This window comes from Neorhizobium huautlense, from assembly GCF_002968575.1.
Classification (GTDB): domain Bacteria; phylum Pseudomonadota; class Alphaproteobacteria; order Rhizobiales; family Rhizobiaceae; genus Neorhizobium; species Neorhizobium huautlense.
In genome coordinates, this window is sequence record NZ_PVBM01000021.1 from 1 (window position 1) to 107,642 (window position 107,642).

A 107,642-nucleotide genomic window follows, 5' to 3' on the forward strand; every position below is an offset into this window, starting at 1 on the left:
GAAGGCATGTCGTCGACGATATCCCGGTTGTCCTGATGGGAAGCTAGCGAGCCCGGCAGGCCTGGGTTGCGCTCTTAAAGGAGAATGGGAAGCCGGGAGCCGAACGCCACTCTGTGACCGAAGCCGGAAACAGACCGGCGTTAGGGTCACGAATTGGAGAATGGTTCAGAACCGCAGGCGGGCAAAAACCCGTTCTGCGAACCGAGAAGCTTTAACTGATCGGCTCAAACGCCGGTCAAAACATAACCGAACCCAAGGAAAAGCCGCGAAAATAAGCGTTCTTGCCCTTGAGTTCTTTCATTGGAGAATCCCCCATGAAAACGAGGAAACTCGGAAAAGAACTCGACGTCTCCGCAATCGGCCTTGGCTGCATGGGCATGAGCCATGCCTATGGAGGTCAGGACGAACAGGAGTCCATCCGAACACTGCATCGGGCGGTGGAAATGGGCGTGACGTTCTTCGACACCGCGGAAGTCTATGGACCTTTCGTCAACGAGGAACTCGTCGGCCGCGCCCTCAAACCCTTCCGCAGCAAGGTCGTGATCGCAACCAAGTTCGGCTTCAGGATCGATCCTGAGAAGAAGGATTCCAGCGCCATGTCCGGTCTCGACAGCAGGCCGGAGCATGTGCGCGAAGTCGCGGAAGCATCGCTGAAACGGCTCGACGTCGACGTTATAGACCTCTTTTACCAGCACCGCGTCGATCCCAATGTGCCGATCGAAGATACCGTCGGCGCCATGGCGGAACTCGTGAAAGAGGGCAAGGTAAGGGCGCTTGGCCTTTCCGAAGCGGGGGCCGACATCATCCGTCGCGCCCATGCGGTGCATCCCATCTCGGCGCTCCAGAGCGAATATTCGCTCTGGACGCGCGATCCGGAAGGGGAGATCCTCGATACCTGCCGCGAACTCGGCATCGGCTTCGTTCCCTTCAGCCCGCTCGGCCGGGGCTTCCTGACCGGCAAGATCCAGAGTCCCGACCAGTTCGGCGCGAATGATTTCCGCAGCTCGCTGCCACGCTTCAGCGCGGAGAACATGGCGGCCAACGCTTCCGTGGTGAAATTGCTGGAGGAAATGGCCGCGGACAAGGGCGTGACTGCGGCGCAGCTTGCGCTTGCCTGGGTGCTGCATCAGGGCGATTTCATCGTGCCTATTCCGGGAGCCCGAAAAATTCCGCATCTCGAACAGAACGTCGCCGCGACCGAGATCGCGCTGTCGTCGGAAGAAGTGAGGACACTGGGAGACATGCTTGCGCCCGAGAAATTTTCCGGCGCTCGCTATGGGCAGCAGGCGGCTGCCTGGACCCCGAAGCAGCAATAACATCTGTCTGGACTGGCCTTGACTCCGCGCTATACTTCTTCCGGGAGGTACGGAGATGTCGGAAGAACAGGCAGTCCAGGCTGTCGTCCACCTCTACGTGGACGGAATGACGTTTGCGCATGAAGGAGCGCTTCGCAAGGCTTTCCACCCGAGGGCCTGTATCATCGGCAACTACCAAGGCACCGTCGAATGGTTGTCGCTTGACGAGTTTATCGCCGCGATCGCCTCGGAAGGCGCCGCACCCGCCGACACCCAGCCGCTCATCCAGATCGAGACCCTCGATGTTACCGGCGACACAGCAACCGTGAAAGTGGTGGATGAGTTCGCCGGCATGCGCTTTTCCGATCATCTCTCGCTCCTGAAGATCGATGGGCGCTGGACGATCGTCAACAAGCTTTACTACCTGCATTCCTGAGAAGCGCCGGCTACCGTTTAAGCTCGGGAAAGCCCGCGTAAAAGGCGGAATGGTCGCCCTCGTTGTTGGGCATGCCGATCTTCGTCAGCACGCCGCGCGGTTCGGCGAAGCTGCGGATCCGCCGCGCCGGCTTTTCGTGCCACTGGATGTTCATAGCCCAGAGTTTCGGGAAGACCATGATCGAGGCGTAAGGCAGATGATCATGGATCCACCAGGCCATTTTTTGCCAGTCGCCCTCCTGATCGTAATTGTCGACGAACCAGGGGAAAACCACGCAGGCGGTGGCGCCGATGAAACCCTTGGCATCGCGCCTGTCCCAGATATGATCAGCGGCGGTGTTGGCATTGGACGAGCAGTTGAGATTGTTCCGGTTGCCGAACTCGTTGACCTTGGGCGAACGATAACCGGAGCGCAGGTGCAGCCTGCCGAAGGTCGCCTGGAGCGGCTCCAGAAGCTCCTCGCAAAGATGGCGCCCCGCTTCGATCGCGAGATCCGGGTCTTCGGGAATGTTCGGAATGCCGTAGAAATTGGCAATTTCGGAAAACAGGAAATCGCGGAAAAAGAAGTTCTTCGACAAACGGACCCGGCCGAGTTCTTCAAGTCCCTTCATCGATCCCGGTACGCGCATGATCGCCCTCTTCTCGTTGCCATATCGAACGGATTTTCCCCGGATGGTAGGGTAGCCATCGGAAAATCACGATGCCACCCGTTTTCGCAATTTCGAGTCATATTTTAGTTGCATATGCAATTATATCTGCTATCCTTCCCCCATGTTTGATCATTGCCTGTATTTCAACACAACAGCACTGGCCCGTCAGTTGGAGCGTGTCTGGTCCGAGGCCTTCAAGCCTTTCGACCTCACTCCGCCGCAAGCCTTCACCTTGCGCGCAGTCCTTGCCAAACCGGGAATGCTGCATAGCGAGCTGGCGGATACGCTGAGGATCGCGCGGGCAACGGCCACGCGAGCGGTGGACGGGCTTGTGACGCGCGGGTTGCTGGAAAGGCGGCCGGCAGAACGGGACGGTCGGGAATGGGAAATCCATCCCACGCCGGACGCTTTGATACTGAAGGACTCGCTGAACGCGGCCAGCGGCGCAGTAACCGAAAGGCTGAAGGCCGAACTCGGGGACGAGGTATTCGCCGGGTTCGTCCGACAGGCCAGATCGATCGGCAGCAATCTGCCGTGAAGACGCCTAATTAGTTGCATAGCTAACCAAAGGAGAAAATCCATGCCCATATTGAATGTGAAAGTCAGTGGAGAACGGTCCGACGCCATGACCAGGGCGATAGCCGATATGCTGACAGAACTGACGCAGCGCATCCTCGGCAAGGATCCTGCAGTGACTGCCATCGCCATCGATTATGTCGATCCGCGCGATTGGCTGGCCGGTGGCCGCACGCTTGCCGAACAGGGCAAGTCGAGCGTCTACTTCGACATCAAGATCACCGACGAGACAAATACGAAGAGCGAGAAGGCCGCCTATATCAGGGAGGCATTCGAAGGGTTTGCGGCCCTCCTCGGCAATCTGCATGAGGAGAGCTACATCTATGTCCAGGATGTGCGGGCAGCCGCCTATGGCTATGGCGGCAGAACCCAGGAATGGCGGTATCAGCGGGCGAATTAAGCCCGCAGTACCCCACCGGTCGTCTTTTCGACATTGGCGACGATCTTGGCCGTCAGCGCCTCGAAATCCTCGTCCGTCAGCGTCCGCTCGAACGGCTGGATCAGCACCTCAATCGCCACCGATTTCCTGCCTTCGCCGAGGGAAGCGCCTTCGAACACGTCGAAGACGTTGACGCCGGTGATCAGCTTGCGATCGGCGGTGACCGCGGCCTTGACGAGCGATCCGGCTTCCACTTCGCTTCCCACCACGAAAGCGAAATCGCGCTTCACGACCTGGAAGGGCGAAAGCTCCAGCGGTGGCTTGGTGCGGGTCGCCTTCTTCTTAGGATCGGGCATGGCATCGAGGAAGACCTCGAAACCGCAGAGCGCGCCGGAGACATCGAGGGCGCCGAGCATCTTCGGGTGGAATTCGCCGAAGTAGCCGAGCACGACCTTCGGGCCCATCTTGATCGTGCCCGAGCGGCCGGGATGATACCATTCCGGCGCGCCCTTCTCGATCTGGACATTGCCCATCGGCAGGCCGCAGGCTTCGACAACGGCCAACGCATCAGCCTTGGCGTCGAAGACATCGACCGGCTTGCCGCCGCCCTTGGCACTGTTGGACCACAGACGGCCGGAACCGTTGAGCGAGGCCGTGCCGCGGCGCACGCCGCCGGCCACGCGCCGCTGGCCTTCCGGCTTGTCGTTCTCATAGGTGCCGGAGACCTCGAAGATCGCCACGTCGCCAAAGCCCTTGTCGGCATTGCGCTGCGCCGCCGTCAGCAGGCCCGGCAGCAGCGAGGGCCGCATGTCCGACATGTCGGCCGCGATCGGGTTCGCAAGCTTCAACTCGCGCTGCCCGCCACCGAACAACCTTGCCTGATCCTCGGGGATGAACGACCAGGTGACCGCCTCCAGCATGCCGCGAGAGGCGAGCGCCCGTTTGGCCGTGCGGGTGCGCACCTGCAGGGTGGTCAGAATCCTGGCGTTGACGCTCGAAAGCTTGTCGATCGGCTCGGGCCTGATCTGATCGACTCCGTGAATGCGCATGACCTCTTCCACGAGGTCCGCCTTGCCGTCGACGTCCGGCCGCCAGGAGGGGACGGTCACCGAGACGCGCTCGCCGTCGCCCTGCACCGTGAAGCCGAGGCGCGTCAGGATCTGCCGGCTTTCCTCCGTCGAGACTTCCAGCCCCGTCAGCCGCTTCACCTCGGAGAAGGGGAAATCGATCACTTTCGGCTGATGACCTTTGTAACCGACTACCTTTGCTTCCGCTGCCGTACCGCCGCAGAGCTGCAGGACCAGTTCCGTCGTGCGCTCAAGGCCCGGCACCATATATTCCGGATCGACGCCGCGCTCGAAACGATACCGCGCATCGGTGATGATGCCGAGCGAACGGCCCGTCTTGGCGATGTTAATCGGATCCCAGAGCGCACTCTCGATCAGCACGTCGGTCGTGTTCTCGTCGCAGCCGGAATGCTCGCCGCCCATGATGCCGCCGATCGACTCGATGCCCTTCTCGTCGGAAATGACGACGTTGTTGGGCCCGAGCTTGTATTCCCGCGTATCGAGCGCGAGGACCGTTTCGCCTTCCAATGCACGCCGCACCGTCAGGCCGCCCTTGACCTTTGCGGCGTCGAAGACGTGCATCGGCCGACCCTGGTCGAAGGTCATGTAGTTGGTGATGTCGACCAGGGCGTTGATCGGGCGAAGGCCGATCGCCTTCAGCCGCTGCTGCATCCAGACGGGGCTCGGACCGTTCCTGACGCCGCGCACGAGGCGAAGGCCGAAGCCGGGGCAGAGCCGCTCGTCGTCAAGCAATATCCTGAGGCCAACGGAGGTCTCGCCTTCCGTCTTGAAGGAAGGCTTCGCTCGCGGCTTCAGCGTGCCGAGACCTGCGGCGGCGAGATCGCGGGCGATACCGTGGATCGAGGTGCAGTCCGGACGGTTCGGCGTCAGGTTGATCTCGATGACCGGATCGTCGAGGCCGGCATAGGAGGCGAAGGGTGTGCCGACCGGCGCATCTTCCGGAAGATCGATGATACCCTCGTGATTGTCGGACATGTCGAGCTCCTTTTCGGAGCACATCATGCCGTGGCTTTCGACGCCGCGGATATTTCCGACGGCGAGCGTCACGTCGATACCGGGAACATAGGTGCCCGGACGAGCCAGGGCTCCCACGAGGCCGGCGCGGGCGTTCGGCGCACCGCAGACCACCTGCACCGGCTTGCCGTCGCCAGCATCCACCATCAGCACCTTAAGGCGATCGGCGGACGGATGCTTTTCGGCGGAAACCACCTTGGCGATGACGAACGGCCTATAGGCCGCCTTGTCGTCGACATCCTCGACTTCGAGGCCGATCGCAGTCAGGCGCTCGCAGATCTGGTCCAGCGTGGCATCGGTCTCAAGATGTTCCTTGAGCCAGGAAAGCGTGAATTTCATTGTGTCAGTCCTCCCTTAAGCGCTCAAGCCGCCGAACAGCGTCGGCATGTCGAGCGGGCGGAAGCCGTAGTGGTTCATCCAGCGGACATCGGCGTTGAAGAAGTCGCGCAGGTCCGGCATGCCGTATTTCAGCATGGCGATGCGGTCGAGACCCATGCCCCAGGCAAAACCCTGGAATTCATCGGGGTCCAGCCCACCGGCCTTGAGCACGTTCGGATGCACCATGCCGCAGCCCAGGATCTCCATCCAGTCGCTGCCCTCGCCGAACTTGACGATCGGACCGGAGCGGTCACACTGGATGTCCACTTCGAAGCTCGGCTCGGTGAACGGGAAGAAGGACGGGCGGAAGCGCATCGTCACCGACGGCACTTCGAAGAACGCCTTGCAGAATTCTTCCAGGATCCAGCGCATGTGGCCGACATGCGACTTCTTGTCGACGACGAGCCCCTCGACCTGATGGAACATCGGCGAATGCGTGGCGTCGCTGTCCTGACGATAGGTCTTGCCGGGAATGATGATGCGGATCGGTGGCTTCTCGGCTTCCATGGTGCGGATCTGCACCGGCGAGGTGTGGGTGCGCAGCACCTTTCGCTCGCCATGCTCGTCCGCCTGGAAGAAGAAGGTGTCGTGCATCTCGCGGGCCGGATGGCCTTCGGGGAAGTTCAGGGCCGTGAAGTTGTAATAGTCCGTTTCGACGTCAGGACCCTCGGCGATCGAAAAGCCCATGTCGCCAAAGATCGCCGTGATCTCGTCGACGATCTGGCTGATCGGATGAATGCGGCCGCGCTCGGCGGGCGAAGACCGCACCGGCAGCGATATGTCGACCGTTTCGGCCCGCAGCCGGGCGTCGATCGCGGCATCCTTCAGCACCGTCTTGCGGGTGGTGATCGCGTCGGTGATCTCATTCTTCAGTGCATTGATCGCCGCTCCGCGCGTCTGGCGTTCTTCCGGCGACATCGAACCCAATGTCTTCAGAAGTTCGGAGACGGAGCCTTTCTTGCCGAGGGCACCGACGCGTACGGCCTCGATCGCCGCCTCGTCGCCGGCACCGGCGATTTCCGCCAGAAGCGAGGTTTTCAGGTTTTCCAGATCGGACATTGTTTCTTCCGTTTGATACTCGGCGAGGTGGAGGGCGAGGTCGTGACGGGCAAAAGAAAAACCCGCGCCAGCCGTAACCAGCGCGGGTTTCCCAAAATCAGTAGAGCTAATTAAGCTTGGGAAGCGCTGGTTAACGAACCGCGCTTTCAAACTCGTTGGTGGTGCCGGCGTCCTTGAGGTATTCCAGCGCCTTCTTGGAAGCGGCAACCAGTGCGCCGAATGCTTCCGGCTCATGGATTGCCATGTCGGACAGAACCTTGCGGTCGACTTCGATGCCGGCCTTGTTGAGGCCGTCGATGAAGCGGCCGTAGGTGAGGCCGGATTCGCGGACGGCAGCGTTGATACGCTGGATCCACAGGGCGCGGAAATTACGCTTCTTGACGCGACGGTCGCGCGTTGCGAACTGACGCGAACGATCGACAGCAGCCTTGGCGGCGCGGATCGTGTTCTTGCGGCGGCCGTAGAAACCCTTGGCTGCCTTCAAAGTCTTGGTGTGCTTGGCGCGGGAAGTAACGCCCCGTTTTACGCGTGCCATGTCATGATCTCCTTATCTGATCCAAAAGTGGCGAGGGTCTCAGAGACCGTTCGGCAGGTAGTTCTTGATGACCTTCTTGCCGTCTGCTTCGGCAAGAATCATCGTTCCGCGTGCATCGCGGATGAACTTGTTGGACCGCTTGATCATGCCGTGGCGCTTGCCGGCGGCGGCTGCAACGACTTTGCCGGTTGCAGTAACCTTGAACCGCTTCTTGGCAGCGGACTTCGTCTTCATCTTGGGCATTTTGCTACTCCGTTTTTGTATCGAAGCCGGCAGACGAGGCTGGCTTCAAGCATTTAGAACGGCCACGGCATGCCCTGCCGGACCGTTCGGACGCGCGCTTATAACCGCAGTCGGTCAAAAGCGCAATGGGGAAAGAAAGCGCGGCAAAAACCCCGGCCGAATTGCCGGCAATCCGCAGGCAGGCAGGTGACCGGCGCTTATTTCGGCGCCAGCACCATCATCATCTGGCGGCCTTCGAGCTTCGGTTCGGCTTCCACCTTGGCAATTTCCGTGGTGTCGTCCTTGACCTGAAGCAGAAGCTTCATGCCGAGTTCCTGGTGGGCCATTTCACGGCCGCGGAACTTCAGCGTCACCTTGACCTTGTCGCCGTCTTCGAAGAAACGGTTCATCGCCTTCATCTTCACCTCATAATCATGGGTGTCGATGTTGGGGCGCATCTTGATTTCTTTGATTTCGACGATCTTCTGCTTCTTGCGGGCTTCAGCCGCTTTCTTCTGGTTCGCATATTTCAGCTTGCCGAGGTCGAGGATCTTGCATACCGGCGGTTCGGTGTTCGGCGAGATCTCGACGAGATCAAGGCCGGCCTCTTCTGCCATACGAAGAGCCTGGTCGGTCGGAACCACACCGAGGTTCTGTCCTTCGGCATCGATAAGCTGGACCTTGGGAATGCGAATTTCCCTGTTGGAGCGCGGCCCCTCTTTGACGGGAGCATCGGCTTTGAATGGTCTGCGAATGGTCGTATTCTCCATGTTGTTTCGGAACGCAAGCGACGACTTTGCTCGCCCGGCATGCGACCGAGGGCAATGTCGTGATCACTCGCGCGAAGTCAATAGCATATCGTCACAGAAAAATCACCTGCTGTCGGCAGGCGGCGAATCTGTTTTATAAGCCGCGCCAGGACCGAGGAACCCATCATGACAGAGGCTACAGCCGACACCACCGAAAAGAGGATCACCGTGGGCACGGGCGCGTCCGCCCGCGAGATTGCCGTTCTTCATCGTCCGGCGAAAAAGAAAGCCGCGGGTCCGGCTCTCGTCTGGCTTGGAGGTTACCGGTCGGACATGTCCGGCACCAAGGCCATGGAGATCGAGGCGCTGGCGGGAGAGATGGGGCTTTCGGCAATCCGCTTCGATTATTCCGGGCACGGCGCCTCCGGCGGCGCCTTCCGGGACGGAACGATCTCGCGCTGGCTGGAGGAGGCAATCGCCGTTCTCGACACCATCAAGCCGAAACGCGTGGTCCTGATCGGCTCTTCCATGGGCGGCTGGATCGCGCTACGCCTCGTTCAGGAGCTGAAGAGGCGCAAAAAGGCGCCGAAGGTCGACGGAATCGTGCTGGTCGCGCCAGCGCCGGATTTCACCGCCGAACTCATCGAACCCCATCTCACCGAGGCGCAACGGCATTCCCTTTCCGAACGCGGCTATTTCGAGGAAGCATCGGAATACAGTCCTGAGCCAAACATCTATACCCGCGACCTTATCGAGGATGGCCGACGGAACCTGGTGATGACGGGCATTATCGAAACCGGTTGCCCCGTCCATATCCTGCAGGGCATGAGGGATCCGGACGTTCCCTACCAGCACGCCTTGAAGCTCCTGGAATTCCTGCCCGCCGACGATGTCGTGGTAACCCTGATCCGCGACGGCGATCACCGGCTTTCCCGCCCCCAGGATATCGAGAAATTAAAGGCCGCAGCGCGCAACTTAATAATGAATGATCAAATTTTGGGCTGAGACAAAAATGTTGCAGCCTTAACCATAAGAAGAGACCCGTGAAGATTAACAAAGGCTGAATGATTGACTCAGCCACCGTTCAGACCTTAACTTTTCGTTAGGATTTGAAGGGACGGGTCCATGATGAAAGCCTTGCAGGCGCGGCGACTTGCCGTGATCCTAGTTAGCGTACTTGTACCAGTAAGTGCAGCAGTGCCGGCTCCGCGACCAATAGCTTCCATGGTGACCGGAGCGATTACCTCCCAACCGATCGGGCATTTTGAGTTCTGCCAGAAGTATCAGGCGGAATGTTCGGTCAAGAGCCGCTCCGCTCCGGCTCCCAAAGTCAGCGCCAAGGGCTGGGCGCTCGTCCGACAGATCAACCAGGCAGTGAATGGCCGCTACATCGCAAAGACCGACAAGCAGGCCTATGGCCGCGAGGAAGTCTGGAGCTATCCGACCAACTTCGCCGATTGCGAGGACTTCGCTCTCGAAAAGCGTCGGGAACTGGCGGCTCGCGGATTTGCGCTTTCGGATCTGCTGATGACGGTGGTCCGCAAGCCCGACGGCGAAGGCCATGCGGTGCTGACCCTTCGTACCTCCGACGGCGACTTTGTCCTCGACAACCTCGATGATCAGGTCAAGCCGTGGTACCAGACACCGTACACATTCCTGAAGCGCCAGGCGTCTTTCAACACCGGCCGCTGGGTCAGCATAGAAAACGGCAAGGATCTGCTTGTCGGCGCATTGCGCTGATCTGATCAAAGAGTCATCACGGGGGACTCGGGACCGCCTGCTATCGTCCGATAGCAGGCGGTGTTGTTTTGTGGATCGAAGTGTTTGACGTCCCGGCCCTTCACTTTGGGCTCAGAGCCTTCGCTGCTCAAAGCGCTTCGATGGGCATTTTGCCGCCCGCGCCGTAGCAGTTTTACCCATTCCCGATCAGGATGCCGGCAGCGAGCACCAGCGAGCCGCCGAACACGACTTGGAAAACGGCCCGCATGAAGGGCGTCTCCATGTAGCGGTTCTGGATGAAGGCGATCGCCCACAATTCCACGAACACTACCAGTGCAGCGATCGCCGTTGCGGTCCAGAAATGCGGAATAAGGTATGGCAGGGCGTGGCCAAGCCCGCCGACCGCCGTCATGATCCCGGACGCCAGTCCTCGCTTGATAGGCGAACCTCGTCCGGAAATCTTGCCGTCGTCGTGAGCGGCCTCGGTGAACCCCATGGAAATACCGGCGCCGACCGAAGCCGAAAGCCCGATCAGGAAGGTCGACCAGGTGTCGCCGGTCGCAAAAGCGGCGGCGAAGATCGGCGCCAGGGTGGATACGGAACCGTCCATCAGGCCCGCCAGCCCCGGCTGCACGTAAGTGAGAATGAACTGCCGGTGAGCGGTCGCATCCTCCTCCGACTTCACGTCGCCGGGTGTGTGCTTCTCGTCGAGCATCCGGGCAATATCCTCGTGCCCCTGCTCCGCGAGCGCCAGATCACCGAGAAGTTTTCGCGTCGACGCGTCGGAAACCCGCTTGGCTGCTTCCGTATAAAACCGCGCTGCCTGGCTCTCCATAGCTTCAGACTGCATCCTGACCGTGTCGAGCGGCAGGTTCTTGCGCAGCCAATCCGGCTTACGATCATAGAAGCCGCGCACGTGCTCCCGTCGGATCTGCGGAATCCTTTCGCCGAAACGGGAGCGGAATATCTCGATCAGGGAATTTTTGTGGGTTTGTTCGACCTCCGCCATATCTTCGAAAATCTTGGCCGAGGCGGGATACTGCTCTCTGAGGCTGTCCGCATAGGATAGATAGATACGGGCATCCTCCTCCTCCGAGGCGATTGCAAGGGCGAGAATTTCCTCCTCGCTCAGCGAATCAAATGAACGCTTGGAGGCAGGCAGCAGGCGGCCGAACATGTGAATCCTTTACTTAGAATAATTCTAAGTTATGTCGTGGATAAAAAAGTTCAAGCGGTTTCTACGGGCAGCGAGCGGCAGGAGCCCAGCGAAAACCACGCAATATCTGGAAAGGAAGGCGGCGTCCTGTCGCAATTTTCCGGATTTTCCGCTTGCTGTTCCCGAAATGAAAGGATTAAGAGCGGCCCGCGCGGGCAAGAACCCACGTACCTCCCAAAATGTTAGAAGGCATTATTCCGATGAATCGCAGACATTTCTTCCGGCAGGCCGCGACCGCCGGCGTGGGCGCGGCTGCCGCGACAGCGCTTGCAGCACCTGCTATTGCCCAGGAAAATCCGAAGATCAGCTGGAGGATGACGTCCTCGTTCACCAAGAACACCGACATCCTGTGGTCCGCCGGTACGGACATCGTGGAAAGCGTGAAGGAGGCCTCGGACGGCAATTTCACGATCAGCCCCTTCGCAGCAGCTGAGATCGTGCCGGGACTTCAGGCCGCGGATGCCGTTTCGAACGGCACCGTCGAGATGGCGCATACATGCTGCTACTATTATATCGGCAAGGATCCGGCCTTCGCGCTCGGTACGGCCGTGCCTTTCGGTCTGAATGCCCGCCAGACCAATTCCTGGTTCTCGGTCGGCGGCGGCAACGAGCTGATCAACGAGTTCCTCGCCGGCTACAATCTTTATGCGCTGCCGGCCGGCAATACGGGTGTCCAGATGGGCGGCTGGTATCGCAAGGAAATCAATACCGTAAGCGATCTCAACGGCCTGAAGATGCGCATTGCGGGGCTTGCCGGCCAGGTTATGCAGAAGCTCGGCGTGACGCCGCAGCAGATTGCCGGCGGCGACGTGTATGCGGCGCTCGAAAAGGGCACAATCGACGCAACCGAATTTGTCGGCCCCTATGACGACCAGAAGCTCGGCTTCGTCAAGGTTGCGAAATACTACTACTATCCGGCCTGGTGGGAAGGCGGCCCTGCGGTCCATGCCTTCTTCAATCGCGAGAAGTTCAACGCCTTGCCGAAAAGCTATCAGCGAATGCTGAAGGACGCCTGCGCCAATGCCAACCAGAACATGCTTGCCCGCTACGACGCGCATAACGCCAAGGCGCTGAAGCAACTGGTCGCGGAAGGCGCCGTCCTGAAGCCCTTCAGCCAGGAAATCCTCGACGCCAGCTACAAGGCTGCCCAGGAAGTCTATGCGGAACTGAACGCCAAGAACCCGGCATTCAAGAAGATCTACGACAGCCAGCAGGCCTTCAAGAAGGACGGCTATCTCTGGAACCAGATCGCCGAATACACCTACGACACCTATATGATGGTGCAGCAGCGCAAGGGCACGCTGTAGCCGTCAGGCTCGCGCCGAATTGCAGTAAGCCCGGAGCAGCCCTCCGGGCTTATTACATTTCGCTTGCCGTCTACAGAACGACGGGACTAAGAGCGGTAGGACACACGGGCTTCAGCTTCAATCTCCAAGGCCAAGCAGGAGGAATTCCATGAATCGCAGACATTTCTTACGGCAGGCCGCAACGGCGGGAACGGGTGCGGCAGCGGCGGCAGCGCTTGCAGCGCCGGCGATCGCCCAGGAAAATCCGGCTATTACCTGGCGCCTCACCTCCTCTTTCCCGAAAAGCCTCGACATCATCTTCGGCGCCGCCAACGAAATCGCCGCGAGCGTCAAGAACGCCACCGACGGCAAGTTCAACATCCAGATCTTCGCCGCCGGCGAGATCGTGCCCGGCCTGCAGGCAGCCGACGCGGTCGCAAACGGCACGGTCGAGATGGCCCACACCTGTTCCTATTACTATATCGGACAGGATCCGGCCTTCGCGATCGGTACCGCCATTCCCTTCGGGCTCAACGCCCGCATGACCAACGCCTGGTTCACGGCGGGCGGCGGCAACGATCTGATCAACGAGTTCCTGGCGCCCCGCAATCTTTATGCACTGCCGGCCGGCAACAGCGGCACACAGATGGGCGGCTGGTTCCGCAAGGAGATCAATACCATCGACGATCTCAAGGGACTGAAGATGCGGATCGCCGGCCTTGCGGGCCAGGTCATGCAGAAGGTCGGCGTGACGCCCCAACAGATCGCCGGCGGCGACGTCTATCCGGCGCTCGAAAAAGGAGCGATCGACGCCACCGAATTCGTTGGCCCCTACGACGACCAGAAGCTCGGTTTCGTGAAGGTGGCCAAGTACTATTATTATCCGGCCTGGTGGGAGGGCGGCCCGGCCATGCACGCCTTCTTCAATCTGGAGAAGTTCAAGAGCCTGCCGAAGAGTTATCAGCAGATCCTGACGAATGCCTGCGCTTCGGCCAACAACAACATGCTGGCCAATTACGATGCCCGCAACGCAACGGCATTGAAGCAGCTCGTGGCGGAAGGCGCCATCCTCAAGCCGTTCAGCCGAGAAATCATGGATGTCTGCTTCAAGGCCGCGATGGAACTCTACGCGGATCTTTCCGCCAAGAGTCCGGCCTTCAAGAAGCTCTATGACAGCCAGCAGGCCTTCAAGAAGGATGCCTATCTCTGGGCTCAGGTCGCCGAATACAGCTACGACACCTATATGATGACGCAGCAGCGCAACGGGGCGCTCTGACCCATCACAGGTAATGGAGCCTGGTGTCCTGTCCGGGCTCCGTTGGCAGCCGCCGATCGGCAATCCTGCTTGCGAGAATTTCGCTTGCCAATAATACGTTTTCAAATCAGGCAGTTGCCGTAGAAAATCTCCTCTCCTGACAGGGCTGCGAAAAATTAAATTGGGCGCCGAGCATTGATTATCCGAGGATAAGGCATATATTGCTGTCATCGAAAATTGCTTGCGACCTTTGTCAAAGAGCCTCGCGCTCCGTCAGATTTCCTCTCAAATATCGATCAAAGCGGACGAAATACTGTCCGACAACACTAGCGATTGAAAGGAAATCGTTATGAATACTGGTACCGTAAAGTGGTTCAATAGCACCAAGGGTTTTGGCTTCATTCAGCCCGATGATGGCGCAACTGACGTTTTCGTTCATGTTTCCGCTGTCGAACGTGCCGGCATGTCCTCCCTGACGGAAGGTCAGAAGATCTCTTACGAGATCGTTCGCGACCGCAAGTCCGGTAAGAGCTCGGCCGACAATCTGCGGGCCGCATAAGGATGTCATTCGCCTCGGCTGACCACGGATGTACTGGCAGCGAGCGCTTGAATGACGGGAAGAGGTCGGGGTAACGCCCGGCCTTTTTGTTTTTGCCCGGCTTCGGCCGAGCCTGAAGGAGAAGATGATGAGCCCGAACGTCTATGCCGTCGACGATATCATCGTCCTCAAAGCCGGCCTGACCCGCACGGCCACCGGCGACCGGACATGCCGCGTCGTCGGACTGCTGCCGGCGGCGGATCGGGGCGAGCATCAGTATCGGGTTCGCTTCGATAACGAAAACTTCGAACGTCGTATCGTCGCAAGCGATATCGACGCGTCTGCGACCGCAACCTCCGCCGTCAAAAGCGAGGCTTCCCGGGAAACTCCCGGCGGATCGTGGCTCAAGCCGTCGCGCATGCGCATCGGCAAGTAATTTCAACCCATTGATAGAAGGCGGGGTTTTTCCCGCGATGGAAAGGAAATAGTTTGCAGGTTCTTGTCAGAGACAACAACGTTGACCAGGCACTCCGGGTGCTGAAGAAGAAGATGCAGCGCGAAGGCGTCTTCCGCGAAATGAAGGCTCGGAGCGCTTACGAAAAGCCTTCCGAAAAGCGCGTTCGCGAGAAGGCGGAGGCCGTGCGGCGTTACCGCAAGCTCGCCCGCAAGAAGATGCAGCGCGAAGGCCTGCTGCCGGCGCCGAAAAAAGTCGCCCGCCCGGCCCGCTGATATCTGTCACCGCCCGGACATCCCATCAGGAAGGAGGAGATCCCCATGACTGCAACCAAGGACGAATTCTTCAATCCCACCAAGCTTTCCGCGCGTGACAAGGCCGCCGCTACCGACCAGACAGCCCGCGCCATCATTGCCGCGGAAGCCAATCAGCGGGAAAAGAAAACCGAGAAACTGAGGCTGCTTCGCCTCGAAAAGGAAGCCGCCGAACCTTCGCCGGCGCCAGCTCGATCGAAGAGCCGCAAGAGTTTGACAGACCACTGATGTTCAAAAAGCCCGGGATTCCCGGGCTTTTTCTTTAGCGGAAGCAGTTGAGCCGACTACGCCGTCTGAAGCTTCAGCCGGCGCGGCAGCGGCGGGAACGCGAGGGCGATGAGAACAGCTCCAAGGCCCACCAGCGCAGATCCGATGAACAGCCAGTTGTAGTTGTTGAACTGATCGAAGGCCCAGCCGCCGGCGAGCGGCCCAAAGGCCATGCCGATTGCGGACAGCATGGTCGCGGCGCCGAGAACCGTACCCAGTATCTTGGCTGCAAAATATTCTCCCGCCAGGACGGCATAGAGCGGCATTACTCCGCCATAGGTGCCGCCGAAGATCACCGCCAGCGCGTAGAACTGGGTGAGATCGCTTGCCATCGTGTAGGCGGCGATCACTGCCGCCTGGATCAATAGCCCGCCGATCAATACCCGCTTGACGCCCAGCCTGTCGGCCAGGACGCCGAAAAGGATCCGGCCTCCGAGACCCGCGGCACCTTCGACGCTATAGATGCTGACAGCCGCCATTGGTCCGATGCCGCAGAACATGGCATAGCTCACCATGTGGAAGATCGGCCCGGAATGGGCTGCGCAGCAGGCGAAGAAGGTGAAGGCAAGCACCAGGAACTGCGGCGAGCGGAACACGTGCGAGAGCGGAGTGTCCGCACGTTCCCCACCCGGCGCGGGGGCTGCGCCGGAAGCCGCCGCAGCCGGCGGATTGCGGACCAGAAACACCGTCGGCAGCAGCAGGATCCACGCGCCGACGCCGATCAGGAACATGGCCATGCGCCAGTCGTCATAGGCCGAGATCAGCCATCGCGCCAAGGGCGAGATCGTCATCGGCGCCATGCCCATCCCGGCCGACACCAGCGAGACCGCGAGACTGCGGTGTTTGTCGAACCAGGCCATGGTCACCGCGATCATCGGTGCGAAAAAGGCGCTTGCCGACAAGCCCACCAGGCAGCCGTAGACGAGCTGGAACGCCAGCAGGCTCTCCACCTGACTTGCGAGCACCAGCGCCAATCCCAGCAACAGGGCGCCGATCAGTACGACCACGCGTGCGCCGTAACGGTCGCTGGCCGCGCCCCACATGAAGCCGCCAAGCCCCATGACGATAAAGTTCAACGTCATGGCGCTCGATATGCCGGCGCGCGACCACCCGGTCGTCGTGGCGATCGGCTCGATAAAGATTGCGAGCGAAAACATCGTGCCGACGGCGACGCAGCCCATCAGCGCCCCCGCAAAGACGATTGCCCATCGATAATTATTGCTCATGCCACTCCCCTTTCCACAGGTTCGAAACATCACCCGTTGGGCCTCACCGCAACGGGTCCTCGAATCTATGACGTCCGAGCCCGGCCTCTCCCGACAGACCTCACCTCTTTTTTTAGCGCCAGCTCAATCCCAACGCAAAAGCCCCGCACGCGGCGGGGCTTCCAGAACTCATATCGTCGTGACGTCGGTTGCGTCGGTATCAGTCGCCACCGGTATTCGGGCGGGCCTTGCCGACATTGCTGTTGGTCGATGCGGTCTTGCCGTCCGGCTCCTGGCCGTAATAGGTGCCGCCGAGGTGGCCGCCGCCGCTGGTATTCTCGACCTGCCGTTCGGCGCGCTTCACCGCTTCTTTCACGTCACTTTTACTCATGTCTGTCCTCCAGCTTGGGGTTGGTGACAGTGAGCTAACCGCCTCGATGGCGAGGTGTTCCCTGGCATCTCGATCAGTAAGGCCGGCCGCGACAGCGGAAATCCCGGAACCTCTTGACGAATGATAACTTTGGTCTTATTTGGAAACGATCGTTCTCCAACTGTATCCTTCCATGATGAACGCAGACGCTGCCACACGCCCACCGGGCCGCCCCAGAGAATTCGCGATAGAGGATGCCCTCGACAAGGCGATCGTCGTTTTTTCCGAGCGTGGTTATCATGCCGCCTCCATCTCGGAACTCAAGGAGGCAATGGGGCTGACGGCCGGTAGCCTCTACAAGGCGTTCAAGGACAAGAAGGCCATCTTTCTGGCCGCTTTCGACCGCTACAAGCAGGTTCGCAACGCCCTTCTCGACCAGGAAATCGGCGCCGGCACCAATGGCCGCGACAGGGTTTTCCGCATGCTGCGCTTCTATGCGGAGGCGTCGCATGGCGAAAGCGGGCGGCAGGGCTGCCTGGTGGTTGGAACGGCGATAGAGCTTGCGGTCTACGATGCGGAGGCGGCCGAGCGCGTCGGCCGTTCGATGGCACGGAGCGAAGCTCTGTTTAACCGCCTCATTCACGAAGGGCAGGCCGACGGCTCGATCTCGAAGAGGATCGACCGGAATGCCACCGCCCGTCTCCTGCTGTCCGTCACCCAGGGCCTCAGGGTCCTCGGCAAGACCGGCCCCGACCGCGACCAGGCCTTTTCCGTGATCGACGCGGCGATGAAGCTGCTCGACTGATTTTATTCGATCCTTCCTCCCAAGGAGTTTTTGATGACCAGCAATAGTGCAACACTTTCGGCGCCGGCCGCTCACTCCGCCATGTCGGCCGGCATGACCTTCATCATGGCCGCGGCTTGCGGCCTGATCGCCGCCAATCTCTATTACTCCCAGCCGCTTGCCGGGCCGATCGCCGCATCCATCGGCCTGCCGGCCCATGCGACGGGCCTCATCGTGACGCTGACACAGATCGGTTATGGCCTTGGCCTGCTGCTCATCGTGCCGCTCGGCGACCTTCTCGAAAACCGCCGGCTGATCGTGACGATGATTGGCGCTGCCGCGATCGCGCTCGTCGCCGCCGGTCTTTCGACTGCCGTCCTTCCCTTCCTCGCCGCTTCGCTGGCGATCGGCCTTGCCTCCACTGCCGTGCAGATGATCGTGCCCTTCGCGGCCAATCTAGCCCCCGACGCCCATCGGGGCCGGGTGGTCGGCAATGTCATGAGCGGACTGATGGTCGGCATCATGATGGCCCGGCCAGTCTCCAGCTTCATTGCCCGCTTCTCCTCCTGGCACCTCGTCTTTTTTGTCTCCGCTGCGGTCATGGTCCTGCTCGGCTTCGCGCTCGCCACCCGCCTTCCGAAACGGGTGCCGCAGACAAAGCTCTCCTATTTCGCGCTGATCGCATCGATGGGGCGCCTCTATGCCACACAGCCGGTGCTGCGACGCCGCGCCTTCTACCAGGCCTGCCAGTTCGCCGCCTTCAGCCTGTTCTGGACCGTCACCCCGCTTGTTCTGGCCGGTCCCGCTTTCCAGCTGAGCCAGGCAGGCATCGCGCTCTTCGCCCTTGCCGGCGTCTCGGGCGCCATCGCCTCGCCGATCGCAGGACGCCTCGCGGACCGCGATCTCGGCCGCCCAGCGACGATCTTCGGCATCCTCTCCGTGGCGATCGCCTTCCTGATCACCCACCTTGCGCCGGAGGGTTCCGCCATTGCGCTTGCACTCCTGACATTTGCCGCGATCCTTCTCGACTTCGGCGTGACGATGACGCTCGTTATCGGCCAGCGGGCGATCTACGGGCTTGGCGCCGATCTGCGCAGCCGTTTGAACGGCCTCTTCATGGCGACCTTCTTCATGGGCGGCGCGGTTGGCTCGGCCGTCGGCGCCTGGGCGTTTGCGGAAGGCGGCTGGCTGCTTGCCTCGATGCTGGGCCTTACGCTTCCGGTCCTTACGCTTGCCTATTCGCTCACCGAAAAGCGGGACTGACAGGCAAGCCGAGTCCGCCTAAGGGCCATTCTGAAGGCCCTGATCATGTTCGAGCACGTTCTCGAACATGATCGAGGTCGATGAATCCGCTCCCGTTGCCGAAGGTCAGCCATCGCGTTCAAACCCGGAGGCTGCCATGCGACTGACCAGACGTCTTCTTCTCGCCCTTTCCCTTTGCACCACCGCCACGCCGCTTCTTGCCGCCGATCCTGTCGGCGTCCGCAAGATGAGCGTCGTCTCGCAGGACTATACCCGCCCGCTCGCCGTAACGGTCTGGTATCCGGCAGCGGTGGCAGGAGCGCCAAGCGCGACCGCTCAGGATCGCATTTTCGAAATTCCCTCCGCCTCGCAGGATGCGGAAATACGGAGAGGCCGCTTCCCGCTCATCCTCCTTTCGCACGGCTCCGGCTCACGGGCCGAGGGTATGGGCTGGATCGCGGCCGAGCTCGCCGAGGCTGGCTTTGTCGTCGCCGGCCCCAATCATCCTGGCACCACGAGCGGCGATTCCACCCCGGCCGCGACACCCAAGATCTGGGAGCGCACAGGGGATATTTCCGTTGTCATCACCGCGCTCTCTGCCGATCCCCAATGGAAAGCCTCGATCGATCCGACCCGTATCGGCGCACTCGGCTTCTCGCTTGGCGGCACGACGGTGCTGGAGCTCGCCGGCGCCCGTGCCGATCTTTCCGGCTATATCCGCTACTGCAAGGAACATCCGGACATGATGGACTGCCGATGGTTTGCAGGCGGCCGCGGCTATGCCGGCGGGGAGCAGGTCGCCGTGCAGCCTTTCGACCTCGCCAGCGTCGACAAGGCGCGGTTCGAACAGTCCAACCGTGATCGCCGCATCACCGCCGTGGTCGCCGTCGATCCGGGCCTTGCCACGGTGATGAAGCCGGAAAGCCTCAAGTCAATCGCCGCGCCAGTGACGCTCATAAATCTTGGAAGCCCGGGACAAATCCCGTTTGCCGTGCTGTCGGATCGACTGGCGACGCAAATAGCCGGCGCCGGCTACCGGCAGGTCGACAATGCCGACCATTTCAGCTTCCTGCCGGTCTGCAAGCCGGGTGCGACGGATTTCCTTCGATCGGTCGGAGAGATCGACCCGATCTGCGAAGAACTTGCCGAAAGATCGCGGGCGGATATTCACGTGGAACTTGCCGGCCTCATCAGACAGGCCTTCGAGCGCACGCTCAAATCCGGCCACTGACCCGCTGGACGCGCAAGGATGCGAAGCCGGCGTTTTCGCCGGCTGGGGATGTTCATGGTTTTTTAGGAACCCGCAACGCAACCTGAAGGCAATTCCTCGTCATCTTTAGGTGCGCCATGATTGTCTGGCATGTGGTTGTGGCGATCCTGACACTCACGTTGCTTGGCGCCGCGGTCCACATATTTCGATCGTCTTTCAACTTCATGCCCGACATATTCGTTTCCGGCAGTGGCCGGTTTTTTCGCGAGCACATGATCAATGATGCGTTGAGTACCAACTACAGCTTCTGGGACATGGTCGCCGGCACGGAATATGACGAAGACGGATTTTACGAGTTCTTCAGCCTGAAGAACCTACGCATATGCTGCACACAGACGATAGCGGTCGGGCTGGCTGTGCTTTTCTCGTTCGACCCGCTCTGGGAAGGCTTCACTGGCGCCGTCGACCAGGCACCGGGATGGCTCTGGTCTCTTTTCGTTTACCGGATCCAAAACCTGGAACTCATCTGAACCTCCGAGCCAGCTTGATCACGTTCCCGGAAGCCGTGGCGATCAGGCTACCCGCTTGTAGAACAGCGTCGTGCCGCAGAAGCCGCCTTGCGGCCACATGGCATAATCGGGAATGACCCCGACGCGTTCCCATCCGAAGCGCGGGTAAATGCTTTCCGCCTCGCTGCCGGTTGCCGTGTCCAGCACCAGAAGCGTGCGGCCGCGCCGGGCGGCCTCGGCCTCCACGACCTCCATCAGCTTGCGCGACAGGCCGAGCCCGCGCGCAGAGCGGTGCACGAGAAGCTTCATCAGGTCGCCGCGATGCGGCTGGTTCGGTTTCGACGCCAGCCCAACCTGCACCGTGCCGACCACCCTGCCCTCCACCTCCGCTACCGCAAGAATGATGCTGCCTTTTTCCACCGCATCGGCGATCTCCTGCCAGTAGCCGGTTGCGTCGCTTGGCTCGAAGGGCAGCATGAAGCCCACCGAGGCGCCGCCATTGATGCAGTCGGAGAGGATTTCGGAAAGATCGGGAAGGACGGCGCGGGCTTCTTCGGCATCGACGATTCGGATGGTGGTCATGTCTTGTTCTTTCGGGTCAGGAATTTACCGGCCACGGTCGAGAATGACCGCGTAGCGGGCCGGCTTGTCGGATGGATTGTGGAAGTCGAAGGCGTCGCCGATATCCATAAAGAGGCAGTCGCCGGGATGCAGCGTGTGGACAGTCTCGCCGATGACCATTTCCAGCACCCCCTGGAACAGCCAGACGTGCTGGGTCATTATCCGGCTCTCCTCGCGCGGCGGAAAGCTGACGCGGGCATGCGGCGGAAAATCCACCTCAACGATATCGACCCGGCTCGGCATGCCGGGCGGAGATACCGAGCGCCTCACATATCCCGTATGCGGATCGCGCCAGAGCTTCTGATCGGCGTGGCGGCTGACCGGCGAGGTTGCGGGTCCGTCATCCGCGAAGAAGGCCGAAAGCGACAGGCCGAGCGCCTCCGAAAGCCTCGCCAGCAGCGCTGCCGTCGGACTCGCCTCCGCCCGTTCGATGCGCGAAATCATCGCCCGGCTGACGCCGGAGCGGTTCGCCAGCTCGTCCAGTGTCAGCCCGGCGCGGGCGCGCAAGCCCTTCAGCCGCTCGCTGATAGCGTTCTCTATGTGTGAATCCGGTCCGTCCATAATCTGAGAATTACATTCTCTTATGATGGAATCAAGCGTCTTGTGCCAGGCGCATGAAATTTGCGGGGCGATGCCGTTTCCGCGATAGCTTCGGCCGCCGCCGATCGGCTATGGGAGCAGGATTGGGATTTGCACCGGCCCGGCCGGCAGCAATCCGCTGCCATTGCCGGAGAGACGAGATGAACGGCCAGACATTGGAAGCGGCCTCGCCCTTTTCGATCGCCAGCATCGTCGTCTCCATGACGATCGCGGCGATCGGCAGCGGCGTGATGTTCGCCTATGTGCCCTTCATGCTCACCCATTCCGCCGCGCCTTGGGCAGCGGGTGCGGCGGTCACCGCCGTCGCCTTCGGCGGGCTTGTCGGCTGCGTGATCGGCGGGCCGCTGATCAAGCGCGTCGGACATGCGCGGCTTTTTGCCTGCTCCATGGCGATGGTGATCATTGCCGCCGTGCTGATCGCCGCCGATCTGCCGCCTCTCTACTGGATCCTTGCCCGCGGCCTTTATGGCGCGGCCGCCAACGTCAATTTCATCATCGCCCAGAGCTGGTTGAACCATGCGGCATCGAACGAGTGGCGCGGCAAGGCCATGTCCTTCTTCTACATGGCCTATGTGCTCGGCCTCGGCTGCGGCGCCTGGATCTTTGGGCAGATCCCGACCGATGGCAATCTCGCGCCGCTCGCGGTCGTCTTCTTCACCGCGCTTGCCATCCTGCCGATCGGCCTTACCCGCCTGCCGAACCCGCCGCCGCCGGCAAGCGTCAGCGTCAACGTCAAGATGGCCTGGCGCATCTCGCCGGTCGGGCTTGTCGGCGTGCTGGCGTCCGGGGGGCTTTCCATGGTCGTGCAGGGTTTCACCCCGATCTATGCCGCCACCAACCAGGTCTCGCAAAAAGACGTGGCGCTCCTGATGTTCGTCATGCAGACCGGCCTCCTCTTCATCCAATATCCGCTCGGCGTGCTATCCGACCGCATTGACCGGCGCGCCGTGCTCGTCATCACCTGCGGCCTCATCGTCGCGGCGGGCATCGCAGCACTCTTCGTCTCCTTCGCAACAATCCTCCTCCTGATGATCGTTTTCCTGGTCTTCGGCGGGGCGATCGAGACCGTCTATTCGGTCGCCAATGCGCATGCCAACGACCGCGCCGATCCCGGCGACTTCGTGCCGCTCTCCTCGACGCTGCTCGTCGCCTGGTCGACGGCCGCCACCATCGTGCCGCTCGGCGTCACGCTTCTGACGCCCGTCTTCGGCCAGCACACCTTCATCTACGCGATCATCCTGGTGGCGATCGCATATGGGACTTACGTGATCTGGCGCCTCAAGGAGCGCAAGGCGGTGCCGGCCGACGAGCGCGAAAACATAGGCATCCGCAGCGCCCAGGTTCCGAACGCTTCGGTCCTTACCGATCCGGAGACCGGCAAACCCGCGCAATAGGCCGCAGAACCGGGTTCTATCCTCACCGAATGGTTATCTTTCCGCTTTGCGGCAGGAACCTGCGCTGCTATATGCGCGGGCCATGAGCACCAATTCCGCCCGCACGCCCCTCGACCATATCCGCAACTTCTCGATCGTGGCCCATATCGACCACGGAAAGTCGACGCTCGCCGACCGGCTGATCCAGACGACCGGCGGCCTGGCCGAGCGCGAGATGTCGGAACAGGTGCTGGACTCGATGGATATCGAGCGCGAGCGCGGCATCACCATCAAGGCCCAGACGGTGCGCCTGCACTACAAGGCGAACAACGGCGAGACCTATATCCTGAACCTGATCGACACGCCCGGCCACGTCGACTTCGCCTATGAAGTGTCGCGCTCGCTGTCTGCCTGCGAAGGTTCGCTGCTGGTCGTCGACGCCAGCCAGGGCGTCGAGGCCCAGACGCTCGCCAATGTCTATCAGGCGATCGACAACAACCACGAGCTCGTCACCGTCCTCAACAAGATCGACCTGCCGGCCGCCGAGCCTGATCGGATCAAGGAACAGATCGAGGAAGTGATCGGCATCGACGCCTCCGACGCCGTTCTCATCTCCGCGAAGACCGGACTCGGCATTCCGGACGTGCTGGAAGCGATCGTCCACAAGCTGCCGCCACCGAAGAGCGAGCTTGGCGACAAGGGACCGCTGAAGGCGCTCTTGGTCGACAGCTGGTACGACACCTATCTCGGCGTCATGGTTCTGGTGCGCATCATCGACGGCGTGCTCACTAAGGGCCAGACCATCCGCATGATGGGCACGGACGCCAAATACACGGTCGAGCGCGTCGGCGTGCTGACCCCGAAAATGGTCAATGTCGACAGCCTCGGCCCCGGCGAGATCGGCTTCATCACCGCCTCGATCAAGGAAGTGGCCGATACCCGCGTCGGCGATACGATCACCGAGGACAAGCGGCCGACAGCGCAGGCGCTTCCGGGCTTCAAGCCGGCCCAGCCGGTGGTGTTCTGCGGCCTCTTCCCGGTCGATGCAGCCGATTTCGAGGATCTGCGCGCCGCGATGGGCAAGCTGCGCCTCAACGACGCCTCCTTCTCCTTTGAAATGGAAAGTTCGGCCGCACTCGGCTTCGGCTTCCGCTGCGGTTTCCTCGGCCTCCTGCATCTCGAAATCATCCAGGAGCGCCTAGAGCGCGAGTTCGACCTCGATCTCATCGCCACCGCTCCCTCGGTCGTCTATCACCTGGCCATGACCGACGGTTCGACCCGCGAGTTGCACAACCCGGCCGACATGCCTGACGTCGTCAAGATCGCCTCCATCGAAGAGCCGTGGATCAAGGCGACGATCCTGACCCCGGACGATTATCTCGGCGGCATCCTGAAACTCTGCCAGGACCGGCGCGGTATCCAGACCGAACTCACCTATGTCGGCAAGCGCGCCATGCTCTCCTACGAACTGCCGCTCAACGAAGTGGTGTTCGATTTCTACGACCGCCTGAAGTCGATCTCCAAGGGTTATGCCTCGTTCGACTACCATCTGCACGGCTATCGCGAGGGCAATCTCGTGAAGATGTCGATCATGGTCAACGGCGAGCCGGTCGACGCACTTTCCATGCTCGTCCACCGTTCGGCGGCCGAAAAGCGCGGCCGCGACATGTGCGAAAAGCTGAAGGACCTGATACCCAGGCACATGTTCAAAATCCCGATCCAGGCCGCCATCGGCGGCAACGTGATCGCCCGCGAAACGATCTCGGCGATGCGCAAGGACGTAACCGCGAAATGCTACGGCGGCGACGCCACCCGCAAGCGCAAACTTCTGGAAAAACAGAAGGAAGGCAAAAAGCGCATGCGCCAATTCGGCAAGGTCGACATCCCCCAGGAAGCGTTCATCGCCGCGCTGAAGATGAAGGACGATTGAGGCCGCAGGTCGCCGTCAGCTCTGATCTTCATGCCGTGCCTTGTGCGGGCGGAACCTTGCCGTCGGGCGTCAGACCGTCCACGGCATCAGGAAGCTCCCTGGATAATCTCCTCAGCACTTCCTCTTCGGAAAGACCGGTCTTGGCTGCTACATCACGCACGACGTCCGGCCCAAGGGCCTCTTGAAGCTCCGTGTCGTTGATCGGCTCGTTGGCGCCGGTCCTTACCCAGCTCTCGGCTTTATTTCCCTGTCCGGCCTGACGGAATTGATCGAGCAGGTCGTTCAGCCCCCCGTTGAGGAGCGAACCGACCCCGCCACCTGCGAGAATGCTGCCGAGGCCCCCGCTGCTGAGCCTGCCGAGAACATCGTTCAGTCCTCCCGAGGGCTGCGAGGCGGTCGTTCCTTCAGTTCCACTCGGGGGCGTCCCCTGCCGCCCTTCGGTAATGTTTTTCAAAATTTCGGCAATTTTATCCCTGTTCTGGTAGCCGGCAACGGCCAGCACCGCGAGAAGGGCCTTCAATGGGCCGCGTTGCATGATTTGCCTCCCTTGCTGCCTTGTTTGGCTTCGACACAGCAGTTTTCAATCACTTAGGATTCGTGGGGCAAACGGCAATACAGGAAGCCGGTACGGTCGTTCGCGGAAGCGGCAGTCCTCAAGAGGCCACGCTTGCTTATCTTGCGAGAACAGACAGGGATAATACTCCCCTTCCCGTCATTCTGTCCCCGGACTTGATCCGGGGATCCGTCACAGGAATCCAGCAGCGCCGCGTCGGCGGCGCAAAAGACTCCTTTCGAATCCGCAATGCACAAAGATCCTCTCGCCGCGCAACGCGCGGCGGCTGGATCCCGGCTCGAGGCCGGGATGACGGAGGAGGAACCGCCTCTCGTCAGCGGATATCAAGCCACGCGCAATAACCGCGACTGCGGCAAGCATCACTTCGACAAGGCCTGTGCCCTCGACCTCTCCCGCAAGACACTGTAACCATCCTCATTCGAGAAAAGGAATCAGAATGGACGCGACCTCGACACCATCCGACCCGGCGGAAATGGACCGCATACGCGCAGTGGAGCATAGGCGGCTGCGGGCGCTGGTCGAGGGCGACATGGAGACCGCCATGTCTCTGCATGCCCCTGATTTTCAATTGATAACGCCGATCGGCATGCCGCTGTCGCGGGAGCAGTATCTCGGTGCGATTTCGCAGGGCGCGATCAAATATCTGGCATGGCAGCCTCAGGAGATCGTGGTTCGGATGCATGAGGACGTGGCGCTTATCCGCTATCGTGCCGCGCTCGAAGTCATCTTCAACGGCCACCGGGTGCCGCTGAGCGATTACTGGCATACGGATACCTACGAGCATCGGGACGGACGCTGGCTGGTCGTCTGGTCGCAGGCAACTGCGATCCAGTAGGCCACCCTTTTTGCCGCGAGGCCGAAGGGGAGATCGGGCGGCCGCGGCGAACCCGTCCCCTTCGTCCTGACCGTTCGATTTGCGCCTTATGCTGCCGGCGGCCGATATCGAACCGATTTCGCCTTCCCCATGGCCTGCATCGCCTCGTCGACGCTAAGAAGGACGGTGGTCTCCAGAGAGCGCACCGCGCCACCGGCGCCGATGGCCAGCGAGACGGCAGCCATCGAGACATTGTCGGGAGCCTCCCACAGATTCCAGCCGTCATGCTCGCCGAAGGCGTACCAGAATCCATGGAGCTTTCCGCCCACGGATTCGATGTAGCTACGAGCCGCCTCCCGCCGATCCTCGGGGTTTTCGATCATCCGCGCCCAGGTCTCGGGCGTGTAGCTAAAACGCGTGAGATACATGGCCATGGCTTGCCTCCTCCATCAGGCCAGTTCAGTTAACGCCCAAGTTTGCAGGAACGCGAGTCAATCCAACGGAGGATTGCCTGCGAGAATAGCTAGGGGGAGGATTGCCGGGACTAGACCGCTGTATTGAGGACGGATGAATTGCTTCTCGGGATCATGAGCGTATCCTCGGCCGGCGTCGGGACAGTGCTCTACTGTTGGGAACCCGAACCATTTGCACCTATAGCGATCCGTCAGCGGCCAGAGAGAAGAAGGCGGCCGCGGGAATCGATGATTGGTCGTCGGCAACGGCGGCGATCTCGGACGCAACCGCACAGCCCAAGTTGACTGAGTCAAGACACGGGCGTCGGCTAGTCCATAACAGGTGACGTCGGTGTCCAGATAGGAGATACCGAGATGAATAAGTTGTGCCTACCAATCCTGACGCTTTTGATCGGGTTCCCCTTACTGATCTGCGGCGTAGCAACTGCGGAAGAGGGAGATTATTACGATGGCATTCCCCAGCGGGGCTATTCTGCTCTTGCCCCGGACTCTATGACGACATCCAGCCTCAGGAATTCCGCCGAGGTGCGCGATCCACTCTATCGGCTCCGGACCAGAAGTGGCCGCGACAACACTTGGCCGGCCTTCAATGATGGCATGCCGCTTTCCGATTAATATCTATCGGCGAAAAACATTGGCCGTCGAGACTTGCAACTTGGCGGCCAACGCGGGGAATGACAGTTGATAGCAGTTATGGCAGCTTTCGAAAGCTCCGTCTGGTGCTCAGATCACGGCAAGCCCGACGCTTACCTGCTTTACCCATTCCTGGAACCCTCCGTCGAAATTTCCCGCAGCGGCGCGCGGCTCAATTCGTTGCCGGCGGCGATCGCCTTGCGCAGGAGCCGCATCAGTTCCCGCTGCTCATCGCCCGTCAGGCCACGAACCAGCAGTTCCTGCGCCGTTTCCACCGCCGGGCTGACGGCTTCAAGCGTCTTTTGCCCTTCCTCGGTGATCTGCAACTCGCGGGCGCGTCGATCCCGGCTGCTGGCGCGGCGCTCCAGCAAGCCCTTCTGCGCCAGGCGGTCCACGACCCCCGTGATGGTCGTCCGATCATAGGCGATCAGCCCGGCCAGCGTGATCTGGTCAATCCCCGGATTGGTGCTGACCGCAGCAAGCGCTGCATATTGCACCGGCGTCAGATCGAAACCCGCCCCCTCCACCTCCGCGTGAAAGACCGCCACCGCGATCTGCTGAAACCGGCGGGCGAGATGCCCCGGCATATCATTGTTGTCCTTCACCGACGTCTCCGCTGCCATCATATTCTTGACAGTATACTGATGATCAGTATACTGATTAATTATCGACTTGCCGCATTTGGTTGCGGCAGGCCGGCACAGACTAAATCACGGGACGATCCGGCAGTCGACATCACGACCGAACCGGCCGACCGTTCCCCGGCGAAAGCCTCAAAGACCGAAGCGGAGGAGAAGCGCTGATGCAATTTCATTTGAACGGCTACCATCCCGGCGATCCGGAGATTTCCGATCCTGCCGAACGTGTCGCGGCGTCCGGCGCCTCCGGGCCGCTGCCGGAGGAGGTCGACGTGCTGATCGTCGGCTGCGGCCCGGCCGGTCTCACCCTTGCCGCCCAGCTTTCCGCTTTCCCGGATATCAGGACCTGCATCGTCGACCAAAAGACCGGCCCGCTGCTTCGCGGCCAGGCGGATGGCATCGCCTGCCGGACCATGGAGATGTTCGAAGCCTTCGGCTTTGCCGAACGGGTCCTGAAGGAGGCCTACTGGGTCAACGAGACGAGTTTCTGGAAGGCTGCGGAGGGTGGCGACGGCCGGATTGTCCGAAGCGGCCGGATACAGGACACCGAAGACGGGCTTTCGGAATTCCCGCATGTCATCCTCAACCAGGCGCGGGTGCACGACTTCTTCCTCGGCGTGATGCGCAAATCGCCTGCCAGGCTCGAGCCGCATTACGGCCGGCGCCTGATCGATCTTTCGGTGGACGAGGCGCCATCCTTCCATCCCGTCACCGCGAGGTTCGAGCGGCTCGATCCGGAGCATGAGGGGCAGGTCGAAACAATCAAGACCCGCTACGCGGTCGGTTGCGACGGCGCGCGCAGCACGGTGCGAAAGTCCATCGGCCGCGTCCTCACCGGCGATTCCGCCAACCATGCCTGGGGTGTCATGGACGTGCTCGCCGTTACCGATTTTCCCGACATCCGGCTGAAGGCGCTGATCCAGTCCCCGGGCGAAGGAAGCATCGTGCTCATTCCCCGCGAAGGGGGCTACCTCGTCCGCATCTATGTCGAACTGGACAAGCTCGATGCCGGCGAGCGGGTATCGAACCGCAGTATCACCTCCGATTATCTCATTGCCGCAGCACAGCGGATACTGAAGCCCTATACGCTGGAGGTAAAAGAGATCGCCTGGTGGTCGGTCTACGAGATCGGCCAGCGGCTTTGCGACAGGTTCGACGACGTGCCGGAGGAAGCGGGCGCCGGCCACCTGCCCCGCGTCTTCATTGCCGGCGATGCCTGCCATACCCACAGCCCGAAGGCCGGACAGGGCATGAACGTTTCGATGCAGGACGCCTTCAATCTGGGCTGGAAGCTCGCTGCGGTCCTGCGCGGTCAAAGCCTTCCGCATCTGCTGCACAGCTATTCCGCCGAACGCCAGGCGATCGCGAGCGAGCTGATCGATTTCGACCGCGAATGGGCGAAAATGCTCAGCGCGTCCTCGGTGGAAGGCGGGCAGGTCGATCCCGCCGAGACCCAGAACTACTTCGTCCGCCACGGGCGCTATACCGCCGGCACGGCGGTCCGCTACCAGCCTTCGATCCTTACGGGGGATGCGACCCACCAACATCTTGCGGAGGGATTTCCGATCGGCATGCGGTTCCATTCCGCGCCGGTCATCCGCCTGGCGGACGCCAGGCCTGTTCATCTGGGGCACATGCTCAAGGCGGACGGCCGCTGGCGCATCTTTGCCTTTGCCGATGCCGAAGATCGGGCCGACTCCGCCTCCGGCATTCAGGCCCTATGCGCTTTTCTGACCGATTCCTCGGTGTCGCCCATCCGGAAACACACCCCGGCGGGTCAGGATATCGACTCGGTGATCGATGTTCGCGCGATCTTTCAGCAGGGACATCGCGACCTTGCGGTGGAGAGGATGCCGGCCTTCCTGCTTCCCCGGAAAGGCCGCTACGGGCTTTGCGACTACGAAAAGATGTTCTGCCCCGATCTCAAGCACGGTCAGGACATCTTCGACTTGCGCGGCATCGATCGGCAACGGGGCTGCCTGGTGGTCGTCCGGCCCGACCAGTATGTGGCGCATGTTCTTCCGCTCGACGGTCATGCCGATCTGGCGGCCTTCTTCGACGGTTTTATGGCCTCGGAAGGATAATCGTCTGAGTGCACGTTGACATCCGATTCAATTTGTACAACTGTACAAATTATAAGGTCAATCGACAAAGAGCCGATGCGTCAAAGCTTGAAAGAAACGCTTCTTCGACACGCCGTGACGCTGTTTTCGAAGAGCGGCTACAATGCGGTTTCGCTGCGCGACATCGCCAAGGCGGCCGGCGCCAATGTCGGCAGCCTGACCTATCACTTCGGCTCGAAGGCCAATCTGCTTCGGGATATCTACGAACTTCACACGAGGCCGATGAATGCCCGCCGCCTTGAGCTGCTCGGCGAGGCGCGGCGGATCAGCAATCCCGACGAACGGCTGATGGCCGTTCTCAGGGCCTATGTCGTTCCAGCCTTTATCTCTTCGACAGAAAGCGACGGCGGCGGTGCGGAATTTACGCGGATGCGGGCAGTTCTTTCCGCTGAAGGCAATCCCGATGCCCGCAAAATCATCGCCGACGCTTTCGACGAGACGAGCCGGGTTTTCATCGACGCACTTGCCGAATGCGTGCCCGGCGCATCGCCGGAAGGGCTCATCTGGCGCAGCCAGTTCCTGCTCGGCGCCCTTTATTACACCCTCGTCAACCCGGAGCGCGTAACGCGCCTTTCCGGAGGAACCGTGGATGGGGAAGACCGAGAAGCCGCCGTCAACCAGATCGTCGAGGCGAGCTATGCGAGCTTCCGCAGCCTCTCCACGGAACTCGCCGCGCCTGCGCCACGGATCATGAAAGGTAGAAATTGATGCCCACTGCCTCCCATGCGAGCGAGACACGGCGCAAGCCGGATTTCACTCTCCCAGCCGGCAGTTGCGATGCCCATTGCCATGTCTTCGGTCCTGGAGATGTTTTTCCCTACGCGCCCGATCGCAGCTATACACCCGCCGATGCACCGAAAGAGGCGCTTGCAGCGCTTCACGAAACGCTCGGCATCGACCGCGCCGTGATCGTGCAGGCCAGCTGCCACGGCACCGACAACCGCGCCATGCTCGATGCGATCGCCTGGCGCCCTGATCGCTATCGCGGCGTGGCCATCGTCGACGGCAGCTTCGACGACAAGGCGTATCAGCTGCTGGACGAAGGCGGCGTGCGCGGAGTCCGCTTCAATTTCGTCCGCCATCTCGGCGGCGCGCCCGACATGGATGTGTTCAACGGGGCGATCGACCGGATCAAGGGCCGGGGCTGGCACGTCGTCCTGCATCTGGATGCGACCGACATTCTGCCGCTTTCCGACATGATCCGCAGCCTGCCGGTGCCCTTCGTGATCGACCACATGGGCCGCGTCGACACGACGCTCGGCATTGATCAGCCGGCATTCCGGGCGCTGCTGGAACTTGCCCGGCGGGAGAACTGCTGGATCAAGGTCAGCGGCTCCGAGCGGATTTCGCGTTTCCCGTTCGATGCGGCGGTGCCGTTCGCTCGGGCGCTCGTGGAAACGAGCCCCGAGCGGACGCTTTGGGGCACGGATTTTCCGCATCCCAATCTCAAGGAACCCGTCGACGAGGTCGACCTCGTCGACCTCGTTCCACGGTTCGCGACCACCGCGGAGGAACAGCAGCGGCTGCTCGTCGACAATCCTGCGCGGCTTTACGGTTTTGCCGCCTGAGCGGACTTTCAAAAGAGGAGGAGGAGAAGATGCATTTTGATATGGTGCGGAAACCGGAGGGGATGCTCCGGCGGACCCCTCGGGTGATGACATGGCTGCTACCCGCGATGGCACTGGCCATCGCGGCTCCCACCGGCGTTCAGGCGCAGGCAGACTATCCCTCGCGTGACATTACGCTCGTTCTGCCCTTCGGTCCGGGCGGAATCGCCGACATCACTTCTAGGGTCGTGGCGGATGCGCTCGGCAAGAAGCTCGGCCGGCAGATCGTCATCCTCAATCAACCGGGTGCAGGCGGCGCCACCGCCGCGCGGGCGGCCCTCAATGCCGAGGCCGATGGCTACACGCTCGCCCTGCTTTCGAACGGGACCGCAATCAGCGTGCCGCTCTTCAAGAACCTGCAATTCGATCCGGTCAAGGATTTCACCCCCGTATCGAGCCTTGCCTATTTCGACTTCGTCTTCGTGACCAAGGCAGGCGGCAAGTTCAAGACGCTCAAGGATGTTCTGGAGGCGGCAAAGGCCGATCCGGGAGGTCTCAACGTCGGAACCATCAATGTCGGCAGCAGCCAGAACCTTGCCGCCGAGCTTTTCAAATCGACCTCCGGCATCGACTTTACCATCGTGCCCTACAAGGCGACGCCGGACCTGCTGGTCGCGCTGCTCGGCGGCGAGCTGGACGTGATCGTCGACAGCCAGACCGCGTTGAAGGCCGCCCTGACACAGGGGCAGGCCACTGCAGTCGCCTCCTCCGGGCCGACACGCTCCAAACTGCTGCCGGACGTGCCGACCGCTCAGGAACAGGGTGTTGCCGGCTTCGACGTGACGTCCTGGAACGGCGTTTTTGCGCCAGCTGGTACGCCGGAAGAGGTGGTGAAGAAGCTCAACGCCGCGCTTGTCGACGTTCTGGCCGATCCTGCCATTCAGAAACGGTTTGCTGATCTGGGAGTCGAAGCCCGCTCCAGCACGCCTCAGGAGATCGGCGATCGCCTCAAGTCCGATATCGCCAAATGGGGCGAGGTCATCAAGAAAGCCGGCATCCCGCAACAGTAGCGCGGGTGCGGGCACGTCTCTCCACCGGGCCGTCAGGAACGGCCCGGTTTGCTCAAGGCTCTTCCTTCTTCGAAATCCAGGGCATGGGCTGCCGCTGGAGAAAGGCATCGATCCCGGCGCGTCCTTCATCGCTTTCCCACCGGTCGGCAAGCCGATCGATGCTGTAGGCAATCGGATCATCAGTCGCTTCACGGGCGAGGTTCTGAACAAGGCTCTTGGCGCTGGCCACCGCTCCCGGGGCACAATCAAGGAAAGCCGTGACCTCTGCCGCGACCGCACCGTCGAGCTCGTCCTGTGAGCAAACAGCCGACACAAGCCCGATTTCTCGCGCCGTCTCGGCATCAAAACGGCGGGCATTCAAAAACAGGCGGCGGGCATGGCCCTCACCGATGCGTCGGACGACATAAGGACCGATGGTCGCCGGGATCAGGCCAAGTCGGGTTTCGGTGAGCGCGAACTCTGCCTTCTTCGCGGCGACCACGATATCGCAGACGGACATCAGGCCGATGCCGCCGCCAAAGGCATTGCCCTGTACTTTGCCGACCAGCGGCTTCGGCAGGTCGTCCAGCGCCTTCAGCATCATCGCAAGTTCGGTCGCGCCTTCGATTTTGCCGTTGCGGTCCTTGCCCGCCTGATCCCGCATCCACTGAAGATCGCCGCCGGCGCAGAAGGTCGGACCCGAAGCGGCCAGAACCACGACCCGAACCGTGTCATCGGATGCAAGCCTCGCCGCCGCATCGGCCAATTCGGCAATCATCATGGCGTTCATGGCGTTGTGTTTTTCCGGCCGGTTCAGCGTCAGTTCGGCGATCCCCCGGACATCCTGCCCGATGGTCAGCGTCTGGTAGCCGCTCATCAGCGTGCACCTCTCAAACTACGAGCGAAGGCCTCCGCCTCCGCCAACAGGCTGCGGTCGATGCGGCTTTCGAAACCGAGTGCATGGAGATGGTCGACAGTTCTGCCGGTTGCGACATTGCCTTCCGCGCCTGGCGCGTAGGGGCAGCCGCCCAGTCCGCCTGCCGCCGCGTCGAAGACACGCAGCCCCTTTTCCAGCGATACGGTGACGTTGTCGACGGCGCGACCGTTGGTGTCGTGGAAATGGCCCGCGAGGGACGCAACCGGCACACGCTCCAGAACCGCATCCAGCATGGCCTTGATCCGCTCCGGCGTGCCGGTACCGATCGTATCTCCGAGCGAGATCTCGTAACAGCCGAGGTTCAGGAGTTTCTCCGCCACGTCCGCCACCCCGGCGGGAGATGTCGGTCCGTCATAAGGGCAATCGACGACACAGGAAATGTAGCCGCGCACCGGCACACCATCCCGCCGGGCCTGTTCAACCAGCGGGACGAACCGCTCCAGACTTTCGGCGATGCTGCAATTGATATTGTGCCGGCTGAAGCCTTCGGAAGCGGAAGCGAAGACAGCGACCTCGTCCGCCCTTGCCGCGCATGCAGCCTGGTAACCGCGCAGGTTCGGCGTCAGCACGGTGTAGAGAGTGCCGGGCTTACGGGTGATGCCGGCCATGACCTCCGCCCCGTCGGCCATCTGGGGCACCCAATCGGCGCGGACAAAGCTCGTCACCTCGATCTTCTCAAAACCGCAGGCGGAGAGCATGTCGACCAGTTTGATCTTGTCGATGGCCGGAATGATGCGCTTCTCGTTCTGCAGGCCATCGCGGGGACCGACTTCATGGATGCGCACGAACTCAGCCATGTTCAGCCTCATCGAGCGGCTCCAGCGTCAGAAGCACGGCCCCTTCCAGAACCTGCTCGCCTTCCGACACCATTACATCGGCTATGGTGCCGTCGCGGGAGGCCGGCAGCGTCAGTTCCATCTTCATCGCTTCCATCACCGCCAGCGTCTCACCTTTGACGACAGTGGCGCCGGGTCTCGCCCGCATCAGCTTCACCTGACCCGGCATGGGCGCGACAATGCGGTCACCGCCGGCGACCGCTTCATCTTCGCCCGCCAGGACGTCCATCAGGACGAAATGCCAGTTTTCGCCATCCCGGAAGATCGTCACGTCCCTGAGGCCGCGAATTGCATGGAGCGTGTGGCTTCGGCCGGCGCCCTCGACAATATAGGCGTCGCCGGCGTATGAAACGCGAAGGTCGAAGGCCTTGCCCTCGGCCGTCATCTCGTATCCGCCCTCCGGCCTTGCGGCAAAGGAAACCGGCAGGCGATGGCCCCGATGCTCGAGCGACACGAAATCCTCGGCTTTCGACCACAGCCGAAACCCTGAAAGAGCATCCCAGGGGTCATTCGATTTTTTCTGATCAAGCGCACCGGCTAGGATGAGGGCCGCCAGCGCGACAACATCGTGCGGCGCCGGATGCATCATCGTCAACTCGGCAAGATGACGATCGATCAAGCCCGTATCCGGACGACCCTCGGTGAAATCAGGCTGCGCCGTTAGCCGGCGAAGGAAGGTGGCATTGGTCGTGATGCCTGTAGCACGGACTTGCGCGAGAGCCGTCGAGAGCGCCGACAGCGCTGCAGCCCTGTCAGCCCCATGGGTAACGATCTTGGCAATCATCGGATCGTAATAGGGGGAGATACGGTCGCCGGCGCGCACGCCGCTGTCGACGCGGGCGAGATGCTCGGGCAGATCGAGATGGGTTAGCTTGCCCGTTGCAGGCAGGAAACCCCGCTCGGCATCCTCGGCATAAAGCCGGGCCTCAAAGGCCCAGCCATGGATGGAAAGCTCTTCCTGCCGGCGCGGCAGAGGCTCTCCAGACGCAATGCGGAGCTGCCATTCGACGAGATCGACACCGGTGATCGCTTCCGTCACAGGATGCTCCACCTGCAACCGGGTATTCATCTCCATGAACCAGAACCGATCGGCCCGAAGCCCTTCGGAACCGTCGGCGATAAATTCGATCGTACCGGCCCCGGAATAACTGATCGCCTGCGCGGCTTTTACGGCTGCCTCACCCATAGCGCGGCGCATCTCGTCCGGCATGCCGGGTGCGGGCGCTTCCTCGATGACCTTCTGGTGGCGGCGCTGAAGCGAGCAGTCGCGCTCGAACAGATGCACGACATTGCCGTGGTCGTCGCCAAAAACCTGGATCTCGATGTGCCGCGGGTGGGTAATGTATTTTTCGATGAGGCAGGAGGCGTCGCCGAAAGCAGCCAGCCCCTCACGCTGGGCCGATGCAAGCGCTTCTTTGAAGGAGGCGGCGTTTTCGACACGGCGCATGCCCTTGCCGCCTCCGCCGGCGCGGGCCTTGATGAGAACCGGGAAGCCGATGCGCTCCGCTTCCCGCAAGAGGAAATCAGGTTCCTGTTCGGCTCCATGATAACCCGGCACGACCGGCACACCGGCTCTTTCCATCAGCCCCTTGGCGGCGTCCTTCAGGCCCATGGCACGGATGGCATCCGGCGACGGCCCGATAAAACGAATGCCGGCCGATGTCACCGCATCGGCGAAATCAGGGTTCTCCGACAGGAACCCATAACCCGGATGGATGCCATCGGAGCCGGTGCGGAGGGCTGCTGCGATGATCAGGTCGCCGCGCAGATAGCTCTCTGACGCCGGAGACGGACCGAGGTGCACTGCCTCCCCGGCAAGCGAGACATGCAAGGCATCGCGATCCGCATCGGAATAGACGGCAACAGTTGCGATGCCCAGCCTGTGACAGGAGCGGATGATGCGGCAGGCAATCTCGCCGCGATTGGCTATGAGGACTTTCCTGATCATGACGCCCTCACATGCGGAACACGCCGAAGCGCGTTTCCTCGATCGGCGCGTTGAGCGCGGCGGAGAGACTGAGCGCCAAAACCTGGCGGGTTTTGGGGGGATGGATGATGCCGTCGTCCCAAAGCCGCGCAGAGGCATAAAGCGGATGGCTCTGTTCCTCGAACTGATCGAGGATCGGTCGCCGGAAAGCCTTTTCCTCTTCGGCTTCCCATACCTTACCGCTGCGATGGATTGCCTCGCGCCGTACGGACGCCAGAACACCGGCCGCCTGAAGACCGCCCATGACGGAAATGCGGCTGTTCGGCCAGGTCCAGAGGAAACGGGGAGAATAGGCGCGGCCGGCCATGCCGTAATTGCCGGCGCCGAAGGACCCGCCGACGAGGATCGTCACCTTGGGCACCGATGTCGTGGCGACCGCTGTGACCAGTTTGGCGCCGTGCTTGGCGATGCCTTCCGCCTCATAGCGCTTTCCGACCATGAAGCCGGTGATGTTCTGCAGGAAGACGAGCGGGATTTTCCGCTGCGAGCAGAGCTCGATGAAATGCGTGCCCTTCTGGGCGCTTTCGGAAAACAGCACCCCATTGTTTGCGATGATGCCGACCGGGATGCCGAAGACATGGGCAAAACCGCAGACCAGCGTCGTGCCGAACCGCGCCTTGAACTCGTCGAAGCGCGAACCGTCGACCAGGCGGGCAATCACCTCGCGGATGTCATACGGCGTGGCGAGCGACGCCGGCACGATCGCGGCGATTTCTTCCGGATCGTAGAGCGGGTCTTCCGGTTTTTCGAGCACAACTGTGTCGGGCTTGCAGGTGTTGAGGCCGGCGACGGCGCGGCGCACCAGCGCCAATGCGTGGGTATCGTCGCGAGCGAGATGGTCAGCCACACCGGACAACCTTGTGTGGACGTCGCCGCCTCCCAAATCCTCGGCACTCACCTCCTCGCCCGTGGCGGCCCTTACGAGGGGCGGACCTGCGAGGAAGATGGTTCCCTGATCCCTGACGATGATCGCCTCGTCGGACATCGCCGGCACATAGGCGCCACCCGCGGTACAGGAACCCATGACGGCTGCGATCTGGGCAATGCCCTTCGCAGACATGCGGGCCTGATTGTAGAAGATGCGGCCGAAATGATCCCGATCAGGGAATACCTCGTCCTGGTTCGGCAGGTTGGCGCCGCCAGAGTCGACGAGATAGATGCAAGGCAGACGATTTTCCTCGGCGATCTCCTGGGCGCGGAGATGCTTCTTCACCGTCATTGGGTAATAGGTGCCGCCCTTTACGGTGGCATCGTTGGCGACCACCATGACCTCCCGGCCTTCCACACGGCCGATGCCGGTGACGATGCCGGCAGACGGACTGGCGCCACCATAAAGCCCGTGCGCGGCCGTCGCTCCAATTTCCAGAAAGGGTGAGCCGTGATCCAGCAATCGGGCGATGCGATCGCGCGGCAGCAGCTTGCCGCGCTTCACATGCCGCGCCCGCGCCTCCTCACCGCCGCCGGCTTCCGCATGAGCCGCTGCGGCCTGGACCTCAGCAAGCTTTGCCTGCATGGCCGCGCGGTTAGCCTCGGCCGTCTCGCTCCTCAAATTGACCTGCGACCGGATGACAGCCATCAGGCGGTTTCCTTGAAGAGTTCGCGGCCGATCAGCATGCGGCGGATTTCGGAGGTTCCGGCGCCGATCTCCATCAGCTTGGCGTCGCGCAGCAACCGGCCAGTCGGGTTGTCGTTGATATAGCCGTTGCCGCCGAGCACCTGGATCGCCTGCAGCGCCTGCTGGGTCGCCTGTTCGGATGCGTAAAGGCAGCAGGCGGCGGCATCCTGCCGCGTCACCGCGCCGCGATCGCAGGCGGTTGCGACCGCGTAGACATAGGCCCGGGCGGAATTCATGGCGGTGTACATGTCGGCCACCTTGGCCTGGATCAGCTGGAATTCGCCGATCGGCTGACCGAACTGCTTGCGCTCATGAATATAGGGCATCACAACGTCGAGGCAGGCATGCATGATGCCGATGCCGATGCCGGCGAGAACGACACGCTCGTAATCGAGCCCGGACATCAGCACGCGCACGCCGCCGCCCTCGATGCCCATGACGTTTTCAGCCGGCACTTCGCAATCCTCAAACACCAGTTCGCAGGTGTTGGAGCCGCGCATGCCGAGCTTGTCGAGCTTTTGAGCGGTGGAAAAGCCTGCGAAGCCTTTCTCGATCAGGAAGGCGGTAATGCCTTTCGGGCCGGCGGCCGGATCGGTCTTCGCATAGACCACCAGCACATCCGCATCCGGACCGTTGGTGATCCACATCTTGCTGCCGTTCAGAACATAGACGTCGCCCCGCTTTTCAGCCCGAAGTTTCATCGAGACCACGTCGGAGCCAGCCCCGGGTTCCGACATCGCAAGCGCCCCGACATGCTCCCCCGAGCAGAGTTTGGGCAGGTACCGCGCCTTCTGCTCGGCATTGCCGTTGCGGTTGATCTGGTTGACGCAGAGATTGGAATGGGCCCCATAGCTGAGCGACGTCGAGGCGGAGGCCCGCGCCAGTTCCTCGACGGCGACGACATGGGCGAGGTAGCCAAGTCCTGAACCGCCAAAATCTGGATCGGCGGTGATGCCGAGCAGACCGAGCGCCCCCAATTCAGGCCACAGATCGCGGGCAAATTCGTTGCTTCGATCGATTTCATCGGCGCGGGGCGCAAGCTTTTCCTGCGCGAAACGATGAACGGTTTCGCGAACCGCCTCGACATCCTCGCCGAGAGCGAAATCCATACTTGAGTGGAACACCTTGTCTCCTCCCGGTGTGCCAAGATTTTATCAGAAGGTTGTGGGGCAGCCGCGAACGATCGTCAATGACCCAGACGGAGATCGCAATATCCGGTCGTTTCAGGAAAGGGCTTTGAAAAAAGATTGCCTTTATTTCGGCAGATGATGCGGGTTCAATCCCGGTACCCATTGGGTATTCGGCATTCGAGTGCCGGTATAGGTGATGCCGCTTTCGGTTTCACAGCGATAGACGCGGGTCGGCATGCGGTCGCCATAGAGAATGTCGAAACGGCCGCGCGGCCGGTAGACCTCTTCGATATCCGTGGTGCAGGTATAGGCCTGCTTCTGCACACGCTCTTCTTCCGGCACCACACCGGGCAGATCCCGAAAATAGGTGCCGGACGAGAAATCCAAGCCCTTGCGCTCGGCCGCGAACACGTCAACGGGCGCAAACGCGGCGATGATGAGCGCCACAAGCATTACGACGGGCAAGATCCATGCACCCTTGAACATCATTCCACTCCTCACCCGCAAATCCTGCGGGTGCTTCCAAGATATGGATGACAGAGCGCCTGTTCCATGGACCGAGGTCCACATTTGCGTGATCATCAACCGATTTCCAACCGGCGATAGTCCGTAGGCTGCTGATAGAGCCAGCCAATGCGCTTGACTGCCGCTTCGAAGTTTTCACGCGCGACGCTCATCGTGTGGCCATTGGCATGGAGAAGCGTTTCCTCGTTTTCCATGATGCCGACATGGCCTTTCCAGAAAACGAGATCACCGCGACAAAGTTCCTCACGCGAGATGGAGACGCCGATCGCGGCCTGCATGTCGGAATCGCGAGGTGCGGCCTTGCCGACCATCATCAGTGCGAGCTGAACCAATGCGGAGCAATCCAGCCCGAAGCCGGAACGGCCGCCCCAGAGATAGGGCGTCTCGATAAACTTCTCCGCGACCGCGACGTAGTCGTCACCCATGGTCTCGGCAATGGGAAGGCAATGGCTGGCGATCACCGCACCGCCGCCGGACAAGAGACAATAACGCGTGCCGCGGGTTTCCGCTTCGCCGACCACCACGATGCGGCTGCCCAGGGAGAGAGCCGTCGTCGGAGGCTTGCGAAGCTCAGGCTCCGGGTAAACGAAGGTGCGTTGAACCGCGATACGATGTGTCGGTTCTTCCGGTTCGCCCAACATCGTCTCCGGCAGATAACCGACATAGCCGTCCTGATCGGCCTGGACCCAGGCGAAGCCACCGGCGCGATCGAAGACCCGGACGGTCTCCCCAAAAAGAAGTTCCGTATCGATGCCGAGAGCAAGGTCGGGTGACGGCCGCACCTGGGCTATCGGCACGACGACCCGAGCTGGTTCGCCACGCACGAAATTTTCCGCGTCGACGCTGCCCTTCAGCAATTCGTCGGCGAGGTCGGGCCGGAAGGCATGCAGGCGTCTGTCGAGCAGCTTCGTCATTTCATATTCCCGGCCGGCGGGCTTCCTGGATGATCAGGTCGCCCATTTTTTCAAGAAACAAGGCGCCCGCGACCGTGCGCTTGATGATCACGTTGCGGCGGTCGCGTTCGTCCCGTTCGCGATCCACCAGGCCCATGCCGCCCATCGAATCCAATGCGCGGGTAATCACCGGCTTGGATACGCCGAGCGTTGCCGCCAAGCCCCTTACCGTGTGGGGCGGCGGCACCAGATAAATATGCAGCAGGATCGATATCTGGCGCAATGTCAGATCCCGCCCGTCATGCCGCACCTGCTCCAGCGAGACCCGGTGCCACAAACCTAATGCCTGTGTGGCCGTCAGTTCCAGCGTCATGATGACCCTCGGCTCAAAATCCTGCAGATTTTAGGCCGAAGGTCTTACCGGTTTGTTTCGGCGCTCACTTCGCAGCCATATCGCGGATCACCCGGTAGAGGGCACGGATTGCAAAGGCCTCGCCGCCGACCGGCGCATGCGGTTTATCGGCCAGCACCCAGGCGTAGATGTCGAAATGTGCCCAGCTTCTGGTGGCCGTGACGAAGCGCTTCAGGAAGAGAGCCGCGGTAATAGCACCCGCCATGCCGCCCGATGGCGAATTGGTGACATCGGCGGCGCGGGCGCGGATATCCTTGTCATAACCCATCCAGAGCGGCAGCCGCCACAAGGGATCGGCCTTAGCCTTTGCGGCTTCCATCAGTCTCGCGGACAGCGTCTCGTCGTCCGTAAAATAAGGTGCCAGTTCCGTGCCGAGAGCGACACGCGCCGCGCCGGTGAGGGTCGACATGTCGATCATCAGGTCCGGCGGGTTTTCATCCGCGTAGGCGAGCGCATCGGCGAGGACCAGACGGCCTTCGGCATCGGTATTGTCGATCTGCACGGTGATGCCCTTGCGGCTCCGGTAGATATCGCCGGGGCGGAAGGCATTGCCCGAAATGGAGTTTTCGACGGCCGGCACCAGGACCTGGAGATCCACCTTCAACCCGGCATCCATGATCATCAGGGCAAGGCCCATGACATTTGCCGCACCGCCCATGTCCTTCTTCATCAGCGCCATGTTGGCGGCGCCCTTGATATCGAGACCACCGGTATCGAAGCAGACGCCCTTGCCGACAAGCGTCACGCGCGGATGCCCCTTCTCGCCCCAGTGCAATTCAAGCAGACGCGGTGCAGAGGCGCTGGCACGGCCGACGGTGTGGATCAGCGGGAAATTTTCTTTCAGCAAATCTTCGTCCACGATCGAAGTAACGGTCGCGCCGTAGTGTTCGCCAAGGGCGCGGAAGGCGCCCTCCAGTTCGATTGGCCCCATCTCGTTGGTCGGAATATTGACGAGGTCGCGCGCTAGGAAAACGGCGGCAAGCTGGCGTTCGATATCGGCAACATCGACGGACTCGGGAACCGCGAGCCGGACGTCTCTCTGCTTTTCGGCCTTATATCGGCTGAAGGCGTAGGTGCCGAGGCCGTAACCCAGTGCAAGCTGCTCCGGTGGCAAGGATGCCGCGGTTTCGATGTGCCAGTCTCCTGCCGGCAACAGCTTGGAGAGCCGACCGGTGATGAAAGGAGCCTCCGCCGGGTCGTTGCCGAGGCCGAAGAAGGCGCTTCCCACCTCCCCGCCAGCCGGGACGAGCAGAAGAGCACCGGCTTCGGCCTTGAAGCCCGCGGCTTTTGCCCAGGCGAGCACCGGCGGCTCGAACTTTCCTTCTTCTAGGTCGGACGGAGTCACGGCGTAGACGGGCTTGGTAGCCGCGGTCTTCGCAGTGAAGACGGCGGGGCGCTCGATAAATTGAAACGGCGTCATGGGGGGCCTTTGCAAAGGGCTGGAATCGTTCATCTTAACGGTCTGTTAGGGTTAACAGTTTATTGCTGGAGAGGAAATGCGCCACATGCCGCCACCCTAGAAAAGGTCGCAGCGGCAAGGACTGACGAGACCCCTGATGACCGCTTCTGCCGCCCTGATCTTTCGCAAGAACCGTCTCGCCCAGACTGTCGCGATCGCCCTCCTGACGGTCTCCCTCGCCGGTTGCGCCAGCACCAAAAGGGATCCGGAGACAACCGGCTCGATCCCGAAGGTCTCCACGGCTTCGCTTCAGGGCATGGACACGGCCGCGCTTTCGGCCACCGAGCGGTCGATCGGGGCTGCCTATGTACGCGATCCGAAAAACAGGGATATCGGTCTGAGATATGCAACCGTACTCGGCATGACAGGCAAGTCCGCGCAGGCGCTTGCCGTGATGCAGCAAGTGGCGATTGCCCACCCTGCCGACCGCGAGGTTCTTGCGGCCTATGGCAAGGCGCAGGCCGCCGCCGGGCAGCTCGAACAGGCGCTGGCAACGATCAACCGTGCCCAGACCCCGGATCATCCCGATTGGCGGCTCTATTCGGCCGAAGGCGCCGTCCTGGACCAGATGGGCCGCTCGGACGAGGCGCGGAAGAAATATCGCATGGCGCTCGATGCGCAGCCAAACGAGCCGAGCGTTATCTCCAATCTCGGCATGTCCTATGTCCTTTCAGGGGATCTTCGCACGGCCGAAACCTATATGCGTAACGCCGCAGCCCAGCCCAGTTCCGACAGCCGGGTGAGGCAGAATCTGGCACTCGTCGTCGGTTTGCAAGGCCGCTTTTCGGAAGCGGAAGAGATCGCCCGCAAGGAACTCTCGCAGCAGCAGGCGGATGCCAACGTCACCTACCTGCGCTCGATGCTGTCGCAGCAGAACTCGTGGAGCAAGCTTGCCGACAAGGACGGCAAAGGTAAGCCGAACAACACGAATTGAGCGGTCGCTAAAGAGAAAACGAGCCCCCCGTCATCTCAAAAGCCCCTTTGATAAAGAGTCTTGCGGAAGTCTAGCCATAGCTGCTTGCTTTTCGCCGTAGGTTGGATCGTATGGGCTTCTGGACAGTCCCGGAGATCTCCGCACGTGATGAAGCTCGACCACCTCACCGTGATAGCCCCAACGCTGATCGAAGGGGTACTGCATGTTCGAAATTGCCTTGAACTCGACGTGCCTTTCGGCACTCATCACGACTATATGGGCACATACAACCACCGACTTCAGCTCGGAAATTCTGTCTATCTGGAGATCGTAGCGCTGGACCCGGAAGGAGTGGACCCCGGTAGGCCGCGCTGGTTCGGTCTCGACAACCAGGAAAAGGTCAGATCGGATTGGAAAGAAGGTCGTCGCCTGCGAGGGTGGGTGGCGAACACGGATGCGATTGATTCCATTGTTTTGACCCACCGAGCGATCTTCGGCAGCAAGGTTCGCCTTCCGACAACCAATCCGACTTTCGTTTTCACCATCCCGAAGGATGGATCGCTTCCCCTAGACGGCGTGGCCCCCTCGATCATCGACCACTGCGGGGACCCCACCTCAATGACCTCAATTCCTGACCTGGGTGCGCGCCTTCGTTCGCTTATCCTCGAACATCCAGATTCTGCCGCCATCGAGACGCTTTATCGCGAACTTGCCATCGAGCATTCACCAATGGTCGTCCAGGCGTCCAAAGTCCGCTATCGGGCACTTATCGAGACACCGAGTGGATTGAGAGAATTAACGTGACCCGAAAGCAAAGTTCATTTCTTGCCACGGGTGCCGCCGCGTTAAACAAAACGCGAGACCACAGTAATTATACCGCCGATCAGCACGAGATTGATGCAAAGTCTTGCCAGCATTGTCATATCCTCCAATTTGCCAATCGCAGCCGGCGCGGTTTGAAGCGGACTGCCAGGTGCATCGATTACATGGAAAGGGTAATGCAACTGCGCTGAATGCGTGCTGAAGTCTCAGTTCAGGAAACGTTCAGGAGGGCGGTATCGAGCTGACCCGCGCAAGGCATCAGAATTTGTCGGCGACCTGAATGCCGGCAGGACCCAGAATGACCGCGATGAGGACCGGCAGGAAGAACAGGATCATCGGCACGGTAAGCTTCGGCGGCAGGGCGGCCGCTTTTTTTTCCGCTTCGTTCATGCGCTCGTCACGGCCTTCCTGGGCAAGCACCCGTAGCGCCTGGGCAATCGGCGTCCCGTAACGTTCCGCCTGGATCAGCGCCTGGGTCACGGCCTTCACGCCGTCGAGCTGGGTGCGAATGCCGAGGTTTTCCAGCGCGGTGCGGCGGTCCTGCAGGAAGGACAGCTCGGCTGTCGTCAGCACCATCTCCTCCGCCAAAGGCGGCGACTGCTGCGCCATTTCCTCCGCGACGCGGCGCATCGCCGCCTCCATCGAAATCCCCGATTCGACGCAGATCAGCATGAGGTCGAGCGCATCCGGCCAAGCTCGCTTGATCGATGCCTGGCGTTTGTTCACCAGATTGGTGACGTAGATATTAGGCGCATAAAAGCCGATATAGGCGACGACGATTGCCGCCAGCATGCGGATCGGGAGCGGCCGGGACGCAAGGTTGCCGAGAACGAAAATCCACACCACCGCAGCGGCGAGAAAGGCGAAAGGCAGCAGGAACCGCGCCACCAGAAACATGTTGAGGGCGTTTTGCGAGCGAAGGCCCGCAGCACGAAGCTTGTTGACCGTGTTGTCGTCGACTAGCGCCTTGCGGAGGTTGAAACGTTCGACGATCTGGCGGACGGACTGGTTGTTCTGCGCACGCAGGGACGTCTTGGAATTTTCCGCGCTTACGCGGGCGCGTTCACGCGCCCTGATCTGATCACGCTCGGTGGAGACCGCCTTCATACGCTTGTCGAGGTCGCCCTTTTCGAGAAAAGGCGCCGCCAACGTGTAAAGCGTTGCGAAGACCGCTACGGCAACCAGGAGCGCCAGGAGGGTGGCTGGGTCGGTGAACGTCGTCGCAAGTTCTTTCACCTCACCCTCCTCAAATATCGAAATTGATCATGTTGCGCATGACGAAGATGCCGATCGACATCCACACACCGGAGACCAAAAGGATCAGGTGGCCACGCGGATCAGTGAAGATGATCGCGATGTAATCGGGCGAGGTGAGATAGACGAGGAGCGTCACGATAAAAGGCAAGGCTCCGATGATGGCAGCGGAGGCCTTCGCTTCCATGGACAGCGCGCTCACTTTCGCCTTCATCTTCTTGCGGTCGCGCAATACCCTCGAGAGGTTGCCGAGCGCTTCGGACAGATTGCCGCCTGCCTGACCCTGGATGGTGATGACGATGGAAAAGAAATTCACCTCCGGCAGAGGCATGGTCAGCATCATCCGGGCGCAGGCTTCCGGAACGCTCAGGCCCACCTGCTGCGATTCCACCACGCGGCGAAACTCCGTCTTCACCGGCTCCTGTCCGTCCGAGGCGATCAGGCGCACGGAATCGTTGAGAGGCAGGCCGGACTTGATCGAGCGCACCATGACGTCGAGCGCATTCGGAAATTCTTCCAGAAACTTCTTCTGCCGGCGCTTCACCAGGAAACCGATCACCCAGCGCGGCAGGCCGATGCCGCCGACAAATGCCGCGCCGACAACTGCGAGCAGGGGCATTCCGGCGATCAGCGTGACCAGAAAGATGAAGATGCCAAACAACGCGCTGAACAGGTAAAAGCGGCCCAACGTCAGTGAAAGACCGGTCTGGGAAAGCCTGGACTTCAGGCTCCCGTCGCCCATCTTCCGGCTTTTCTCGGCCTGTTTCTTCTCCAGATCCTTCAGCGAATCCTGCATCGATTTGCGACGCTTGGAGAGTTCCTGCACCCGGTCCCGTGCTGCCTTCGCCCGCACGAGATCCGTTTCGGCGGATTTCACGCGGTTAAGCCGCGTGTCCGCCTTCTTTTCCACCTCCATGCGGGAGAACAGCAGTGCGTAGCATACCGCCGCCGCGGCGACTGCCGCCAGCGCGATGATCGCTACGACCGTGATATCCAGCCCGAACATGGACGTATTCTCCTCAGTCCTTCACCCGTTCCATGGCATCGAGAGCCGCGGAAAGGCGCTTGTCTTCGTTATAATATCGGGCGCGATCCCAGAAATGCGGCTTCACGATGCCGGTCGACATATGCCGACCGATCAGCCGGCCGTTGGCATCCTCGCCGTCGATTTCGTAGCGCATCAGATCCTGGGTGACGATCACGTCGCCTTCCATGCCGACCACTTCGGTGATCTGCGTGATGCGGCGGGAGCCGTCGCGCAGACGCGCCGCCTGAACGATGACGTCGATCGAACCGGTGATGATTTCGCGCACCGTCTTGGCCGGCAGCGAATAACCGCCCATGGCGATCATCGATTCCATACGGCTCAGGCATTCACGCGGGGTATTGGCGTGGATGGTGCCCATCGAGCCGTCGTGGCCGGTATTCATCGCCTGCAACAGGTCGAAGACTTCCGGGCCGCGCACTTCGCCGACGATGATGCGTTCCGGACGCATGCGCAGGCAGTTCTTGACGAGATCGCGCATGGTGATCTCGCCCTCGCCCTCGATATTCGGCGGACGCGTTTCCAGGCGCACGACATGCGGCTGCTGCAGTTGCAGTTCGGCGGTGTCTTCGCAGGTGATCACCCGCTCGTCGGCGTCGATGTAACGCGTCAGGCAGTTGAGCAGCGTCGTCTTGCCCGAGCCGGTACCGCCGGAAATGACGACGTTGCAGCGGACGCGGCCGATGATCTGCAGGAGAACTGCGCCCTCCGGGGTAATGGCCCCGAATTTCACCAGCTGGTCGAGATTGAGCTTATCCTTCTTGAACTTGCGGATCGTCAGCGCCGGGCCGTCGATGGCGAGCGGCGGCGCGATGACGTTGACGCGCGAACCGTCGGGCAGACGCGCGTCACAAATAGGCGAGGATTCATCGACGCGACGCCCGACCTGGCTGACGATGCGCTGGCAGATCGAAAGCAGCTGTCCATTGTCGCGGAAGCGGATCTCCGACTCGATCGTCTTGCCGCCGACTTCGATGAAGGTCTGGCCGGCGCCATTGACCATAATGTCGGCGATGTCGTCGCGCGCCAGCAGCGGCTCAAGCGGGCCATAACCCAAGACGTCGTTGCAGATATCCTCGAGCAGTTCCTCCTGCTCGGAGATCGACATCGCGAAATTCTTGATGGTGATGATATCGTTGACGATGTCGCGGATTTCCTCACGCGCACTTTCGGCATCGAGCTTGGCGAGCTGGGAAAGGTCGATCGTATCGATGAGCGCGGAGAAGACCTGGCTCTTTGTATCGTAATACAGTTCGGTGCGGGCCTGGCGCTTGCGGACAGGTTGCGGCGCAAGCTGCGGCGGCGGAACCGGCTGGCGCTCGCGAGCGGGCTCGGCCAGGATTTCCGGGGCCGGCGGCCTTGCCGCCAGCGAACCGGCGGACGCGGCCGGCGGCGGCGCAAGCCCCACGCTCTTCCCAGATCCCTCGTTTCCGCGCTTGCCAAACATTCCGGTTTCCTAACGTCTAAGCCTTTTTGCGCCCAAGCATGTCGAGAACCTTACCCAGACCACCCTTTTTCGCCTTCTTCACCGCGACGCGGCCGGTGACGATATGGGCAATCTGCGAGAATGTTTCCGCAGCAGGTGATTTCGCATCGATCTCAGAGATCATACGGCCGCTGTTGGCCGCGTTGCCGAAGAGCTGGACATCGAAGGGCAGGATCGCGATCGGCTCGATCTCCAGCGGCTCGATGAAGTCGCCGGGTGCGATTTCCGGACGCTTCGGCATGCCCACCTGGTTGAGGATGATATGCGGCGGGCGGTCATTCGGCCGAAGCTTCTTCAACGCGTCGATCATATTCTTGGTGTTACGCAGGTTCGCAAGATCGGGAACGGCGCAGATCACGACTTCATCCACCTCGCAGAGCACCGCCCGTGTCCACTCGGTCCAGCCGTGCGGAAGATCCAGGACGGCGACCGGCGCGCTGCGCTGCAGGAGCTCGATGATGGGCGTAAAGGCTCCACGTTCGAAATCATACGCCCTGTCGAGTAGCGACGGAGCAGCAAGAAGCGACAAGTGCTCCGAGCACTTGGTCAGTAGACGGTCGAGGAATACCTCGTCCAGCCGTTCCGGCGCAAAGACCGCTTCTGCAATACCTTGAGCGGGATCCTGGTCGAAATCGATATTGGCCGTGCCGAAGGGAAGGTCGAGATCGGCGAGAATAGTCTCTGTCGAAAACAGGCTGGAAATGCCGAAGGCACAGTTGTGTGCGATGGTGGACGAGCCCACCCCTCCCTTCGCGCCTATGAACGCTATGGATTTCCCGAGCGGCTCAGCATCCGGGTCGACGAAGATCGTCGAAACCGAGGCCAGCATATCGGGCATCTGCACCGGCGCGACCAGATATTCGGAAATTCCGTTGCGGATCAGCTCCCGATAAAGGGAGATATCGTTGTAGCGACCGACGATGATGACCTTGGTGGAGGGATCGCAGACTTCCGCAAGCGGCGCCAGCTCTTCAAGCAGGTTCTTCGGTTCCGCCTCCGTCTCCAGGATGATCAGGTTCGGCGTGGGAGCCGAAGCAAACATGTTCGCCGCAGCGCCGGTGCTGCCGACGGTCACGCGAAGATTGACCTTGGACATGCGGCGATCACGCCCCATGCGGTCCATCATCCGCTGCATGGCCTCGCTCTCGCAGAAAGCATGAATCGAGATGCGCGGCAGCGGACGCAGTGCGTCCATATCCGCAGGGCGCTCCCCGTCATCGAAATGTTCGTCTTCGTCGGAAGCACGAATCTCGTAGCTGATCGGGCTCATCTTTTTCTCCGCTTCCCTGCCATCCGCTCAGTTACTGCTTTTTTCGCCACGGTAGTCGCTGATGACCTTGGCCCGCTGCGTGGCGTCAATCGGTGTCGTCCCGCGAGGCGCGATAAGATCGGTCGGATTGGCCACCTGGGCAGCAAGGTTGTTCTGACTTGCGCAACCGAAATTGTACCAGTTCCTATTGCCGAACGTGTTGTCGGAGAGATCGGCGGGCCATTCCCCGCACGGGCTCGTCATCGCTTTGGTCGTCACGTAAGAAAGCCGGATTGGCGCAGCATCGCCGCTTGGAGACGCCCCATAGCTGCTCATCAATATCCGGTCCGGCCTGATGCCGCTGGTCGTCAAGGTTCGGCGGATATCTCCCGCCAGGCGCTGGGCGGCGGCGGAATTATAGGAACCATGGGGGACCTGGATCTGAACGACGCCCGCTGGCGATGAGGCGAAATTCTGTGCGAAACCCTTCACCGTGTCCTTCATGCCGATGGACAGCCGAACATCGCCAGAGGCGACCGGGATATCGAGCGCATGTTCGCCTTCCGCCAGCACGATTGGATGGCGGGTCCGGTAGTCATCGGGAATGGAGCCGGTGGTCAGCTGACTGTTGCCGCACCCGGCCAACAGAACTGCCGATGCCGCAAGCATCGCGGCTGCGGCGATCTTATATCGGGGAGACTTGGCTGCGCCCTTCATGGCATTCTGTCCTTCGGCGGCGGTGATTGCTTGCGTTTCCATGGCCCGGGTCACTTGTAGATGAAGCCGACCGCGCCGTGGTACTGGCCGGTCGCGACCGGTTCCTTGCGACCGTAGATCTTGTTCACGCGGTTCAGGAAGAAGGTGGCGGCGTCGTTTTCCGGATTGAAATTGTCATCCGGACGCGCGATCTCGCTGCGGGCCACCGGCCGGACGAGATAGGGCGTCGCGATGATGACCAGTTCGGTCTCGTTGCGAACAAAATCCTTGCTGCGGAAGAGCGTGCCCAACACCGGCACCTTGGAAATGCCGGGAAGACCCGACATGGCCTGCCTGATATTGTCCTGGACCAGCCCGGCGATAACGATGGAGCCGCCGGAAGGCAACTCGACCGTGGTGGACGCCTCACGTTTGCGGATCGACATATAAGTGTTGCCCTGGATACGCGGCGAACTTCCGTTGCCTGTGGCGACGGACCCTTCATAAGTGGGTTCGGAGACATTGGTCTCGATGTTCAGGCTGATCCGTCCGGGAGACAGGACGACCGGCTTGAAGTTCAACTCTATCCCGTAGTCGACCGAATTGACGGTCCGGGTGACGGTCGGCACGCCGGTATCTTCGTCAACGCCAACTTCCTGCTCCGCGGGCAGCCGAAATTCGCCGCCGACGTAAAACTTCGCCTGCTGACCCGAGATCGCCGTCAGGCTGGGTTCAGCAAGGGTGCGCATGACACCGGCCTGCTCCATGGCATTCATGTAGGTCGCCAGCCCGACATTGCCGATCGAGCCCGCCAGAGTGCCCATTCCGAAGGTGTTGATCGCGTTGCCAAGGTTGGAGGGATTGGAAAAGCCGATCGAACCGTCTGGCCCGGAAACCGAGCCATTGAAGCCGAGCTGCTTCAGTACTTGGCGGCTGACTTCGGCAACGGTGACCTTCAACGTCACCTGGTCTTCGCCCTCGATCGTCAACAGATTGACGATCTGCGACAGCTGCCGCGCTTCGGCAAAAATGTCGGCGTCGCCGTTGTTGCCTTGGGCTGTGATGTTTCTCGTCGTCGCTTCGCCACCCTTCAGGAAAGCCCTGGTCAGCTTTTCCGCCTGCGCCGAGTCTTGCGGAGTCCGAACCGTTCCGGACAGGACGACGTTGTCTGAGATGATCTCGACCTTGACGTTGGATTCGGGCAGGAATCGCCGCAGATTCTGCTGCAGGCCCGCGATGTCGCGCTCAATTTCCAGATCCAGGCTGATGATTTCCTCGCCGTGCGAGCCGAAGACGAAGATATTGGTCTGGCCGACGGTCTTGCCGAAAAGATAGATACGCCGGGATGTCCGGGTTACGGCATCGGCCATCTCGGGGTTGGCCACCAGGATATCGTGGGCATCCGCCGGCAGGTCGACGACCAGGGCCTTGTTAAGGCCGAGCGCCACCCGCTTGCGGACACCCGGTCCGCCCTCGGTGATGCGAATCACGCTGGCATCTGTCGCCTGAGCCTGGGCAGGGGCCAAATAAAGGGGAGCAATATTGACCGGAACACCGGCAAAAGCGACGCAGAAGGCCATCCCCGCCGCCACCGAACTGCGAATCTTCCGTTTCAGAATGTACACTTGATCCGCTCCGTTCATTGCGCTGGCGCCTGCGTCGCGGCCGTGCTTTTGACGATCGAGCCCGATTTGATGACCTGTATGTCCGCCCGGTCTCGGCCGTGCAGTAGGTAGTCGGCGGCCACCGTATCCGCCTCCTGGGAATCGGCCACCGACCGCAGGGCAAGCGTGAGCCGCTCCGCCATCTGCTGGGAAACGGCGATGACCTGGGCCTGGTCGGGCGTCAGTTCGAGCGTCGCCGTCGTCCCGACCACCGCCTTCTTGCCGTCCTCGCTCTCCTGGATCTGCTGGTCGATTGCAAGGACGCGGATATTGTTCAGGATGTTTTCCGTGATGTAACGGCCGTCATCCTTGTTTTCACGCACCATGATAATGTCGACACGGTCGTTCGGCAGCACGAAGCCGCCTGCCCCGGTGGAAACCGAGATTTCAGTCGCCACGGCCCGCTTGCCGGCCGGCAGCAGCGAAGACATGATGCGACTGGAAGAATCTGCCACCTTCTCGGCGCGAAGCGGTTCACCCTTGAACATGGGCATGCGAACCACCACGCCCTGAAGTTCGGTAATCGCGTCGGGCCGTTTGTCGGCGGTAATGAAGCCGTCGATCACTCCACCTTCCGGCCAGGCGATCCATTCCATCGACTTTTCGTTCAGGCGGCTGCCTACCGGCAAGTTTTCGGAGGAAACAAGAACCTTGACCGTGGGCTCGCGCTTGATCACGGTCTCGACCAGTTCGGGGCCTTTGTTGCCCGCCAGCCGCACGGCCAGCAGGCCTGCCAGACCTGCGGCCACCACGGCAACCGCGAGTATGATGATACGGGTGGGCTTCATGGACATTCCTTGGGAACTCTACTTCCCATCAAGAATGGCCGTGAATGGTGTAATTATGGTTAATAAGACGCTTACATTCTAGGTTAATAATATGTTCCGACTACGCGTCAGTAGAACGCCTTTATTGCCATTGAATAGATGGGAGCCTGATGAAATGTCAGAAAACCGGCGATCGCTATAGCAACACCGTAAGGGATTTTCTTGGCGGTGACCAACGAGGCTGGCAGCGGAATCCCCATTGCCATGACGGAGTTTGCCTGCGAGCGAAGAAGAAGGATGACGAGGGTCACCGCGCCTCCGATAAAACCTACAGCAACCATGAAGGTCAGAAGCGAGTAGTCCCAACCGTACCAGACAGCTGCCGCAGTCAAGAGCTTGGCATCCCCGCCGCCCATGACGTTGAGAGCGAAGAAGGCAAAACACACGGCAAATACCGACAGTGCGGCCAGGAAGCTGAACCCGATCGCAGACCAGGCGAAGCCGGACAACGGAGCGAGAAGAATGAAAGCAATGACCCCCGCCACAGAGATGCGGTTGGGGATTGTCATCGTGAACAAATCGTTGAACGCAGCAAGTGCAAGAAGCAGCGGAAGAGTGGATAGGGCACCAACTGCAACAACTTCAGCCAAAATCACCTCCCCGAAACATCCGGCCGTCTTAACGGCTAAAGCCGCCCGATGGGCGGCTTTAGCATCGACTCAACTAACATGACGCCAATTATTTAGTCGCCTCAGCTGCCGTAGTCATCTTGGTCGAAATGTTCTGGAAGGTATCATTCAACGCACCACCGAGCGTCGTTGCACCGGCGATCAGAGCAACGGAAATAAGGGCAGCGATGAGGCCATACTCGATGGCGGTTGCGCCGGACTCATCCTTCAGAAAACGAGCGAAAATCTTGGACATGGGAACTCTCCTACTCCACAACTGGTTGTTCAGCACTTCCCGACAACTGTTTTCCGTTGTTCGGATGGCAGCAATCTACCGGGGGACGATTGCCAAGCGCTTAAGGAAGAGCGTTATCAAGTCGTTAACGGAAGATTGCCGGAAGGAATGGTAAATAAAGAAGACAGCAACAAGATAGTATTTGAACAATATTGGATGGCGCTGCCACGCTCTAATATTCCCTGCCGTCCAAGGCTTTAACAGCCCCTCTCCTCCCGAATGAGCCGCCGGCGCCAAACAATATCGGCGGACAAAACGAGGTTAACATCGGATAAAAAGGCCAGCCGCTGTGCCATTTAACCGTTCATTCACCAATCGCATCCATTCTTGAGCGCTACAACCGCATCCAAAGGCTGCCTATAATGCTCTACCGTCGCGTCATGGTCCGACTCGCCGCCGTCTGCGGCCTCGTCTTTGCGGCGGCACCCGGAAATGTGCTGGCTCAGGAGGAAGGCGATCTTCTGCGCGTCTTCATGAACCATGCGCGCGTATTGCGGCTGGACCGGCCGGTGAGCAAGGTCATCGTCGGCAACTCAAATGTGGCCGATGCCACCGTCGCGGATTCCACCACCATCGTGGTCACGGGCCGCAGCTTCGGGACGACCAATCTCGTGCTTCTGGATGCGGAAGGAAACGCGATCGCCGATGAACGCGTCCTTGTTTCCATCGACGAGGGAAATACCGTCCGCGTCTTCCGGCAGACCGAACGCAAGATCCTCTCCTGTACGCCCAACTGCGAACAGCATGCCGAGTTCAAAACCGACGGCGCGCCCTGATCAGGGACAAACCGGTAAACTCACGCCCTTTGCGGCAACGGAATCTCAATAAACAACCCGTACGATTCCGAGGCTCGAAACCGGGCTGTGGGCAGAAAACGATGGGCGAGAATCAAGACGAGACCGAAAAGGTCGCGCCGGCGGGACGCGGGGCTGTGCTCGGCCGGATATTCAGGTCGCAAGACGGGGCGGCCGCCATCGAGTTCGCGCTGCTGGCACTTCCCTATTTCATGATCGTCTTTGCAATCCTGGAAACCTTTGTTGCCTATACCGGCGAACAGCTCGTCGCCAATGCGGTCGATACGGTGGCGCGCAAGCTCAGGACCGGCAGCATCACCGCGGCCAACACCGATCGAACCGCATTCCGGCGAACCTTCTGCGACGAAGTCTCGATCATGATCAAGTGCAGCGAGGAAGAGATAGCAACGCCCGACAAGCTGTGGCTGGATGTCCGCAGCTTTCCGAGCTTCGCCGATATACCGGGAAACGTGCCGCTCAATACGTCGCAGGATCTGGATACGGCTTCGGTGAACAACTATAGCCCGGGCGCCCAGAAGACGATCAACATGGTGCGCGCCTATTACCGCTGGGATGTCATTACCGATCTGCTTCGGCCTTACATCACCAACATTCGGCCCTCCGGCGGCCGTCCGAACTACTTCCTGATCGTGGAGACGGCCACATTCCGAAACGAGGACTATCCGTGATGGAAGCGCCAGGTCAGCATCTGCAAAGGCATTCCGGCAGCTTCCTGGCTCGGCTCAGGCGGCTGGCCACCGACCGTGGCGGTGCAGGCGCCGTTGAATTCGCGCTGATTGCCCCGCTTCTGCTCAGTCTCTACATCACGTCCTTCGAGATCACCCTGGGTCTTAGCGTGTCCAAACGGGTGACCCGGAGCGCCGGCACGATCGCGGACCTCGTGACGCGCGAGACAAGCGTCAACAAGGCGCTCCTCACGACGATGGAGGACGTTACCGACAGCCTTTTTGCGCCATACACGCCCAATGCGTTGAGCATCCGAGTCACCGGAGTGACGCTGGATGCCGCCGGCAATCCCAAGGTGGCCTGGTCCTGGGACGACACCGATGCCCGCCCCTATGCCGTCGGTGCAACCGTCGATGTTCCTACCGAGATGCGCATACCCAACTCTTTTCTCATACATTCGGAGGTCTCCGTTTCCCACGACCTTCTGATGTTCATGTCGGGCCTCCTGCCGTCCGAACTCAAGACAATCACCATCGCCCGGGATTACTTCTACCGTCAGAGGATCGGAACCAGCATCTCCTGCTCGGATTGCTGAGGCCCCTCATCCATCATCCCCTTTGCCAAGCGGCAGGCACGGCTGTATGAATCGCGATTCAACGCGGCCGAAGGCCGGGTAAACTGCGTTTGACATCCCTGGTGACCGATGGCTCGTGCCTTTCTGTTCGTTCTTGACTCCTTTGGCGTTGGCGGCGCGCGGGATGCCGATGCCTATGGCGACCTTGGCTCCAACACGCTCGGCCATATCGCGGAGTTCTGCGCCGCCGGGGCCGGCGACCGCGCGGGCCTCCGGCAAGGTCCGCTGCATCTGCCGAACATGTCGGCGCTCGGCCTTCTCGAAATCGCCAGGCTTGCCGAAGGCGACTATCCGGCCGGAATGCCGATGCCGGAGCGGATTTTCGGCCTGTTCGGAGCGGCGGACGAAATTTCCCGCGGAAAAGACACCCCTTCCGGACATTGGGAAATCGCCGGCACGCCGGTAATGTTTGACTGGGGCTATTTCCCCAACGAGGGCGACGCCTTCTCTCCCGAGCTGGTGGAAGCGATCTGTCGGGAGGGCGAGATCCCGGGCATCCTTGGCAATTGCCATGCATCGGGTACGGAGATCATCGCACGGCTTGGGGAAGAGCATATCCGGACCGGCAAGCCGATCTGCTACACATCCAGCGACTCGGTGTTCCAGATCGCCGCCCATGAACATCATTTCGGTCTCGATCGGCTCATCTCGCTGTGCCAGACCATCCGCGAATTGCTCGATCCGTTGAATATCGGTCGGGTGATTGCCCGACCCTTCATCGGCGAAACGGCAGGAACGTTCGAACGCACTGGCAACCGGCGCGACTTCTCCGTTCCTCCGCCGGAACCGACGCTCCTCGACCGGCTGATCCGAGGCGGGCGCTCGGTGCATGCGATCGGCAAGATCGGCGACATCTTCGCTCACCAAGGCGTTTCCCGGGTCATCAAGGCCAACGGCAACGCCGCCCTGATGGAGGCAACGCTTGCTGCAATGGACGAGGCCGCGGTCGGCGATCTGGTTTTCACCAATTTCGTGGATTTCGACATGCTCTACGGACATCGCCGCGACGTGCCAGGATATGCAGCCGCGCTCGAAGCCTTCGATCTCGCATTGCCGGATATTCATCGGCGGCTGAAACCGGGCGATCTCGTCATCCTTACCGCCGATCACGGCTGCGATCCCACATGGCGCGGCACCGACCATACACGCGAGAGGGTGCCGATCATGGCATTCGGACCGGGAATCCGGTCGCGCTCGATCGGATTGCGGTCGACCTATGCCGATATCGCGGAGACCATTGCCGAGCACCTGGCCATTCCACCGGGTCAGCATGGACGGAGCTTCCTGTGACTGCGCATCTTTTAAAAGCCGAGATCCACTGCCATATCGAGGGCGCCGCGCCGCCTGCGCTTGCTGAAGCCCAGGCCCGGAAATACGGCGCCGATACCAGCCACATCCTGCGAGACGGCGCCTATAAGTGGTCCGATTTCTCCGAATTCCTCGTCTGTTACGACGCGGTGGCGGCGCTCTTCAGGACGGCTGCGGACTATGCGCTGCTGACGGAATCCTATCTCCTCGAGCTCGCGGCAGCGAACACGATCTACAGCGAGATCATCGTATCGCCCGATCACGGGGACCGCATCGGCCTTGGAGCCGACGCCTACCTTTCGGGCATCTGCGACGGCATCCATGCGGCGCGCGAAAAGACAGGCATCGAGGCGCGCATCATCGTCACCGGCGAACGGCATTTTGGTCCGGACCGGGTGATTTCGGCCGCGCGATATGCCGCGAAGGCGAAGAACCCACTGGTGACCGGCTTCAACATGGCAGGTGAAGAGCGCATGGGCCGGGTCGCCGACTACGCCCGCGCCTTCGATATCGCCCGCGACGCCGGGCTCGGCCTCACTATCCATGCGGGCGAGGTGTGCGGGCCTTTCAGCGTCTCAGACGCGCTCGACCTGGTGAAACCGTCGCGCATCGGACACGGTGTTCGGGCGATCGAGGACCCCGCCCTGGTGGAGCGCCTTGCCGAACTCGGCACCGTCCTGGAAGTCTGCCCCGGCTCGAATATTGCGCTCAAGGTCTTTTCCGACTTTGAGAGCCATCCTTTGAAACCGCTCAAGGCCGCCGGCGTGCGGGTTTGCCTCAATTCCGACGACCCACCCTTTTTCCATACGTCGCTTACCCGCGAATACGAAATCGCATCGAAGGAAATGGGAATGCCGGACGCAGAGATCGACGCCATGACGCGGACCGCGCTCGAGGCGGCCTTTGTCGATGAAGGGACGCGGTCACGCCTGCTCTCCCGGTTCGACGCCGGGGCGGCTTGACGTGAGGCGATTGGGGATGAGTCCGTCAAACGGGCCTGACGGCTTGCAGAACGCGGCTTTTTCCTCAAAAGAAGAGACAGGCAACAACGAGGGAAGCTCATGAACGGCGTCACTGTCATCGATCACCCGCTGGTGCAGCACAAGCTGACGATCATGCGCAAGAAGGAAACCTCCACGGCCGGCTTCCGGCGGCTGCTGCGCGAGATCTCGACGCTGCTGTGCTACGAGGTGACCCGCGACCTCGAACTTACATATGAAACGATCGAGACCCCGCTCGTCGAAATGCAGGCTCCGATCCTCGAGGGCAAGAAGCTCGTCTTCGCCTCCATCCTGCGCGCCGGCAACGGCCTGCTCGAAGGCATGCTGGACCTCGTGCCGTCGGCCCGCGTCTCGCATATCGGCGTTTACCGCGATCATGAGACGCTGCAGCCGGTGGAATACTATTTCAAGGCGCCGGAAGATATCGCGGAGCGGCTTGTCATCGTGGTGGACCCGATGCTTGCAACCGGCAATTCCTCGATCGCCGCCGTGGACAAGCTCAAGGAACGCGGCGCCCACAACATCCGCTTCCTCTGCCTGCTCGCCGCGCCGGAAGGCCTCAAGAATTTTCAATCGGTGCACCCGGACGTGAAGATCTACACGGCCTCGATCGACAGCCACCTCAATGAAAAGGGGTATATCGTTCCAGGCCTGGGGGACGCCGGCGACCGCATGTACGGCACGAAGTAATTCTTCAGGATTTCCTTACCAAATTTCGAACTGAAGGACCTGCAAAACCTTTGCAGGTCTTTTTGTTATGGTTTTTACGCTAATGGCAGACTATCGGGTTCCCATGATCGAGGGACATTCATGCTCCTGCGCACCGTCATCTTCGCGGCCATAGCGGCTTTGCTTGCAACGCAGATCCCGTCGATGATCCAACTGGCCCACCAACCGCCGGCCACGACGGCGGCAGCTGAACCGGCACAACCACAATCGATCGCCGCGGCAGCCGGCAGTGCGGTGCTCGAAGCCGATGGCCGCGGGCATTTCAACGCGACGTTCCGCATCAACGGCAAATCCGTGGATGGTTTGGTCGATACTGGAGCCTCGCTTGTTGCAATCAACGAAAGTACCGCCCGCAAGCTGGGTTTCGGCGCAAACAGCCTCGACTTCCGCTACACCGTCAATACCGCAAACGGCGGCACGGATGCGGCGCGTGTGGTGCTCGGCCGCATCGAGATCGGAGGCGTCCGCGTGAAAGACGTCGATGCCTTCGTGCTGCACGACAAGGCGCTATCCGGAACGCTCGTCGGCATGAGCTTCCTGAAAAAGCTGAAATCCTTCCAGGTCGAAGGCCGAAACCTGAAGCTCACCCAGTGATCAGCCGATCCGTTTAAGGACAACAGGTGAAGCCGCGGGCGGTGCATCCGCGATGGTGCAAAACACCGCGACATCCCTTGCGATACGCTCCGCGTCCTCCTGGTTCTTCGCATGCACAGTGGCAATGGGCTCACCCTTCGAGACCTGCGTGCCGAGTGCCAGAAATCCGTTGATACCCACTCGGTGATCGATGGAGTCCGCTGCGCGTTTGCGGCCGCCGCCGAGTTCCACCACAGCAAGACCGAGCCCGCGTGTATCGTATGAGGCAAGATAGCCATTGCGCGGCGCCGGAACGTGCAGGCTCGCGGGAGCACGCTCCAGGTAGGCATCGGGCCGATCACAGAAATCGGCGGGTCCGCCAAGCGCGTGCACCATGCGTCCGAAACGCTCTTTCGCCTCGCCGGAGGAAAGCGCCCGACGCGCATTTTCCTCGGCGTGGCGCAAATCTCGAAAGAGACCGGCCTGCACCAGCATTTCGGCGGCTTCGGCCATGACCACGGCCTCAAGTCGCGAACCGGCCTTCAAGCCGGACAGGAATTTGAGGCAGTTGACGATTTCCAGCCCGTTGCCTGCGGCATCCGCCAGCGGCTGGTTCATATCGGTCAGCAGCGCGGCCGTTTTCAGGCCTGCACCGTTCGCCACCTCGACCAGCGAGCGCGCCAACACTTCGGCTTCCTCCATGCTTTCCATGAAGGCGCCGTTGCCGACCTTTACATCGAGCACCAGGCTCCCGAGACCGGCCGCAAGCTTCTTGGACAGAATGGAGGCGGTGATCAGCGGCACCGATTCCACGGTCGCCGTCACGTCCCTGATCGCGTAGAGGCGGCGGTCCGCGGGCGCAAGAGCCGTCGTCTGTCCGATAATGGCACAACCGACTTTCTCGACGACCCTCCGGAGCAGCGCTTCGTCCGGTATGACATTGTAGCCTGGGATCGACTGCAGCTTGTCAAGAGTTCCACCGGTATGGCCGAGGCCGCGGCTGGAAATCATCGGCACGGCCAGGCCGCAACTGGCAACGATCGGCGCCAGCATCAAGGAAACATTGTCTCCAACACCGCCGGTAGAATGTTTGTCTGCGATGGGCCGGCCAAGGCCGCCCCATTTCAGCACAGTCCCGGAATCGCGCATGGCCAGCGTCAACGCCACCGTCTCATCCCGGGACATGCCCCGAAAGAACACAGCCATGGCGAAAGCGGCGGCCTGCCCTTCTGTGATTTCGTTCCTGGTGAGTGCTGCGATGAAGCCAGCAATCTCATCGGCGGCAAGTGTTTTCCCGTCGCGTTTACGACGAATGATTTCCTGTGGGATCATTCTATCAATAGCCGCTCGACACGCGGGCGCTGGTGCCGCCGCTCAACACACCCAAAATGTCATCAAGAAGGCCGGACGCTCCAAAACGGAATGTCGAGGGCATGATCCAGTTCGGACCCATGATGGTTTCGGCAAGGCGGAAATAAAGATCCGCGTCCGCTACGCTGCCGATGCCACCGGCCGGCTTGAAACCGACGCGTTTCCGGGAGTCACGGATCGCCTGCAGCATGATGTCGGCAGCCTCCAGCGTCGCGTTGACCGCGACCTTGCCCGTCGAGGTCTTGATGAAATCGGCACCTGCAGCGATCGCGAGTTCGGACGCGCGGCGGATGAGCGCGCTGTCTTTCAATTCACCCGTCTCCAGGATCACTTTCAGGCAGGCTTGCGGGCAGGCGGCGCGCACGGCTTCGACCATTTCAGTCACCGCCGCCTCGTCGCCCGCCAGCAGCTTGCGATAGGGGATGACCATGTCGATCTCGTCGGCACCATCCTCGATAGCCTTGCGGGTCTCGTCGATGACGGCCGCGACCGGCAGATCCCCGGTCGGGAAGTTTACGACGGTCGCTATCCGGACCGCATGGTCCGGCCCCAGAATGGCTCGCGCATGCGCAACAAAACGGGGCCAGATGCAGATTGCCGCCGTATGGCCGTAGGGCGTCTGGGCGCGCAGGCACAGTTTCTCGATCGCGGCATTGTCGCAATCGTCGCGCAAATTCGTCAGATCGAGAAGCGAGAGCGCGAAGGCTGCCGCCTCGCGCGGGCTCAGGAGTTCCATTTCGTGCCTCCCCGGGCTTGATCGAGCCGGTATAATTATCGTTCAAACGATTAGAAGCAACCCGCCGAGGTTGCGCGGAACGTCACACGCCAAGTATCCAATTGAAATCTATCGTGTATCAAGCCAACATTTCTTTTAAAATGGTAGCCAGACGCTGGCCGCCGACCGGCGCCATGTCCTTGGTTTCCTCGTGGCTGAGTTCGGCACCGGTCATGCCCGCGCCGAAATTGGTAATGACCGACGCGGCTGCTACCTTCATCCCGAAGTAGCGCGCCAGAATGACCTCCGGCACAGTCGACATGCCGACCGCATCGGCGCCCAGGATACGTGCCATGCGAATTTCCGCCGGCGTTTCAAAGCTCGGGCCTGAAAACCACATATAGACGCCGGAAAACAACGGGATACCGCAGCGGATTGCGGCGTTGCGCATGCCGAGCGAAAGGGACGCGTCATAGGCGCTGGTCATGCCGACGAAACGACGGTCTCCCTCTTCACCGATCAGCGGGTTCAGGCCGGAATAATTGATATGATCGGTGATCTGCATCACCGATCCCGGCGGCATATCCTCACGCAGCGAGCCCGCGGAGTTCGTCAGGATCAGCGATTGAACGCCGATTCCCTTCATGACCTCGATCGGAAAGCGCATGGCCTTCGCATCGCCATGCTCGTAATAGTGCGCACGACCCGACAGCATGATGACCGGCTCTGCGCCGAGATAGCCGGCGACCAGCTCGCCCGCGTGGCCTGTAACGCCGCTTGCCGGAAACCCTTCCAGGGCGCCATAGGGCACACGAACCTGGTCCGTTACCTCTCCCACCAGCGAGCCGAGGCCGGAGCCGAGCACGATTGCGTGGCGCGGCACGAGACCGTCGAGGCGATCGACAAGGAGGTCGATGACTTCCTTCATCCGATCACATCCGTTTCAAAGGCATAGGGCAGCAGCTCCGCCATGGTGACTGTCTTCTGGACGCCGGCATCGTCGCAAAGGTAGATGCGCGTATCGGCAGACGCGAATTCCGAGATCTTCTGACGGCAGCCGCCGCATGGCGTGCAGAGCGGCAGTTTTTCGGCAATGACGGCGAGTTCTACGATCTTGCTGGCGCCGCCCATGATCATAGCACCGATCGCCGTCGGCTCCGCGCACCAACCCTGCGGGAAGGATAGGTTCTCGATATTGGCACCCAGGTAGACGTTCCCGTCGTCCGCGCGAATCGCCACGCCCACGGGAAATTTCGAATAGGGCGCGTATGACTTTTTCATTGCCTCGCGGGCGGCTTCGAACAGCTCGTGAGACATATCCTAGCGCTCCTTCGTGTAGGGGACGCCGCCGGCCTTCGGCGGGCGTGCAATGCCTATGAAGCCGGCAAGCAGCACACAGGTCAGGATATAGGGCAGTGCCTGGAAGATTTGCACAGGCACCTCCCCGATCAGCGGAAGCGATTTGCCCTGCATGAAGTTCGCAAAAGCGTCAAGAAAGCCGAAGAGGAGGCAGGCGAGCATGACCGGTACCGGCTTCCATTTCGCAAAGATCAGCGCCGCAAGCGCGATATATCCCTTGCCGGCCGACATGTTGTTGATGAATGCCGCCGATTGGGCGATCGCCAGGTAAGTTCCCGCGAATCCCGCCAGGAAGCCGGTGACGATCAGCGCACGATACCGCAGCCAGCTCACCGAAATGCCCGCCGTATCCACGGCGCCTGGATTTTCTCCCACGGCGCGCAGGCGCAGCCCGAAACGTGTCCGGTACAAAACCCACCAGGAGATCGGCACCATCAGAAACGCGATGTAAGTGAGGATATTGTTGCCGGAAATGACGTTCGCATAAAGAGGCCCGAGGATCGGCACGTCGCGTATCGCATCGGTACCCGGCAGGATGATCGGCGCGAACCGGCCCGAACCCGGCACCTGCGCCGTCCGGCCGCCTTGCCCGAACCACGCCTGACCGAGCACGATCGTCAAGCCGGCGGCCACGAAATTCAGAGCCACGCCGGAAACGATCTGGTTGCCGCGATTGGTGATCGAGGCAAAACCATGAATGAAAGAAAACGCGATCGCGACCAGGATGCCCGCCGCAAGGCCGAGCCAGGCGTTGCCGGTCCAGTAGGCGGCACAGGCCGAAGCGAAGGCGGAGACCAGCATCTTGCCTTCGAGGCCAATATCGAAAATCCCCGCCCGCTCCGAAAACAGCCCCGCCAGCGCAGTGAACAGCAAGGGGATGGACAGACGGACCGCCGAACCGAGAATGCCGATGAAAATATCGAAATAATCCATGAGCTACTTCCCGGAAATCTGCTGGTAAAGCCGAACGATTGCCGGCCGAAGCATGTATTCCAGCGCGCCCGCAAAGAGGATCACCAGGCCCTGGATGACGACGATCATGTCACGGGTGATGCTCGGCATGTCGAAGGAGAGCTCCGCTCCGCCCTGATAGAGAATTCCGAAGAGCAGTGCGGCGAGAATGATCCCGACAGGGTGGTTGCGGCCCATCAGCGATACGGCGATACCGACGAAGCCTGCGCCGCCGACGAACTCGATCTGCAGCCTTGCCGAAGCTCCCATGACGGGGTTGAGCGCCATCATGCCCGCAAGGCCGCCGGAGATCAGCATGGCGATCATGACGATCTTTGCGTAGGGGATGCCGGCATAACCCGCCGCCGTCGGGCTGATGCCGAGCGTGCGCATTTCATAACCGAGCTTGGTGCGCCAGATCAGCATCCAGACCAGGAAACACATGACAAGCGCGATCAGGAAGGAGAAGTTGAGCGGGGCTGCGCCCAGCTTGCCGCCGAACATCGAAATCAGCCAGTCGAGCTTCGGGAGCTGGCCGCCTTCCAGGAAGGTGCGCGTTTCCGGCGCCATCTTGCCCGGCACGATCAGCACCCGCACGAGCAGATAGTTCATCAGCGACGACGTGATGAAATTGAACATGATCGTGGTGATGACGATATGGCTGCCGCGCTTGGCCTGAAGCCACGCCGGTATCGCGGCGCAGGCGGCACCGAAGAGAGCCGCGCCGATGACCGCAAAGGGCATGGTCACGTACCAGGGCACGTAGCGATCGAGCGAGAGCGCGACGAGCGCCGCGCCGAGGCCGCCGAGATAGGCCTGTCCTTCCGACCCGATGTTGAACAGCCCGGCATGGATGGCGACCGCCACCGACAACCCGGTAAAGATGAAGCTCGTGGCGTAGAAGAGCGTAAAGCCTATGCCTTCGCCGCGGCCGAGCGCACCGATCAACAAGAGGCGCAGCGCCTCGAGCGGGCTTTCTCCGATAGCCCAGACCACGAGGCCGGAAAAAAAGAAGGCAAGGACGAGATTGAGGATCGGGACGACGATGTAGTTGATCCAGGCGGGAAGCTGAACGGATGCGGTGCTCATGCGGCGATCCCGGCCATCATCAGGCCCAATGTCTGTTCGCCGGCATCACCGGTCTTCTCCCCGACGACCTTGCCGGCAAACATCACCAGTATGCGGTCTGAAAGGGAACGGATTTCGTCGAGTTCCACCGACACCAGGAGCACTGCCTTGCCTGCATCCCGCATGTCGATGATCCGCTTGTGAATGAATTCGATGGCGCCGATATCGACACCACGGGTCGGCTGGCCGATGATCAGCACATTCGGGTCCCGCTCGATTTCGCGTGCGACGACGATCTTCTGCTGATTTCCGCCGGAAAAGTTCGCTGTCTTCAACCGTGGGTTCGGCGGGCGGATGTCATATTTCGCTATCTTTTCTTCCGCATCCTTGCGCATCGCATCGAGATCGAGCATCACGCCGCGCCCATAACGCTGGTCGCGGTGATAGCCCAGGATCGAGTTCTCGTATTCCTCGAATTTCAGCACCAGACCCATATGGTGCCGATCCTCGGGAATGTGGGCGAGGCCAAGATCACGCAAGCCCGCCGGATCGATCCCGGCAACCGGCTTGCCGTCGATGAATATCTCGCCAGAGTAAGGTTTGCGAATGCCGGCGATCGCCTCCAGGAGTTCGGATTGGCCGTTGCCCGCAACCCCGGCAATACCGACGATTTCGCCGGCGCGGACATCGAAGGAAACATCGTCCACCATGGTGACGCCGCGAGCATCCCTGACCGTCAGGTTCCTGACTGACAGCAGAACCCGGCCCGGATTCGCGTCGCCTTTTTCCACATGCAGCAACACGCGGCGGCCGACCATCAGTTCGGCCAGTTCCTCGACCGTCGTCTCGGACGTCTTGCGGGTTGCCACCATTTCGCCGCGGCGCATGACCGAAACCGTGTCGGTGATCGCCATGATCTCGCGCAGCTTGTGGGTGATGAGAATGATCGTCTTACCCTGGTCGCGCAGTACACGCAGCACCTTGAAGAGGTGGTCGGCCTCCGCCGGCGTCAACACGCCGGTCGGCTCGTCCAGGATGAGGATTTCTGCCCCGCGGTAGAGTGCTTTCAGAATCTCCACGCGTTGCTGGCTGCCCACAGGCAATTCTTCGACCACCGCATCGGGATCGACCTCGAGGCCGTAGTCATCCTCCAGGCGCTTCAATTCCTTGCGGGCACTTGCAACGCCCTTGCGAAGCAATTGCCCGCCTTCGGCGCCCAGCATGACGTTTTCCAGAACCGTAAAATTTTCAACCAGCATAAAGTGCTGGTGCACCATGCCGATGCCCGCAGCGATCGCCGCCTGGCTGTCGCGGATTACGATCGGCTTGCCTGAAATGCGGATTTCGCCCTGATCGGCATGATAGAAGCCGTAGAGGATCGACATCAGCGTCGATTTTCCCGCGCCGTTTTCGCCGATGACGCCATGGATCGATCCCTTGGCCACGGTCAGATTAATGTTCTTGTTCGCATGCACCGCACCGAACTTCTTGTCGATGCCGACAAGCTCGATTGCAGGCTCAATCTCTTTGGGGAGGTCGAGGCTCAAATGGTTCGCCTTTCCACATTATGAAAAAGGGCGCATGGCGATCCGGACCGCCATGCGCCCTTCAGGCGTGTCTCTTATTTGGGGCAGGATTTATCCGACATATAGTCGTGCACCTTGACGGTGCCGGCGATGATGTCGGCCTTGGCCTTTTCCACGGCAGCCTTCATTTCAGCGGTAATCAACGACTTGTTGTTGTCGTCGAGCGCATAGGCCACGCCGTCTTCCTTGACGCCGAGAGCCTGGACGCCGGCGGTAAACTTGTCGTCCTTGGTGTCCTTGAAGGTGTTATAGACAGCAAGGTCGACACGCTTGACCATGGAGGTCAGGACCGAGCCGGGATGCAGGTGATTCTGGTTGGAATCGACGCCGATCGACAGCTTCTTGTTGTCGGCCGCAGTCTGCAGCACACCGAGGCCGGTCGCACCCGCTGCCGCGTAGATGACATCGGCGCCCTGGTCGATCTGGTTCTTGGTCAACTCACCGCCACGGACAGGATCGTTCCACGCCGCACCGGTGGTGCCGGTCATGTTCTGGAAAACCTGCGCATCCGCCTTTGCGGCCTTGACGCCCTGGACGTAACCGCAGCCGAACTTGCGGATCAACGGAATGTCCATACCACCGATGAAGCCGACCTTGCCGGTCTTGGATGCCATGCCGGCGAGCAGACCGACGAGATAGGAGCCTTCTTCTTCCTTATAGACGACCGAACGGACATTCTTCAGGTCGACGACCGAGTCAACGATCGCGAACTTGGTGTCCGGGAATTCCGCCGCAACCTTTTCCATGGCCGAAGTCCAGGCAAAGGAGACAGCAACGACAGGATTGTAGCCGCGGCTGGCGAAGTTGCGGATTGCCTGTTCGCCCTGGGTATCGCTGGTGGGCTCGAAGTCGCGATATTCGATCCCCGTTTCCTTCTTGAACTGCTCGGCGCCGGCAAAAGCTGCCTCGTTGAAGGATTTGTCGAACTTGCCGCCGGTACCATAGACCAGCGCCGGCTTCACCTCCGCTGAAAGCGCGGTGGCCGACATGGCGCCCAAGGCAATGAGGCTTAAAAGGGTTCTTTTCATCGTGCAGCCCTGTTTTTAGCTGTTTGATCCTCCCGCAAGCCCGTCCCCCGGGCACTTCTGCGGCCACCTGCCCTTTTTCTTTTCAGGGTCTGGCTGCGGTCACTCTTGCACGGGTTTCGGAAAAATTCACGAGATTTTTTTCAGTTGGTAAAGAATGGCGAACCTGCCGAAAACTTGAACAAAGGTCGGAAATAACTGCATGAATCTGTGGCGCGACGCATATTTTCATGCCAGCCGGAAAGACGACCACTCTCCTCAGGCCGCAACGGCTACCCAGCATCTTAACATGCCGGCGGGAAGGGTTCAGGCGGAAAACCGTCCCGCAAAACGCGGTTTTTCGTAGCCAGCCATCCAGAAGAGGAGCGCCAGGGTCAGGAAGATTGCAAAAGCGGGCTGTGCCAGAACCGGCGCTACGAAGGGGCGCCAGAGATCGGCGCTGATATAGGTCTCGGCATAGATTTCGCTGAGCGCGAGGCTTTCCGGATCGAGATTGAGCCAGGCATTGCCCAGGCTGGTCAGCACGACCGAAGACGCGGAGACGGATTGAATCGAATCCAGGGTGCCGGCGATGATTGCAGCAAGAAGCGCCAGAGCGCTCACCGTATGGAAGACGAAGCGAAGTATTCGCATTTTCTATTAGCCATTTCGTTGTCGACCGCCGATGAGCCGGACAACACCGGTCCCATATCGAAAGAAATAGCCGTCGCCTCCTAGCTTGGCAACGCGACCCCAAGGTTTTACGTCCTGTTGTCAAAAATCGTTCAGATTCCGGTTGATCCTTCGGAATTGATCGGTATATATCGCGCCCGACCGCTGTGTTGCCCCCGATTTGCACGCAGCCCTTTATCCTAAGGACAGGTGGCCGAGTGGTTGAAGGCGCACGCCTGGAACGCGTGTATACGTGAAAGCGTATCGAGGGTTCGAATCCCTCTCTGTCCGCCATTCTCCCAAAATCCTGCCTCTTTCCAGATGCATCCGTCCGTTCAATACTGAGCGGTCAATCTCCCATGGAAAAACTGACCTCCTGCCAGCGATGACTTCGTGGCTCCAGGGCCACCAGGAGCTCGAAAGTCCTGCGGCTTGGCGCGCCCGCCGTCGCGACATCGGCATAACCCTGCATGGCGAAACGGCAGTCGCCCTCCCAGCGGAAACTTCCCGGGGCGATATCGAGCACCTCCGGCCGCTCTTCCAAGAGCTGCCTTGACTTCTCGAAGGCCAGAGTTCCGGAACAGGCGCCTTCATCGATCTGCTCACCGAAGCCCATCAGAAGTGCCAGGCCGGAAAGCGGAGCCACAAACGCGATGGATTTCCAAATACGTGACCCCATCGGGATCTCCTTCCTGGAAAGCGGAAGCGGGCGAAATCTTGCACCGCCAGCGAACGGACACACCGATCCGAACCGAAGGATAACACCCTTGCGACAATGCGGCCAAGCGCAACTGGAAACATGATAACGCCCGACGTGAACCGAAGCCGCTTCCGGATTTTGCAGAGACAGCGCTTGCAGGTTAGCTTCCCCGACAGTTATCTCTTTATTTTCAGGCGGAATAAACTAGGACATTGAGCGGCTGACTTTCTTTATGGGCACTTGATGAAATTTGGAACGAGTGGACTTCGTGGGCTTGTCGAGGATCTGGCGGGAGGCGCGTCGTCGGTTTATGCGCAGGCTTTTGCGCGGCATCTTCTGGAAACGGGTGCTGCGAAGCCGGGGGGACTGGTGCTGGTGGGGCGGGATTTTCGCGCTTCGAGCCCGGGCATTGCCGCCACCTGCATCGGTGCACTTGCCCGTGCTGGCCTGTCGCCGGTCGATTGCGGCGCGTTGCCGACGCCGGCGCTTGCGCTTTACGGGCTGAAGCTCGGCGCCGCCTCGCTGATGGTGACCGGATCGCATATTCCAGCCGACCGCAACGGCATCAAGTTCTACCGTCCGGACGGCGAGATCGACAAATCCGACGAGGAGCGGATCGCCGCGATCGCCGCCGAGCTTACCGGCCGGGAGGTGGAGACGGCGCCCGCCGAGGCGCCGGACCGGTCGGCGGACGCGAATGCCCTGTTTCTTTCCCGCAACCGACGCGTCCTGCCTGCCGATGCGCTGGCCGGCCTGAAGCTCGGCGTCTACCAGCACTCCACCGTCGCCCGCGACCTGATGGTCGAGGTTCTCCAGGGTTTTGGCGCCGAGGTCATGCCGCTCGGCCGTTGCGAGGAATTCCTGCCCGTCGATACCGAGGCCGTCTCGGCCGAGACGATCGGGCTTTTGAAGGGCTGGGCGCGGGAACACCGGCTCGACGCGGTGGTTTCGGCCGATGGCGACGGCGATCGGCCGCTGGTCGCCGACGAAAGAGGCGAGCCGTTGCGCGGCGATCTGATCGGCCTGATCACCGCCAAATTCCTCAAGGCCGATGTCGTGGTGACGCCGGTCACCTCCAATTCCGGCATCGATACGGCCGGCGATTTCGAGGTGATCCGCACCAGGGTCGGTTCGCCCTTCGTGATCGCCGGCATGCTCGAGGCGCTTGAGGCCGGACGGGACAGGGTCATGGGCTTCGAAGCCAATGGCGGGCTGTTGACCGCCTCCCCGTTTACCGTTGCTGGCGGCAGGCTCGATCCGCTGCCGACCCGCGACAGTTTCCTGCCGGTACTGGCCGTTCTTTCGCTTGCCGCCGACAAGAAGCAGCCGTTGTCTGAGATCGCCGCATCCTTCCGTCTGCCGTTTGCGGCGGCCGACCGGCTGGAGAATTTTGCCGTCGAAACCAGTGCCGCGCTGATGGCGCATCTAAGAGCCTCACGCGACAATCTTGCCGCCTTCCTGGCGCCGATCGCTGCTGTGGCGGCCACAAGCGACATTGACGGATTGCGCGTCACGCTTGCCGACGGCCGCATCGTGCATCTGCGCCCTTCGGGCAACGCGCCGGAAATGCGCTGTTATGTGGAGGCCGGCAGCGAAGACGAGGCCAGGGCTCTGCTTGAAGAAGGGCTCGGGCTGATCCGCGGCTGGGCAATCAGGACCCGGGCTTGAGCGCCGGCGACGACGATACTGGAGAGAGCAAGTTGAGCAAAATCGTTCCCGTGATCATGGCCGGCGGCAAGGGCACCAGGCTTTGGCCGCTGTCGCGCGCCAGTGCGCCCAAACAGTTCATCCAGTTTATCGGCGACCGGACGCTGTTCCAGGCGACGCTCGCGCGGGTCTGCGATCAAACGCTTTACGAAGCGCCGGTGGTGATCACCAACGAGGATTTCCGCTTTCTGGTGGCAGAACAGGCGCGGGAGCTCGGCGTCAAGCTGTCCGGCATCCTGCTCGAGCCGGTTGCCCGCAACACCGCACCGGCCGTTGCCGCCGCCGCCGCCTTCGCCGCCGGACGGTTCGGCGAGGACGCTATCCTGCAGGTGCTTGCCTCCGATCACGAGATCGTCGCCGATCAGGGCTACTTCGAGGCGATCGCCATTGCCCGAAAGACCGCCCTTGCCGGCAAGCTCGTCACCTTCGGCATCACGCCGACCGAGCCTGCAACCGGTTATGGTTATATCGAGATCGGCGACAAGCTGAAGACGGGAGCGCATGCTGTAAAGCGGTTCGTCGAAAAGCCGGCCCTGCCGGACGCGGAACACATGCTGTCGGCCGGCGGCTTTGCCTGGAATTCCGGCATCTTCATGTTTGCCGCCGGCCAGGTGCTGCAGGAACTGGCCACCTTCGCGCCGGAGGTCGAAAAGGCCGGCCGCGCCGCGCTCGCAAAGGCCGCCAACGATCTTGACTTCATCCGGCTGGATGCCGAAACCTTTGCCGCAAGCCCCGACATCTCGATCGACTATGCGATCATGGAAAAGACCTCGAACGCCGCGGTCGTGCCCTCCTCCTTCACCTGGTCGGATCTCGGAAGCTGGGATGCGGTCTGGAAGCTCGGAGCCCGCGACACAGCCGGCAACGTCATCTCCGGCCACGCGACGCTCGTCAACACGAAGAACTCGCTGGTCATGTCGCGCACCAGCCATCTGGCCGTCCAGGGCCTGGACGGGGTGGCCGTCATCGCCAGCGAGGACGCCGTCTATGTTGGCCGGCTGGAGGACAGCCAGGATGTCGGCAAGCTCGTCAAGCAGCTCGCCGCGGCAAAGGCGACCGCGGCACTCACACAAACCCATCCGACCTCCTACCGCCCCTGGGGTGGCTATACCTCGGTGCTCAACGGCGACCGTTTCCAGGTCAAACGGCTGTTCGTCACCCCCGGCAAGAAACTGTCGCTGCAGAAACACCATCACCGCTCCGAGCACTGGATCTGCGTCAAGGGCACCGCAGAGGTGACGATCGGCGACGAGATCAAAATCGTGCGCGAAAACGAATCCGTCTACATCCCTCAGGGCGAGGTCCATCGCCTCGCCAATCCAGGCAAGATCACCCTCGAAATGATCGAGGTCCAGACCGGATCATATCTCGGCGAAGACGACATCATCCGTATTGTGGACGAGTTCGGAAGAGGGTGAGGGGAGCGCCGCCATTGGCGGCGTGACATCACTCACGAGATCAATCGATCTCGCTGCGGTGGTCGAGATACCATTCGACGAAGGCTTTCACACCCTCGTCGAGACCGGTTTCGGGTTTGCGGCCGGTCAGCGCGACAAGAAGATCGGGGCTTGCATAGGTCCTCGGCACGTCGCCCTTCTGCATCGGTAGCATCCTGCGCTTGGCAGGTTTGCCCATGACCCGTTCGATGGTCTCCACAAAATCGAGGAGGCCTGCCGGTTGCCCTCCGCCAATGTTGACCACGCGGAACGGGCCCTGGCGGGACAACGTGTCGACATCTGCCACCCGGTTATCCTCAGCAGGAAAGATGCGCGACAGGTCGATGATCGAATCCACCAGGTCGTCGATATAGGTAAAGTCCCGGCTCATCTTGCCTTCGCCGTAGATTTCGATCTCGCGCTCCTCGATCATCGCCTTGACGAACTTGAAGAGCGCCATGTCGGGACGGCCCCAGGGCCCGTAAACGGTGAAGAACCGAAAGGCGGTGATCGGCAGCTTGTAGAGATGGGCATAGCTGTGGGCCATCAGCTCCATGCTCTTCTTCGTAGCGGCATAAAAGGTCAGCGGCTCGTCGGCCTTGTCCGTCTCCCGGAAGGGCCCCTCCGGATTGGCGCCGTAGACGGAGGACGTGGAGGCAAGCATCAGATGGCCCACGCCATGGGTGCGGGCGAGCTCCAGGATATTCCAGGAACCGACCAGGTTCGAATCCAGATACGCCTTCGGGTTTTCGAGACTGTAGCGCACGCCGGCCTGGGCTGCGAGATGAACCATGACATCAGGCTTGAAGCCGGAGATCGCCTCCTCCAGCAGCGGCTTGTCTTCGAGCATGCCGATCACCGGCCGGAAGGTGGGAAACTGCGCGAGACCCGCATGTCGGGCTTCCTTCAGCCGCAGGCTGTAATAGGGCGTCATGCCGTCAAAGCCGAGGACCTGGTGCCCTTGTTCCAGCAGGCGCCGTGCCAGATGAAATCCGATGAAGCCTGCCGTTCCGGTGATGAAATAACGCATTGAAAAACCCGCTGCTGCCGTAGCGTCTCCCATACAGCGGAAGCCGCGGTCTGTCATCCGCTGGTTCGGCAGCTATTGCTTGCCTCGGCGATGTCTAGTGAAAGAGCCGCAGTCTCGCGGGCGGCGTGCCGGGCCGGCCATTCTTGCGGTCGACAGCGAACTGGATCAGGTCCATGGAGGCCTGGTCGGTGAGCGGTTTGGCCATGACGCCGAGGACGCCGGACACGCCGGCGGCGACAAGGCCGGGGTTACCCGTGATCATGATCACCACGATGCCATATTCAGCAAGCGCCTTAGCAATTTCCGGGCCGGTCTCGCCGTCGGCAAGGCGGACATCGACGAAAGCGATATCCGTATCCCGGGTGTAATTCAGTGCCACAGTCATGTCGGGCGCAATGCCGACCACATCGTGGCCGCTCCGGTGAATGGCATCCTCGATATCCATCGCCACCAACAGGCTGTCTTCGACGATAAGGAAACGATATTCCATACAAGAACCTCCCGGCTTCAGGAAAACAAATAGAATCAGATCTCCTCTTGGCAATAGGAGAAGGATTTTCAGGATGGTTTTTTTGGCAAGCATGAGCCCGCATCGTTAACGGGCGCTGAACCTGCAAATCAAGATAAACCCGCCTCTCCAAAGTCTCTCGCCGCTGCTCCCGTCGCTCTCCCAAGTTTTCACTCGCTTACGAAAGGTTACAAGGTCGCCGGAACCGCCTTGAGGTTCGAGGGTTATCTGCTCGGAAGCTCTACGAAGGAGAAGAACTATGAAAAAGATTATTGTGACTTCCTGCGCCATTCTCGCCGCTTGCTTCGCTACTCAGGCAGGTGCGCAACAAAGCACCGTTAACGGCGCAGCCGGCGGTGCAGTAACCGGTGCGATCGTTGGTGGTCCTGTCGGCGCCGCAGTCGGCGGCGTCGTTGGCGCCGTCGCTGGCACTGCGATCGACCCGCCGCCGCGTGAGGTCGTCACCTATGTGGAAGAACAGCCCGCTTCGACGACCTCCGTCATGGTCGAAGAAAAGATCGTGGTCGGTAAGCCGCTTCCGAAGAAGGTTGTCGTGACCCCGGTTCCGAGCAATCCGAAATACGCCTATGCGGTTGTCAACAATCAGCGCGTGATCGTGGACCCGCAGACGCACACGGTTGTTCAGGTAATCCAGTAAGCCAAAACCACTTATGAAATACAGGCCCTCGTTGTATCGAGGGCCTGTATTTTCAGACGAATACCGCCTGATCGACGCGGTCTTCCTGACCGAAAAACCTCAAATAACGCTCCACCTCTGCCGGATCCCCGGTGGCTTTTCGCAGATTGTCCGACAGCTTGACCGCAGGTCGCCCATTGGCCTCGCTGACCTTGCAGACGAGCGAGATCGGCTTCAGGCTTTCGACGTTTTGCGGCGCGCAGCCGGCAAAGTCGTTGGTGAGGTTCGTCCCCCAGCCAAAACTCATCCGGACCCGGCCCTCGAAATGCCGATACGTGTCGATGATGGCGTCGACATCGAGCCCGTCCGAAAAGATCAGCAACTTGCTCTTCGGATCACGGCCCATCCGCTGCCACCACTCGATGATCTTTTCTCCACCCTCGATAGGAGGCGCACTGTCGGGGCGAAAGCCGGTCCAGTCTGCGACCCATTCGGGAGCATCCCGAAGAAATGCCGCGGTGCCGAAAGCATCCGGCAGAACAATCAACAGATTGCCGTGATAGAGCCGATTCCAGTCCTTTAGGACCTTGTAAGGTGCCGCCCGCAATTCCTCGTCGCTATTGGCCAAGGCCGCTACGACCATCGGCAATTCATGGGCGTTGGTGCCGACGGCTTCGAGGTCCGAATCCATGGCGAGCAGCACATTGCTGGTGCCAGTGAACGCCTCGCCGATCCCTTCCTTCAACGCTTCGACACACCAGCGCTGCCAGAGAAAGCTGTGGCGCCGCCGCGTGCCGAAATCGGAGATGCGCAGCCCCGGCAGGGTGCGCAGCCGTTCGACCTTTTCCCACATCTTGGCCTTGGCGCGGGCATATAGAACGTCCAGGGTAAAGGGACCCATGCGCCGCATGGCCGCCCGGGATCGGAGCTCGTTGATGATGGCGAGTGCCGGAATTTCCCAGAGCGTGGTTTCCATCCAGCGGCCATGGAAGCTCAGCTCGAACTGGCCGTCGCGCTTGGAAAGTTCGTATTCGGGCAGCTTGTAGGTGGACAGCCAATTCAGGAATTCCGGCTCGAAGATCTGCTTCTTTCCGTAGAACGTGTTACCGGCAAGCCAGATCATCTCCTTCTTCGAAAGGCCGACCGTACGGGCGTGATCGAGCTGCTCGCGCAGCATGCCCTCGTCGATCTCTTCCGCAAGCCTGACGCTGGTCGTGCGGTTGATCAGGGAAAAACTCGCGTCGACATCGGGATAGAGCTTCCAGATCATCTGCAGCATCAGGAGCTTGTAGAAGTCCGTATCGATCAGGCTTCGGATGATCGGGTCGAGCTTCCAGGTATGATTGTAAACCCTGCTCGCAATATCGGTCTTGGTCATGCCCTGCCTGCCCCCGATCCGTTACGGACCGGCTCCGCCGAGTGAGATGCATCCGGAGGCAGCGGCTGATCAACCTCCGGCAGTTTTATCGAAAAAAAAGCGGAGGAAGTCCAGAACGCAATTCGGCCGCGAGGGATCGCGGCCGAGCGATGCCGATTGCAGCCTTATGGATTGGTGCTGGCAGGCGGTGTCGGAGCCGGCGGATTGGCGGACGGCGCAGCATTCGGGTTTTCCGGCGCGGTGCTGGCCGCAGGCGGTGTTGCCGTCTGTTCCGCAGGGGGATCGGTCGCCTCGCCCCACCATTCTGCGGCCCCCCATGCGAGCAGAGCCAGGATGAGACCGGCCACCAGCACGATCAGGACCGGCGATCCTCTTCGTCCCTGACGGGCTTCCGTCGCGCTCATCGGTTCTTCGGCGGGCGAGCCGGGCGGGTTGGGACGGCGGCCTGCAGGCTCCTTGGGATCGAAACGGGTGTTCATGATTCGCTCCTTGTTTGCCGGAATACCCGGCTCTTGCGCAGGAAACGGCCCTGAGATGCGAATGTTCCCCTGCGGTCAATAACCGGTGCTGCGGTCGACCAGATGCTGCAGAGACTGTCCCGCCTCGAAACGCTCCATCTGGGCTTCCGCATTGCGAAACAAAGCCCGGACATCGGAAGCCGACGCCGCGTGCGGCGTTACCATCACATTCTCCATCCGCCACAGAGGACTGTCCGTCGGCAGCGGTTCCTTTTCGAATACGTCGAGCGACACGCCACCCAGGACCCCGCCCTCGAGTGCCGAAATCACGTCTGCCTCAACCTGGCTGCCGCCGCGGCCGGCATTGATGAAGACCGGCTTTCCGAGCGCCCCACCCTTCCGAAGCTTGGAAAACAGGGCCGCGTCGAAGATGCCTCGCGTATCTGACGTCAGAGGCAGGAGGCCGACAAGCATGTCCGTCCTGGACAGGAACGTCTCCAGTTCGGCGCCGTCGAATGTCTCGATACCGTCGATCGTCTTCCTGCTGCGCGACCAGCCGATGACGTTGAAGCCCATGATCTTCAGCTTCCTTGCCGAATCCTGGCCGAGCACACCAAGACCCATGACTCCGACGGTCAAGTCCCTTGCCTCCGGCTGTGGAAGCTCGCGCCACTGGCGTTCGCGCTGCTGCTTCAGATAGGCCGGCACCTGACGCAGGTGGCTCAAGGCCTGCAGCACCACCCACTCGCTCATGCGGGTCGTCAGGCTCTCATCGACGAAGCGAACGATCGGGATATCCGGCAGGTCTGGCAGCGTGAGGATGTGATCCACGCCTGCTCCTCCCGAAAACAGCACTTGCAGATTTGGAGCGCGCCGAAACAGGTTCGGCTCCGGTTTCCAGATGACCGCATAACGGGCTTCCGACAGATCGAGGTCAGGATCGGAGGCGCGCAGCACCTGCCGGCCGGAAAAGGCATTGGCAAGCGCGGCATCGACCTCGCGACGCTCGAATTTGAGATCGATGACGACGGGCTTTTGGGCGGACATGAGGTTACCTTAGGGCTACTGGCTGATGGCGGAGGTCTCGACTGCCTCCAGATTGAAGGCAGCGGCCATCAAGGCGCGGGTATATTGCTCCTTCGGTGCCTTGAATATCTGCTCGGCCGGCCCCTCTTCCACCACCTTGCCGAGCCGCATGACGATCACATGATTGGCAAGCGCCTTCACAACCTTCAGGTCGTGACTGATAAAAAGGTAGGCCAGATCGTACTTCCTTTGGAGATCCCGCAAGAGATCGACGACCTGCGCCTGTACGGTCATGTCGAGCGCCGATGTCGGTTCGTCCAGCATGACGAAACGCGGCTTCAGGACCATGGCCCGCGCAATTGCAATGCGTTGCCGCTGGCCGCCGGAAAACTCATGCGGATACCGCCAGCGTGTGGCCGGGTCGAGCCCGACCTCCGTCAGCGCCCAGGCGACACGTTTATCCCGTTCGTCGGCGGAGAGCGAGCGCTCGTGCACCTTCAGCCCTTCAGCTACGATTTCTCCGACAGACATGCGGGGGCTGAGCGATCCGTAGGGATCCTGGAACACCACCTGCAGCCGGTCGCGGAAGGGCAGCATCTCCTTGAACGAGAACTTGTCGATCTCGTTACCGATGAAGGCGATACGGCCTTGCGACGAGATGAGACGGGCGAGCGCCAGGCCGAGCGTGGTCTTGCCGGAGCCGGACTCCCCGACGACACCAAGAGTTTCGCCGGCGCGCAGGGTGAGATCGATGCCGTCCACCGCCTTCACGTGGTCGACGACCCTACGCATCAAGCCCGCCTTGATCGGAAACCAGACACGGATGTCCTTGCCTTCCATGATGACCGGCTTCGTCGGATTGGCCGGCGGCGGTTCGCCGCGCGGCTCGGAGCCCAGCAGGTGGCGGGTGTATTCATGCTGCGGACGGGAGAAGACGTCCTCAACGGTGCCGCTCTCGACGATCCTGCCCTTGGTCATCACACAGACGCGGTCGGCAAATTTGCGGACGATGCCGAGATCGTGGGTTATGAACAGCATCGACATCCCGTGCTCGCCCTTGAGGCTGCGCAGGAGGTCGAGTATCTGCGCCTGAACCGTGACGTCGAGCGCTGTCGTGGGCTCGTCGGCGATCAGCAGTTTCGGCCGGTTCGCCAAGGCCATGGCGATCATCACACGCTGGCGCTGTCCGCCGGAAAGTTCGTGCGGATAGGCGGTCAGTCGTTTCTCGGGCTCGCGGATGCCAACCTGATTGAGCAGTTCGAGGGTGCGGATGCGGGCGATCTGGCCGGTGATGCCCTTATGCAGCTCGAGAATCTCGCCGATCTGCTTTTCGATCGTGTGGAGCGGATTGAGCGATGTCATCGGCTCCTGGAAGATCATCGTGATGTCGTCGCCGCGGACATTACGGAGCTCCGGCTCGGAGGCCCTCAACAGGTCCTTACCTTCGAAAAAGATCTCACCCGACGGATGGCTGGCGGCCGGATAGGGAAGAAGCTTCAGGATCGAATTGGCCGTCACCGATTTGCCGGATCCGGATTCTCCCACCAGCGCCACGACTTCGCCCGGGTGGATTTCGAAGGAAACCCTGTCGACGGCAAGCGAGGTATCACTTCCCTGACGGAAGGCGACTGAGAGATCACGGACGGAAAGGAGCGGTTCTGTCATAGGCTCAACCGAACGTCTTTCTTGGATCGAAGGCATCGCGCACTGCTTCGCCGACGAAGATCAGCAGCGACAGCATGACCGACATGGTGAAGAAGGCGGTAAGCCCCAGCCACGGTGCCTGCAGGTTGTTCTTGCCCTGCGCAACCATCTCGCCCAGCGACGGCGAGCCCGGCGGCATGCCGAAGCCGAGGAAGTCGAGCGAGGTCAGGGTCGCGATCGAGCCGGACAGGATGAACGGCAGGAAGGTGAGCGTCGCCACCATGGCATTCGGCAGGAGGTGCCGGTACATGATGGTCCAGTTGCCGACGCCGAGCGCACGCGCCGCCCGGACATATTCGAAATTGCGGGCTCTCAAAAACTCCGCCCGCACCACGCCGACAAATCCCACCCACGAGAAAAGCAGCATGATGCCGAGCAGGACGAAGAAGCCTGGCGGCAGGATCGCCGCGATGATCAAAAGAATGTAGAGAACCGGCATGGACGACCAGATCTCGATGAAGCGCTGGAGCAGGAGGTCCGTCCAGCCTCCGAAATATCCCTGGATCGCGCCGGCCGTGACGCCGATGATCGCCGAACAGATGGTGAGCGCCAGGCCGAACAGGACCGAAATGCGGAATCCATAGATCATGCGGGCGGTCACGTCGCGCGCTTGGTCATCTGTGCCGAGCCAGTTCATGTTGCCGAGGATGCAATTGGGATCCTGATCGCCTTGCGGATAGGCCTTGCACCGATCCCCTTTGGCCATCATCCAGAACGGTTCGGTGGGAGCCGAATGCGGAATATTGGAATTGACCGTCTGATAGGAATAGCGGATCGGCGGCCAGATCATCCAGCCGTTGGCGTCGATCTCCTGCTGAATGAAGTCCGAGCGGTAATCGGTGGTGGCCAGGAAGCCTCCAAACTTTTCCTCCGGATAATCGACAAGAACCGGATAAAGAATTTCCCCCTTGTACGAGGCAAGGATCGGCCGGTCGTTGGCGATGAACTCGGCCATCAGGCTGAGCACGAACAGGATCATGAAAATCCAGAAGGACCAGTAACCGCGCTTGTTGGCGCGGAAGTTGTCCAGCCGGCGCCGATTGGTTGGCGAAAGCCAGGGGCGCCTGGACGGCCGATCTACCTGAACCGTGGTCTTTGCGGCGGATGCCTCCATCAGACATCCCTCCGCTCGAAGTCGATGCGCGGATCGATCCAAGTGTAGATCAGGTCGGAGATCAGCGCGACGATGAGACCTATCAGCGAGAAGATGTAGAGCGTGCCGAAGACGATCGGATAGTCGCGATTGACGACCGCGAGGTAGCTCAGCCGGCCCAGGCCATCGAGCGAGAAGATATTCTCGATCAAAAGCGACCCGGTGAAGAAGGCCGAGATAAAAGCGCCGGGGAAACCGGCAATCACGATCAGCATGGCGTTTCGAAAAACGTGGCCGTAGAGCACCTGGCGTTCGTTGAGACCCTTGGCGCGGGCGGTGACGACATATTGCTTCTTGATCTCGTCGATGAAGGAGTTCTTGGTGAGCAGCGTCGTGGTGGCGAAAGCCGAAAGCGAAAGCGCGATCAGCGGCAGGGTCAGGTGCCAGAAGTAGTCGACGATCTTTTCCCACCAGGACAGCTCGGAAAAATTATCCGACACGAGGCCGCGCAGCGGAAACCAATCGAAGAAGGACCCGCCGGCAAACAGCACGATCAGCAGGATGCCGAAAAGGAAGCTCGGCACGGCATAACCGATGATGATGATGCCGGAGGTCCAGACATCGAAGGTCGATCCGTCCTTCACCGCCTTGCGGATGCCAAGCGGGATGGAGATCAGGTAGGATACGACGAGAATCCAGAAGCCGAGCGAGATCGACACCGGCAGCTTCTCGCCGATCAGTCCAATCACGGACGTATTGCGGAAGAAGCTCTCTCCGAAATCGAAGCGGATATAGTTCCACATCATGTCGAGGAAACGCGTCAGCGGCGGCTTGTCGAAGCCGAACTGCTGTTCGAGTTTCTTGATGAATTCCGGGTCGAGGCCCTGGGCACCGCGATAGCGGGATTCTTCCCCACCGCCCTGGCTCAGCACGTCGCTGCCACCGCCGGAAAGCCGGTCGCCGGTGTCCTGGCCCTGAATCTGCGCGATGATCTGCTCGACGGGGCCACCAGGCGCAAACTGCACGACGAGAAAGGAAATCGCCATGATGCCGACAAGCGTCGGTATCATCAGCAGGAGACGGCGGAGGATATAGGCGCCCATTAGAACTCCCTGTCCGTCATGGCGAACTTTGCCTCACCGCGCATCATAACCAACGTCAAACGGCGTTTTCCTCGTACCTGCCTGCGAATCATCTGGCCCCATTTGGAACAGGAGCCGGCCTGCGGCGCAAGTCTCGTCACTTGCCGGCACTCTTCGACCACCAGATGGCAGGGAAGCCTATGCCGTAGGCAGGCAGTTCGGCGGGCCGGGCAATCCTGTTCCAGTAGGCGATCTTCGCTTCGCCGGAATAGAAGAGAGGCACGACATAGTGGTGCGCCAGCAGTACGCGATCCATGGCCTTGATCGCCGCTACCTGTTCCTCACGATTGGGAGCGGCGGTGATCATGCGGACCAGCTCGTCGACCGCCGGATCGGCAATGCCGGCATAGTTGCGCGAGCCTGTGCGATTGACGGATTCCGATCCCCAATAATCGGATTGTTCATTGCCGGGATTCATCGTCTGCGCCCAAACCGCCCAGATCACGTCGTAGTCGAAGCTTCGGGTTCGATTGACATATTGCGAAGCATCCACAGTGCGAATGCGGGCGTCGACACCGATCTTCTTCAGGCTCGCCACATAGGGGAGCACGGACCGTTCCATGGAGGGGCTGCTAAGCAGTATTTCAAAGCTCATGGGCTTCCCGGTCCTGGCATTCACCATCTGGTTGCCTTTCAGCTCCCAGCCCGCCTCCTTGAACAGGCCGATCGCCTTGCGCAGGTTGTCGCGCACCTTCTGCGGATCGCCGCCCACCGGATTGGTGTAAGGCGTGGTGAATACCGAAGCTGGCACTTTGTCCTTCAGGCCCTGAAGAATTTCGAGCTCGCGGCCTTGCGGCAGGCCCGAGGAGGCGAGCTCCGTGCCCCAGAAGAAGCTGTCGACACGTTTCAAGCCGCCATAGGCCAGGTTCTTGTTCATGTCCTCGAAATCGAAAGCATAGTTCAACGCTTCGCGCACCCGAGCATCCTTGAAGATGTCGCGGCGCATATTCGGCACCATAGCCTGCATTACACCGGTCGCCCGGAACGGATTGGTCAGAGCCTCACGAACGACCCGGCCGTCCTTTACCGCATCGAAATCATAACGTGTGGCCCAGCGGCTCGAACTGTTTTCCTGCTGATAATCGATATTGCCTGCACGGAACGCTTCGAACTCGACGTCGCGGTCGGCGAAATAGGTATAGCTGATCACCTTGAAATTGTACTGGCCGACATTGACCGGAAGATCCTTGCCCCAATAATCGTCGCGCAGCTCGTAGCGAATAGTCGCGCCCGGCTGGAAGGCAGCCATTTTATAGGGGCCGGACCCCATAGGAGGCTCCAGCGTGGTGCGAGAGATATCCCGCTGCTGGCCTTGAGCAGTCTTGCCCTCCCACCAATGCTTCGGCAGCACGGGGAAATCGCCGACGATGGCTGGCAGCTCCCGATTGTTCTTTTCGTCGAACCGGAACGTAACCTCACGCTCGCCCGTCTTTTCCGCCGCTGTCACGTGCCGGTAGTAGTTCGAGTAAAGCGCACTGTGCTCCTTAGCCTTTTGAAAACTGAAGATCACGTCATCAGGCGTCACGGGTTGTCCGTCCGCCCATCTTGCTTCGGGGCGAAGACGGAAGGTCACGGAAGACATATCTTCCGGATAAGAGAGCGCCTCGGCCAGAAGGCCGTAAGAACCAAAAACTTCATCCTCGGAATGTTTCAAAAGCGTATCATACAGGGTGCCGAGTCCAGCTGCCGGCGTGCCTCGATCGATGAGGGGATTGAAATTGTCGAACGTCCCTTCCTCGGAAAGCCGAAGTTCGCCGCCTTTCGGCGCGTCGGGGTTCACATAGGGAAGCCGTTTGAAATCTGCGGGCAGCTTCGGCTCGTCGAGAACAGCAATCGCATGCCGCCATTGTGGCTCCTGCGCCGCGGCGGGTGCGGCCGCCACCGCAACCGCCATGAGAAACATTCCAAAGCTGCCTTTCAGCCGAGCCAAATTCATTCGCTACCCCTTGTTCGAATTCTTTGTTGCGCCGAAGCATAGGGCAAAAGGCGGCAAAAAACAGGAACTCCTGCTCACAAGCGCTTTATCTTCCGTATCGGGACAGCGCTTCTTCGATCTCCATTTCACCAAAATCGTATTTCACAGTAGATTCGAAGCTACTGAGTGATTTGCGGCGGATGGGCATGGCATCGATTTCGCGTTCAATTATTTTGCAGGCGGTTGCGACCGCGCTTCTTTGCACCGCATTGGCCGGACCTTCGGCAGCACAGGAGGGCACCCCGGCGAAACAGCTTTTCGGCGGCGTGGCGCTGCCGAGCAAGGCCGATCCCCAGCCGGTCGGTTTTTACGCGAAGGGCTGCATGTCGGGCGCAGTGGCGCTGCCGACCGACGGTCCGACTTGGCAGGCCATGCGCCTTTCGCGCAATCGGCGTTGGGGCAATCCGCAGATGATTACGCTTCTGGAGCAGTTTTCCCGCGATGCGGCCAAGCTCGGCTGGGGATCCGGCATCCTCGTCGGCGACATTTCCCAGCCCCGCGGGGGACCGATGTTATCCGGCCATTCGTCGCACCAGATCGGCCTCGACGCGGATGTCTGGTTTACGCCGAAACCCAACCAGCCGCTTTCGCCGCAGGAACGCGAAAGCATGCCGTTCACCTCCATGCTCGACAAGAGCAAGTTCCTGACCGTCGACCCGAAGCGATGGACACCCACCCACGCCCGCGTGGTAATGCAGGCGGCGAGTTATCCGCAGGTGGAGCGCGTCTTCGTCAACCCGGCGATCAAGAAGAAGCTCTGCGACACCTGGACGGGCGACCGCTCGCTTCTCGGCAAGGTTCGACCGATCTACGGCCACGACGAACACTTCCACATCCGCATCCATTGCCCCGCCGGAGCGTCCGGCTGCCAGAAGCAGGCGCCGGTCACGGCCGGCGACGGGTGCGACAAGTCGCTTGCCTGGTGGTTTACCAAGGAACCCTGGGCGGCACCGAAACCCGATCCAAACAGGAAGCCGGTGAAACCGCGTCCCGTGATGCTGTCGGATCTGCCAAAGGCTTGCGCAGCCGTGCTTGCGGCCCCTGCGCGCGCCGAAGAGGAGGCGACCTTCGGCGGCGGCGCAATGGCTTTCACCTCCCAGCCAGCCTCCGCTACGCCGGCCAGCAACATCGAAGCCATCATCAACGATCCGCCTGTGCCGACTGCCGAGATTCCTCTCCCGACGCCCCGGCCGCTGCAATAACCATCGACAAGGCCGGCGCTTGAAAGCGTCGGCAGCTCCCCCACCTTCCCAAGAACAATCGGGCACGCTAGAAGCGTGTAAATCGATTGAAACCATTCCTGGGAGAAGGCTCCTGTCATGCCGCCCAAGCCCTGCATCGCGCTGATCGCGCACGACCAGAAAAAGGACGACATGGCGGATTTCGCCCGCCATCATCAAGGCTCGCTGTCGCGCTTTCGCATCGTCGCCACCGGCACGACCGGAGGGCGGGTACAGGATGCCTGTCCGAGCCTCGACGTCACGCGGCTGAAAAGCGGTCCGCTCGGCGGGGACCAGCAGATCGGTGCGATGATCGCCACCGGCGAGGTCGACATGCTGATCTTTTTCATCGACCCCTTGAGCGCCCTGCCGCATGACGTGGACGTCAAGGCACTGACGCGGCTTGCGACCGTCTACGACATTCCGATGGCGCTCAATCGTGCCACGGCCGAAAAACTCATCGACTTTCAGAAGGACTGAGCCTCGCGATGGCCGATAGCATGAAGACCGACAAGCTGCCCTTTCCCATCCTGATCGGCGATATCGGCGGCACCAATGCCCGCTTCTCCATCCTGATCGACGCCTATGCGGAGCCGAAAGCGTTTCCGAACGTGCGGACGGCCGACTATCCGACCATCGACGATGCGATCCAGGCCGTAGTCCTCGACAAGACCTCCGTCCAACCTCGTTCGGCGATACTTGCAGTCGCAGGGCCGATCGACGGGGACGAAATCGATCTGACGAATTGCGACTGGGTCGTCCGTCCCAAGGCGATGATCGTCAATCTCGGTTTCGAGGATGTCCTGGTCGTCAACGATTTCGAGGCGCAGGCGCTGGCCGCTGCCGCCCTGCCGGACGAATATCGCGAAGCGCTAGGACCGAAGGGAGAGCCGCACATGGCGTCCCGCGTCGTTCTTGGGCCCGGCACCGGCCTTGGCGTCGCGGGTCTTGTCTATGCGCGTCATATCTGGTTCCCGGTTCCGGGCGAAGGCGGGCATGTGGATGTGGGTCCGCGCTCGGAGCGGGATTTCGAGATCTTTCCGCATCTCAAGCGGATAGAAGGCCGCATTTCGGCAGAAGAGATCCTGAGCGGCCGCGGCGTCGTCAACATCTATCAGGCCGTCTGTGCCGCCGACGGAATTGAACCCGCTTTCTCCGACCCGGCAGACATCACGGCAAATGGCCTCAACGGCGGAAATCCGCAAGCCGCCGAGACGCTTTCGCTATTTGCCACCTATCTTGGCCGGGTGGCCGGCGACATGGCGCTGATCTTCATGGCTCGGGGCGGCGTCTATCTCGCCGGCGGCATCTCGCAAAAGATACTTCCTGCCCTGAGAGCGCCGGCTTTCCGGGCCGCATTCGAGGACAAGGCGCCGCATAGCGAGCTGATGGCCACAATCCCGACTTTCGTGGTCACTCATCCGCAGGCCGCACTTGCCGGGCTTGCGAGCTTCGCCAGAACCCCCGCCGCCTACGGAATTTCCATGGATGGCCGCCGCTGGCAGCGGTAACAGCTCCATGCCCGAATGCAACAGCGTCGCCGAATCTTGGTCCTGCGGCTTTCAAAACTTCGCCTGAACGGTTAATACCGCCGGCACACGGAACTGCCGGCCGGTGGGCCGAAACGGGAAAGCCTTTTGAAAGCCGCCAAGAATATCAAACGACAAGTCGATTCAGAGACCGTTGTTGCCGTATTGAGGCGCGTGATTGCCGAAAACGGTCGCGCCCATATCCGCGGTTATGCCTTCGCGATTTTCTGTCTCGCGGTCGTGGCACTGTCGACGGCATTCACCGCCTGGATCATGGAGTCGGTGGTCAACGAGGCTTTTGCCAACAAGCGCGCAGATGTCGTCTGGCTGATCTGCCTCTCCATCTTCACCGCCTTCGTGCTCCGAGGTCTCGCAACCTATGGCCATTCGGTCACACTTTCGAAGATCGGCAACAACATCGTCGCCAGTTACCAGCGAAGGCTCTTTTCGCACCTGATGACGCTGTCGGTCGGTTTCTTCAACGAGTCCCGCTCGGCTCATCTGGCGGCTCGGATCAGCCAGAACATAAACGGCATTCGTGACGTCTTGAACCTGACGGTAACGTCGACGGCGCGCGATCTCCTGACCCTTGTTTCGCTGATCGGCGTGATGATCCTGAAGGACTGGGTCCTGTCGCTGATTGTTTTTGCGGTCGCACCGCCGCTCTTTCTTGCCCTCCGATACGTGTCCAGACGTCTGCGCGCGGCAACCAAGGAGGCGATCGAGCTCAATAGCCACGTGCTCGGAGCAACCCAGGAAACGATCCTCGGCATGACCATCGTCAAGTCGTTCACGATGGAAGAGGAACTGACGCGCAAGCTCGAAAAGATCATCCGAGCCGCGGAAAACCGTGCAAACCGTATCGCCCGCCTGACGGAACGGACGGCGCCGCTTACCGAAACCTTCGCCGGCTTTGCGATATCGAGCGTGCTTGCCTATGCCGCCTTCCGGTCGATCTACGACAATATCCCTCCCGGGGCGTTTTTCGCTTTCGTCACCGCGCTTCTCATGGCCTATGACCCTGCACGCCGACTTGCGCGACTTCAGGTGCAAATGGAACGCGCTGTCGTCAACGCCCGGATGATATACGAGCTTCTCGACATGGAGCCGCGCCAGCGCGATCTGCCGGACGCCAGGGATCTTGTCGTGACCGAGGCGAAGATAGAATTCCGGGATGTCCGTTTCGGCTATGGAGCCGACAGCGTCCTGAATGGTGTCAGTTTTGTCGCCGAGGGCGGAAAGACCACCGCCCTGGTCGGACCGTCGGGAGCGGGAAAGTCGACCGTCATCAGCCTGATCCCGCGTTTCTACGATCCGGCTGGAGGGGCGATCCTGATCGATGGGCAGGATATAGCCCACATCACAAAACGGTCGCTACGCAGCCAGCTTGCCTACGTTTCGCAGCAGCCCTATCTGTTCGAGGGCACGATCCGCGATAACATCCGCTACGGCCGGCCAGAAGCCACGGACCTCGAAGTGGAGGAAGCCGCCCGCCTGGCTTACGCGCATGACTTCATCATGGAACAGCCCCAAGGTTACGAAACCCCGGTTGGCGAAAACGGCATCACGCTCTCCGGCGGCCAGCGGCAGAGACTTTCCATCGCCCGCGCTCTTGTTCGCAACGCTCCCATCCTGCTTCTGGACGAAGCGACCTCCGCCCTCGACACCGAATCCGAAGCCGCAGTTCAGAAGGCGCTCGACGAAGCCATGCATGGCCGCACCGTCGTCGTCATCGCCCACCGTTTGTCCACCGTGGTTCGGGCGGACAAGATCATCGTCATGCAACAGGGCAAGGTCGTGGAAGAAGGCGACCACAATTCGCTGATACAGATGACCAACGGCATCTATGCCCGGCTGAACAATCTCCAGCGCACCTCCGGATCTGAACTTTTCTAGACGACCATAACTCATTGATCTGCCACCGCATGTTTGTTACAATTTTGTGACAAACATGCGGGGGGTATTTATTTGTTCGGATCGCCTTTGGATTTGGCCGACGGATGGTCGAAGATCGCCGAAGGCTCTGCCCGGGATGTGTATGCGTCCGCGGACTATCCGGATGTTCTGATAAAGCTGGTCAAGCCCGAATGCATCGGCGTGAACGGAAGCCGAAAGACTAGGCACAGACTCTTGTTCTTTCGCAAGTATCGCCGATTTGGCGCCTATATGACATTCCGTCGCGAATTCGACGAATACCTGGAACAGGCGCGAAAATCCGCACAATGGAATGCCGCTGAACTTCCCATCGCCAAGGTCTTTGGGCTTGTCCATACGTCACTGGGCCTCGGCCTTGTCGTGGAGAAGATCTGCGACCGGAACGGCCAGATGGCGCCGACGCTTCTTTCGCTCGCGCGCTCGGGCAAAGTTACGCAACGGCACTACGACATGCTGGCCGATTTCTTCGAGGAATGTCGCAAGAGACATATCGTGCTGATGGACAAGACCCCCGGCAATTTCGTCGTGGCTCCGAAGGCGGATGGAGGCGAACACATCGTCTGCATCGACGGCACGGGAGACAAGAGCCTCTTCAAGCTCTATTCGGCGAGCCGCTATCTCAACGGATTGAAGCTGGAGCGCTATCACCGCAAGGTGCTTTGGAAGATGGCGAAGGCCATGCAATCGGGCTCACAGCCAGAACGCCTCGATCCGAGACCGGAGGCGATCAAACTCGCCGGTTGATCGCGCGGACGACCGAGCGAAGGCGCACGTCGCCTTGACCTGTCGAAAGTTCCGTGCAACCAGACCTCTCTGCTATCGATCGCGGCGTGGAGCAGACGCCGTGATGTGTCGGCTGGTGAGGCGGAATGAGCAATAGCGACATGAAACTCGTGGTGGTCGGGGCGGCGGGCCGGATGGGTCAAGCCCTGATCCGAGTGATCCATGAAACCGAAGGCGTAAAGCTGCATGCGGCAGTCGGGCGCGAGGGATCGGCTTTTGTCGGCAAGGACGCCGGCGAACTCGCCGGAGTCGGACCGCTCGGAGTGCCCGTCACCACCGATCCCCTGCAAGCCTTTCTGGATGCCGAAGGCGTGCTCGATTTCACCACACCGGCAACAAGCGTCGCATTTGCCGGCCTGGCTGCGCAGGCGCGTATCGTCCATGTGATCGGCACAACGGGGTGCTCGGCCGCGGACGAGGAGAAGTTCCAGGCAGCAGCCCGCCATGCGCGCGTGGTCAAATCCGGCAATATGAGCCTCGGCGTCAACCTGCTCGGTGTCCTGACCGCTCAAGCCGCCAAGGCTCTGCCTGCCTCAGCCTGGGATATCGAGATCGTGGAAATGCACCACAAGCACAAGGTCGACGCGCCGTCCGGCACAGCGCTGCTCCTCGGCGAAGCGGCGGCCAAGGGTCGCGGCGTGGATCTTGCCAGCCAGTCGGTACGCGTACGCGACGGCCATACCGGGCCGCGCCCTGCCGGAACGATCGGATTTGCGACGCTGCGCGGCGGCTCGGTCGTCGGCGATCATTCGGTTATCCTTGCAGGGGAAGGCGAACTCGTGACGCTTTCGCACAGCGCCCGCGACCGTTCCATCTTTGCGCGCGGCGCCGTTACCGCTGCGCTCTGGGCGCGCGACAAGAAGCCCGGCTTCTATTCGATGCTCGATGTACTCGGGCTTTCCTGAAAATCCATCTGGAGGAATTGATCTAATGAGCGGAACTCTCGTCCTTGTTCGCCACGGTCAGAGCGACTGGAACCTGAAGAACCTTTTCACCGGATGGCGCGATCCCGACCTCACTCCGCTCGGCATTCAGGAGGCCGAAACCGGTGGCCAGGCGCTTGCCGATACGGGCATCCAGTTCGACATCGCCTTCACATCGGTGCTGAAGCGCGCTCAGGATACGCTGAAGATCGTGCTCGACAAGGTGGGCCAGCCGGATCTCGAAACCATCCGCGACCAAGCCCTCAACGAGCGTGACTACGGCGATCTTTCCGGCCTCAACAAGGACGATGCCCGTGCCAAGTGGGGCGAGGAGCAGGTGCATATCTGGCGCCGTTCCTATGACGTGCCGCCGCCCGGCGGCGAAAGCCTGCGCGATACCGGCGCCCGCGTCTGGCCCTACTACCTGACCGAAATCCTGCCGCGCGTGCTGCGCGGACAGACGGTGCTCGTCGCCGCGCATGGCAATTCCTTGCGCTCGCTGGTGATGGTGCTCGATCGGCTGAGCAAGGAGGAGATCCTGAAGCTCAACCTCGCAACCGGCGTGCCGATGGTCTACAAGCTGAACCCGGACTCGACCGTCGCATCCAAGGAAATCCTTGGCGACATGTCCGGCGCCCACTGAGGCGGCTTTCCTTCCGATCGAGACCTGAGCGAGCCGTTCAGCTCTCGATCGTAAACTGGACGCTGTCGGCCGGAAACCGGCTGACGGCATACTGGATCGGCGCCCCGTCCGGATCGGTGTTCAGAGCCCGTGCGACCAGAATGATCGCTCCCGGCGACAGCCTGAGATCCACACGGTCCTGCTCGTCGGCGTGGCTCGCCGTTATTTCCGTCCAAGTTCTCAAATAATCGGGAAGGCCAAGCGCCTTGAAAGCGGCAGTGATCGAACCGCTGTCGCGATAGGCTTCCGCAATTCCGGCGAAGCGTGCGGCCGGAAACCATGCAGTCGACCGCGAAACCGGCCGGCTGTCGGCCTTGCGGAGCGTTTCCAGTCGAATCACCGGCGCGCCCTCCTCAAGGCCCAGCGGTATCGCCACACTGGCCGACGCCGGCTCCTCGCCCGAGTGCAGAAGAAGGCCTTCCTTTTCCCGCGCCTGATCGCCGATGCCTTCATTGAACCGGGTGCGCCGCGTGATCGGGAAATTCAGGCGTTCCTTGCGCTCGATCAGCGTGCCGCGGCCCTGCACGGCCCGCACGATGCCCTCCTGCGCCAGGGCCGCGAGCGCACTTCTAACCGTATGGCGGTTGACCCCGAACTGGGCGGCCAGCGCCATCTCCGGCGGCACCTTGCCGGAGGCGTCGTACTCGCCATTGGCGATCGATGCGCGAATCCGGTCCGCAATCTGGCGCCAGAGGGCCACGCCATTCTGCCGCTGTACGTTCACTTGCCCCACATCCATGTCACACGCTTGTTATATCTAAAGGTTACAGGTAAAGTAAGTTGTATGGTTGTCTATATTAATAGACATTTAGAGGTTTAGCAATGGACCCAGCAGAAGAAATTGAGCCGATCGTCGATCTCCAAGGCCGCCGTCGCGCTGCCGGCCTTTTGGCTCAGGCCAGGATGGATGAACTGCAGGCCGCCTGGGACACGCTGCCCGACAGACCCGAGGTGAAAGCCGTGCGCGGACCGGAAACCGGTCTGGTGATGATACGCGGGCGGATCGGCGGCGGAGGCGCCCCGTTCAATCTCGGGGAAGCCACCGTGACGCGGGCAACGATCCTCCTACCGTCCGGCGTTGCCGGCCACGCCCATGCGCTCGGCACCGACAAGGCGAAGGCGCGGCTTGCGGCGATCTTCGATGCACTTTGGCAGGAAAGAGCGAAACGAGACTTCGTGGAAAGCACCCTGCTCGGTCCGATTGAGGCGCGCATCGCGGCGGAAGACAAGCGGACAGCGGAGGAAACGGCCGCCACCCGCGTCGATTTCTTCACAATGGTGCGGGGGGAGGACTGATGAACATCAAGACGCAAGCTCTGTCCGGGGGGTTCCAGGAACCGGTATTCCACTCACAGGGCGTCTTTCGCATGCTGATGGATGGCATGGCGCGGCCGGGAACGGTACACACCATCGCAATGGATATCGGTCAGCCCGAGCCGCTCGGCCAAGCAGCGGGCGCAATTGCGCTGACGCTCTGCGACCACGACACCCCGACATGGCTGAGCGCGGGCCTCCTCAAGTCGCCCGCAGCCGAGTGGATCGGCTTTCATACTGGTGCGCCCATCACGCGCGAGAAGGCGGAATCCCGCTTTGCTTTCGTGGAGGCCGGCGTGGCACCCTCCTCCTTCGGCCTCTTTGCCGCCGGGACACAGGAATATCCCGACCGCTCCACGACGCTGGTGATCGAGATCGGCGCCTTGGGCCAGGGCCAGGCCCTGACGCTGAAAGGCCCCGGCATTCAACAGACGACGACGGTCAAGCTGAAAGGCCTGCCGGAGGTTTTTCCGCGCCTTTGGGCCGATAACCGCGCGCTCTTTCCGCGTGGCGTCGACGTCATCCTGACGGCGGGCAAGAGCCTCTTGTGCCTGCCGCGGACCACACAGATCGCGGTCCAATGAAAGTCGCGTGCGGGCGCCTTTCGACCCAACGACCAATCCTTCCGCACCGCAAGCGGTGCCGAAGACGGGCAGGAGAATAAACCATGTATGTTGCCGTCAAGGGTGGCGAGGCCGCCATCAACAACGCTCACCGGCTTCTCGCCGACCGGCGTCGCGGCGATCGCTCACTTCCATCGGTCACCATAGAGCAGATCGTGGAACAGCTGGGACTCGCCGTCGATCGGGTGATGGCGGAGGCCTCGCTTTATGACCGGACGCTCGCCGCACTCGCCGTCCGACAGTCACGGGGAGACCTGATCGAGGCAATCTTCCTGCTGCGCGCCTATCGCACCACGCTTCCACGCTTCGGCACCTCGGTTCCAGTCGATACGGCAGGCATGACGGTGGAGCGCCGCGTCTCGGCGACCTATAAAGACTTGCCCGGCGGCCAACTTCTCGGCCCCACTTTCGACTATACTCATCGCCTTCTCGACCCATCCCTGCTGAGCGACGAGCCGATCGAGGAGCCGGCGCGCAAAAGCGCATCCGGCGAGCATGTCATGCGGGTTTCCGACATTCTCGCCCATGAAGGCCTGATCGAAGCAGATGGCGAATTTCCCGAGGACAACGAGGCGGGCGATCTGACCCGCGAACCGCTGGAATTTCCCATGGGCCGCGATCTCCGCCTGCAGGCGCTCGCCCGCGGCGACGAGGGTTTCCTGCTGGCGCTCGGATATTCCACCCAACGCGGCTACGGCCGCAACCATCCTTTCGTCGGCGAGGTCCGGATCGGCGAGGTAGAGGTCGAGCTTGAGGTTGCCGAACTCGGCTTTGCCATTTCGCTCGGCCGCATCCGCGTCACGGAATGCCAGATGGTCAACCAGTTCAAGGGATCGTCCAAGGCGCCGCCGCAATTCACCCGCGGCTACGGCCTGGTCTTCGGCCAGAGCGAGCGCAAGGCGATGTCGATGTCGCTCGTCGACCGGGCGCTGCGCGCCGAAGAACTCGGCGAGGATGTCACCGCGCCGGCACAGGACGAGGAATTCGTCATCTCGCATTCCGACAATGTCCAGGCCACCGGCTTCGTGGAACACCTGAAGCTGCCGCATTACGTCGATTTCCAGGCCGAACTCGCGCTAGTGCGCAAGATGCGCGCCGACATCGAAAAAACCCGCCGGGACGGCAACCACAATCCTGACCAGGAGGCCGCAGAGTGACCGAGCTCGCCACCTACAACTTCGCCTATCTCGACGAGCAGACGAAACGGATGATCCGCCGCGCGATTCTGAAGGCGATCGCCATTCCCGGTTACCAGGTGCCTTTTGCTTCCCGCGAAATGCCGATGCCCTATGGCTGGGGGACGGGCGGCGTGCAGGTCACAGCCTCGATCATCGGGCCGGAAGACGTGCTAAAGGTGATCGACCAAGGAGCCGACGATACGACCAATGCGGTGTCGATCCGGGCCTTTTTCCAGAAGGTCGCCAATGTCGCCGTTACCACCCACACAAAGGACGCGACGATCATCCAGACGCGCCACCGCATTCCCGAACAGCAGCTCGAGAAAGGCCAGGTGCTTGTCTACCAGGTGCCGATTCCGGAACCTTTGCGCTTCCTCGAGCCGCGCGAGACCGAAACCCGCAAGATGCATGCGCTCGAGGAATACGGCCTCATGCATGTGAAGCTCTACGAGGACATTGCCCGCCACGGCCGCATCTCCACCACTTACGCCTACCCGGTGAAAGTGGCGGGCCGCTATGTGATGGACCCCTCTCCGACGCCGAAGTTCGACAATCCGAAAATGCATATGTCGGAAGCCCTGCAGCTTTTCGGCGCGGGCCGAGAAAAGCGCATCTATGCCGTGCCGCCTTATACGGATGTCGTCAGCCTCGACTTCGAGGATTATCCCTTCGAGATCCAGAAATTCGAACAACCCTGCGCGCTCTGCGGCGCGCAGGGCGTGTATCTCGATGAAGTCGTGCTCGACGACAAGGGCGGCCGCATGTTCGTCTGTTCCGATACCGACCACTGCGAAGACCGCCGCGAACACGGCCATGCCGGCGAGATGCTGGCACCTGCCAAAGAGGCGGCTGAGTGATGGCGGTTGTGGCTTACCCCCCTCTGACATTCAAGGACAAGACGCCATGACCGATACCCCCCTCCTCAAAGTCAGCGGCGTCTCGAAATTCTACGGCAGCCGGATCGGCTGCAAGGATGTGTCCTTCGATCTCTGGCCCGGCGAGGTGCTGGCCATCGTGGGTGAATCCGGCTCGGGCAAGACGACGCTGCTCAACTGCCTGTCAACCCGGCTGATGCCGACGACAGGCAGTGTCGAATACCGCATGCGCGACGGCAATTTCCGCGACCTCTACCACATGAGCGAGGCCGAACGCCGTTTCCTGATGCGCACCGACTGGGGCTTCGTGCATCAGAACCCGGCCGACGGATTGCGCATGACGGTATCTGCCGGCGCCAATGTGGGCGAGCGCCTGATGGCGGTGGGCGACCGGCATTACGGCAAGATCCGCGAGACGGCCACTGACTGGCTTACCCGCGTCGAGATCGGCACCGACCGCATCGACGACCAGCCTCGGGCCTTTTCAGGCGGTATGCGCCAGCGGCTGCAGATCGCCCGCAACCTCGTCACCGGCCCGCGTCTCGTCTTCATGGACGAGCCGACCGGCGGCCTGGACGTTTCGGTCCAGGCCCGCCTGCTCGACCTTGTCCGCGGCCTTGTCAACGACCTCGGCCTCTCGGCCATCGTCGTCACCCACGACCTTGCGGTGGCGCGGCTGCTTTCCCACCGGATGATGGTGATGAAGGACGGGCATGTGATCGAACACGGGCTGACCGACCGGGTGCTCGACGACCCGCGGGAGCCTTACACCCAGCTTCTTGTTTCTTCGATCCTGCAGGTCTGAGGGAGATATTGCGATGGCCACCCCCCTCGTCGTTTCCGAAGTCTTTAAAAGCTTCACCATGCATCTGCGCGACGGCATCAAGCTGCCGGTCGTTAACGATGTGAGCTTTTCGGTCGCAAGCGGCGAATGCGTCGTGCTCGGCGGCCCGTCAGGCATCGGCAAAAGCTCGATCCTGAAAATGCTCTACGGCAACTACGCCGTCGATGCCGGGCAGATTCTCGTCGATCACAAGGAAAAACTGGTCGATATCGCCCGGGCCGATCCGCGCACCGTGCTCGACGTGCGTCGCCATACCCTCGGTTATGTCAGCCAGTTCCTGCGAACCGTGCCGCGTGTTTCTGCGATCGACGTGGTCGCCGAACCGCTCGTCGCTCGCGGGATCGGAGCGCCGGAAGCAAAAGAAAGGGCTTCCGACCTGCTCGCAAAGCTCAATCTGCCGCGCGAGCTCTGGAGCCTGCCGCCTGCCACGTTCTCGGGCGGCGAGCAGCAGCGCGTCAACATCGCCCGCGGCTTCATCACCAGCCACAGCATTCTGCTCCTCGATGAGCCCACGGCTTCGCTCGATGCGGTGAACCGGCGCGTGGTGGTGGATATGATCGCCGAGAAAAAGCGTGACGGCGTGGCACTTCTTGGAATTTTCCACGACGAGGAAGTCCGTGAGGCGGTGGCCGACCGCATACTCGATGTCACCCAGTTCTCACCGCGAAAGGCCGCAGCATGAGCGTCAAGGTCGGCCTTGAGCCCGCCATCCATCCAAGCGCTAGTGTCAGGAATTCAAACCTTGGCCGCTATACGGAAGTATCCGAGCGCTGCCGGATCGACGAGGCGGAGATCGGCGACTATTCCTACATCATGCAGGACGGCTCGATCTGGTGCGCAACCATCGGCAAGTTCGTCAATATGGCGGCGTCCGTGCGCATCAACGCCACCAACCATCCGACATGGCGGGCGACGCTGCATCATTTCACCTATCGTGCCGCAAATTACTGGGATGATGCAGAAAACGAGGAAGACTTCTTTGAATGGCGGCGCGACCATCGCGTCGTCATCGGTCATGACGTCTGGATCGGACACGGAGCAACGGTCCTGCCGGGCGTGACCGTCGGCAACGGCGCCGTGATCGGCGCCGGCGCCGTCGTCTCGAAGGATGTCGCGCCCTACACGATCGTCGGCGGCGTGCCGGCAAAGCTCATCCGGGAACGCTTCACAAAGGAGATAGGCGAGGCCATGGACCGGCTTGCATGGTGGGACTGGGACCACCTGAAACTCAGAGCCGCACTGGATGATTTCCGTGCCCTTTCTGCGGAAGAATTCCTTCTCCGCCATGGCTGACGCATCATCATTATGTCATGGAAATCTTTTAGCCGAGGTCCTGTTTCGGAGCACACCGACCGGCTAATCTTCCTTCACCCTCCTGATTCCTCGGATCCTTGCCTTGCGCTACGCTCTCTATTTTTCGCCTTCCGAAAGCCATCCTTTGACAAGGATGGCATCCCATTGGCTCGGACGCGATGCCTTTAGCGGTGAAATATTCCCGACACCCGAGGTGGATGGACTGCCGGGAGAGACAGTCCGTGTGCTGACTGCCGATCCGCGGCGTTACGGTTTCCATGCAACGCTGAAGGCGCCCTTCGAGCTGCATCCCGACCGCACGGAGTCGGAACTGATCGCCGCCACGGAACGCTTTGCTGCCGACACGCCCGCTTTCGACATCCCAAATGTCATCATCGGCCAACTCGGGCGGTTCTTTGCGCTCGTGCCGGACACGATCTATCCCGAACTGCAGCATTTCGCGGCCCAGACGGTGGAAGAATTCGAGCCGTTCCGGGCGCCGCTCACGGATGCCGATATCGCTCGCCGCAAACCGGAAAACCTGAGTGCCGCCCAGCGCGCCAATCTCGACCGCTGGGGTTATCCCTATGTAATGGACGAATTCCGGTTTCACATGACGCTCACCGGCCAGGTCCCCCCCGAACAGGCCTCTGCCATGCGCCTTGAGCTAGACCGCCGATTTGCCGCATTTGCGCATAAGGCGCTTGCCGTCGATGGGCTTGCGCTGTTCATCGAACCTTCGCGCGGCGCCCCCTTCCATGTTCATCGCTGGTTCCCGCTGGCGCGCAGCGCCGCAAACAGAAAGATTGCCTCATGACCGCCGAACTCGTGCTCACCAACGCCCGTATCGTGCTGGAGGACAGCGTGATCCACGGCTCCGTCCAGATTCGCGACGGCAAACTCGCCGACATTTCGGAAGGCCTCACGCGGACGGGAGAGGATTTCGAAGGCGACTATCTGATCCCGGGCTTGGTGGAATTGCATACCGACCATCTGGAACAGCACTATTCGCCGCGTCCCGGCGTGCGCTGGAACACGATTGCGGCAATCCAGGCCCATGACGCGCAGGTGGCGACCTCCGGTATCACCACCGTCTTCGATTGCCTTCGCATGGGCGCGGACGAGGACGGGGGTTTTGTCAGGGGCGAAATGCGCGAGATGGCCGACGCTATCCATGCGGCAAGCCAGGAGGGCCGGCTACGCTCCGAGCACCTTATCCACCTGCGCTGCGAGGTCTCGGCCGACAACGTGCTCGAACACTTCGTGGATTTCGAGGATGATCCCTATGTCCGGCTCGTCTCGCTGATGGATCATGCGCCCGGCCAACGCCAGTTCCAGACCATGGATCAGTACGTCTTCTACTACAAGAAGAAGCGTGGCCTGACCGACGAAGCCTTCGCGAAGTTCATTGCCAAACGGCAGGAGGAGTCGGCACGCAATTCCACCCCGCACCGCCTTGCCATCTCGAAGGTCTGCGCCGAACGCGGTATTACGGTCGCCAGCCACGACGACGCCACATTGGCTCACGTCGGCGAGGCAATCGAGAACGGCGTACGGCTGGCGGAATTTCCGACCAGTTTCGATGCCGCGAAAGCGTCGCACGAGGCGGGCATGAGCGTGTTGATGGGCGCGCCGAACATCGTGCGCGGCAAATCCCATTCCGGCAATATCGCGGCTCGCGACCTGGCCGAACGCGGCGTCCTCGACGTGCTTTCCTCCGACTACGTACCGCTCAGCCTCCTGCATGCGCCATTCGTGCTTGCCGATGAAGTGGAAAGCATTTCCTTGCCGAAAGCCCTTGCCATGGTGACCGCGACGCCTGCCCGGACCGTTGGTCTTGATGACCGCGGCCGGATAGAGACGGGTCTGCGTGCCGACCTCGTCCGTGTCCATCACGAGCAGGGCGTGCCGGTGGTCCGCGCCGTCTGGCGGGAAGGCAAACGGGTCGCCTGATGGACGCGCGGCCGGAAGACGCCGGGCCTTCCGGAACGATGGTCGTGGTGGTCGGTCCGAGTGGCGCCGGCAAGGACACGCTCATGGCCTATGCCGCCCGGCATTTCGCGGGAAATGAGCGCGTCGTTTTTGCTCGCCGGGTCATCACGCGCGACGAGGCGGCCGGCGGCGAGGACCATGATGCCGTTTCCGAAGAAATGTTCGAAACGCTCGAAAAAACCGGTCGTTTTGCCGTCTCCTGGAGCGCCCACGGACTGCGTTACGGCATTCCCATCGAGACAAAAGCGGCGGTCGAGCGCGGGCGGCTTGTCGTCGCAAACGGCTCCCGTTCGGCCCTCAGCCGCTTCAAGGCCCTCTATCCGTCCCTTTTCGTCATCAACGTGACCGCCAGCACCGATGTCCTCGCGGCGCGCTTGGCGGCCCGCGGCCGGGAGACGAAGGCGGAAATACTTCGCCGCCTGGAGCGCAGTTCCCTTACCGTCACCGGCGACTATCGCGTGATAACGATCGACAACAGCGGTTCGGTAGAAACGGCAGGTCATTTAATGGTCGAAGCGCTCCACAGCTGCATGCCCGCGTCAAGATAATTCGGCAAAAACCTCCACCCCACGCTTTAAAGTCTTCCCGCAGGCTCTATTTGCCTTTTCCTGTGTAGTAACGAGGAAAAGTATGAGTCAGATCAAACCGCGTGACGGACAGCAGGAAACCGTGGCAATAGCCGACCTTGAGGCCCGCGTGGTCGTGCTCGAGATCGTTTCGATGACCGCGCTCGCGCTTGCCATGGACACCACCGACAATGCGGATGTTGAATATGCCCGCGGCATCACAAGCCTGATCATGGAAACGGTGCAACAGCGTTGCGGCGAAATGAACATGCCGGCCGAGGCCCGTCTGACCGCCTGCTCCTATGCCGACGAACTACTGTCCACGGCGCTTCAATCTCTCTATCCCAAAGGACATGGAGCCGGTCAGTGAGCCTCGTCCCAATTGGTTGCGGCCCGCGCGTCGACCTTCAGCGGCACCCTCATGGCTATCGCAGGCATGGCGGCCTGCTCCATGGTCGAGACAATCACGGGTAGCGCGCGCTCCACTTCGTCATCCTCCACCTCGAAGATCAGTTCGTCATGCACCTGCAGCAGCATGCGAGCCGAGAGCCCGGCATTGGCCAGCGCCGGCTCCATCTTCACCATGGCCCGGCGGATGATGTCGGCCGCCGAACCCTGGATCGGCGCATTGATCGAAGCCCGCTCGTTGAAAGCCCTGACCGAAGGGTTGGAAGACTTGATCTCCGGGTAGTGAGCGCGACGGCCGAAGATTGTCTCTACATAGCCATTCTCGCGGGCGAAATTCTTCGTGCTTTCCATATAGTCGCGGATGCCCGGAAACCGCTCGAAATATTTCTTGATGTATTCGCCGGCTTCCGACCGCTCGATGCTGAGCTGGTTCGCAAGGCCGAAGGCCGAAATCCCGTAGATGATGCCGAAGTTGATCGCCTTGGCGCGCCGGCGAACCTCGCTCGGCATTCCCTCTACCGGCACGCCGAACATTTCGGAGGCCGTCATGGCGTGAATGTCGACGCCATCGGAAAAAGCCTGGCGGAGCTGGGGGATATCCGCCACATGGGCGAGCACGCGCAGTTCGATCTGGCTGTAGTCGGCCGAGACCAGCTTGTGGCCCGGCGTCGAGATGAAGGCCGTGCGGATCTTCCGCCCTTCCAGGGTGCGCACCGGAATGTTCTGCAGGTTCGGCTCGGAAGACGACAGGCGACCGGTCGTTGTGGAAGCCAGCGAGTAGCAGGTATGGACCCGCTTGGTTTGCGGATGCACATAACCCGGCAGAGCATCCGTGTAGGTCGACTTCAGCTTGGTGAGCTGGCGCCAGTCGACGATCTTGCGCGGCAGTTCGTGCCCGGCGGCGGCCAGATCCTCCAGGACGCTTGCCGAGGTCGACCACTGGCCGGTCTTCGTCTTGGCGCCGCCCGGCAGGCCCATCTTGCCGAACAGGATGTCGCCCAGCTGCTTCGGCGAGCCAATTGTGAATCTTTCACCGGCCAGCGTATAAATCTCGTCCTCGAAGGCCGCAGCTCTCTGGGCCAGCTCGCCGGAAAGGCGGGAGAGTATCTGCCGGTCGATGGTGATGCCGCGTTCTTCCATATGGGCGAGGACAGCCACCAGCGGGCGCTCCAGGCGCTCGTAGATACGCGTCAGGCCGGCCGCGGCAAGTTGCGGCTTCAACGCCATCCAGAGGCGCAACGTCACATCGGCATCTTCCGCAGCGTAGACCGTCGCCTTGTCGATATCGACGAAGTCGAAGGTTACTCCGGCCTTGCCGCTGCCGGCAACATCCTTGAACGTGATCGGCTTGTGGTTCAGCCAGCGTTCCGAAAGCGCGTCCATGCCATGGTTGGCCTTGCCGGCCTCCAGCACATAGGACATCAGCATAGTGTCGTCGTAGCTTTCGACGGTGATGCCATGGCGTTTCATCAGGAGATAATCGAATTTCAGGTTCTGCGCCACTTTGAGAACCGAGGAATCCTCCAGTAGCGGCTTCAACCGGGCGAGCGCCTCGCGCATCGGGATCTGGTTTTCGGCAAGCCCTCCGCCGAGCAGGTCGCCGACTCCCGTCTTGTGGTTGAGCGGGATATAAGCCGCGCGGACATCAAGGCCGGTCGGGCTGTCGATATTGTCCGCCAGCGCCAGCGAGAAACCGACAAGCTCCGCCTGCATCGGATCGAGCGACGTGGTTTCGGTATCGAAGGCGACGAGGCCCGTATCGCGGGCCGCCCTGATCCAGTCATCCAGCATTTCCACGTCGCGGATCGTCACGTAACAGCTCGGGTCGAGCTTGGCATTCGCGAAGGCGTCGATGCGGGCCTTGGCAAGTTCGGCCGGCGTCGCCGCATCCGTTCCTTTGGCAACCGGCGCCTTGGCCGCGTTGGCAGGTGCCTTGGCCGCGGCTTCTCCGGTGTCTGCGGGCGTTACAGACCCGGCATCGAGATCGGGGCCTCGGGCGGCGTCGCCCCATTCGACCTTGACCACGGCGGGCTCAATGGCGTCCGCATCACAATCGCAGGCCGCCGCAACACGCCGCGTGAGCGTGCCGAATTCCATGGTCTTCAGGAATCCGATCAGCTTCGGTCCGTTCTGAGGCTCCAGCACCAGCGCATCGAGCGGCAGCTCGAGCGGCACATCGGTGCGCAGCGATACGAGCCGGCGCGACAGCCGCGCGAGATCGGCATTGGCGACGATATTTTCCCGTCGCTTCACCTGCTTGATCTCGCCGGCCCGCGCCAGGAGCGTATCGAGGTCGCCGAACTCTTCCAGAAGCTGGGCCGCCGTCTTCGGGCCGATACCCGGGATACCCGGCACGTTGTCCACCGAATCCCCGACCATCGCCTGCAGGTCGATCATCTTTTCCGGCGGCACGCCCCATTTCTCGACGACGTCGGGAATGCCGATCTGCTTGTCCTTCATGCTGTCGTACATGTGGACATTCGGCGTGACGAGCTGCATCAGGTCCTTGTCGGAGGAAACGATGGTCACGTCCGCGCCGATCGCCTCGGCCTGCCTGGCATAGGTGGCGATAATATCATCCGCCTCGAAACCTTCCGTCTCGATGCAGGGCAGATTGAAGGCGCGGGTCGCTTCCCGAATCAGGCCGAACTGCGGGATCAGCTCTTCCGGGGGCGCGGAGCGGTTTGCCTTATAGGCGTCGTAGAGGTCCTTGCGGAACGTCTTGGCCGAATAATCGAAAATGACGGCGAAATGGGTGGGCGTGACGCCGACGGACGTATCGCGGGCGTCGGTCAACAGCTTCCATAGCATATTGCAGAAGCCGGAAACGGCGCCAACCGGTAGTCCGTCGGATTTTCGGGTGAGCGGCGGCAGCGCATGGAAGGCGCGGAAGATGAAGCCGGAGCCGTCGATAAGGAAGAGATGATCGCCTTTTTTCATGGGCCAAAGCAATAGCGTGGGGCATTCGTTCCGTCCACGAAAACTTGGGCTGGCGCGGGTTAGCAAAGCCTCACCGGAACGTTACCGATTTGTAATGGCCCGATGCCTTGAAAAGCTCCGTTGCGGCGCACATCTCAGCAGTACCGGCGACTGATCACGCCGCAGTCTGGAAAACGGCCTGTCCCCCGCCGCACCAGACCGGGCAAAGACCTACCCCCCTCTCCGGGTCTTTGCCCTTCCATCGGAACCGCCATGGCTGTCCCCTCCCGGCCATGGCGGTTTTTCCGTTTTAAGAGCACAGAAAGACTTGTCATTTCCCGTGTCTTCGCACAGGCTTGGCGAAAGCATGGCCTGCGATATATCCGGCTGCCCCATAGGCAGATCGGAGAGGATGGAGACCGAAGCCATGGCATTCGACCGCTCGCGTTCGGCGACCTATCTTGCCGGTCAACTGGCCAAAGGCTTCGCGCGCTCACTGCAGACGCGATCTGCGGCACTGGGCTTTTCTCCGGGACAGTTTCCCGTCCTGCTCGAACTGTGGCAGGAGGATGGGCTGACCCAGAAACAGCTTCTCGACCGGCTGGAGGTGGAGCAGGCAACGCTGGCCAACACCCTCTCCCGCATGGAGCGCGACGGTCTCATTCAGCGCACACCGCATCCCAACGACCGACGGGCGCAAATCATCACACTGACCCAGGCCGGCCGCGATCTCGAAGCGGAGGCCGTGGAAGCCGCAGCCGACGCAGATGCGGCCCTTTTCGAGGGGTTCAAGCGATTTGAGCGGGAGCTGATGATCGAATACATGCGGACGATCGTGGAGACCGCGCGCAAGCTCTGACAGCTCCATCAACCGCCCGTATCAGGAACAGCACGCGCCGCTTGCCGAGGACGGTCCGCAACAGGCGGCCGCCTTCCGGCTTTCCTCGGCCAGCCAACGGTCGCGAGGCTTGCAGCTCGCCGGCCGTGGCGACAATTCCACATGCAGGGCGCCATCCCCAAAGATGGGAAGCGACGCACAAAAGAGCTGCATCGGCTGCACGCCGTCACTCACCTCGAAGGTCAGCTTGGCGGATCCGTCGAGCCGCACATGCTCGGACACCTTGCGGATGATCTTGGAGAACTTCGCCGCCGGCATGTGCGTCCTGTCGCCTTCTTCGATATCCCAGAGCTGGACGAATATCTCCGACCATGCTTCGGGATTGGCGCCGCAATCAAGCGCGGAGAAATGGCCGGCCTTCACCTCGGTCACGTGATAGCCTTGCTTGATGGCCTTGCCCTCGTAATGGAATACCAGCGGCACCTCCGCGTGACTGGCAAGCGTGTCGAGCATCAGGCCAAGAGTGATATCAGCGGCGCGGGGCTTGTCGATCGCATTCATTTGCGCTACTCCTTGTTTCAATATTTCAAGGATCATTGAATTATGGAGAAACGTCAAGCCCTCGCATCCTTCGGCGCGCTTTCGCAGGAAACGCGCCTGGAGATTGTCCGGATGCTGGTCATCGCCGGACCAACGGGAATGCACGCGGGAGCGATTGCGGAGAAGATTGGGACGTCGCCGTCCAACATCTCCTTCCACCTCAAGGAGCTCGACCGGGCGGGGCTGATCGGCCAGCAGCGGGAATCGCGATCGATCATCTACAGCGCGAAATACGACGCGCTTTCAGACCTCGTCCGCTTTCTGATGGAGGACTGTTGCGCCGGGCATCCAAAAATCTGCAAGCCTGCTGCCACCGTCACCGCCTGCGGCGGTCCTTCGAACAAGGAAAGTGCGATCGGGGACCCTGAAGGTACAACGTCGCTTAGTTTGCAATCCATATCCGGAAATGACGCCGACCTGCGTATTGCTCTGACTGCCGCGGCACTGCCGACCGACGATCTGACCGAGGACGGTCGCCACTTTTTCCGGATTGCCCGCGGCACGGATACCCTCGGCTTCGGCGGATACGAACTGCATGACGGAGACGCGCTGCTGCGGTCGCTCGTCATTCTCCCGGACCACCGCGGCAAAGGCCTTGGAGATCTGGCAACCCGCCTTCTCCTTGAGAGCGCCCATTCAGCAGGCGCCCGGCGAGCTTATCTTCTGACCACCTCGGCGGCCTCGTTCTTCGAACGCCTCGGGTTTGAAAAGATCGATCGGTCGGCGGCTCCGACCGCTATCCTGCAAACCCGGCAGGCGACGTCCATCTGTCCGGCCTCGGCGGCACTCCTCGCCAAACCGCTTACGCCGGGCGCCGACGCGAACGTTGGGAAGAAGTCGGAAGACTTGAACGCATGAGCCCCAGAACCTTATGAGTGCCCGCATTCCGATTGCTCCCATTGCCGCCCTCGGCATCACCCAGATCATCGGGTACGGCACCCTCTATTACAGCTTCAGCATCCTGGCGCCGGACATGGCGGCATATTTTGCCTGGTCAACGGAATGGATCTTCGGGGCATTGTCTGCGGCGCTTCTCGTCGGCGGCCTGGCCGCTCCCTGGCTCGGCTCGCTGTTCGACCGCTGGGGAGCAGGACGCGCCATGACCCTCGGTTCGGTCGTTGCGGCTGCAGCTCTCACGGCTTGCGCCATGGCGCCGGGGAAGATCGCCTTCGTTGCCGCATTGATCGCCATAGAGGTTGCGGCCAACGTCGTGCAATACGGCGCTGCTTTCGCTCTTCTTGTCCAGCTCCGACCCGAGGTTGCGCAACGAAGCATCACCTATCTGACCCTTATTGCCGGGTTCGCCTCGACGATCTTCTGGCCCCTAACGTCGGCTCTGCACGAACACCTTTCCTGGCAGAACGTCTATCTGGTCTTCGCGGCCCTGAACCTCCTGATCTGCATGCCGCTGCATGCCTGGCTGGCGCGTGGCGCAAGCGCCCGGGAACCTCTCGAAGCAGCAGTGCCTTTGCGGGCGGAAGGAGTACTCGCTCCACGATCGCGGCGCCTCGGATTCGCCCTTATGGTCGCAGGCTTTGCGCTGCAGTCGCTGGTCAGCTCGGCAGCGCTGGTGCACATGGTGCCGCTACTGTCGGCGCTGGGGCTCGGCGCCACCGCCGCAATTGTCGGCACGCTTTTCGGCCCTTCGCAAGTTCTTAGCCGGCTCATCAATATGCTGCTCGGCCGCGATCTGCAGCCCCTCCACCTGGCCACGATCGCGGCAGCGCTGTTGCCAGGCGGCGTTCTGGTACTGATCCTGACCGCCCCTTCCGTGCCGGGAGCCATGGCTTTCGCGGTAATCTTCGGCATGGGCAACGGGCTTCTCAGCATCGTCGCCGGCACCTTGCCGTTGTCGCTATTCGGAAGCGAAGGTTACGGCAGGCTGCAAGGCAAGATGATGGCGGCGAGGCTCATCACGTCCGCGATCGCGCCTTTTGCGCTGGCCTTGTCGATGACCTGGATAGGCGTCATATGGTCATTGGCGGTGACGGCGGGGCTGGGCGCGATTGCGGTGCTTGCCTTCGTGCTCATCGGCCGCCTGGCCGGCCACCAGCGGGCGACAGGCGAACCGGCGCCCTAGCACACAAACGTCGCTTTGCCATTGTGCCTTCATGCATAGGCTTGCTAACAAGGAGCGCGCCACCACGGCTGACTCTTCCTCGTCCGGAAGAGCCAAGGCCTCGCATTTCAAAGACAGGGATCTTTTCATGACCGATCTTTCCGCCGTCCTCGATCGCGCCGACCAAAACCTTCCCGCCAGCCTCGAACGTCTGTTCGGCCTCGTCCGCATCAAGTCGATCTCCACCGACCCGGCCTTCAAGGCGGATTGCCGCAAGGCGGCCGAATGGCTCGTTGCGCAACTTACGGAGCTGGGCTTCGAAGCCTCGGTACGCGATACGACCGGTCATCCCATGGTGGTCGGCCATCATCCGGGACCGCATGCCGATGCGCCGCATGTGCTGTTTTACGGCCATTACGATGTGCAGCCGATCGACCCGATCGAACTCTGGGAGGACGATCCTTTCGATCCCAAGGTGAAAGACCTAGGCAACGGGCGAAAGGTCATCACCGGCCGCGGGACCTCGGACGACAAGGGCCAGCTCCTGACCTTCGTCGAGGCTTGCCGGGCCTACAAAGAGGTTCATGGCAACCTGCCGGTGCGGGTGACGGTTCTTTTCGAAGGGGAAGAAGAGTCCGGCTCGCCGTCGCTCAAACCCTTCCTCGAAGCCAATGCGGCGGAACTCACGGCCGACTGCGCGCTCGTCTGCGATACCGGCATGTGGGACGGCGATACGCCGGCCATCGCCGCAGCCCTCCGGGGACTGGTCGGGGAGGAACTGACGATCAAGGCGGCCGACAGGGACCTTCATTCGGGCCTTTTCGGGGGTGCTGCCGCCAATCCCATCCACATCCTCACGGATATCCTGGCCGGCCTGCACGACGAGACCGGGCGGGTGACGCTGGACGGTTTTTATGACGGCGTCGAAGAAACCCCGTCGAACATCAAGGCCGGCTGGGAAACGCTCGGCCGGGACGCGAAGTCCTTCCTGGGCGAGGTCGGCCTTTCGATCCCGTCGGGCGAGAAGGGCCGCTCGGTTCTGGAACTCACCTGGGCGCGTCCGACGGCCGAGGTGAACGGCATCTGGGGCGGCTATACCGGCGAAGGCTTCAAGACCGTGATCGCGGCCGAGGCCTCCGCCAAGGTATCGTTCCGCCTCGTCGGCCAGCAGGAGCCGGCCAAAATCCGCGAGGCCTTTCGCGCCTATGTCCGGTCAAGGATCCCCGGTGACTGCTCGGTGGAATTCCACGAGCATGGCGCTTCGCCGGCAATTCAGCTCTCGTACGATTCCCCGGTTCTCAGCAAGGCCAGAAACGCGCTGTCCGACGAATGGACCAATCCTGCCGTCGTAATCGGCATGGGCGGGTCAATCCCGATCGTCGGAGATTTCCAGAAGATGCTCGGGATGGATTCGCTGCTTGTCGGCTTCGGCCTCGTCGACGACCGCATTCATTCGCCCAATGAGAAATACGACCTGAAGTCCTTCCACAAGGGCATACGCTCCTGGACCCGCATCCTGGCGGCGCTGGCCGGCTAATCGGGCCACATAGAAAAGGCCCCGCAGTTTTCACTGCAGGGCCCTCAAACAAAAAGGCCGGGCAAGCCCGACCTTTCCACTCCCATTCATGGGTGCCAGTACATCCGTGGTCACTCTCAATGGGACAAGCATTTCCGACGCGGCCGCTTCGCGACCTCAAAGAAGTCAACGCGGCTCTAGCGGTCATCGTCTCTCCGAACGGTAAACATCCCGTTAACGCGGAAATGGATATCGTCTCAAGACGGCACGGTTTCCCGTATTTGCCGTTACACGCAGTCCTCAAGCGCTTGGCTCAAACCTGCGGTGCGTCGGAAACGCCATTGAACCCTAGATAGGAAGGCCTTTTCCGATTTGCAAGGGTGCTCGAAAGACCCAAATCGGGATAGGGGGGAGCCTATTGGCTCCGCCCCTCCCACACCACCCGGCATGCGGGTCCGCACCGGGCGGTTGGAGCAGTTGAGGTCGTCAGGCCCGTAGTTCTCCCGGCCTGGCGCCTGGGTT

General features: G+C 61.1%; 112 protein-coding genes, 1 tRNA gene and 2 pseudogenes. 61 read left to right on the forward strand and 54 right to left on the reverse strand.

Annotation, left to right across the window (positions count from 1 at the left end):
• The first annotated feature begins 314 nt into the window (after positions 1-314).
• Both C5L12_RS20170 and C5L12_RS20175 read left to right on the forward strand, forming a co-directional pair.
• The gene (locus C5L12_RS20170) at positions 315-1,316 is read left to right on the forward strand and encodes an aldo/keto reductase (protein WP_105373860.1); all 1,002 of its coding nucleotides are present in this window, start codon (positions 315-317) and stop codon (positions 1,314-1,316) included.
• A 55-nt stretch (positions 1,317-1,371) separates the two neighbouring features.
• Positions 1,372-1,731, forward strand: a complete 360-nt coding sequence (locus C5L12_RS20175; RefSeq protein WP_105373861.1) for a nuclear transport factor 2 family protein — start codon at positions 1,372-1,374, stop codon at positions 1,729-1,731.
• Positions 1,732-1,741: 10 nt separating this feature from the next.
• On the opposite strand, the gene C5L12_RS20180 is transcribed toward C5L12_RS20175, so the two are convergent.
• Positions 1,742-2,359 (reverse strand): hypothetical protein, encoded by a 618-nt coding sequence (locus C5L12_RS20180; protein WP_105373862.1) that lies wholly within the window; start codon positions 2,357-2,359, stop codon positions 1,742-1,744.
• Positions 2,360-2,501: 142 nt separating this feature from the next.
• On the opposite strand from C5L12_RS20180, the gene C5L12_RS20185 reads away from it, so the two are divergent.
• Together C5L12_RS20185 and C5L12_RS20190 are read left to right on the forward strand one after the other, a co-directional pair.
• Complete coding sequence (locus tag C5L12_RS20185) at positions 2,502-2,918, forward strand: MarR family winged helix-turn-helix transcriptional regulator (RefSeq protein ID WP_105373863.1); 417 nt, start codon at positions 2,502-2,504, stop codon at positions 2,916-2,918.
• A gap of 42 nt (positions 2,919-2,960) precedes the next feature.
• Positions 2,961-3,356 carry a tautomerase family protein gene (locus C5L12_RS20190; RefSeq protein ID WP_105373864.1) on the forward strand — a complete coding sequence of 132 codons (396 nt, stop codon included), beginning with the start codon at positions 2,961-2,963 and terminating at the stop codon, positions 3,354-3,356.
• Here C5L12_RS20190 and pheT read toward each other — a convergent pair.
• The 5 genes from pheT to infC form a co-directional block, all read right to left on the reverse strand.
• The gene (gene pheT / locus C5L12_RS20195; protein ID WP_105373865.1) at positions 3,353-5,776 is read right to left on the reverse strand and encodes a phenylalanine--tRNA ligase subunit beta; all 2,424 of its coding nucleotides are present in this window, start codon (positions 5,774-5,776) and stop codon (positions 3,353-3,355) included. The two genes, C5L12_RS20190 and pheT, sit on opposite strands and share 4 nt — an antisense overlap.
• 15 nt (positions 5,777-5,791) lie before the next feature.
• Positions 5,792-6,874, reverse strand: coding sequence for a phenylalanine--tRNA ligase subunit alpha (gene pheS, locus C5L12_RS20200; protein WP_105373866.1), 1,083 nt, complete (start codon positions 6,872-6,874; stop codon positions 5,792-5,794).
• Positions 6,875-7,004: 130 nt separating this feature from the next.
• The gene (gene rplT / locus C5L12_RS20205; RefSeq protein ID WP_046627769.1) at positions 7,005-7,409 is read right to left on the reverse strand and encodes a 50S ribosomal protein L20; all 405 of its coding nucleotides are present in this window, start codon (positions 7,407-7,409) and stop codon (positions 7,005-7,007) included.
• 39 nt (positions 7,410-7,448) lie between these two features.
• Positions 7,449-7,652 (reverse strand): 50S ribosomal protein L35, encoded by a 204-nt coding sequence (gene rpmI / locus C5L12_RS20210; protein WP_027487755.1) that lies wholly within the window; start codon positions 7,650-7,652, stop codon positions 7,449-7,451.
• Positions 7,653-7,849: 197 nt separating this feature from the next.
• Positions 7,850-8,386, reverse strand: a complete 537-nt coding sequence (infC, locus tag C5L12_RS20215; RefSeq protein ID WP_245422982.1) for a translation initiation factor IF-3 — start codon at positions 8,384-8,386, stop codon at positions 7,850-7,852.
• 180 nt (positions 8,387-8,566) lie between these two features.
• On the opposite strand from infC, the gene C5L12_RS20220 reads away from it, so the two are divergent.
• Positions 8,567-9,385 carry an alpha/beta hydrolase gene (locus C5L12_RS20220; protein WP_105373868.1) on the forward strand — a complete coding sequence of 273 codons (819 nt, stop codon included), beginning with the start codon at positions 8,567-8,569 and terminating at the stop codon, positions 9,383-9,385.
• Between the two features lie 120 nt (positions 9,386-9,505).
• The gene (locus C5L12_RS20225; protein WP_105373869.1) at positions 9,506-10,120 is read left to right on the forward strand and encodes a transglutaminase-like cysteine peptidase; all 615 of its coding nucleotides are present in this window, start codon (positions 9,506-9,508) and stop codon (positions 10,118-10,120) included.
• 172 nt (positions 10,121-10,292) lie between these two features.
• On the opposite strand, the gene mbfA is transcribed toward C5L12_RS20225, so the two are convergent.
• Positions 10,293-11,276, reverse strand: coding sequence for an iron exporter MbfA (mbfA, locus tag C5L12_RS20230; RefSeq protein ID WP_105373870.1), 984 nt, complete (start codon positions 11,274-11,276; stop codon positions 10,293-10,295).
• A 239-nt stretch (positions 11,277-11,515) separates the two neighbouring features.
• On the opposite strand from mbfA, the gene C5L12_RS20235 reads away from it, so the two are divergent.
• From C5L12_RS20235 to C5L12_RS20260, 6 genes are all read left to right on the forward strand, one after another.
• On the forward strand, positions 11,516-12,622 hold the full coding sequence (locus C5L12_RS20235; protein ID WP_105373955.1) for a TRAP transporter substrate-binding protein: 1,107 nt from the start codon (positions 11,516-11,518) through the stop codon (positions 12,620-12,622).
• A 148-nt stretch (positions 12,623-12,770) separates the two neighbouring features.
• Complete coding sequence (locus C5L12_RS20240; protein ID WP_105373871.1) at positions 12,771-13,877, forward strand: TRAP transporter substrate-binding protein; 1,107 nt, start codon at positions 12,771-12,773, stop codon at positions 13,875-13,877.
• Positions 13,878-14,205: 328 nt separating this feature from the next.
• Positions 14,206-14,415: a cold-shock protein gene (locus tag C5L12_RS20245; protein ID WP_007770461.1), complete on the forward strand. Its 210-nt coding sequence runs from the start codon at positions 14,206-14,208 to the stop codon at positions 14,413-14,415.
• 127 nt (positions 14,416-14,542) lie between these two features.
• Positions 14,543-14,830, forward strand: a complete 288-nt coding sequence (locus C5L12_RS20250; RefSeq protein WP_105373872.1) for a cold-shock protein — start codon at positions 14,543-14,545, stop codon at positions 14,828-14,830.
• Positions 14,831-14,883: 53 nt separating this feature from the next.
• Positions 14,884-15,123, forward strand: a complete 240-nt coding sequence (gene rpsU / locus C5L12_RS20255; protein WP_105373873.1) for a 30S ribosomal protein S21 — start codon at positions 14,884-14,886, stop codon at positions 15,121-15,123.
• A 45-nt stretch (positions 15,124-15,168) separates the two neighbouring features.
• The gene (locus C5L12_RS20260) at positions 15,169-15,390 is read left to right on the forward strand and encodes a hypothetical protein (RefSeq protein ID WP_105373874.1); all 222 of its coding nucleotides are present in this window, start codon (positions 15,169-15,171) and stop codon (positions 15,388-15,390) included.
• A 56-nt stretch (positions 15,391-15,446) separates the two neighbouring features.
• Here C5L12_RS20260 and C5L12_RS20265 read toward each other — a convergent pair whose 3' ends face one another.
• Together C5L12_RS20265 and C5L12_RS28465 are read right to left on the reverse strand one after the other, a co-directional pair.
• Positions 15,447-16,655 (reverse strand): MFS transporter, encoded by a 1,209-nt coding sequence (locus tag C5L12_RS20265; RefSeq protein ID WP_105373875.1) that lies wholly within the window; start codon positions 16,653-16,655, stop codon positions 15,447-15,449.
• Between the two features lie 199 nt (positions 16,656-16,854).
• The gene (locus C5L12_RS28465; RefSeq protein ID WP_165924265.1) at positions 16,855-17,025 is read right to left on the reverse strand and encodes a hypothetical protein; all 171 of its coding nucleotides are present in this window, start codon (positions 17,023-17,025) and stop codon (positions 16,855-16,857) included.
• Positions 17,026-17,200: 175 nt separating this feature from the next.
• Here C5L12_RS28465 and C5L12_RS20270 point away from each other — a divergent pair, with 175 nt between their 5' ends.
• The 4 genes from C5L12_RS20270 to C5L12_RS20285 all read left to right on the forward strand — a co-directional run bounded on the left by C5L12_RS20270 (position 17,201) and on the right by C5L12_RS20285 (position 20,770).
• A complete protein-coding gene (locus C5L12_RS20270; RefSeq protein WP_105373956.1) occupies positions 17,201-17,809 on the forward strand; it encodes a TetR/AcrR family transcriptional regulator in 609 nt (202 codons plus the stop codon).
• Positions 17,810-17,842: 33 nt separating this feature from the next.
• A complete protein-coding gene (locus C5L12_RS20275) occupies positions 17,843-19,051 on the forward strand; it encodes an MFS transporter (protein ID WP_105373876.1) in 1,209 nt (402 codons plus the stop codon).
• A gap of 136 nt (positions 19,052-19,187) precedes the next feature.
• Complete coding sequence (locus C5L12_RS20280) at positions 19,188-20,261, forward strand: alpha/beta hydrolase family protein (protein ID WP_105373957.1); 1,074 nt, start codon at positions 19,188-19,190, stop codon at positions 20,259-20,261.
• Between the two features lie 116 nt (positions 20,262-20,377).
• The gene (locus C5L12_RS20285; RefSeq protein ID WP_105373877.1) at positions 20,378-20,770 is read left to right on the forward strand and encodes a hypothetical protein; all 393 of its coding nucleotides are present in this window, start codon (positions 20,378-20,380) and stop codon (positions 20,768-20,770) included.
• Between the two features lie 42 nt (positions 20,771-20,812).
• On the opposite strand, the gene C5L12_RS20290 is transcribed toward C5L12_RS20285, so the two are convergent.
• Positions 20,813-21,331 (reverse strand): GNAT family N-acetyltransferase, encoded by a 519-nt coding sequence (locus C5L12_RS20290; RefSeq protein WP_105373878.1) that lies wholly within the window; start codon positions 21,329-21,331, stop codon positions 20,813-20,815.
• A gap of 24 nt (positions 21,332-21,355) precedes the next feature.
• A complete protein-coding gene (locus C5L12_RS20295; RefSeq protein WP_105373879.1) occupies positions 21,356-21,931 on the reverse strand; it encodes a helix-turn-helix domain-containing protein in 576 nt (191 codons plus the stop codon).
• Between the two features lie 179 nt (positions 21,932-22,110).
• Between C5L12_RS20295 and C5L12_RS20300 the strand changes: the two genes are divergently transcribed.
• Complete coding sequence (locus tag C5L12_RS20300) at positions 22,111-23,364, forward strand: MFS transporter (protein WP_105373880.1); 1,254 nt, start codon at positions 22,111-22,113, stop codon at positions 23,362-23,364.
• An 82-nt stretch (positions 23,365-23,446) separates the two neighbouring features.
• A complete protein-coding gene (gene lepA, locus C5L12_RS20305) occupies positions 23,447-25,273 on the forward strand; it encodes a translation elongation factor 4 (RefSeq protein WP_105373881.1) in 1,827 nt (608 codons plus the stop codon).
• Positions 25,274-25,301: 28 nt separating this feature from the next.
• Here the strand turns inward: lepA and C5L12_RS20310 are convergent, their stop codons facing one another.
• Complete coding sequence (locus C5L12_RS20310; RefSeq protein ID WP_105373882.1) at positions 25,302-25,808, reverse strand: YidB family protein; 507 nt, start codon at positions 25,806-25,808, stop codon at positions 25,302-25,304.
• A 267-nt stretch (positions 25,809-26,075) separates the two neighbouring features.
• On the opposite strand from C5L12_RS20310, the gene C5L12_RS20315 reads away from it, so the two are divergent.
• Positions 26,076-26,255 carry a hypothetical protein gene (locus C5L12_RS20315; RefSeq protein WP_105373883.1) on the forward strand — a complete coding sequence of 60 codons (180 nt, stop codon included), beginning with the start codon at positions 26,076-26,078 and terminating at the stop codon, positions 26,253-26,255.
• Between the two features lie 28 nt (positions 26,256-26,283).
• Complete coding sequence (locus tag C5L12_RS20320; protein WP_105373884.1) at positions 26,284-26,682, forward strand: nuclear transport factor 2 family protein; 399 nt, start codon at positions 26,284-26,286, stop codon at positions 26,680-26,682.
• An 86-nt stretch (positions 26,683-26,768) separates the two neighbouring features.
• Here C5L12_RS20320 and C5L12_RS20325 read toward each other — a convergent pair whose 3' ends face one another.
• Positions 26,769-27,095 carry a GYD domain-containing protein gene (locus tag C5L12_RS20325; protein ID WP_170109121.1) on the reverse strand — a complete coding sequence of 109 codons (327 nt, stop codon included), beginning with the start codon at positions 27,093-27,095 and terminating at the stop codon, positions 26,769-26,771.
• 393 nt (positions 27,096-27,488) lie between these two features.
• Here C5L12_RS20325 and C5L12_RS20330 point away from each other — a divergent pair, with 393 nt between their 5' ends.
• The gene (locus tag C5L12_RS20330; RefSeq protein WP_105373885.1) at positions 27,489-27,749 is read left to right on the forward strand and encodes a hypothetical protein; all 261 of its coding nucleotides are present in this window, start codon (positions 27,489-27,491) and stop codon (positions 27,747-27,749) included.
• 140 nt (positions 27,750-27,889) lie between these two features.
• Here C5L12_RS20330 and C5L12_RS20335 read toward each other — a convergent pair whose 3' ends face one another.
• Positions 27,890-28,372 carry a MarR family winged helix-turn-helix transcriptional regulator gene (locus C5L12_RS20335; RefSeq protein WP_105373959.1) on the reverse strand — a complete coding sequence of 161 codons (483 nt, stop codon included), beginning with the start codon at positions 28,370-28,372 and terminating at the stop codon, positions 27,890-27,892.
• Between the two features lie 197 nt (positions 28,373-28,569).
• Between C5L12_RS20335 and C5L12_RS20340 the strand changes: the two genes are divergently transcribed.
• The 4 genes from C5L12_RS20340 to C5L12_RS20355 all read left to right on the forward strand — a co-directional run bounded on the left by C5L12_RS20340 (position 28,570) and on the right by C5L12_RS20355 (position 33,145).
• Entirely contained in the window at positions 28,570-30,489 is a 1,920-nt protein-coding gene (locus tag C5L12_RS20340) for an FAD-binding monooxygenase (RefSeq protein WP_105373886.1), read from the forward strand.
• Positions 30,490-30,564: 75 nt separating this feature from the next.
• Entirely contained in the window at positions 30,565-31,236 is a 672-nt protein-coding gene (locus C5L12_RS20345; protein ID WP_105373887.1) for a TetR/AcrR family transcriptional regulator, read from the forward strand.
• Positions 31,236-32,096, forward strand: coding sequence for an amidohydrolase family protein (locus C5L12_RS20350; RefSeq protein ID WP_105373888.1), 861 nt, complete (start codon positions 31,236-31,238; stop codon positions 32,094-32,096). Before C5L12_RS20345 ends, C5L12_RS20350 begins: the two co-directional genes overlap by 1 nt.
• Before the next feature lie 86 nt (positions 32,097-32,182).
• Positions 32,183-33,145, forward strand: a complete 963-nt coding sequence (locus tag C5L12_RS20355; RefSeq protein ID WP_425350815.1) for a Bug family tripartite tricarboxylate transporter substrate binding protein — start codon at positions 32,183-32,185, stop codon at positions 33,143-33,145.
• Positions 33,146-33,197: 52 nt separating this feature from the next.
• Here the strand turns inward: C5L12_RS20355 and C5L12_RS20360 are convergent, their stop codons facing one another.
• The 9 genes from C5L12_RS20360 to C5L12_RS20400 all read right to left on the reverse strand — a co-directional run bounded on the left by C5L12_RS20360 (position 33,198) and on the right by C5L12_RS20400 (position 42,879).
• Entirely contained in the window at positions 33,198-34,001 is an 804-nt protein-coding gene (locus C5L12_RS20360; protein ID WP_105373889.1) for a crotonase/enoyl-CoA hydratase family protein, read from the reverse strand.
• Positions 34,001-34,858, reverse strand: coding sequence for a hydroxymethylglutaryl-CoA lyase (locus C5L12_RS20365; protein WP_105373890.1), 858 nt, complete (start codon positions 34,856-34,858; stop codon positions 34,001-34,003). The genes C5L12_RS20360 and C5L12_RS20365 overlap by 1 nt, the downstream gene beginning before the upstream one ends.
• Entirely contained in the window at positions 34,851-36,845 is a 1,995-nt protein-coding gene (locus C5L12_RS20370; RefSeq protein ID WP_105373891.1) for an acetyl-CoA carboxylase biotin carboxylase subunit, read from the reverse strand. Before C5L12_RS20370 ends, C5L12_RS20365 begins: the two co-directional genes overlap by 8 nt.
• 7 nt (positions 36,846-36,852) lie before the next feature.
• Complete coding sequence (locus C5L12_RS20375) at positions 36,853-38,460, reverse strand: carboxyl transferase domain-containing protein (protein ID WP_105373892.1); 1,608 nt, start codon at positions 38,458-38,460, stop codon at positions 36,853-36,855.
• Positions 38,460-39,608 (reverse strand): isovaleryl-CoA dehydrogenase, encoded by a 1,149-nt coding sequence (locus tag C5L12_RS20380; RefSeq protein ID WP_205839365.1) that lies wholly within the window; start codon positions 39,606-39,608, stop codon positions 38,460-38,462. Before C5L12_RS20380 ends, C5L12_RS20375 begins: the two co-directional genes overlap by 1 nt.
• 144 nt (positions 39,609-39,752) lie before the next feature.
• Positions 39,753-40,115 (reverse strand): hypothetical protein, encoded by a 363-nt coding sequence (locus tag C5L12_RS20385; protein ID WP_157949091.1) that lies wholly within the window; start codon positions 40,113-40,115, stop codon positions 39,753-39,755.
• A 95-nt stretch (positions 40,116-40,210) separates the two neighbouring features.
• Positions 40,211-41,068 carry a C40 family peptidase gene (locus C5L12_RS20390; RefSeq protein ID WP_105373895.1) on the reverse strand — a complete coding sequence of 286 codons (858 nt, stop codon included), beginning with the start codon at positions 41,066-41,068 and terminating at the stop codon, positions 40,211-40,213.
• Between the two features lies 1 nt (position 41,069).
• A complete protein-coding gene (locus C5L12_RS20395; RefSeq protein WP_105373896.1) occupies positions 41,070-41,420 on the reverse strand; it encodes a MarR family transcriptional regulator in 351 nt (116 codons plus the stop codon).
• Between the two features lie 64 nt (positions 41,421-41,484).
• Entirely contained in the window at positions 41,485-42,879 is a 1,395-nt protein-coding gene (locus C5L12_RS20400) for a leucyl aminopeptidase family protein (RefSeq protein WP_105373897.1), read from the reverse strand.
• Between the two features lie 136 nt (positions 42,880-43,015).
• On the opposite strand from C5L12_RS20400, the gene C5L12_RS20405 reads away from it, so the two are divergent.
• Both C5L12_RS20405 and C5L12_RS20410 read left to right on the forward strand, forming a co-directional pair.
• A complete protein-coding gene (locus tag C5L12_RS20405) occupies positions 43,016-43,852 on the forward strand; it encodes a tetratricopeptide repeat protein (protein ID WP_105373898.1) in 837 nt (278 codons plus the stop codon).
• A gap of 147 nt (positions 43,853-43,999) precedes the next feature.
• Complete coding sequence (locus C5L12_RS20410) at positions 44,000-44,635, forward strand: VOC family protein (protein ID WP_205839366.1); 636 nt, start codon at positions 44,000-44,002, stop codon at positions 44,633-44,635.
• 276 nt (positions 44,636-44,911) lie between these two features.
• Here C5L12_RS20410 and C5L12_RS20415 read toward each other — a convergent pair whose 3' ends face one another.
• From C5L12_RS20415 to C5L12_RS20455, 9 genes are all read right to left on the reverse strand, one after another.
• On the reverse strand, positions 44,912-45,889 hold the full coding sequence (locus C5L12_RS20415; protein WP_105373900.1) for a type II secretion system F family protein: 978 nt from the start codon (positions 45,887-45,889) through the stop codon (positions 44,912-44,914).
• Between the two features lie 10 nt (positions 45,890-45,899).
• Positions 45,900-46,913, reverse strand: a complete 1,014-nt coding sequence (locus C5L12_RS20420; RefSeq protein WP_105373901.1) for a type II secretion system F family protein — start codon at positions 46,911-46,913, stop codon at positions 45,900-45,902.
• Positions 46,914-46,926: 13 nt separating this feature from the next.
• Entirely contained in the window at positions 46,927-48,399 is a 1,473-nt protein-coding gene (locus tag C5L12_RS20425; protein ID WP_105373902.1) for a TadA family conjugal transfer-associated ATPase, read from the reverse strand.
• A gap of 16 nt (positions 48,400-48,415) precedes the next feature.
• Entirely contained in the window at positions 48,416-49,708 is a 1,293-nt protein-coding gene (locus C5L12_RS20430) for a CpaE/TadZ family protein (protein WP_105373903.1), read from the reverse strand.
• A gap of 27 nt (positions 49,709-49,735) precedes the next feature.
• Entirely contained in the window at positions 49,736-50,446 is a 711-nt protein-coding gene (locus C5L12_RS20435; protein ID WP_105373904.1) for a CpaD family pilus assembly protein, read from the reverse strand.
• Between the two features lie 8 nt (positions 50,447-50,454).
• On the reverse strand, positions 50,455-52,026 hold the full coding sequence (locus C5L12_RS20440) for a type II and III secretion system protein family protein (RefSeq protein ID WP_105373905.1): 1,572 nt from the start codon (positions 52,024-52,026) through the stop codon (positions 50,455-50,457).
• Positions 52,023-52,835, reverse strand: a complete 813-nt coding sequence (gene cpaB / locus C5L12_RS20445; protein WP_105373961.1) for a Flp pilus assembly protein CpaB — start codon at positions 52,833-52,835, stop codon at positions 52,023-52,025. Before cpaB ends, C5L12_RS20440 begins: the two co-directional genes overlap by 4 nt.
• 107 nt (positions 52,836-52,942) lie before the next feature.
• A complete protein-coding gene (locus C5L12_RS20450; RefSeq protein ID WP_105373906.1) occupies positions 52,943-53,464 on the reverse strand; it encodes an A24 family peptidase in 522 nt (173 codons plus the stop codon).
• Between the two features lie 88 nt (positions 53,465-53,552).
• Positions 53,553-53,738: a Flp family type IVb pilin gene (locus C5L12_RS20455; RefSeq protein ID WP_105373907.1), complete on the reverse strand. Its 186-nt coding sequence runs from the start codon at positions 53,736-53,738 to the stop codon at positions 53,553-53,555.
• A 401-nt stretch (positions 53,739-54,139) separates the two neighbouring features.
• Between C5L12_RS20455 and C5L12_RS20460 the strand changes: the two genes are divergently transcribed.
• The 7 genes from C5L12_RS20460 (at position 54,140) to C5L12_RS20490 (ending at position 59,524) form a co-directional block, all read left to right on the forward strand.
• Positions 54,140-54,553: a pilus assembly protein N-terminal domain-containing protein gene (locus tag C5L12_RS20460; RefSeq protein ID WP_425350814.1), complete on the forward strand. Its 414-nt coding sequence runs from the start codon at positions 54,140-54,142 to the stop codon at positions 54,551-54,553.
• Positions 54,554-54,654: 101 nt separating this feature from the next.
• Positions 54,655-55,260: a TadE/TadG family type IV pilus assembly protein gene (locus tag C5L12_RS20465; RefSeq protein WP_105373908.1), complete on the forward strand. Its 606-nt coding sequence runs from the start codon at positions 54,655-54,657 to the stop codon at positions 55,258-55,260.
• On the forward strand, positions 55,260-55,853 hold the full coding sequence (locus C5L12_RS20470; protein WP_105373909.1) for a TadE/TadG family type IV pilus assembly protein: 594 nt from the start codon (positions 55,260-55,262) through the stop codon (positions 55,851-55,853). The genes C5L12_RS20465 and C5L12_RS20470 overlap by 1 nt, the downstream gene beginning before the upstream one ends.
• A 108-nt stretch (positions 55,854-55,961) precedes the next feature.
• A complete protein-coding gene (locus tag C5L12_RS20475) occupies positions 55,962-57,182 on the forward strand; it encodes a phosphopentomutase (RefSeq protein ID WP_105373910.1) in 1,221 nt (406 codons plus the stop codon).
• Positions 57,179-58,162, forward strand: a complete 984-nt coding sequence (locus C5L12_RS20480; protein WP_105373911.1) for an adenosine deaminase — start codon at positions 57,179-57,181, stop codon at positions 58,160-58,162. Before C5L12_RS20475 ends, C5L12_RS20480 begins: the two co-directional genes overlap by 4 nt.
• 99 nt (positions 58,163-58,261) lie before the next feature.
• A complete protein-coding gene (gene upp / locus C5L12_RS20485) occupies positions 58,262-58,891 on the forward strand; it encodes a uracil phosphoribosyltransferase (RefSeq protein WP_105373912.1) in 630 nt (209 codons plus the stop codon).
• Positions 58,892-59,011: 120 nt separating this feature from the next.
• Positions 59,012-59,524, forward strand: a complete 513-nt coding sequence (locus C5L12_RS20490; RefSeq protein ID WP_105373913.1) for a TIGR02281 family clan AA aspartic protease — start codon at positions 59,012-59,014, stop codon at positions 59,522-59,524.
• On the opposite strand, the gene deoA is transcribed toward C5L12_RS20490, so the two are convergent.
• The 9 genes from deoA to C5L12_RS20535 all read right to left on the reverse strand — a co-directional run bounded on the left by deoA (position 59,525) and on the right by C5L12_RS20535 (position 68,211).
• Positions 59,525-60,835, reverse strand: a complete 1,311-nt coding sequence (gene deoA, locus C5L12_RS20495; protein ID WP_105373914.1) for a thymidine phosphorylase — start codon at positions 60,833-60,835, stop codon at positions 59,525-59,527.
• Positions 60,836-60,839: 4 nt separating this feature from the next.
• Positions 60,840-61,610 carry a deoxyribose-phosphate aldolase gene (gene deoC / locus C5L12_RS20500; RefSeq protein ID WP_105373915.1) on the reverse strand — a complete coding sequence of 257 codons (771 nt, stop codon included), beginning with the start codon at positions 61,608-61,610 and terminating at the stop codon, positions 60,840-60,842.
• Positions 61,611-61,728: 118 nt separating this feature from the next.
• On the reverse strand, positions 61,729-62,517 hold the full coding sequence (locus C5L12_RS20505; RefSeq protein WP_105373916.1) for a purine-nucleoside phosphorylase: 789 nt from the start codon (positions 62,515-62,517) through the stop codon (positions 61,729-61,731).
• The gene (locus C5L12_RS20510; RefSeq protein WP_105373917.1) at positions 62,514-62,906 is read right to left on the reverse strand and encodes a cytidine deaminase; all 393 of its coding nucleotides are present in this window, start codon (positions 62,904-62,906) and stop codon (positions 62,514-62,516) included. Before C5L12_RS20510 ends, C5L12_RS20505 begins: the two co-directional genes overlap by 4 nt.
• A gap of 3 nt (positions 62,907-62,909) precedes the next feature.
• Positions 62,910-63,881: an ABC transporter permease gene (locus C5L12_RS20515; RefSeq protein ID WP_105373918.1), complete on the reverse strand. Its 972-nt coding sequence runs from the start codon at positions 63,879-63,881 to the stop codon at positions 62,910-62,912.
• A gap of 3 nt (positions 63,882-63,884) precedes the next feature.
• Complete coding sequence (locus tag C5L12_RS20520; protein WP_105373919.1) at positions 63,885-64,988, reverse strand: ABC transporter permease; 1,104 nt, start codon at positions 64,986-64,988, stop codon at positions 63,885-63,887.
• Positions 64,985-66,490 (reverse strand): ABC transporter ATP-binding protein, encoded by a 1,506-nt coding sequence (locus tag C5L12_RS20525; RefSeq protein WP_105373963.1) that lies wholly within the window; start codon positions 66,488-66,490, stop codon positions 64,985-64,987. The genes C5L12_RS20520 and C5L12_RS20525 overlap by 4 nt, the downstream gene beginning before the upstream one ends.
• A gap of 98 nt (positions 66,491-66,588) precedes the next feature.
• Positions 66,589-67,581, reverse strand: a complete 993-nt coding sequence (locus tag C5L12_RS20530) for a BMP family lipoprotein (RefSeq protein ID WP_105373920.1) — start codon at positions 67,579-67,581, stop codon at positions 66,589-66,591.
• 303 nt (positions 67,582-67,884) lie between these two features.
• A complete protein-coding gene (locus C5L12_RS20535; protein ID WP_105373921.1) occupies positions 67,885-68,211 on the reverse strand; it encodes a hypothetical protein in 327 nt (108 codons plus the stop codon).
• Between the two features lie 222 nt (positions 68,212-68,433).
• On the opposite strand from C5L12_RS20535, the gene C5L12_RS20540 reads away from it, so the two are divergent.
• A tRNA-Ser gene (locus C5L12_RS20540) sits at positions 68,434-68,523 on the forward strand.
• 55 nt (positions 68,524-68,578) lie between these two features.
• Here C5L12_RS20540 and C5L12_RS20545 read toward each other — a convergent pair.
• Positions 68,579-68,908, reverse strand: coding sequence for a hypothetical protein (locus tag C5L12_RS20545; protein WP_105373922.1), 330 nt, complete (start codon positions 68,906-68,908; stop codon positions 68,579-68,581).
• Between the two features lie 264 nt (positions 68,909-69,172).
• On the opposite strand from C5L12_RS20545, the gene C5L12_RS20550 reads away from it, so the two are divergent.
• Both C5L12_RS20550 and C5L12_RS20555 read left to right on the forward strand, forming a co-directional pair.
• Positions 69,173-70,597, forward strand: a complete 1,425-nt coding sequence (locus tag C5L12_RS20550) for a phosphomannomutase (RefSeq protein ID WP_105373923.1) — start codon at positions 69,173-69,175, stop codon at positions 70,595-70,597.
• A 32-nt stretch (positions 70,598-70,629) separates the two neighbouring features.
• Positions 70,630-72,054 (forward strand): mannose-1-phosphate guanylyltransferase/mannose-6-phosphate isomerase, encoded by a 1,425-nt coding sequence (locus C5L12_RS20555; RefSeq protein ID WP_280952539.1) that lies wholly within the window; start codon positions 70,630-70,632, stop codon positions 72,052-72,054.
• A 40-nt stretch (positions 72,055-72,094) separates the two neighbouring features.
• Here C5L12_RS20555 and C5L12_RS20560 read toward each other — a convergent pair whose 3' ends face one another.
• Together C5L12_RS20560 and C5L12_RS20565 are read right to left on the reverse strand one after the other, a co-directional pair.
• Positions 72,095-73,102, reverse strand: coding sequence for an NAD-dependent epimerase/dehydratase family protein (locus tag C5L12_RS20560; RefSeq protein WP_105373924.1), 1,008 nt, complete (start codon positions 73,100-73,102; stop codon positions 72,095-72,097).
• A gap of 94 nt (positions 73,103-73,196) precedes the next feature.
• The gene (locus tag C5L12_RS20565) at positions 73,197-73,592 is read right to left on the reverse strand and encodes a response regulator (RefSeq protein ID WP_157949092.1); all 396 of its coding nucleotides are present in this window, start codon (positions 73,590-73,592) and stop codon (positions 73,197-73,199) included.
• A 277-nt stretch (positions 73,593-73,869) separates the two neighbouring features.
• Between C5L12_RS20565 and C5L12_RS20570 the strand changes: the two genes are divergently transcribed.
• Positions 73,870-74,268 (forward strand): DUF1236 domain-containing protein, encoded by a 399-nt coding sequence (locus C5L12_RS20570; RefSeq protein WP_105373926.1) that lies wholly within the window; start codon positions 73,870-73,872, stop codon positions 74,266-74,268.
• Between the two features lie 52 nt (positions 74,269-74,320).
• On the opposite strand, the gene pncB is transcribed toward C5L12_RS20570, so the two are convergent.
• The 7 genes from pncB to C5L12_RS20605 all read right to left on the reverse strand — a co-directional run bounded on the left by pncB (position 74,321) and on the right by C5L12_RS20605 (position 82,984).
• On the reverse strand, positions 74,321-75,625 hold the full coding sequence (gene pncB, locus C5L12_RS20575) for a nicotinate phosphoribosyltransferase (protein WP_105373927.1): 1,305 nt from the start codon (positions 75,623-75,625) through the stop codon (positions 74,321-74,323).
• Positions 75,626-75,789: 164 nt separating this feature from the next.
• Complete coding sequence (locus tag C5L12_RS20580; protein WP_105373928.1) at positions 75,790-76,104, reverse strand: hypothetical protein; 315 nt, start codon at positions 76,102-76,104, stop codon at positions 75,790-75,792.
• 75 nt (positions 76,105-76,179) lie between these two features.
• Positions 76,180-77,130, reverse strand: a complete 951-nt coding sequence (locus tag C5L12_RS20585; RefSeq protein WP_105373929.1) for a 2-hydroxyacid dehydrogenase — start codon at positions 77,128-77,130, stop codon at positions 76,180-76,182.
• Between the two features lie 15 nt (positions 77,131-77,145).
• Positions 77,146-78,774 (reverse strand): ABC transporter ATP-binding protein, encoded by a 1,629-nt coding sequence (locus tag C5L12_RS20590; protein ID WP_105373930.1) that lies wholly within the window; start codon positions 78,772-78,774, stop codon positions 77,146-77,148.
• Between the two features lie 4 nt (positions 78,775-78,778).
• A complete protein-coding gene (locus C5L12_RS20595; RefSeq protein ID WP_105373931.1) occupies positions 78,779-79,927 on the reverse strand; it encodes an ABC transporter permease in 1,149 nt (382 codons plus the stop codon).
• Positions 79,927-81,009, reverse strand: a complete 1,083-nt coding sequence (locus C5L12_RS20600) for a microcin C ABC transporter permease YejB (RefSeq protein WP_105373932.1) — start codon at positions 81,007-81,009, stop codon at positions 79,927-79,929. Before C5L12_RS20600 ends, C5L12_RS20595 begins: the two co-directional genes overlap by 1 nt.
• Positions 81,010-81,145: 136 nt before the next feature.
• Positions 81,146-82,984, reverse strand: a complete 1,839-nt coding sequence (locus C5L12_RS20605) for an extracellular solute-binding protein (protein ID WP_105373933.1) — start codon at positions 82,982-82,984, stop codon at positions 81,146-81,148.
• 185 nt (positions 82,985-83,169) lie between these two features.
• Between C5L12_RS20605 and mepA the strand changes: the two genes are divergently transcribed.
• The 7 genes from mepA to C5L12_RS20640 all read left to right on the forward strand — a co-directional run bounded on the left by mepA (position 83,170) and on the right by C5L12_RS20640 (position 90,056).
• Positions 83,170-84,225, forward strand: coding sequence for a penicillin-insensitive murein endopeptidase (gene mepA / locus C5L12_RS20610; protein WP_105373934.1), 1,056 nt, complete (start codon positions 83,170-83,172; stop codon positions 84,223-84,225).
• A 117-nt stretch (positions 84,226-84,342) separates the two neighbouring features.
• Positions 84,343-84,723 carry a methylglyoxal synthase gene (locus tag C5L12_RS20615; RefSeq protein WP_105373935.1) on the forward strand — a complete coding sequence of 127 codons (381 nt, stop codon included), beginning with the start codon at positions 84,343-84,345 and terminating at the stop codon, positions 84,721-84,723.
• An 8-nt stretch (positions 84,724-84,731) separates the two neighbouring features.
• A complete protein-coding gene (locus C5L12_RS20620; RefSeq protein ID WP_105373936.1) occupies positions 84,732-85,754 on the forward strand; it encodes a glucokinase in 1,023 nt (340 codons plus the stop codon).
• Positions 85,755-85,880: 126 nt separating this feature from the next.
• Positions 85,881-87,668, forward strand: a complete 1,788-nt coding sequence (locus C5L12_RS20625) for an ABC transporter ATP-binding protein (RefSeq protein WP_105373937.1) — start codon at positions 85,881-85,883, stop codon at positions 87,666-87,668.
• 93 nt (positions 87,669-87,761) lie between these two features.
• Positions 87,762-88,451, forward strand: coding sequence for a YrbL family protein (locus C5L12_RS20630; RefSeq protein ID WP_280952540.1), 690 nt, complete (start codon positions 87,762-87,764; stop codon positions 88,449-88,451).
• Between the two features lie 125 nt (positions 88,452-88,576).
• Positions 88,577-89,395 (forward strand): 4-hydroxy-tetrahydrodipicolinate reductase, encoded by an 819-nt coding sequence (dapB, locus tag C5L12_RS20635; RefSeq protein ID WP_105373939.1) that lies wholly within the window; start codon positions 88,577-88,579, stop codon positions 89,393-89,395.
• A 25-nt stretch (positions 89,396-89,420) separates the two neighbouring features.
• Positions 89,421-90,056: a 2,3-bisphosphoglycerate-dependent phosphoglycerate mutase gene (locus C5L12_RS20640; protein WP_105373940.1), complete on the forward strand. Its 636-nt coding sequence runs from the start codon at positions 89,421-89,423 to the stop codon at positions 90,054-90,056.
• A gap of 37 nt (positions 90,057-90,093) precedes the next feature.
• Here C5L12_RS20640 and phnF read toward each other — a convergent pair whose 3' ends face one another.
• Positions 90,094-90,834, reverse strand: coding sequence for a phosphonate metabolism transcriptional regulator PhnF (phnF, locus tag C5L12_RS20645; RefSeq protein ID WP_105373941.1), 741 nt, complete (start codon positions 90,832-90,834; stop codon positions 90,094-90,096).
• Positions 90,835-90,917: 83 nt separating this feature from the next.
• Between phnF and phnG the strand changes: the two genes are divergently transcribed.
• The 11 genes from phnG to C5L12_RS20700 all read left to right on the forward strand — a co-directional run bounded on the left by phnG (position 90,918) and on the right by C5L12_RS20700 (position 99,150).
• On the forward strand, positions 90,918-91,391 hold the full coding sequence (phnG, locus tag C5L12_RS20650) for a phosphonate C-P lyase system protein PhnG (RefSeq protein WP_105373942.1): 474 nt from the start codon (positions 90,918-90,920) through the stop codon (positions 91,389-91,391).
• Positions 91,391-91,993 (forward strand): phosphonate C-P lyase system protein PhnH, encoded by a 603-nt coding sequence (gene phnH, locus C5L12_RS20655; RefSeq protein WP_105373943.1) that lies wholly within the window; start codon positions 91,391-91,393, stop codon positions 91,991-91,993. The genes phnG and phnH overlap by 1 nt, the downstream gene beginning before the upstream one ends.
• Before the next feature lie 83 nt (positions 91,994-92,076).
• A complete protein-coding gene (locus C5L12_RS20660; protein WP_105373944.1) occupies positions 92,077-93,189 on the forward strand; it encodes a carbon-phosphorus lyase complex subunit in 1,113 nt (370 codons plus the stop codon).
• A complete protein-coding gene (locus C5L12_RS20665; RefSeq protein ID WP_105373945.1) occupies positions 93,186-94,067 on the forward strand; it encodes an alpha-D-ribose 1-methylphosphonate 5-phosphate C-P-lyase PhnJ in 882 nt (293 codons plus the stop codon). The genes C5L12_RS20660 and C5L12_RS20665 overlap by 4 nt, the downstream gene beginning before the upstream one ends.
• A gap of 46 nt (positions 94,068-94,113) precedes the next feature.
• Positions 94,114-94,890 carry a phosphonate C-P lyase system protein PhnK gene (phnK, locus tag C5L12_RS20670; RefSeq protein ID WP_105373946.1) on the forward strand — a complete coding sequence of 259 codons (777 nt, stop codon included), beginning with the start codon at positions 94,114-94,116 and terminating at the stop codon, positions 94,888-94,890.
• A 13-nt stretch (positions 94,891-94,903) separates the two neighbouring features.
• Positions 94,904-95,611 (forward strand): phosphonate C-P lyase system protein PhnL, encoded by a 708-nt coding sequence (phnL, locus tag C5L12_RS20675; RefSeq protein WP_105373947.1) that lies wholly within the window; start codon positions 94,904-94,906, stop codon positions 95,609-95,611.
• Entirely contained in the window at positions 95,608-96,222 is a 615-nt protein-coding gene (locus C5L12_RS20680; RefSeq protein WP_105373948.1) for a DapH/DapD/GlmU-related protein, read from the forward strand. Before phnL ends, C5L12_RS20680 begins: the two co-directional genes overlap by 4 nt.
• 103 nt (positions 96,223-96,325) lie before the next feature.
• Positions 96,326-97,039, forward strand: coding sequence for a DUF1045 domain-containing protein (locus tag C5L12_RS20685; RefSeq protein WP_105373949.1), 714 nt, complete (start codon positions 96,326-96,328; stop codon positions 97,037-97,039).
• Positions 97,036-98,175: an alpha-D-ribose 1-methylphosphonate 5-triphosphate diphosphatase gene (locus C5L12_RS20690; protein ID WP_105373950.1), complete on the forward strand. Its 1,140-nt coding sequence runs from the start codon at positions 97,036-97,038 to the stop codon at positions 98,173-98,175. Before C5L12_RS20685 ends, C5L12_RS20690 begins: the two co-directional genes overlap by 4 nt.
• Positions 98,175-98,762 carry a phosphonate metabolism protein/1,5-bisphosphokinase (PRPP-forming) PhnN gene (gene phnN / locus C5L12_RS20695; protein ID WP_245422981.1) on the forward strand — a complete coding sequence of 196 codons (588 nt, stop codon included), beginning with the start codon at positions 98,175-98,177 and terminating at the stop codon, positions 98,760-98,762. Before C5L12_RS20690 ends, phnN begins: the two co-directional genes overlap by 1 nt.
• An 82-nt stretch (positions 98,763-98,844) precedes the next feature.
• The gene (locus C5L12_RS20700; RefSeq protein ID WP_105373951.1) at positions 98,845-99,150 is read left to right on the forward strand and encodes a hypothetical protein; all 306 of its coding nucleotides are present in this window, start codon (positions 98,845-98,847) and stop codon (positions 99,148-99,150) included.
• Here C5L12_RS20700 and polA read toward each other — a convergent pair.
• Positions 99,144-102,128 (reverse strand): DNA polymerase I, encoded by a 2,985-nt coding sequence (gene polA / locus C5L12_RS20705; protein ID WP_105373952.1) that lies wholly within the window; start codon positions 102,126-102,128, stop codon positions 99,144-99,146. The genes C5L12_RS20700 and polA overlap by 7 nt on opposite strands.
• A gap of 406 nt (positions 102,129-102,534) precedes the next feature.
• On the opposite strand from polA, the gene C5L12_RS20710 reads away from it, so the two are divergent.
• Positions 102,535-102,966, forward strand: a complete 432-nt coding sequence (locus C5L12_RS20710) for a MarR family winged helix-turn-helix transcriptional regulator (protein ID WP_105373966.1) — start codon at positions 102,535-102,537, stop codon at positions 102,964-102,966.
• A 21-nt stretch (positions 102,967-102,987) separates the two neighbouring features.
• On the opposite strand, the gene C5L12_RS20715 is transcribed toward C5L12_RS20710, so the two are convergent.
• Positions 102,988-103,506 (reverse strand): DUF6428 family protein, encoded by a 519-nt coding sequence (locus tag C5L12_RS20715; protein ID WP_105373953.1) that lies wholly within the window; start codon positions 103,504-103,506, stop codon positions 102,988-102,990.
• A 42-nt stretch (positions 103,507-103,548) separates the two neighbouring features.
• Between C5L12_RS20715 and C5L12_RS28820 the strand changes: the two are divergent.
• From C5L12_RS28820 to C5L12_RS20730, 4 genes and pseudogenes are all read left to right on the forward strand, one after another.
• Positions 103,549-103,893 (forward strand): annotated as a pseudogene (locus tag C5L12_RS28820) (ArsR/SmtB family transcription factor); the annotation flags it as partial.
• Between the two features lie 75 nt (positions 103,894-103,968).
• A pseudogene (arsN2, locus tag C5L12_RS20720) lies at positions 103,969-104,403 on the forward strand (arsenic resistance N-acetyltransferase ArsN2); the annotation flags it as partial.
• 13 nt (positions 104,404-104,416) lie between these two features.
• A complete protein-coding gene (arsK, locus tag C5L12_RS20725) occupies positions 104,417-105,625 on the forward strand; it encodes an arsenite efflux MFS transporter ArsK (protein WP_105373954.1) in 1,209 nt (402 codons plus the stop codon).
• A gap of 127 nt (positions 105,626-105,752) precedes the next feature.
• Complete coding sequence (locus C5L12_RS20730; RefSeq protein WP_105373968.1) at positions 105,753-107,141, forward strand: M20/M25/M40 family metallo-hydrolase; 1,389 nt, start codon at positions 105,753-105,755, stop codon at positions 107,139-107,141.
• The last annotated feature ends 501 nt before the right edge of the window (positions 107,142-107,642 follow it).

What these genes read in the sequence shown, in the direction of transcription:
- C5L12_RS20170 (WP_105373860.1), top strand. Translation starts at nt 315, where the DNA reads ATGAAAACGAGGAAACTCGGAAAAGAACTCGACGTCTCCGCAATCGGC.
- C5L12_RS20175 (WP_105373861.1), top strand. Translation starts at nt 1,372, where the DNA reads ATGTCGGAAGAACAGGCAGTCCAGGCTGTCGTCCACCTCTACGTGGAC.
- C5L12_RS20180 (WP_105373862.1), bottom strand. Translation starts at nt 2,359, where the DNA reads ATGCGCGTACCGGGATCGATGAAGGGACTTGAAGAACTCGGCCGGGTC.
- C5L12_RS20185 (WP_105373863.1), top strand. Translation starts at nt 2,502, where the DNA reads ATGTTTGATCATTGCCTGTATTTCAACACAACAGCACTGGCCCGTCAG.
- C5L12_RS20190 (WP_105373864.1), top strand. Translation starts at nt 2,961, where the DNA reads ATGCCCATATTGAATGTGAAAGTCAGTGGAGAACGGTCCGACGCCATG.
- pheT (WP_105373865.1), bottom strand. Translation starts at nt 5,776, where the DNA reads ATGAAATTCACGCTTTCCTGGCTCAAGGAACATCTTGAGACCGATGCC.
- pheS (WP_105373866.1), bottom strand. Translation starts at nt 6,874, where the DNA reads ATGTCCGATCTGGAAAACCTGAAAACCTCGCTTCTGGCGGAAATCGCC.
- rplT (WP_046627769.1), bottom strand. Translation starts at nt 7,409, where the DNA reads ATGGCACGCGTAAAACGGGGCGTTACTTCCCGCGCCAAGCACACCAAG.
- rpmI (WP_027487755.1), bottom strand. Translation starts at nt 7,652, where the DNA reads ATGCCCAAGATGAAGACGAAGTCCGCTGCCAAGAAGCGGTTCAAGGTT.
- C5L12_RS20220 (WP_105373868.1), top strand. Translation starts at nt 8,567, where the DNA reads ATGACAGAGGCTACAGCCGACACCACCGAAAAGAGGATCACCGTGGGC.
- C5L12_RS20225 (WP_105373869.1), top strand. Translation starts at nt 9,506, where the DNA reads ATGATGAAAGCCTTGCAGGCGCGGCGACTTGCCGTGATCCTAGTTAGC.
- mbfA (WP_105373870.1), bottom strand. Translation starts at nt 11,276, where the DNA reads ATGTTCGGCCGCCTGCTGCCTGCCTCCAAGCGTTCATTTGATTCGCTG.
- C5L12_RS20235 (WP_105373955.1), top strand. Translation starts at nt 11,516, where the DNA reads ATGAATCGCAGACATTTCTTCCGGCAGGCCGCGACCGCCGGCGTGGGC.
- C5L12_RS20240 (WP_105373871.1), top strand. Translation starts at nt 12,771, where the DNA reads ATGAATCGCAGACATTTCTTACGGCAGGCCGCAACGGCGGGAACGGGT.
- C5L12_RS20245 (WP_007770461.1), top strand. Translation starts at nt 14,206, where the DNA reads ATGAATACTGGTACCGTAAAGTGGTTCAATAGCACCAAGGGTTTTGGC.
- C5L12_RS20250 (WP_105373872.1), top strand. Translation starts at nt 14,543, where the DNA reads ATGAGCCCGAACGTCTATGCCGTCGACGATATCATCGTCCTCAAAGCC.
- C5L12_RS20260 (WP_105373874.1), top strand. Translation starts at nt 15,169, where the DNA reads ATGACTGCAACCAAGGACGAATTCTTCAATCCCACCAAGCTTTCCGCG.
- C5L12_RS20265 (WP_105373875.1), bottom strand. Translation starts at nt 16,655, where the DNA reads ATGAGCAATAATTATCGATGGGCAATCGTCTTTGCGGGGGCGCTGATG.
- C5L12_RS28465 (WP_165924265.1), bottom strand. Translation starts at nt 17,025, where the DNA reads ATGAGTAAAAGTGACGTGAAAGAAGCGGTGAAGCGCGCCGAACGGCAG.
- C5L12_RS20270 (WP_105373956.1), top strand. Translation starts at nt 17,201, where the DNA reads ATGAACGCAGACGCTGCCACACGCCCACCGGGCCGCCCCAGAGAATTC.
- C5L12_RS20275 (WP_105373876.1), top strand. Translation starts at nt 17,843, where the DNA reads ATGACCAGCAATAGTGCAACACTTTCGGCGCCGGCCGCTCACTCCGCC.
- C5L12_RS20280 (WP_105373957.1), top strand. Translation starts at nt 19,188, where the DNA reads ATGCGACTGACCAGACGTCTTCTTCTCGCCCTTTCCCTTTGCACCACC.
- C5L12_RS20285 (WP_105373877.1), top strand. Translation starts at nt 20,378, where the DNA reads ATGATTGTCTGGCATGTGGTTGTGGCGATCCTGACACTCACGTTGCTT.
- C5L12_RS20290 (WP_105373878.1), bottom strand. Translation starts at nt 21,331, where the DNA reads ATGACCACCATCCGAATCGTCGATGCCGAAGAAGCCCGCGCCGTCCTT.
- C5L12_RS20295 (WP_105373879.1), bottom strand. Translation starts at nt 21,931, where the DNA reads ATGGACGGACCGGATTCACACATAGAGAACGCTATCAGCGAGCGGCTG.
- C5L12_RS20300 (WP_105373880.1), top strand. Translation starts at nt 22,111, where the DNA reads ATGAACGGCCAGACATTGGAAGCGGCCTCGCCCTTTTCGATCGCCAGC.
- lepA (WP_105373881.1), top strand. Translation starts at nt 23,447, where the DNA reads ATGAGCACCAATTCCGCCCGCACGCCCCTCGACCATATCCGCAACTTC.
- C5L12_RS20310 (WP_105373882.1), bottom strand. Translation starts at nt 25,808, where the DNA reads ATGCAACGCGGCCCATTGAAGGCCCTTCTCGCGGTGCTGGCCGTTGCC.
- C5L12_RS20315 (WP_105373883.1), top strand. Translation starts at nt 26,076, where the DNA reads ATGCACAAAGATCCTCTCGCCGCGCAACGCGCGGCGGCTGGATCCCGG.
- C5L12_RS20320 (WP_105373884.1), top strand. Translation starts at nt 26,284, where the DNA reads ATGGACGCGACCTCGACACCATCCGACCCGGCGGAAATGGACCGCATA.
- C5L12_RS20325 (WP_170109121.1), bottom strand. Translation starts at nt 27,095, where the DNA reads ATGGCCATGTATCTCACGCGTTTTAGCTACACGCCCGAGACCTGGGCG.
- C5L12_RS20330 (WP_105373885.1), top strand. Translation starts at nt 27,489, where the DNA reads ATGAATAAGTTGTGCCTACCAATCCTGACGCTTTTGATCGGGTTCCCC.
- C5L12_RS20340 (WP_105373886.1), top strand. Translation starts at nt 28,570, where the DNA reads ATGCAATTTCATTTGAACGGCTACCATCCCGGCGATCCGGAGATTTCC.
- C5L12_RS20345 (WP_105373887.1), top strand. Translation starts at nt 30,565, where the DNA reads ATGCGTCAAAGCTTGAAAGAAACGCTTCTTCGACACGCCGTGACGCTG.
- C5L12_RS20350 (WP_105373888.1), top strand. Translation starts at nt 31,236, where the DNA reads ATGCCCACTGCCTCCCATGCGAGCGAGACACGGCGCAAGCCGGATTTC.
- C5L12_RS20355 (WP_425350815.1), top strand. Translation starts at nt 32,183, where the DNA reads ATGACATGGCTGCTACCCGCGATGGCACTGGCCATCGCGGCTCCCACC.
- C5L12_RS20360 (WP_105373889.1), bottom strand. Translation starts at nt 34,001, where the DNA reads ATGAGCGGCTACCAGACGCTGACCATCGGGCAGGATGTCCGGGGGATC.
- C5L12_RS20365 (WP_105373890.1), bottom strand. Translation starts at nt 34,858, where the DNA reads ATGGCTGAGTTCGTGCGCATCCATGAAGTCGGTCCCCGCGATGGCCTG.
- C5L12_RS20370 (WP_105373891.1), bottom strand. Translation starts at nt 36,845, where the DNA reads ATGATCAGGAAAGTCCTCATAGCCAATCGCGGCGAGATTGCCTGCCGC.
- C5L12_RS20375 (WP_105373892.1), bottom strand. Translation starts at nt 38,460, where the DNA reads ATGGCTGTCATCCGGTCGCAGGTCAATTTGAGGAGCGAGACGGCCGAG.
- C5L12_RS20380 (WP_205839365.1), bottom strand. Translation starts at nt 39,608, where the DNA reads ATGGATTTCGCTCTCGGCGAGGATGTCGAGGCGGTTCGCGAAACCGTT.
- C5L12_RS20385 (WP_157949091.1), bottom strand. Translation starts at nt 40,115, where the DNA reads ATGTTCAAGGGTGCATGGATCTTGCCCGTCGTAATGCTTGTGGCGCTC.
- C5L12_RS20390 (WP_105373895.1), bottom strand. Translation starts at nt 41,068, where the DNA reads ATGACGAAGCTGCTCGACAGACGCCTGCATGCCTTCCGGCCCGACCTC.
- C5L12_RS20395 (WP_105373896.1), bottom strand. Translation starts at nt 41,420, where the DNA reads ATGACGCTGGAACTGACGGCCACACAGGCATTAGGTTTGTGGCACCGG.
- C5L12_RS20400 (WP_105373897.1), bottom strand. Translation starts at nt 42,879, where the DNA reads ATGACGCCGTTTCAATTTATCGAGCGCCCCGCCGTCTTCACTGCGAAG.
- C5L12_RS20405 (WP_105373898.1), top strand. Translation starts at nt 43,016, where the DNA reads ATGACCGCTTCTGCCGCCCTGATCTTTCGCAAGAACCGTCTCGCCCAG.
- C5L12_RS20410 (WP_205839366.1), top strand. Translation starts at nt 44,000, where the DNA reads ATGAAGCTCGACCACCTCACCGTGATAGCCCCAACGCTGATCGAAGGG.
- C5L12_RS20420 (WP_105373901.1), bottom strand. Translation starts at nt 46,913, where the DNA reads ATGTTCGGGCTGGATATCACGGTCGTAGCGATCATCGCGCTGGCGGCA.
- C5L12_RS20425 (WP_105373902.1), bottom strand. Translation starts at nt 48,399, where the DNA reads ATGTTTGGCAAGCGCGGAAACGAGGGATCTGGGAAGAGCGTGGGGCTT.
- C5L12_RS20430 (WP_105373903.1), bottom strand. Translation starts at nt 49,708, where the DNA reads ATGAGCCCGATCAGCTACGAGATTCGTGCTTCCGACGAAGACGAACAT.
- C5L12_RS20435 (WP_105373904.1), bottom strand. Translation starts at nt 50,446, where the DNA reads ATGGAAACGCAAGCAATCACCGCCGCCGAAGGACAGAATGCCATGAAG.
- C5L12_RS20440 (WP_105373905.1), bottom strand. Translation starts at nt 52,026, where the DNA reads ATGAACGGAGCGGATCAAGTGTACATTCTGAAACGGAAGATTCGCAGT.
- cpaB (WP_105373961.1), bottom strand. Translation starts at nt 52,835, where the DNA reads ATGAAGCCCACCCGTATCATCATACTCGCGGTTGCCGTGGTGGCCGCA.
- C5L12_RS20455 (WP_105373907.1), bottom strand. Translation starts at nt 53,738, where the DNA reads ATGTCCAAGATTTTCGCTCGTTTTCTGAAGGATGAGTCCGGCGCAACC.
- C5L12_RS20460 (WP_425350814.1), top strand. Translation starts at nt 54,140, where the DNA reads ATGCTCTACCGTCGCGTCATGGTCCGACTCGCCGCCGTCTGCGGCCTC.
- C5L12_RS20465 (WP_105373908.1), top strand. Translation starts at nt 54,655, where the DNA reads ATGGGCGAGAATCAAGACGAGACCGAAAAGGTCGCGCCGGCGGGACGC.
- C5L12_RS20470 (WP_105373909.1), top strand. Translation starts at nt 55,260, where the DNA reads ATGGAAGCGCCAGGTCAGCATCTGCAAAGGCATTCCGGCAGCTTCCTG.
- C5L12_RS20475 (WP_105373910.1), top strand. Translation starts at nt 55,962, where the DNA reads ATGGCTCGTGCCTTTCTGTTCGTTCTTGACTCCTTTGGCGTTGGCGGC.
- upp (WP_105373912.1), top strand. Translation starts at nt 58,262, where the DNA reads ATGAACGGCGTCACTGTCATCGATCACCCGCTGGTGCAGCACAAGCTG.
- C5L12_RS20490 (WP_105373913.1), top strand. Translation starts at nt 59,012, where the DNA reads ATGCTCCTGCGCACCGTCATCTTCGCGGCCATAGCGGCTTTGCTTGCA.
- deoA (WP_105373914.1), bottom strand. Translation starts at nt 60,835, where the DNA reads ATGATCCCACAGGAAATCATTCGTCGTAAACGCGACGGGAAAACACTT.
- deoC (WP_105373915.1), bottom strand. Translation starts at nt 61,610, where the DNA reads ATGGAACTCCTGAGCCCGCGCGAGGCGGCAGCCTTCGCGCTCTCGCTT.
- C5L12_RS20505 (WP_105373916.1), bottom strand. Translation starts at nt 62,517, where the DNA reads ATGAAGGAAGTCATCGACCTCCTTGTCGATCGCCTCGACGGTCTCGTG.
- C5L12_RS20510 (WP_105373917.1), bottom strand. Translation starts at nt 62,906, where the DNA reads ATGTCTCACGAGCTGTTCGAAGCCGCCCGCGAGGCAATGAAAAAGTCA.
- C5L12_RS20515 (WP_105373918.1), bottom strand. Translation starts at nt 63,881, where the DNA reads ATGGATTATTTCGATATTTTCATCGGCATTCTCGGTTCGGCGGTCCGT.
- C5L12_RS20520 (WP_105373919.1), bottom strand. Translation starts at nt 64,988, where the DNA reads ATGAGCACCGCATCCGTTCAGCTTCCCGCCTGGATCAACTACATCGTC.
- C5L12_RS20530 (WP_105373920.1), bottom strand. Translation starts at nt 67,581, where the DNA reads ATGAAAAGAACCCTTTTAAGCCTCATTGCCTTGGGCGCCATGTCGGCC.
- C5L12_RS20535 (WP_105373921.1), bottom strand. Translation starts at nt 68,211, where the DNA reads ATGCGAATACTTCGCTTCGTCTTCCATACGGTGAGCGCTCTGGCGCTT.
- C5L12_RS20545 (WP_105373922.1), bottom strand. Translation starts at nt 68,908, where the DNA reads ATGGGGTCACGTATTTGGAAATCCATCGCGTTTGTGGCTCCGCTTTCC.
- C5L12_RS20550 (WP_105373923.1), top strand. Translation starts at nt 69,173, where the DNA reads ATGAAATTTGGAACGAGTGGACTTCGTGGGCTTGTCGAGGATCTGGCG.
- C5L12_RS20560 (WP_105373924.1), bottom strand. Translation starts at nt 73,102, where the DNA reads ATGCGTTATTTCATCACCGGAACGGCAGGCTTCATCGGATTTCATCTG.
- C5L12_RS20565 (WP_157949092.1), bottom strand. Translation starts at nt 73,592, where the DNA reads ATGGAATATCGTTTCCTTATCGTCGAAGACAGCCTGTTGGTGGCGATG.
- C5L12_RS20570 (WP_105373926.1), top strand. Translation starts at nt 73,870, where the DNA reads ATGAAAAAGATTATTGTGACTTCCTGCGCCATTCTCGCCGCTTGCTTC.
- pncB (WP_105373927.1), bottom strand. Translation starts at nt 75,625, where the DNA reads ATGACCAAGACCGATATTGCGAGCAGGGTTTACAATCATACCTGGAAG.
- C5L12_RS20580 (WP_105373928.1), bottom strand. Translation starts at nt 76,104, where the DNA reads ATGAACACCCGTTTCGATCCCAAGGAGCCTGCAGGCCGCCGTCCCAAC.
- C5L12_RS20585 (WP_105373929.1), bottom strand. Translation starts at nt 77,130, where the DNA reads ATGTCCGCCCAAAAGCCCGTCGTCATCGATCTCAAATTCGAGCGTCGC.
- C5L12_RS20590 (WP_105373930.1), bottom strand. Translation starts at nt 78,774, where the DNA reads ATGACAGAACCGCTCCTTTCCGTCCGTGATCTCTCAGTCGCCTTCCGT.
- C5L12_RS20595 (WP_105373931.1), bottom strand. Translation starts at nt 79,927, where the DNA reads ATGGAGGCATCCGCCGCAAAGACCACGGTTCAGGTAGATCGGCCGTCC.
- C5L12_RS20600 (WP_105373932.1), bottom strand. Translation starts at nt 81,009, where the DNA reads ATGGGCGCCTATATCCTCCGCCGTCTCCTGCTGATGATACCGACGCTT.
- C5L12_RS20605 (WP_105373933.1), bottom strand. Translation starts at nt 82,984, where the DNA reads ATGAATTTGGCTCGGCTGAAAGGCAGCTTTGGAATGTTTCTCATGGCG.
- mepA (WP_105373934.1), top strand. Translation starts at nt 83,170, where the DNA reads ATGGCATCGATTTCGCGTTCAATTATTTTGCAGGCGGTTGCGACCGCG.
- C5L12_RS20615 (WP_105373935.1), top strand. Translation starts at nt 84,343, where the DNA reads ATGCCGCCCAAGCCCTGCATCGCGCTGATCGCGCACGACCAGAAAAAG.
- C5L12_RS20620 (WP_105373936.1), top strand. Translation starts at nt 84,732, where the DNA reads ATGGCCGATAGCATGAAGACCGACAAGCTGCCCTTTCCCATCCTGATC.
- dapB (WP_105373939.1), top strand. Translation starts at nt 88,577, where the DNA reads ATGAGCAATAGCGACATGAAACTCGTGGTGGTCGGGGCGGCGGGCCGG.
- C5L12_RS20640 (WP_105373940.1), top strand. Translation starts at nt 89,421, where the DNA reads ATGAGCGGAACTCTCGTCCTTGTTCGCCACGGTCAGAGCGACTGGAAC.
- phnF (WP_105373941.1), bottom strand. Translation starts at nt 90,834, where the DNA reads ATGGATGTGGGGCAAGTGAACGTACAGCGGCAGAATGGCGTGGCCCTC.
- phnG (WP_105373942.1), top strand. Translation starts at nt 90,918, where the DNA reads ATGGACCCAGCAGAAGAAATTGAGCCGATCGTCGATCTCCAAGGCCGC.
- phnH (WP_105373943.1), top strand. Translation starts at nt 91,391, where the DNA reads ATGAACATCAAGACGCAAGCTCTGTCCGGGGGGTTCCAGGAACCGGTA.
- C5L12_RS20660 (WP_105373944.1), top strand. Translation starts at nt 92,077, where the DNA reads ATGTATGTTGCCGTCAAGGGTGGCGAGGCCGCCATCAACAACGCTCAC.
- phnK (WP_105373946.1), top strand. Translation starts at nt 94,114, where the DNA reads ATGACCGATACCCCCCTCCTCAAAGTCAGCGGCGTCTCGAAATTCTAC.
- phnL (WP_105373947.1), top strand. Translation starts at nt 94,904, where the DNA reads ATGGCCACCCCCCTCGTCGTTTCCGAAGTCTTTAAAAGCTTCACCATG.
- C5L12_RS20680 (WP_105373948.1), top strand. Translation starts at nt 95,608, where the DNA reads ATGAGCGTCAAGGTCGGCCTTGAGCCCGCCATCCATCCAAGCGCTAGT.
- C5L12_RS20690 (WP_105373950.1), top strand. Translation starts at nt 97,036, where the DNA reads ATGACCGCCGAACTCGTGCTCACCAACGCCCGTATCGTGCTGGAGGAC.
- phnN (WP_245422981.1), top strand. Translation starts at nt 98,175, where the DNA reads ATGGACGCGCGGCCGGAAGACGCCGGGCCTTCCGGAACGATGGTCGTG.
- C5L12_RS20700 (WP_105373951.1), top strand. Translation starts at nt 98,845, where the DNA reads ATGAGTCAGATCAAACCGCGTGACGGACAGCAGGAAACCGTGGCAATA.
- polA (WP_105373952.1), bottom strand. Translation starts at nt 102,128, where the DNA reads ATGAAAAAAGGCGATCATCTCTTCCTTATCGACGGCTCCGGCTTCATC.
- C5L12_RS20710 (WP_105373966.1), top strand. Translation starts at nt 102,535, where the DNA reads ATGGCATTCGACCGCTCGCGTTCGGCGACCTATCTTGCCGGTCAACTG.
- C5L12_RS20715 (WP_105373953.1), bottom strand. Translation starts at nt 103,506, where the DNA reads ATGAATGCGATCGACAAGCCCCGCGCCGCTGATATCACTCTTGGCCTG.
- arsK (WP_105373954.1), top strand. Translation starts at nt 104,417, where the DNA reads ATGAGTGCCCGCATTCCGATTGCTCCCATTGCCGCCCTCGGCATCACC.
- C5L12_RS20730 (WP_105373968.1), top strand. Translation starts at nt 105,753, where the DNA reads ATGACCGATCTTTCCGCCGTCCTCGATCGCGCCGACCAAAACCTTCCC.